This is a genomic window from Myxococcus dinghuensis (assembly GCF_024198235.1).
In the GTDB taxonomy this organism is placed as follows: Bacteria; Myxococcota; Myxococcia; order Myxococcales; family Myxococcaceae; genus Myxococcus; species Myxococcus dinghuensis.
Window position 1 is genome coordinate 1 of the sequence record NZ_JAKCFB010000004.1, and the last position, 115,029, is coordinate 115,029.

The 115,029-nt window shown below is 70.1% G+C and carries 96 protein-coding genes and 2 tRNA genes (1 of these 98 only partly in view); 58 read left to right on the forward strand and 40 right to left on the reverse strand.

Annotated features, from left to right (window positions below):
• Positions 1–1,354, reverse strand: a 1,354-nt coding sequence (locus LZ198_RS07035) for an MXAN_5187 family protein (RefSeq protein ID WP_323382086.1), incomplete at its 3' end; no start/stop codon positions are given.
• A 144-nt stretch (positions 1,355–1,498) separates the two neighbouring features.
• Positions 1,499–1,858, reverse strand: a complete 360-nt coding sequence (gene hpf, locus LZ198_RS07040) for a ribosome hibernation-promoting factor, HPF/YfiA family (protein ID WP_253971113.1) — start codon at positions 1,856–1,858, stop codon at positions 1,499–1,501.
• Between the two features lie 150 nt (positions 1,859–2,008).
• On the opposite strand from hpf, the gene LZ198_RS07045 reads away from it, so the two are divergent.
• Both LZ198_RS07045 and LZ198_RS07050 read left to right on the forward strand, forming a co-directional pair.
• Entirely contained in the window at positions 2,009–2,404 is a 396-nt protein-coding gene (locus LZ198_RS07045) for a response regulator (protein WP_253971114.1), read from the forward strand.
• A gap of 87 nt (positions 2,405–2,491) precedes the next feature.
• A complete protein-coding gene (locus LZ198_RS07050; RefSeq protein WP_253971115.1) occupies positions 2,492–2,953 on the forward strand; it encodes a putative signal transducing protein in 462 nt (153 codons plus the stop codon).
• 16 nt (positions 2,954–2,969) lie between these two features.
• Here LZ198_RS07050 and LZ198_RS07055 read toward each other — a convergent pair whose 3' ends face one another.
• On the reverse strand, positions 2,970–3,929 hold the full coding sequence (locus LZ198_RS07055; RefSeq protein ID WP_253971116.1) for an N-acetylmuramoyl-L-alanine amidase-like domain-containing protein: 960 nt from the start codon (positions 3,927–3,929) through the stop codon (positions 2,970–2,972).
• Complete coding sequence (locus LZ198_RS07060) at positions 3,926–4,918, reverse strand: HEAT repeat domain-containing protein (RefSeq protein WP_253971117.1); 993 nt, start codon at positions 4,916–4,918, stop codon at positions 3,926–3,928. The genes LZ198_RS07055 and LZ198_RS07060 overlap by 4 nt, the downstream gene beginning before the upstream one ends.
• Before the next feature lie 151 nt (positions 4,919–5,069).
• Here LZ198_RS07060 and LZ198_RS07065 point away from each other — a divergent pair, with 151 nt between their 5' ends.
• Both LZ198_RS07065 and LZ198_RS07070 read left to right on the forward strand, forming a co-directional pair.
• Positions 5,070–5,387 carry a DUF4398 domain-containing protein gene (locus LZ198_RS07065; protein WP_253971118.1) on the forward strand — a complete coding sequence of 106 codons (318 nt, stop codon included), beginning with the start codon at positions 5,070–5,072 and terminating at the stop codon, positions 5,385–5,387.
• Between the two features lie 17 nt (positions 5,388–5,404).
• A complete protein-coding gene (locus LZ198_RS07070) occupies positions 5,405–6,829 on the forward strand; it encodes an OmpA family protein (protein ID WP_253971119.1) in 1,425 nt (474 codons plus the stop codon).
• 88 nt (positions 6,830–6,917) lie between these two features.
• Here the strand turns inward: LZ198_RS07070 and truD are convergent, their stop codons facing one another.
• The 3 genes from truD to LZ198_RS07085 are packed head-to-tail and all read right to left on the reverse strand — an operon-like array spanning position 6,918 to position 10,286.
• Positions 6,918–7,946 carry a tRNA pseudouridine(13) synthase TruD gene (gene truD, locus LZ198_RS07075; RefSeq protein WP_253971120.1) on the reverse strand — a complete coding sequence of 343 codons (1,029 nt, stop codon included), beginning with the start codon at positions 7,944–7,946 and terminating at the stop codon, positions 6,918–6,920.
• On the reverse strand, positions 7,943–9,265 hold the full coding sequence (locus LZ198_RS07080) for a DUF4388 domain-containing protein (RefSeq protein WP_253971121.1): 1,323 nt from the start codon (positions 9,263–9,265) through the stop codon (positions 7,943–7,945). The genes truD and LZ198_RS07080 overlap by 4 nt, the downstream gene beginning before the upstream one ends.
• Positions 9,266–9,272: 7 nt before the next feature.
• Positions 9,273–10,286, reverse strand: coding sequence for a DsbA family protein (locus LZ198_RS07085; protein WP_253971122.1), 1,014 nt, complete (start codon positions 10,284–10,286; stop codon positions 9,273–9,275).
• A gap of 57 nt (positions 10,287–10,343) precedes the next feature.
• On the opposite strand from LZ198_RS07085, the gene LZ198_RS07090 reads away from it, so the two are divergent.
• Entirely contained in the window at positions 10,344–11,411 is a 1,068-nt protein-coding gene (locus tag LZ198_RS07090) for an asparaginase (RefSeq protein ID WP_253971123.1), read from the forward strand.
• 53 nt (positions 11,412–11,464) lie between these two features.
• Positions 11,465–12,376, forward strand: a complete 912-nt coding sequence (locus LZ198_RS07095; RefSeq protein ID WP_234064885.1) for a GGDEF domain-containing protein — start codon at positions 11,465–11,467, stop codon at positions 12,374–12,376.
• A gap of 6 nt (positions 12,377–12,382) precedes the next feature.
• On the opposite strand, the gene LZ198_RS07100 is transcribed toward LZ198_RS07095, so the two are convergent.
• Complete coding sequence (locus LZ198_RS07100) at positions 12,383–13,951, reverse strand: HEAT repeat domain-containing protein (RefSeq protein WP_256559360.1); 1,569 nt, start codon at positions 13,949–13,951, stop codon at positions 12,383–12,385.
• A 153-nt stretch (positions 13,952–14,104) separates the two neighbouring features.
• Here LZ198_RS07100 and rpsU point away from each other — a divergent pair, with 153 nt between their 5' ends.
• The 6 genes from rpsU (at position 14,105) to LZ198_RS07130 (ending at position 19,860) form a co-directional block, all read left to right on the forward strand.
• On the forward strand, positions 14,105–14,299 hold the full coding sequence (gene rpsU / locus LZ198_RS07105; RefSeq protein WP_002614080.1) for a 30S ribosomal protein S21: 195 nt from the start codon (positions 14,105–14,107) through the stop codon (positions 14,297–14,299).
• Between the two features lie 107 nt (positions 14,300–14,406).
• Complete coding sequence (locus LZ198_RS07110) at positions 14,407–14,865, forward strand: GatB/YqeY domain-containing protein (RefSeq protein WP_253971125.1); 459 nt, start codon at positions 14,407–14,409, stop codon at positions 14,863–14,865.
• Positions 14,866–15,206: 341 nt separating this feature from the next.
• Complete coding sequence (dnaG, locus tag LZ198_RS07115; protein WP_253971460.1) at positions 15,207–17,015, forward strand: DNA primase; 1,809 nt, start codon at positions 15,207–15,209, stop codon at positions 17,013–17,015.
• A gap of 92 nt (positions 17,016–17,107) precedes the next feature.
• The gene (gene rpoD, locus LZ198_RS07120) at positions 17,108–19,234 is read left to right on the forward strand and encodes an RNA polymerase sigma factor RpoD (protein WP_253971126.1); all 2,127 of its coding nucleotides are present in this window, start codon (positions 17,108–17,110) and stop codon (positions 19,232–19,234) included.
• 81 nt (positions 19,235–19,315) lie between these two features.
• On the forward strand, positions 19,316–19,708 hold the full coding sequence (locus tag LZ198_RS07125; protein ID WP_253971127.1) for an MGMT family protein: 393 nt from the start codon (positions 19,316–19,318) through the stop codon (positions 19,706–19,708).
• Positions 19,709–19,787: 79 nt separating this feature from the next.
• Positions 19,788–19,860 (forward strand) — tRNA-Ile (locus LZ198_RS07130).
• 22 nt (positions 19,861–19,882) lie between these two features.
• On the opposite strand, the gene LZ198_RS07135 is transcribed toward LZ198_RS07130, so the two are convergent.
• The 3 genes from LZ198_RS07135 to LZ198_RS43620 all read right to left on the reverse strand — a co-directional run bounded on the left by LZ198_RS07135 (position 19,883) and on the right by LZ198_RS43620 (position 22,623).
• A complete protein-coding gene (locus tag LZ198_RS07135) occupies positions 19,883–21,088 on the reverse strand; it encodes a lipase family protein (RefSeq protein ID WP_253971128.1) in 1,206 nt (401 codons plus the stop codon).
• 264 nt (positions 21,089–21,352) lie between these two features.
• Positions 21,353–22,237, reverse strand: a complete 885-nt coding sequence (locus LZ198_RS07140; protein WP_253971129.1) for an MBL fold metallo-hydrolase — start codon at positions 22,235–22,237, stop codon at positions 21,353–21,355.
• Positions 22,238–22,257: 20 nt separating this feature from the next.
• Positions 22,258–22,623, reverse strand: coding sequence for a cupin domain-containing protein (locus tag LZ198_RS43620; protein ID WP_256559340.1), 366 nt, complete (start codon positions 22,621–22,623; stop codon positions 22,258–22,260).
• Positions 22,624–22,734: 111 nt separating this feature from the next.
• On the opposite strand from LZ198_RS43620, the gene LZ198_RS07150 reads away from it, so the two are divergent.
• Positions 22,735–23,730 (forward strand): LysR substrate-binding domain-containing protein, encoded by a 996-nt coding sequence (locus LZ198_RS07150; protein ID WP_253971131.1) that lies wholly within the window; start codon positions 22,735–22,737, stop codon positions 23,728–23,730.
• 177 nt (positions 23,731–23,907) lie between these two features.
• Here the strand turns inward: LZ198_RS07150 and LZ198_RS07155 are convergent, their stop codons facing one another.
• On the reverse strand, positions 23,908–25,146 hold the full coding sequence (locus LZ198_RS07155; RefSeq protein WP_253971132.1) for an FAD-dependent oxidoreductase: 1,239 nt from the start codon (positions 25,144–25,146) through the stop codon (positions 23,908–23,910).
• 415 nt (positions 25,147–25,561) lie between these two features.
• Between LZ198_RS07155 and LZ198_RS07160 the strand changes: the two genes are divergently transcribed.
• From LZ198_RS07160 to LZ198_RS07180, 5 genes are all read left to right on the forward strand, one after another.
• Positions 25,562–28,264, forward strand: a complete 2,703-nt coding sequence (locus LZ198_RS07160; protein ID WP_253971133.1) for a hypothetical protein — start codon at positions 25,562–25,564, stop codon at positions 28,262–28,264.
• A 173-nt stretch (positions 28,265–28,437) separates the two neighbouring features.
• Positions 28,438–29,442 carry a serine/threonine-protein kinase gene (locus LZ198_RS07165; RefSeq protein WP_253971134.1) on the forward strand — a complete coding sequence of 335 codons (1,005 nt, stop codon included), beginning with the start codon at positions 28,438–28,440 and terminating at the stop codon, positions 29,440–29,442.
• A 63-nt stretch (positions 29,443–29,505) separates the two neighbouring features.
• Positions 29,506–30,846 (forward strand): sigma 54-interacting transcriptional regulator, encoded by a 1,341-nt coding sequence (locus LZ198_RS07170; RefSeq protein WP_253971135.1) that lies wholly within the window; start codon positions 29,506–29,508, stop codon positions 30,844–30,846.
• 24 nt (positions 30,847–30,870) lie between these two features.
• Positions 30,871–32,349, forward strand: a complete 1,479-nt coding sequence (locus LZ198_RS07175; protein WP_253971136.1) for a serine/threonine protein kinase — start codon at positions 30,871–30,873, stop codon at positions 32,347–32,349.
• A gap of 55 nt (positions 32,350–32,404) precedes the next feature.
• The gene (locus LZ198_RS07180; RefSeq protein WP_253971137.1) at positions 32,405–33,241 is read left to right on the forward strand and encodes a PEGA domain-containing protein; all 837 of its coding nucleotides are present in this window, start codon (positions 32,405–32,407) and stop codon (positions 33,239–33,241) included.
• Between the two features lie 1,114 nt (positions 33,242–34,355).
• On the opposite strand, the gene LZ198_RS07185 is transcribed toward LZ198_RS07180, so the two are convergent.
• Positions 34,356–35,447: a glutathione S-transferase family protein gene (locus tag LZ198_RS07185; protein WP_253971138.1), complete on the reverse strand. Its 1,092-nt coding sequence runs from the start codon at positions 35,445–35,447 to the stop codon at positions 34,356–34,358.
• 229 nt (positions 35,448–35,676) lie between these two features.
• On the opposite strand from LZ198_RS07185, the gene LZ198_RS07190 reads away from it, so the two are divergent.
• Both LZ198_RS07190 and LZ198_RS07195 read left to right on the forward strand, forming a co-directional pair.
• Positions 35,677–36,294, forward strand: a complete 618-nt coding sequence (locus tag LZ198_RS07190; protein WP_253971139.1) for a DUF2239 family protein — start codon at positions 35,677–35,679, stop codon at positions 36,292–36,294.
• Positions 36,242–37,639, forward strand: a complete 1,398-nt coding sequence (locus LZ198_RS07195) for a carotenoid oxygenase family protein (RefSeq protein WP_253971140.1) — start codon at positions 36,242–36,244, stop codon at positions 37,637–37,639. Before LZ198_RS07190 ends, LZ198_RS07195 begins: the two co-directional genes overlap by 53 nt.
• A gap of 164 nt (positions 37,640–37,803) precedes the next feature.
• Here the strand turns inward: LZ198_RS07195 and LZ198_RS07200 are convergent, their stop codons facing one another.
• Positions 37,804–38,211, reverse strand: a complete 408-nt coding sequence (locus LZ198_RS07200; protein WP_253971141.1) for a MarR family winged helix-turn-helix transcriptional regulator — start codon at positions 38,209–38,211, stop codon at positions 37,804–37,806.
• Positions 38,212–38,303: 92 nt separating this feature from the next.
• Between LZ198_RS07200 and LZ198_RS07205 the strand changes: the two genes are divergently transcribed.
• Positions 38,304–39,389 (forward strand): aldo/keto reductase, encoded by a 1,086-nt coding sequence (locus LZ198_RS07205; protein ID WP_253971142.1) that lies wholly within the window; start codon positions 38,304–38,306, stop codon positions 39,387–39,389.
• A 241-nt stretch (positions 39,390–39,630) separates the two neighbouring features.
• Here the strand turns inward: LZ198_RS07205 and LZ198_RS07210 are convergent, their stop codons facing one another.
• Positions 39,631–40,773, reverse strand: a complete 1,143-nt coding sequence (locus tag LZ198_RS07210; protein ID WP_253971143.1) for a hypothetical protein — start codon at positions 40,771–40,773, stop codon at positions 39,631–39,633.
• 524 nt (positions 40,774–41,297) lie between these two features.
• On the opposite strand from LZ198_RS07210, the gene LZ198_RS07215 reads away from it, so the two are divergent.
• From LZ198_RS07215 to LZ198_RS07230, 4 genes are all read left to right on the forward strand, one after another.
• Positions 41,298–41,471, forward strand: a complete 174-nt coding sequence (locus tag LZ198_RS07215; RefSeq protein WP_253971144.1) for a hypothetical protein — start codon at positions 41,298–41,300, stop codon at positions 41,469–41,471.
• 30 nt (positions 41,472–41,501) lie between these two features.
• Complete coding sequence (locus LZ198_RS07220) at positions 41,502–42,167, forward strand: hypothetical protein (RefSeq protein ID WP_253971145.1); 666 nt, start codon at positions 41,502–41,504, stop codon at positions 42,165–42,167.
• Between the two features lie 44 nt (positions 42,168–42,211).
• Positions 42,212–42,502 (forward strand): hypothetical protein, encoded by a 291-nt coding sequence (locus LZ198_RS07225; protein ID WP_253971146.1) that lies wholly within the window; start codon positions 42,212–42,214, stop codon positions 42,500–42,502.
• 397 nt (positions 42,503–42,899) lie between these two features.
• Positions 42,900–44,507, forward strand: a complete 1,608-nt coding sequence (locus LZ198_RS07230) for a zinc metalloprotease (protein ID WP_253971147.1) — start codon at positions 42,900–42,902, stop codon at positions 44,505–44,507.
• Positions 44,508–44,517: 10 nt separating this feature from the next.
• Here the strand turns inward: LZ198_RS07230 and LZ198_RS07235 are convergent, their stop codons facing one another.
• Both LZ198_RS07235 and LZ198_RS07240 read right to left on the reverse strand, forming a co-directional pair.
• Positions 44,518–45,453 carry an alpha/beta fold hydrolase gene (locus LZ198_RS07235; RefSeq protein WP_253971148.1) on the reverse strand — a complete coding sequence of 312 codons (936 nt, stop codon included), beginning with the start codon at positions 45,451–45,453 and terminating at the stop codon, positions 44,518–44,520.
• A 7-nt stretch (positions 45,454–45,460) separates the two neighbouring features.
• Positions 45,461–45,826: a MerR family transcriptional regulator gene (locus LZ198_RS07240; protein ID WP_253971149.1), complete on the reverse strand. Its 366-nt coding sequence runs from the start codon at positions 45,824–45,826 to the stop codon at positions 45,461–45,463.
• Between the two features lie 204 nt (positions 45,827–46,030).
• Here LZ198_RS07240 and LZ198_RS07245 point away from each other — a divergent pair, with 204 nt between their 5' ends.
• A complete protein-coding gene (locus tag LZ198_RS07245; RefSeq protein ID WP_253971150.1) occupies positions 46,031–49,903 on the forward strand; it encodes a G8 domain-containing protein in 3,873 nt (1,290 codons plus the stop codon).
• A 63-nt stretch (positions 49,904–49,966) separates the two neighbouring features.
• On the opposite strand, the gene LZ198_RS07250 is transcribed toward LZ198_RS07245, so the two are convergent.
• From LZ198_RS07250 to LZ198_RS07270, 5 genes are all read right to left on the reverse strand, one after another.
• Positions 49,967–50,716 (reverse strand): class I SAM-dependent methyltransferase, encoded by a 750-nt coding sequence (locus tag LZ198_RS07250; protein ID WP_253971151.1) that lies wholly within the window; start codon positions 50,714–50,716, stop codon positions 49,967–49,969.
• 91 nt (positions 50,717–50,807) lie between these two features.
• Complete coding sequence (locus LZ198_RS07255; protein ID WP_253971152.1) at positions 50,808–51,734, reverse strand: hypothetical protein; 927 nt, start codon at positions 51,732–51,734, stop codon at positions 50,808–50,810.
• A gap of 320 nt (positions 51,735–52,054) precedes the next feature.
• Positions 52,055–53,392, reverse strand: coding sequence for an NHL repeat-containing protein (locus tag LZ198_RS07260; RefSeq protein ID WP_253971153.1), 1,338 nt, complete (start codon positions 53,390–53,392; stop codon positions 52,055–52,057).
• Between the two features lie 213 nt (positions 53,393–53,605).
• A complete protein-coding gene (locus LZ198_RS07265; RefSeq protein ID WP_253971154.1) occupies positions 53,606–53,881 on the reverse strand; it encodes a hypothetical protein in 276 nt (91 codons plus the stop codon).
• 176 nt (positions 53,882–54,057) lie between these two features.
• Positions 54,058–54,519 carry a hypothetical protein gene (locus LZ198_RS07270; RefSeq protein ID WP_253971155.1) on the reverse strand — a complete coding sequence of 154 codons (462 nt, stop codon included), beginning with the start codon at positions 54,517–54,519 and terminating at the stop codon, positions 54,058–54,060.
• Between the two features lie 242 nt (positions 54,520–54,761).
• Between LZ198_RS07270 and LZ198_RS07275 the strand changes: the two genes are divergently transcribed.
• Complete coding sequence (locus LZ198_RS07275) at positions 54,762–55,589, forward strand: hypothetical protein (RefSeq protein WP_253971156.1); 828 nt, start codon at positions 54,762–54,764, stop codon at positions 55,587–55,589.
• A 37-nt stretch (positions 55,590–55,626) separates the two neighbouring features.
• Here LZ198_RS07275 and LZ198_RS07280 read toward each other — a convergent pair whose 3' ends face one another.
• Positions 55,627–56,463: an alpha/beta fold hydrolase gene (locus LZ198_RS07280; RefSeq protein ID WP_253971157.1), complete on the reverse strand. Its 837-nt coding sequence runs from the start codon at positions 56,461–56,463 to the stop codon at positions 55,627–55,629.
• A gap of 33 nt (positions 56,464–56,496) precedes the next feature.
• A complete protein-coding gene (locus tag LZ198_RS07285) occupies positions 56,497–57,219 on the reverse strand; it encodes a GntR family transcriptional regulator (protein WP_253971158.1) in 723 nt (240 codons plus the stop codon).
• Positions 57,220–57,400: 181 nt separating this feature from the next.
• Here LZ198_RS07285 and LZ198_RS07290 point away from each other — a divergent pair, with 181 nt between their 5' ends.
• The 3 genes from LZ198_RS07290 to LZ198_RS07300 are packed head-to-tail and all read left to right on the forward strand — an operon-like array spanning position 57,401 to position 59,573.
• On the forward strand, positions 57,401–58,324 hold the full coding sequence (locus LZ198_RS07290; RefSeq protein WP_253971159.1) for a fumarylacetoacetate hydrolase family protein: 924 nt from the start codon (positions 57,401–57,403) through the stop codon (positions 58,322–58,324).
• Between the two features lie 41 nt (positions 58,325–58,365).
• On the forward strand, positions 58,366–58,908 hold the full coding sequence (locus LZ198_RS07295; RefSeq protein WP_253971160.1) for a VOC family protein: 543 nt from the start codon (positions 58,366–58,368) through the stop codon (positions 58,906–58,908).
• Entirely contained in the window at positions 58,905–59,573 is a 669-nt protein-coding gene (locus LZ198_RS07300) for a polysaccharide deacetylase family protein (RefSeq protein WP_253971161.1), read from the forward strand. The genes LZ198_RS07295 and LZ198_RS07300 overlap by 4 nt, the downstream gene beginning before the upstream one ends.
• Position 59,574: 1 nt before the next feature.
• Here LZ198_RS07300 and LZ198_RS07305 read toward each other — a convergent pair whose 3' ends face one another.
• Positions 59,575–60,669 carry a serine hydrolase domain-containing protein gene (locus tag LZ198_RS07305; protein WP_253971162.1) on the reverse strand — a complete coding sequence of 365 codons (1,095 nt, stop codon included), beginning with the start codon at positions 60,667–60,669 and terminating at the stop codon, positions 59,575–59,577.
• Positions 60,670–60,785: 116 nt separating this feature from the next.
• On the opposite strand from LZ198_RS07305, the gene LZ198_RS07310 reads away from it, so the two are divergent.
• From LZ198_RS07310 to LZ198_RS43165, 3 genes are all read left to right on the forward strand, one after another.
• A complete protein-coding gene (locus tag LZ198_RS07310; RefSeq protein WP_253971163.1) occupies positions 60,786–61,883 on the forward strand; it encodes a DUF2304 family protein in 1,098 nt (365 codons plus the stop codon).
• 1 nt (position 61,884) lies between these two features.
• The gene (locus LZ198_RS07315) at positions 61,885–63,702 is read left to right on the forward strand and encodes a hypothetical protein (protein WP_253971164.1); all 1,818 of its coding nucleotides are present in this window, start codon (positions 61,885–61,887) and stop codon (positions 63,700–63,702) included.
• Between the two features lie 199 nt (positions 63,703–63,901).
• Positions 63,902–66,808 (forward strand): kelch repeat-containing protein, encoded by a 2,907-nt coding sequence (locus LZ198_RS43165; protein WP_267145459.1) that lies wholly within the window; start codon positions 63,902–63,904, stop codon positions 66,806–66,808.
• A 35-nt stretch (positions 66,809–66,843) separates the two neighbouring features.
• On the opposite strand, the gene LZ198_RS07325 is transcribed toward LZ198_RS43165, so the two are convergent.
• A complete protein-coding gene (locus LZ198_RS07325; protein WP_253971165.1) occupies positions 66,844–67,743 on the reverse strand; it encodes an SDR family oxidoreductase in 900 nt (299 codons plus the stop codon).
• A gap of 110 nt (positions 67,744–67,853) precedes the next feature.
• Here LZ198_RS07325 and LZ198_RS07330 point away from each other — a divergent pair, with 110 nt between their 5' ends.
• Positions 67,854–68,747: a LysR family transcriptional regulator gene (locus tag LZ198_RS07330; protein WP_253971166.1), complete on the forward strand. Its 894-nt coding sequence runs from the start codon at positions 67,854–67,856 to the stop codon at positions 68,745–68,747.
• Positions 68,748–68,778: 31 nt separating this feature from the next.
• On the opposite strand, the gene LZ198_RS07335 is transcribed toward LZ198_RS07330, so the two are convergent.
• On the reverse strand, positions 68,779–69,513 hold the full coding sequence (locus tag LZ198_RS07335) for a PaxA (protein WP_253971167.1): 735 nt from the start codon (positions 69,511–69,513) through the stop codon (positions 68,779–68,781).
• A 180-nt stretch (positions 69,514–69,693) separates the two neighbouring features.
• Here LZ198_RS07335 and LZ198_RS07340 point away from each other — a divergent pair, with 180 nt between their 5' ends.
• The 6 genes from LZ198_RS07340 (at position 69,694) to LZ198_RS07365 (ending at position 78,153) form a co-directional block, all read left to right on the forward strand.
• Positions 69,694–70,662 carry a hypothetical protein gene (locus LZ198_RS07340; protein WP_253971168.1) on the forward strand — a complete coding sequence of 323 codons (969 nt, stop codon included), beginning with the start codon at positions 69,694–69,696 and terminating at the stop codon, positions 70,660–70,662.
• Between the two features lie 29 nt (positions 70,663–70,691).
• A complete protein-coding gene (locus tag LZ198_RS07345) occupies positions 70,692–73,496 on the forward strand; it encodes a TonB-dependent receptor (protein WP_253971169.1) in 2,805 nt (934 codons plus the stop codon).
• 83 nt (positions 73,497–73,579) lie between these two features.
• Positions 73,580–75,415 (forward strand): bifunctional metallophosphatase/5'-nucleotidase, encoded by a 1,836-nt coding sequence (locus LZ198_RS07350; protein ID WP_253971170.1) that lies wholly within the window; start codon positions 73,580–73,582, stop codon positions 75,413–75,415.
• Between the two features lie 571 nt (positions 75,416–75,986).
• Positions 75,987–76,631 carry an SRPBCC family protein gene (locus LZ198_RS07355; RefSeq protein WP_253971171.1) on the forward strand — a complete coding sequence of 215 codons (645 nt, stop codon included), beginning with the start codon at positions 75,987–75,989 and terminating at the stop codon, positions 76,629–76,631.
• Between the two features lie 52 nt (positions 76,632–76,683).
• Positions 76,684–77,361, forward strand: coding sequence for a TetR/AcrR family transcriptional regulator (locus LZ198_RS07360; RefSeq protein WP_253971172.1), 678 nt, complete (start codon positions 76,684–76,686; stop codon positions 77,359–77,361).
• A 147-nt stretch (positions 77,362–77,508) separates the two neighbouring features.
• Positions 77,509–78,153 carry a hypothetical protein gene (locus tag LZ198_RS07365; RefSeq protein ID WP_253971173.1) on the forward strand — a complete coding sequence of 215 codons (645 nt, stop codon included), beginning with the start codon at positions 77,509–77,511 and terminating at the stop codon, positions 78,151–78,153.
• A gap of 66 nt (positions 78,154–78,219) precedes the next feature.
• Here the strand turns inward: LZ198_RS07365 and LZ198_RS07370 are convergent, their stop codons facing one another.
• Complete coding sequence (locus LZ198_RS07370) at positions 78,220–78,558, reverse strand: hypothetical protein (protein WP_253971174.1); 339 nt, start codon at positions 78,556–78,558, stop codon at positions 78,220–78,222.
• A gap of 317 nt (positions 78,559–78,875) precedes the next feature.
• Here LZ198_RS07370 and LZ198_RS07375 point away from each other — a divergent pair, with 317 nt between their 5' ends.
• The 8 genes from LZ198_RS07375 to LZ198_RS07410 all read left to right on the forward strand — a co-directional run bounded on the left by LZ198_RS07375 (position 78,876) and on the right by LZ198_RS07410 (position 89,126).
• Positions 78,876–79,418: a TetR/AcrR family transcriptional regulator gene (locus tag LZ198_RS07375; protein WP_253971175.1), complete on the forward strand. Its 543-nt coding sequence runs from the start codon at positions 78,876–78,878 to the stop codon at positions 79,416–79,418.
• 12 nt (positions 79,419–79,430) lie between these two features.
• Positions 79,431–80,648: an MFS transporter gene (locus LZ198_RS07380; RefSeq protein ID WP_253971176.1), complete on the forward strand. Its 1,218-nt coding sequence runs from the start codon at positions 79,431–79,433 to the stop codon at positions 80,646–80,648.
• Positions 80,649–80,830: 182 nt separating this feature from the next.
• Entirely contained in the window at positions 80,831–83,575 is a 2,745-nt protein-coding gene (locus LZ198_RS07385; protein WP_253971177.1) for a right-handed parallel beta-helix repeat-containing protein, read from the forward strand.
• A 5-nt stretch (positions 83,576–83,580) separates the two neighbouring features.
• Positions 83,581–85,698, forward strand: a complete 2,118-nt coding sequence (locus LZ198_RS07390) for a hypothetical protein (RefSeq protein ID WP_253971178.1) — start codon at positions 83,581–83,583, stop codon at positions 85,696–85,698.
• 150 nt (positions 85,699–85,848) lie between these two features.
• Positions 85,849–86,520 carry a hypothetical protein gene (locus tag LZ198_RS07395; RefSeq protein ID WP_253971179.1) on the forward strand — a complete coding sequence of 224 codons (672 nt, stop codon included), beginning with the start codon at positions 85,849–85,851 and terminating at the stop codon, positions 86,518–86,520.
• A gap of 98 nt (positions 86,521–86,618) precedes the next feature.
• Complete coding sequence (locus tag LZ198_RS07400; RefSeq protein ID WP_253971180.1) at positions 86,619–86,900, forward strand: hypothetical protein; 282 nt, start codon at positions 86,619–86,621, stop codon at positions 86,898–86,900.
• 520 nt (positions 86,901–87,420) lie between these two features.
• Positions 87,421–88,431 (forward strand): Ig-like domain-containing protein, encoded by a 1,011-nt coding sequence (locus LZ198_RS07405; protein WP_253971181.1) that lies wholly within the window; start codon positions 87,421–87,423, stop codon positions 88,429–88,431.
• A gap of 143 nt (positions 88,432–88,574) precedes the next feature.
• Positions 88,575–89,126 (forward strand): hypothetical protein, encoded by a 552-nt coding sequence (locus tag LZ198_RS07410; protein ID WP_253971182.1) that lies wholly within the window; start codon positions 88,575–88,577, stop codon positions 89,124–89,126.
• 81 nt (positions 89,127–89,207) lie between these two features.
• Here LZ198_RS07410 and LZ198_RS07415 read toward each other — a convergent pair whose 3' ends face one another.
• The 3 genes from LZ198_RS07415 to LZ198_RS07425 form a co-directional block, all read right to left on the reverse strand.
• The gene (locus tag LZ198_RS07415) at positions 89,208–90,671 is read right to left on the reverse strand and encodes a chondroitinase-B domain-containing protein (protein ID WP_253971183.1); all 1,464 of its coding nucleotides are present in this window, start codon (positions 90,669–90,671) and stop codon (positions 89,208–89,210) included.
• A gap of 288 nt (positions 90,672–90,959) precedes the next feature.
• The gene (locus tag LZ198_RS07420; protein WP_253971184.1) at positions 90,960–91,325 is read right to left on the reverse strand and encodes a cupin domain-containing protein; all 366 of its coding nucleotides are present in this window, start codon (positions 91,323–91,325) and stop codon (positions 90,960–90,962) included.
• Positions 91,326–91,547: 222 nt separating this feature from the next.
• Complete coding sequence (locus tag LZ198_RS07425) at positions 91,548–91,748, reverse strand: cold-shock protein (RefSeq protein WP_234064826.1); 201 nt, start codon at positions 91,746–91,748, stop codon at positions 91,548–91,550.
• Between the two features lie 349 nt (positions 91,749–92,097).
• Between LZ198_RS07425 and LZ198_RS07430 the strand changes: the two genes are divergently transcribed.
• The 4 genes from LZ198_RS07430 to LZ198_RS07445 are packed head-to-tail and all read left to right on the forward strand — an operon-like array spanning position 92,098 to position 95,466.
• Positions 92,098–92,631 (forward strand): Spy/CpxP family protein refolding chaperone, encoded by a 534-nt coding sequence (locus LZ198_RS07430; protein WP_253971185.1) that lies wholly within the window; start codon positions 92,098–92,100, stop codon positions 92,629–92,631.
• A 35-nt stretch (positions 92,632–92,666) separates the two neighbouring features.
• On the forward strand, positions 92,667–92,933 hold the full coding sequence (locus LZ198_RS07435) for a hypothetical protein (RefSeq protein ID WP_253971186.1): 267 nt from the start codon (positions 92,667–92,669) through the stop codon (positions 92,931–92,933).
• A gap of 14 nt (positions 92,934–92,947) precedes the next feature.
• Entirely contained in the window at positions 92,948–93,628 is a 681-nt protein-coding gene (locus LZ198_RS07440) for a response regulator transcription factor (protein ID WP_253971187.1), read from the forward strand.
• Complete coding sequence (locus LZ198_RS07445; protein WP_253971462.1) at positions 93,628–95,466, forward strand: sensor histidine kinase; 1,839 nt, start codon at positions 93,628–93,630, stop codon at positions 95,464–95,466. Before LZ198_RS07440 ends, LZ198_RS07445 begins: the two co-directional genes overlap by 1 nt.
• On the opposite strand, the gene LZ198_RS07450 is transcribed toward LZ198_RS07445, so the two are convergent.
• The 6 genes from LZ198_RS07450 to LZ198_RS07475 all read right to left on the reverse strand — a co-directional run bounded on the left by LZ198_RS07450 (position 95,414) and on the right by LZ198_RS07475 (position 103,470).
• Positions 95,414–97,111, reverse strand: coding sequence for a lipase maturation factor family protein (locus tag LZ198_RS07450; RefSeq protein ID WP_253971188.1), 1,698 nt, complete (start codon positions 97,109–97,111; stop codon positions 95,414–95,416). The two genes, LZ198_RS07445 and LZ198_RS07450, sit on opposite strands and share 53 nt — an antisense overlap.
• A 25-nt stretch (positions 97,112–97,136) precedes the next feature.
• Positions 97,137–97,973 (reverse strand): carboxypeptidase regulatory-like domain-containing protein, encoded by an 837-nt coding sequence (locus LZ198_RS07455; protein WP_253971463.1) that lies wholly within the window; start codon positions 97,971–97,973, stop codon positions 97,137–97,139.
• 90 nt (positions 97,974–98,063) lie between these two features.
• Positions 98,064–98,918 (reverse strand): ABC transporter permease, encoded by an 855-nt coding sequence (locus LZ198_RS07460; RefSeq protein ID WP_253971189.1) that lies wholly within the window; start codon positions 98,916–98,918, stop codon positions 98,064–98,066.
• A complete protein-coding gene (locus tag LZ198_RS07465; RefSeq protein WP_253971190.1) occupies positions 98,915–99,904 on the reverse strand; it encodes an ABC transporter ATP-binding protein in 990 nt (329 codons plus the stop codon). The genes LZ198_RS07460 and LZ198_RS07465 overlap by 4 nt, the downstream gene beginning before the upstream one ends.
• Positions 99,905–99,931: 27 nt before the next feature.
• A complete protein-coding gene (gene cyoE / locus LZ198_RS07470) occupies positions 99,932–100,816 on the reverse strand; it encodes a heme o synthase (RefSeq protein ID WP_253971191.1) in 885 nt (294 codons plus the stop codon).
• A 296-nt stretch (positions 100,817–101,112) separates the two neighbouring features.
• Positions 101,113–103,470 (reverse strand): tetratricopeptide repeat protein, encoded by a 2,358-nt coding sequence (locus LZ198_RS07475; protein WP_253971192.1) that lies wholly within the window; start codon positions 103,468–103,470, stop codon positions 101,113–101,115.
• Positions 103,471–103,670: 200 nt separating this feature from the next.
• On the opposite strand from LZ198_RS07475, the gene LZ198_RS07480 reads away from it, so the two are divergent.
• From LZ198_RS07480 to LZ198_RS07495, 4 genes are all read left to right on the forward strand, one after another.
• Positions 103,671–103,746: transfer RNA gene (locus LZ198_RS07480), tRNA-Ala, on the forward strand.
• Positions 103,747–103,852: 106 nt separating this feature from the next.
• Complete coding sequence (locus LZ198_RS07485) at positions 103,853–104,461, forward strand: DUF2760 domain-containing protein (protein WP_253971193.1); 609 nt, start codon at positions 103,853–103,855, stop codon at positions 104,459–104,461.
• Positions 104,462–104,522: 61 nt separating this feature from the next.
• Positions 104,523–106,385: an Hsp70 family protein gene (locus LZ198_RS07490; protein WP_253971194.1), complete on the forward strand. Its 1,863-nt coding sequence runs from the start codon at positions 104,523–104,525 to the stop codon at positions 106,383–106,385.
• A gap of 25 nt (positions 106,386–106,410) precedes the next feature.
• On the forward strand, positions 106,411–109,188 hold the full coding sequence (locus tag LZ198_RS07495; RefSeq protein WP_253971195.1) for an Hsp70 family protein: 2,778 nt from the start codon (positions 106,411–106,413) through the stop codon (positions 109,186–109,188).
• A 211-nt stretch (positions 109,189–109,399) separates the two neighbouring features.
• On the opposite strand, the gene LZ198_RS07500 is transcribed toward LZ198_RS07495, so the two are convergent.
• The 3 genes from LZ198_RS07500 to LZ198_RS07510 all read right to left on the reverse strand — a co-directional run bounded on the left by LZ198_RS07500 (position 109,400) and on the right by LZ198_RS07510 (position 113,161).
• Entirely contained in the window at positions 109,400–109,798 is a 399-nt protein-coding gene (locus tag LZ198_RS07500) for a hypothetical protein (RefSeq protein ID WP_253971196.1), read from the reverse strand.
• Between the two features lie 225 nt (positions 109,799–110,023).
• Positions 110,024–111,820 (reverse strand): bifunctional metallophosphatase/5'-nucleotidase, encoded by a 1,797-nt coding sequence (locus tag LZ198_RS07505; RefSeq protein WP_253971197.1) that lies wholly within the window; start codon positions 111,818–111,820, stop codon positions 110,024–110,026.
• A 45-nt stretch (positions 111,821–111,865) separates the two neighbouring features.
• Entirely contained in the window at positions 111,866–113,161 is a 1,296-nt protein-coding gene (locus LZ198_RS07510) for a myxosortase-dependent phytase-like phosphatase (protein ID WP_256559344.1), read from the reverse strand.
• 142 nt (positions 113,162–113,303) lie between these two features.
• On the opposite strand from LZ198_RS07510, the gene gmd reads away from it, so the two are divergent.
• A complete protein-coding gene (gene gmd, locus LZ198_RS07515; protein ID WP_253971198.1) occupies positions 113,304–114,278 on the forward strand; it encodes a GDP-mannose 4,6-dehydratase in 975 nt (324 codons plus the stop codon).
• Positions 114,279–115,029, forward strand: partial view of a GDP-mannose 4,6-dehydratase gene (locus tag LZ198_RS07520; protein ID WP_253971199.1) — the 5' portion only. 188 nt of this gene lie beyond the right edge of the window; the window shows 751 of its 939 coding nt (coding positions 1–751); its start codon is at positions 114,279–114,281; its stop codon lies beyond the right edge, outside the window.

Below are 115,029 nucleotides of genomic sequence, written 5' to 3' on the forward strand. Positions count from 1 at the left end.
GGCGAGCGACGACAGCGGCTACTACAAGCTGTGGTTCGACGGCGTGAAGGTGCTGGAGCAGTACAACCTGGTCACCACCGTGGCGGACGACCGCGCCTTCCAGTTCCGCGCCGCCGAACGGGCTCGGCGCGGCAGCCGGAGCGCTGGCGAAGGGGCTCGGCGCGGGGGCCGCGGCGGCGAAGGGGTCCGGCAACGGCCCCGGGGTGGGTGCCGGGGGCTGGGGCTGCGGCGCGACGTGGTGCTGCGGCGCGTGGGCGGCCATCGCGGCCGACAGGCTCAACGTGTCCGAGGAGCCCTGCACCTCGTCACCACCGCTGGCGCGGGCGCCGCCGCCCATCACCACCGTCCACACGAGCGTCAGCGCGAGCAGGCCCGCGAGGCCCATGAGCGCGGTCTCCTGGTACGCGGCGAGCGCGCCCAGCACGGGCTGGGTGCCCGCCACCGCGAACACCTCCAGGCCGGTGCCCTCCAGCGCGCGGCGCGAGCCCACGGCCAGGGGCGCCTTGCCGCCCATGAAGTCTCCGTCCGTCAGCATCGGCAGGGCGATGGGGCCCAGCGTCTGCAGGCTGCCCGTCTTGAGCACCACGCCGGTGGCGTTCGCGGCGACCTTCGCCAGGGCGCCCTCCGCGAGCAGCTTCTCCGGTCCCGCGGCCTGCGCCAGCGCGTCGCCCTTCACCAGCGCGAGCGCGGAGACACCCGAGGCCTGCACCGCGGCCTCCAGCGCGCCCTCGTCGAGCAGGGGCGCGCCCACCACCAGGGTCACCGCCGGCTGCATCCCGAAGTCACCGCCCCACAGTACGGGCACCGCGGCGAACACGTGCTGCGCGCCCAGCGCGTCCACCACCGACGTCCCGGCCTTGGCCAGCGCGGCGACGTCCAGCTTCGTGGGGTCGGACGAGGGCTCCGCCCCCGCGACGGCGTGGAACGCGGCGTCCGGCGCCACGAGCGCCACCACCGCGCCCTTGAGCTCCTTGGGCAGCACCGCCTCCGCGGCGGCGCGCACCGCGCCGAAGCGCTCGGCGGTCAGCGGCAGCAGGGCGCCCTTGTCCTCGTCGCGGTCCTTGTCCTTGCTGCCATAGCCGTAGGTCGGCTTCGGCGGGGTGGCCGGCTTGGGCGGCTGGAGCGCGTGGACGGCGGACGCGACCTCCGGGGAGGAGGCCAGCTTCAGCGCCAGCGACTGCACCTCGGCGCGGCGGGCATCGGCGCGACGGACGACGTCGGCGATACCGGTGGCGGCCTGGGCCGCTGCCCCCTCCGCCGCGCGCGCACGCAGCGGTCCCGACAGCACCGGGAGGTGAGCAAGCCCCAGTCCGATGACCAGGAACGCGAAGAGGAGGAACTTGAGGCGGACCATCGCCGTCCTTTAGCCCATGGGTGAAGGCTTCCGCTTATAGCGTTCACCATTCAGCCCCAGCAAGATTCGGGCATCGGACATCTGTGGCCCGGCCGCCCGGTGGACGACCGGGAAGGCCGGACCCCTCCTCTCGGGTTCTCGCACCTAGTAGGTGGGAACGTTGGCCGCCACGTCGTCCGGCAGGCCGTCGGTATGCACGTCGCGGCGCTTGTCCACGGCGCGCTTGAGGCTGCGCTCCAGCCGGTCACGCGCCGCGTCGATGGCGTGTAGCAGCGTCTCCGCCGTCTCCGTGACGTGGATCGCCGCGAAGTTGGGCATGTGCACCGTCACCCGGCACTCCTTGTCCACGCCGCCCTTGGGGCCGTTGATGTCCACCAGCGAGATGTCGATCTCCGACGCCTCGTCGTCCGCGTACCGCGCGACGTGCCGCACCAGGTGCTCCTGCGCGTACTCCTTCAACGAATCCGTCAGCGTCAGATGCACTCCCCGCATCAACACCTTCATGCATTCACCTCCAGGGCCCAAAGATGGACAGTGCTCGGCCCGGGGGTGAGGGGGGCCGCGCCGCTCCCCTGCCCTCCGGCCCGGGAGACGACACCCCGCCCGGCCTCCCCTGGCGGACGTTTCACCCCGGGCCCAGGGTTTCCCAGACACATGGGTGCCGACCGAATCAAGGTCCTCCTCGTGGAGGACGACGGGGACAGCCGGGAGCTGCTGGCGGAGCTCCTGGAGTTCGAGTTCGAGGTGGTGACCGCGGCCGACGGGCTCGCCGGCTTCCGGGCCTTCGAGAGCGAGCGCCCGGACGTGGTGGTGACGGACGAGTCCCTGCCCGGGCTGAGCGGCACGGAGCTGGCGCGCAAGGTGAAGGCACAAGCGCCCCACACGCGCATCATCCTCGTGTCCGGCTACACGCAGGTCCCCGGCGCCGAGCTCTGCGACCTGATGCTGCGCAAGCCGCTCGACGTGGAGCGGCTGAGCCGGGAGGTGGGCCGGCTGGGCGAGGTGGCCCGCCAATGGCTGGGGGGCTCCGAGGAAGAAGCCCGGCAGTGAACGGAGCGCCCGCCCCCCGGTGCCGCTCCCGGATGCCGGCCCTACTATGTCCCTCCAGGACGACCACCACGAGCAGGAGGGAATGCCATGAAGTACTGCACCCGATGCGGCTCGGAGTACCAGGAGGGCGTGGAGGAGTGCGCCGACTGCCCGGGCAATCCCCGCCTGGTGAGCGCGGAAGAGATGCGCAGCCGGGGCCTGCCGCTGCCCCACGAGTTGGACAAGCGCGTCTTCGTGCGCGCGGGCACCGCGGAGGACCCGCTCACCGTGGAGGCCTTCGTGGAGCTGCTCGAGGACGCGGACATCCCCGTCTTCGTGCGCGCGGGGCGCTCGGGCGTGGTCGACAAGCTGACCACCGGCAACCTGTTGCCCTGGTGGGAGATCCTCGTCCCGGAGGAGCACCAGGCCCGCGCCGCGCGGCTCCTGGAGCAGGAGCGCGTCCGGGAGGACGCCACCTACGACGAGGCCGCCCAGGCCGCCGAGGAAGAGGAACAGGAGAACGAGGCCCCCGCTCCCGTCCCGGCCCCGCCCCCTCCACCCGCCGTCTGACGCCGAGGCGCCGCCTTCAGGGCGAGCGCACCACCGCGCCCGGCTGGGGAGCCTCCGGCCGGCGCGCCTCGAAGAGGCTCACCCCCGTCACCCGCCACTTCGCGTAGCGCCCGTTGCGGGCGAGGAAGGTCTCGAGGTCCTCGTCCACCACGCGGTTGTAGCCCCCGCGCGACGCGTGGCGCAGGTACGTGCGCTGCTTGCGTTGCACGACGAAGCCCAGGTGCGTCACCCGCGTGGCCTTCAGGGGCAGGTCCTCGCGCAGCACGACGAGGATGGTGCCCGAGGGGATGGCGCGCGCGTGCGCCATGACGTGCTCGAGCGGCAACATGTTCAGCGCGTACGTCCCCACCACCTGCCGCTCCGGCGGCAGCTGCAGCGCCTGGGACGAGCGCGACTGCCACGTGTGCCGGGTGAGCGTCTTGGTGACCTCCACCGCGTCCGCGCCGCCCAGCCGCCGCGTCACGTCGACGAGGAAGCCCTTGCGCACGTTGTTGGGCAGCCACTGGGCTTCCATCAGGTGGTTGCGGTCCTCGTACGTGGGCGTGCTCGCGTAGCGCAGGTGCTCCAGCAGCGGCGCGACCTCCGCGTCCGAGCGCGCCATGCCCAGCGCCAGCGACTGCTCGACGAAGGTGAGGCAGTCCACCGCGTCCAACCGGAAGGTGGGGTCGGGGTCCACGCCGGAGCCCTCGCCCAGGGGCGACAGTTGGTAGGGCGTGTCGAGGAAGCGCTCGCTCATCGTCAGCACGCGCTCGGGCAGGGGCGCGTCGGCGGCATCCGCCACGAGCGCGGCGCGCGCCTCGGGCGACAGGCCCACCCAGCCGTTGGGGCGCCGGGGCGTGGCCGTGGCGGACTGGGCCTCGACGGCGCCGGAGCGCAGCACCTGCCGCGCGCCGGGAGGAGGCGTGGACGACTTCGACTTCGCGGCCGCCGGCGGCTGCGTGAGCAGCGCCGCGGCCAGCACCGCGGCCAGCATCATTTCGCCACACCCGCCCGGCGGAGGATGGCCTTGCGACGGTCGTCCTGGAGCTGGAGCGTCTCGAGCTCCTTCTCGTACGCGAGCTTGTCGCTGGTGTTCGCGTTCCACGAAGACACCACCAGCCAGTCCAGCATGGTCGCGTCGCCGCCCTGGTACAGGATGCGCGCGGCGCCCGCCGCCAGGCTCCGGTCCTTGTCGTCCAGCAGCGGCTTGAGGGCGGGGGCGGACTTCTTCGCGGACACGCCCTCGTACAGCTCCAGCCCCTGGCGCCGCACGAAGCGGTCCTCGGACGCCAGCAACTTGCCGGCGAAGGCGAAGCCCTCCGGCGCGCCCAGCCGGCACAGGCCGCGCGCCGCGGCGAAGCGGGTCCCTTCCGAATCCCCCGCCAGGAACTCCTTGAGGGCCTTGCCCTGCTTCGCGTCGCCGGAGTCCCCCACGGCGGTGAGCATGGCGGCGCGGACCTCCAGCTCCTGCTCCTGCTTGGCCGCGGCGATGAGCACGCGCCCCACCTTGGGGTTGCGCGCGGCGCCGAGCGCCTTCGCCGCGTCACGGCGCACCCCGCTGCTCTTGTCGTCCAGCAGCGGGAGGAGCACCTGGACGTTGCGGCTCTTGAGCCGGCCCAGGCCCTGCGCGGCGTACATCCGCACCGTGCTGTCGTCGTCCCCCGCCAGCCGCGCCAGGGTGGGCTCCGCGGCGCGTGTCTCCAGCCCGGCCAGCACCGCCGCGAGGTTGCGACGGGGGCGCTCGTCCATCACCCTGCGCAGCGCCTCGTTGATGACCTCCGCGGCGTAGGGCTCCTCGCCCAGGTAGCGCAGCCGGGAGACCGCGGCGGGGACCGGGCCCCCCTGGATGACGCCCACCACCACCTGCTCGGACTCGGCGCGGCGCCCCATGCGCTTCTGGGCGGCCGCGGGCCCCGCCACCGCCAGGGAGGACGACAGGAGCGCTGCGAGGAGGAGCGGTAGGACGGAGCGGACGGGCAGGCGCACGAGGAGCCCACGATGGCAAGCGCCGCGCCGGTCGTCAAAGTCCCCGCGCCCGGCCGCCCTTCCCGCCTCCGGAGGTCTGCCCGATTCTTGACCCCCCAAGAGGCGATTGATACGACCGATGCATTTCTCCCTCCTCTAGAGGCGCCACCCTATGAAGAAGCTGACGGTGCTGGTGGCGGTGGCGGGGGCGCTCGCCGCATGCGGCCCCGTGAAGTCCACCGCGAACATCCTCGACGCCGAAGTGCAGATCCAGGCGGCGCGCACGGCTGGCGCCGACAAGCTGGCGCCCTACGAGTGGACCGCCGCCAACCTGTACCTCTCCAAGGCGCGCGAGGAGGTGGGCTACTCCGACTACCAGGCCGGCGTGGACTTCGCGGTGAAGGCCTCTCGCTTCGCCAACGAGGCCCGCGAGAAGGCGATGTCCGTGGCCGGCAGCTCCGACACCGGCGACCGCGGCCCGAACCCGTGACGCACCGAGCGCTCCCGATGACGCGTTCCTCCCTTGCAGCGCTGCTCCCCCTCCTCCTCACCCTCAGCTGCGTCAGCGGCAGCAAGCTCCGCGCGGACACGCAGGTGCTCGCCGCGGACGTCGAGCGCGCGCGCCGCAGCGGCGCCCTGCGCTGCGCCCCCGTGGAGCTGGCCACCGCCGAGGCCCACCTCGACTTCGCCAAGGGCGAGCTGAGCCAGGGCAACAGCGGCCGCGCCGCCTTCCACGTCCGCGAGGCCGACACGGCGGTGGACCGGGCGCTGGAGCTTTCCAAGAACTGCGGCCCCCGCCAGGTGCTGGTGCGCGAGCGCCCCGAACCGCAGCAGCCCCAGCCGCAGCAGCCCCAGGTCCAGGAGCCCCAGCCGCAGCAGCCCCAGGTCGTGGTCCGCATCGAGGAGACGGACAGCGACGGGGACGGCGTGCTGGACAAGGACGACCCCTGCCCCGACCAGGCGGAGGACAAGGACGGCTTCCAGGACGCGGACGGCTGCCCGGATCCGGACAACGACAACGACGGCATCCTCGACGTCAACGACAAGTGCCCGGACCTGGCCGGCGTCGCGGAGAACCAGGGCTGCCCGGCGGAGGCCCCGAAGGATCGCGACGGCGACGGCATCGTGGACCCGCTGGACAAGTGCCCCGACCAGCCCGAGGACAAGGACGGCTTCCAGGACGAGGACGGCTGCCCCGACCTGGACAACGACAACGACGGCATCGTCGACACCGCGGACAAGTGCCCCAACGAGGCCGGCTCGATGCAGAACATGGGCTGCCCGGACCGGGACGGCGACGGCGTCAACGACAGCGCGGACAAGTGCCCGGACGAGCCGGAGGACAAGGACGGCTTCCAGGACGAGGACGGCTGCCCCGACCTGGACAACGACGCCGACGGCCTGGCGGACGCCCAGGACAAGTGCCCGAACGAGGCCGGCCCGCCGGAGAACAGCGGCTGCCCGGACAAGGACACGGACAACGACGGCGTGGTGGACCGGCTCGATGCGTGCGTGGACCAGCCCGGCACCAAGGAGGAGCGTGGCTGCCCGAAGGTCTACAAGAACGTCGTCATCAAGCGCGACCGCATCGAGATCAAGAAGCAGATCCTCTTCGGCTCCGGCTCAGCGAAGATCATCGGCAAGCAGAGCACGGCCATCCTCGACGACGTCGCCGCGGCGCTGCGCGACGCCTCGTGGATCAAGAAGATCCGCATCGAGGGCCACACGGACTCGCTGGGCAAGGACGAGACGAACCTCAAGCTGTCCCAGAAGCGCGCGGACGCGGTGCTGGCGCAACTGCTGCGCCGTGGCATCGACCCGGGCCGGCTGGAGGCGGTGGGCTTCGGTGAGACCAGGCCCATCGGCCTGAACACCACCAAGGCGGGCCGCGCGCAGAACCGCCGCACCGAGTTCAACATCGTCGACCAGTGAACACCGGGGAGCCGGCCCACGCGGCCGGTTCCCCAACCCCGCACAGCGCCAGCGCCTCCCGGGGCCACCCGCGGAGACGCTTCGCGTTTCAGTCGTCCTTGAGCAGCTCGTGCAGCACCTCGGTCGCGTAGGCGCCCCGAGGCAGCTCGAAGGTGAGCCACACGTCCTCGCCCTCCGGGACGAGCTCCGCGGCGCCCAGCCGGACGCGGTACGGGCGGCGACCACCCTCCGTCTCGCCCCCGCCCCGGCGGAAGTCGTCGAGCGTCACGCCCTCCTCCGTCAGCAGGCCCGCCTCCAGCACGGCCACCTCGCCCGCGGACGCCGTCATCTTCGGGCCGAAGAGCGGGCCCGCCGGACTCACCTCGAAGGCGGCCACGCGCGGCCCATCCACCTCGGGCGACTCGCACACGAAGAGGCCGCCCGTCTCCTCCTTGCGCAGCACGTCGCCCGCGAGCGCCGAGGACACCGTGCCGGCGCGCACCCGGGCCGCCAGCGCGCGGTTGAACAGGCGCGACTGGAAGGCGGAGAGGTACAGCTTGCGCTGGAAGCGGTCCGGCCGCTTCGGCAGCCGCTGCCCCAGCACCAGCAGCCGCCCCAGGTCCGCGTTGTCCCCCGCGCGGCCGAAGCGCTGCTCGCCGAAGTAGTTGGGCACCCCCCCGGCCGACAGCCGCGCGAAGGACTCCCGCGCCGCGCCCAGGTCGCGCACGCCGCGCAGCCGCAGCCGGAAGCGGTTGCCCTTGAGGTGGCCGGTCCGCAGCTTGTTGCCGTGGCGGCGCGCCCAGTGGACGGTGACGCCCTCCAGCGCGAACTCGCCCAGCCGGCTCTCCGCCTTCGCGGGCACGGAGAGGAGCTGCCGGGTGACGGCCTGCCGGTCCTTCATGCCCGCCACGCCGATGTCGTCCTCGGCCACGCCCAGCGCGGCGGCCAACGCCCGCACCACCTCGCGCGTGTCGCGGCCCCGCTTCTCCACCCACAGGTAGAGGTGCTCCCCCTCCCCCGAGGGCAGGTAGGCCGGCAGCTCCTCCACCTCGAAGTCCTCGGGGACCAGCTTGAACGCACCCCCAGAACCCGGCACGTCGGAGGTGAGCCGGGGAAGCGAATCTGTCTGCGTCGTCACGATGCCTCGAGGGTGGCCAGCAGTTCCTTCACGCGCCGGGCGAGGTCCTCGTCCGCGCGGGACTCCAGCAGCTCACCGGCCTGGAACAGCAAGAAGAACATCACGTCACTGAGCGCCTGCCTGAAGGAGGCCTGCGGCTCGCTGCCCAGCAGGGCCCGGTGTCGCTCGAAGCCCTCCATCAGCTTCGCCTCCGGCAGGCTCCCATCCGCGACGAAGGACAGGCCCTCCAGGACCGGCGACGCCGACAGCGCCTGCCCCACGAGCGCGGCGTTGGCCGCGGCGATGAACTCGCGGTCCATGCCCTGCTTGGCGACCTCGTCGCGGATCTCTCGGAAGATGAAGTTGAACACGCGCGCCACCGGGCGCACGTCCACCACCGCCGGGGCCGCGGCCGCCTTCGCCACCGGCTGCGCCTGCGCCAGGCCCGGTCCCGTGGGCCCCGGCTGCGCGGGCACCAGCAGCGGCTTGTCCGTCACCGCCGCGAAGCCTCCCTCCAGCAGCCGGAAGACCACCTTGGTGATGTCGAACTCGCCCAGCCGGGCCGCGTGGCCCAGCTCGAGGATCGTCCGGCGCCCATCCAGCATCCCCAGGACGCGGTCCTCCTCCTCCTCCAGCTTGCCGTCGGACGGGCGCTTGCGCGCCACATAGAGGCGGCCGTGGGGGATGCGCTTCCGGAAGTGCGCCATCTCGTCGATCTTCCGGATGCTGTCCATCAGCAGGCTCTGCGTGGACAACTGCAGCGTGTGGCCCGCCTTCTCGTCCACCGGCTGGTCGATGAGGAAGAAGCTCCCCTCCCGGCACAGGACGATGGCGTGGAAGATCTCACTCACCTGGTGCGTGACGCACTTGAACAGGTCATGCGCCTGCAGCAGGCCCTTCTCCACCAGCGCGCGGCCCACCTTGGACGGCGGCTGGCCCTTGAGGGCGGCCTCCACCTGCGCGCGGTCCACGTAGCCCAGCCGGACCAGCAGCTCGCCCAGCCGGTCCGCCGGATCGTCCGACGAGGCGCCGCGCACCTCGCCGTCCCGGAACGTCACCGAGCGCTCCCCGCCCGGGGCGTGCACCCGGATGATGCCGCTCCAGCGCGACTGGCTGAGGAACGCCATCAGGTCCGACAGGGGGAAGCCGCTGGCGTCGCCCGTCAGCACCACGCGCGGCGGAGCGATGGCGCCGCCCTCGCAGGGCCCTCGCGAGAACACCAGCAGGTCGGGCGACGTCGGCATCAACGCGTACGTCCCCGAGCGCCCCGCCAGCGGCGAGGGGTTCTGTCGCTCCTCGGGGACGAGCTGCCCCGCGTCGATGCGGAACCGTTGCGTCATGCCCGCGTCAGTCCGCGTCCGGCGCCCAGGCGTTCTTGTTCGACACCCACTCCAACTCGTCCTGGAGGCTGTGGTTGAGCAGCTCTTCCTGGACGAAGGAGAGGTCCACCGCGCGGCCATTGAAGTAGACGGACGGCGTGCCCGTCAGCCCCGCCGCGCGGCCCTGGCCCCGGAAGCCCTCCAGCTCCGACTTGTAGGTGTCCGAGCGCAGCACCGCCTCCAGCCGCTCCCCGTCCATCCCCAGCGACTTCGCCAGCGCGACGAGCGCCTCGGGCTTGAGGTTCTCCTGGTGCGAGAAGAGCGCGTCGTGCATCTGCCAGAACCTGCCCTGGTCGCGCGCCCACAGCGCCGCCTGGGCCGCGGGCACCGCGTTGACGTGGTTGGACAGGGGGAACGGCAGGTAGCAGAAGCGCACCTGGGAGGCGTTCTTCTTGGCGAAGGCCTCCAGGACGGGGCGGGCCTTGGCGCAGTAGGGGCACTCGAAGTCGGAGAACTCCACCACCGTCACCGGCGCGGAAGGACTGCCCATGCACATCCGCTCGTCGACCTTGAACTGCGCCCGCTGCTCGCGGAAGCCACCGTAGTACTGGGACAGCGCGACGATGACCTCCGTCGCGGGGCTGCCCTCGGCCACCATGCGCGCGGCCACCTGCGTCATCCGCTTGGCGTGCCGGCAGGTCGTGTGGGCCTTCAGGCAGGCGCCCAGCGTGTGCGGGCAGCCGCAGTAGCAGAACTCGTCGCTGAGCACCGTGGCCAGCTCGCGCCGGGCCGCCGGGGAGAGGGACGAGAAGTCCATGCCCGGGATTCCGGCGAGCGCGGCGGCGGGATCCGCGGCCGGGGCGGCCGTCTCCGGAGCCGCGGGCACCGGGGCGGGGGTGGGCGCCGGCTTGGCGGCGGGGGGCGGGGTGGTGGGGGCGGAGCCCTCCGGGTTCTTGCAGCCCGGGCCCGTCAGCGCCACGGCCGCCAGCAGGGGAACGACACGCTTCCAGCAGGAGAGGAGCACGCCGCGGGTCTTAGCCACGCGCGCGGGGCTTGTAAAGCAACGCCCGCCTCTGGCAGGGAAGCCTCCCTGCCCATCATGCCCAGAGTCCTGCTGCTGCATACCGGAGGCACGCTCGGGATGGCCGGAGGCCGCCCCTCCGCCCTGCGCCCGGCTGCCTTCTTCAAGATGCTCAAGGCGCGCGCGCCGGAGTTGTTCGAGCTCGCCGACCTCGAGTTCCAGCTCTTCAGCAACGTGGACAGCTCCGAGATGCAGCCGGAGCTGTGGCAACGCATGGCCGCCCACCTCCACGAACAGCTCCCCTCCTTCGACGGGGCCGTGGTGACCCATGGCACGGACACGCTCGCCTACACGGCCAGCGCCCTGTCCTTCATGCTGCGCAACCCGCCCTGCCCCGTGGTGCTGACGGGCTCGCAGCGCCCGTTGGGCGAGGTGCGCTCGGACGCCCGGCTCAACCTCATCGACGCGGTGCTGTCCGCCGTGCAGGGGCCGCGCGAGGTCACCATCTGCTTCGACTCGCACCTGTACCGGGGCAACCGGGCGCGGAAGATGAAGGTGGCCGAGTACGACGCCTTCGACAGCCCCAACTGCCCGGTGCTCGGGACGCTGGGCGTGGACGCCACGTTCGAGCCGGGGCTGCGCCCCCGGGGCGCCTTCCGCCTGTATGACGCGCTCGACCCGCGCGTCTTCCTCCTCAAGGTGTACCCCGGCCTGGACCCCGCCCTGCCCCTCCAATTGCTGCCACACGTCCGGGGGCTGGTGGTGGAGGCCTACGGGGCCGGCAACTTCCCCATCGCCCCGGAGCTCGGGCGCTCGCTGCTGCCGCTCTTCACCCAGGCGCGCGAGCGCGGGGTCCCCGTGGTGGTGGTCAGCCAGGCCTATCGCAACGGCGTGGATCTCAGTCTCTACGAATCCGGAGCAGCGGCCCTGGGCCAGGGGGCGGTGGGCGGAGCGGACATGACCCCCTCGGCCGCCCTGGTGAAGCTGATGCAGGGGTTGGCCTACCACCCGCGCTCGCCCGAGGCCCTGGCGCGCTTCATTCAAACCCCTGTCGCCGGGGAGCTGACCGTCGCCGGCCCGACAATCCGCCCCCCGGCGGCCTCCGGCGCGGCGCGGCGGGGCCGCATGAAGGGGAAACGCGAGTAAGCCGGAAGCGTGCTTGCCGCCGCGAAAAAACGGCCCGTAAGATGGGTGATGCGATGTCCGAGGAGAAAACTTCCGTCCATTCCATTTCGGACCTGCTGGGCAGTGCCCAGCGGCAGAGCGCTTATCTGATCGTCATCAGCGCCAAGTCCGCGGCGGGCATCGGCCGGATGTTCAAGCTGGACCGCTCCGAGGTCGTGATGGGGCGCAGCTCGGAAGCGCAGTTCCAGGTGGAGGACGACGGCATCTCCCGCAAGCACGCCAAGGTGGTGGCGCTGGGCGACGGCCGCTTCCAGTTGGTGGACCTGGCGAGCACCAACGGCACGTACCTCAACGGGCTGAAGGTCAACGCCGCGCCGCTCTACGACGGCGACAAGATCCAGATCGGCTCCAACACCGTCCTCAAGTTCTCCATCCAGGACGAACTGGAGGAGCAGTACCAGCGCAGCATCTACGAGTCCGCCACCCGCGACGGCCTCACCCGCGTCTACAACAAGAAGTACTTCCTGGAGACGGTGCGCAAGGAGTTCAGCTACTGCCTGCGCCACCGGGTGCCGCTGTCGCTGGTGCTGTTCGACGTGGACCACTTCAAGAAGATCAACGACGCGTACGGCCACCCCGCGGGGGACTACGTGCTCACGCGCATCGCCCAGCGGGTCAGCGACACGGTGCGCACCGAGGACCTGCTGGCCCGCTATGGCGGAGAGGAGTTCGCGCTGATGCTGCGCGAGTCCGCCGAGGACCAGGCCCTGGCGTGCGCGGAGCGCTGCCGGCACGCGGTGGACAAGGCGGACTTCGTCTTCGGCGGCACCCCCATCAAGGTGACCATCAGCCTGGGCGTGGCCACGCTGCTGGACTCGGACTTCTCCCAGCCCGAGGACCTCATCGCCGCGGCGGACAAGTACCTGTACCGGGCCAAGCGCGCGGGCCGCAACCGCGCGGACGCCAAGGCCATCAGCGGGCCGTGACGGCCGTCACAGCCTGAAGCCCAGCCGCCGCAGCCCCTCGCGGGACACGTGCTGGACGTGGGTGTCCGCGTCGCGGGCCACCGCGTCGGAGAGCGCCGCCGCCGCGTGGGGCCCGCCCAGCCGCCCCAGCGCGAGCGCGGCGGCCACGCGCACGTCCGCCACCGGATCCTCCCGCAGGCACGAGGCAAGCACCTTCACGTGCGCCGCCTTGCCCACGACCTCCAGCGCGCGCGCCGCGGCGGCCCGGACGACGGGGTGGTCCGACCCGAGCAGCTCCGCGGCCGTGTCGCCGCGGGTGGACTGGCGCTGACCGGCCACCACCTCCAGCGCGGCGGCCACCACCTCCGGCGCCGGGTCCTCCAGGGCGCGGGACGTCGCGTCCAGCACCTCCGGCCGGCGCACCGACAAGGCCCCCATCACCCGCACCGCCCCCGCGCGCAGCTCCGGCCGCGCGTCGCGCAGGTAGGGCATCAACCGCTCCACCCGGATCTGCTCGCTCTCGCGGCAGTCGGCGAGCGCCTCCAGCGCCTGACCCCGCACCTCGGCCGGCTGGAGCGTGTCCCCCACGACCCCCATGAGGAACACGGCGCAGCCCTTCTCCCGCGCCATCGCCTCCAGCCAGGGGCGGGACAGGGCCGCGTCGCGCCGCTCCAGGCTCCGCTCGGCCGCGGCGGCGAGGGACACACCCTCCGCCTCCGCCAGCCGGCGCGCCGCCGACTGGCGCACCTTCGCGTCCGGGTCCTGCAGCGCGCGCTCCAGCTCCTTGCGCGCCAGGGGGCCGTAGACGCCCAGCGACAGCACCGCCGCGTCCCGCCGCCGCGCCTCCGCGGCCGTCAGCTCCGGCTGGAGCGTCTCCAGCTCCCGCGAATACACCGCGAAGAGGCGGTTGATGCGCGCCTCGTCCGCGGGCCTCGCGTCCTCCAGCAGCAGCCGCCCCACCGACGTGCGCTGCCGCGAGGCCACCGACATCAGCGCCGCCGCGCCAATCGCATCCGACGTCTCCGGTCGCGCGCCCATGGCGTCCAGCAGCACCCGCGCCGGCTTGCGGCCCAGGAAGCTCGAGAGGTGGGTGAGCGCCGGCCCCCGCGCGCCCACGTCCTCCGAGTACAGCTCCAGCTCCAATGCCTGACGGATGGCCTCGCGCCGCGCCCACACCCGCGCCGCGGCGTCCGCGCCCCGCGCGCCCGCGTCCCGCAGGAAGTTCGCGGACGACTGCTGCGACTCCGCCGCCACCCGCGCCGCCGTGAGGCACGCGTCCAGATCCGCCGACGGGGGCGTGCTCGCCACCCACTCGGCCAACAACCGCCGTTCGGAGATGCCCCGGCTCCGGGCGTCCACGCGCACCGCGGCCCACCGCACCCGCCAGTCGGGGTCCTTCCGCGCGGAGAGCAGCGCGTCGCGCGGCGGCGGGCGCAACTGGGCCAGCGAACCCACCCAGGAGTCCACGCGCCCGCCTGACAGGCAGCTTCCACACACACGGGCCCGCTGGCCGCGCTCCGCGACGTGCCGCTGGCAGGAGTTCCAGCACTCGGTCGTGCCGGTGCTCGCGCGCGGTCCGGCCGCCAGCAACACCATGAGGAGAAACGCAGGGCTCACGAAGCGGACACTCTAGTTCAATCCCACCCCGCTTTTCCGTCCGGCGTCCTTGCGTTTTGCCCGCCGCTGGGACATACCCGCTCCCCCTAAGCGGTCAGCACACATCTACGCATGGCGGAAGGAGGTGAACGCATGCCCGGTATCCGAGTGAAGGAGGGAGAGTCCATTGAGAGCGCCCTCAAGCGCTTCAAGAAGGCCACTGAAAAGGCCGGAATCCTTTCCGAGATCCGCAAGCGCGAGCACTACGAGAAGCCTTCCGTGAAGCGGAAGAAGAAGGCCCTCGCCGCCAAGAAGCGCGCGGTGAAGAAGGCCCGCAAGTCGTTCTAGTCGCGAGGCCGGTGTCGTGAGGACCGGGGCGCCGTTGGTCGGTCAGGCGCCCTGGTTCCCGCCGTCCAGTCCCCCCGAAGCACCGCCAATCGAATACGGAGTCGCCCATGGCCACCCTCAAGGAGCGGATCGACGCGGACCTGAAGGACGCGATGCGGTCCAAGAACGAGCTGAGCACCAGCGTGCTGCGGATGCTCAAGAGCGCCATCAAGTACAAGGAAGTGGAGCCCGGCGCCTCCGCCCTGGACGACGGCGGCGTGCTGACCGTCATCGGCGGCCTCATCAAGCAGCGCCGCGACTCCATCGACCAGTTCAAGGCCGGTGGCCGCGCCGACATGGCGGAGAAGGAAGAGGCGGAGATCTCCGTCCTCCAGAACTACCTGCCCAAGCAGCTCACCGCCGACGAGCTGGCCGCCGAGGTCCAGGCCGCCATCGCCGAGGTGGGTGCCAAGAGCCCCAAGGACATGGGCGCCGTGATGAAGAACCTCTCGCCCAAGCTCCAGGGCAAGGCCGAGGGTCGCGCCATCTCCGAGGCCGTCAAGGCGCAGCTGGCGAAGCTCGGCTGACCCCGCCGTCGTTGCTCCCACCCGCGCCCGGGGCCTCCGACAAGGTACGGAGCCCCGGTGTGGGTGGGTGGCCTCGGGTCGAGCGGAAACTTGCTCCCCCGGCCCCCCGTCATTAAGTGCCAGGGCCAGCCCTCGGGGCGCCCTCCCTTCCGGGAGCGCGCCGCACGGGCCGCAGGAGCCCCCACCGTGTCCCCCACGACGAACGCCCCACCGCCCCGCCCGTCCGCCACCCGCCAGGGTCAGGTGATGCTGCGGGTCGGGCGCCGGGCGTCCGACGTCAGGCTCGGCTGTCAGGATGCCGGGTCGAACCCCGCCTGGGGGCGGGACGAGGGGTGGCGACCGTGATCCCGGAGCACAAGATCCAGGAAGTCCTCGAGCGCGTGGACCTGGTGGGCCTCATCTCCCGCCACGTGGAGCTGAAGAAGGCCGGGCGCGAGTGGAAGGGACGCTGTCCGTTCCACCAGGAGAAGACGCCGTCCTTCTACGTGGTGCCGGAGAAGCGCTTCTATTTCTGCCACGGCTGCCGGGCGAGCGGCGACGCGGTGTCCTTCGTCCAGCGCTACCTGGGCAAGACGTTCCTCGACGCGGTGCGGGACCTGGCCCGCGAGCTGGGCATCGACCTGGAGGCGCAGCAGGACCCGGGCATGCGCGAGCGCCAGCAGATCAAGGACGCCACGGACCTGGCCGCCGAGCACTTCCGCTCGCTGCTCTGGCACCAGGACGAGGGCCGCGCCGCCCGGGCGTACATCGCCAGCCGGGGCGTCTCCGAGGAGACGGCGCAGGCCTTCGGCCTGGGCTGGGCCCCCAACGCCTGGAGCCTCCTGGCCGAGCGCTGCCAGAAGACGGGCATGCTCGAGTGGGCGATGAAGGCCGGGCTCGTCCTCAAGCGCAACAGCGGCGACGGCTGCTTCGACTTCTTCCGCAGCCGGCTGATGGTGCCCATCCGCGCGCCGGAGGGCCGCCCCATCGCCTTCGGTGGCCGGCTGGTGGGCGCGGAGGAAGGCCCCAAGTACCTCAACTCGCGCGAGTCGCGGCTCTACAACAAGAGCGACACCCTCTTCGGCATGGACCTGGCGCGCGACGAGGTGCGCAAGCGCAAGGCCGCCGTCCTGGTCGAGGGCTACTTCGACTGCATCGGCCTGCACCAGGTGGGCGTGCGCCACGCGGTGGCGCTGTGCTCCACCAACCTCACCGCGGGCCACATGCAGGTGCTCAAGCGCGGAGAGGCCCGGGAGCTCGTCCTCCTGCTGGACGGGGACTCGGCGGGCCTCGCCGCCATCGAGCGGCTCGCCGGGCCCCTGCTCGCCGCCGGAGCGACCGCCCGGGTGGCGCTGCTCCCCCAAGGGGATGATCCGGACACGTTCGCGCGTCGTGAAGGAGCGGCCGGCGTGGAGAAGCTGCTCGAGGACGCTCACCCGCTCACCACCCACCTGTTCGCCACCCTGCTCCCCCAAGGGAAGTCGGCGAGCTTCGAGGAGAAGATGGCGGCACTGGAGCGGCTCAAGCCCGTGGCGGCGCAGGTCCCCGTGGGCCTCGTGCGCTCCACCCTCTTCGCCGCCCTCTCCGACCACTTCGGCTGGCGCCCCGCGGACGTCGAGGCTGCTTTGCGCAGCAAGGTTCCCCCCAAGCCCGCGCCGGCGGCCCACGGCCCCGCGCCCCACACGCCCGCTCGCCCGCCCGACGAGAAGCCACCTCCGCCCATGGAGGCGCTCTACGTGGCCACCGTGCTGCGCGACCCGCAGCTCCTCTCCCGGGACGTCTTCCGTGTATGTGACGAGCTGTCCCACATGGGGCTGCGCATGGCGCTCGCGCACGCCACGTCCGGCCAGGGCACCCAGGACGCCCTCTTCGAGGCCTCCGAGGGAATCAAGCGCGCCATCGAGACCGCCTGGCGTCAGCTCCCCGCGGAAGGCCAGGAGCTGGAGCAGGCCTTCAGCGCCATCTGTCGGGAAATCATGGTGCGGCGGATCGACGAACGCCTCACATATATAAAGCGCGCGACGGAACAGACGCCCGGGGCGTTCGACCTGACGGAGGAGACGCGACAGCTGCTCGCGGAGCGCGTGGAACTGCTGGCGCTCAAGAAGCGTGTCCTGGAGGAGCTACGGCCCTCTGGCGCGGGAACAAAGGCGCCCATGCAACCGGTTTGAGTTCGCGTTTGTAAGAAACCCTGACTTTGCGGTAGATCGGCCGGCTCGCCCCAGGCCTCAAGCCCCTGAATTTCTTAAGGAGAAGTACCCGAATGCCGACGCAGAAGCCCTCGAAGGCGTCCGTGAAGCCCACCAAGAAGAAGGTGGATCCGGTGATCCGCAAGAAGAAGGCTCCGGACAGTCCCGCGGCGAAGGGCGCTGGGGTGAAGGCGGGCGCGGAGGAGACGGAGGAGGTCTCCGCGAAGGAGGTCGTGGCCGAGGCCGTCGAGAAGACCAAGAAGAAGAAGGGCGTGGCCGCTGTCGCCGAGGACGTGGATCCCGAGGAGGCCGCGGAAGAGGCCGCCGCCGCCGTCGAGGTGGATCCGGACGCCGTCGAGGACGACGTCGAGGAGGATCCGGTCGCCGAGCGCAAGGAGGTCAAGGACCTGCTGGCCGCTGGCCGCGAGAAGGGCTTCCTCACCTACGACGAGGTGAATGACGCGCTGCCCGCCGACATCGTGTCGTCCGATCAGATCGACGACGTGATGAGCATGTTCGGCGACAACGACATCGAGATCGTCGACGCGCAGAAGGCCGCCCAGAACAACGAGATCAAGCCCACCGTCACCGTCGAGGAGGAGAAGGAAGACGTCGACGAGGACGAGAAGGACGAGGACGACGAGCCGGGCGGCAAGTCGAACGACCCGGTGCGCCTGTACCTGCGCAAGATGGGCAGCGTCAGCCTGCTCACGCGCGAGGGCGAGGTGGAGATCGCCAAGCGCATCGAGGAGGGCGAGAAGGAGGTCCTCCGGGCGCTGCTGGCGTGCAAGGTGGCGGTGGAGGAGATCCTCGACATCGGCAACCGGCTGAAGTCCGCCAAGCTGCGCGTGCGCGACGTCATCAAGGACGCGCCGGAAGAGGCCCAGTCCGAGGGCGGCGACGAGGCGCCTGAGGAGGCCGGCGAGGGCGAGGCCCCGGCGCAGCTGGCCCAGAGCGAGCTCAACAAGATCGAGCAGATCTGCAAGCAGATCGAGCGCTTCCGCAAGTTCGCCAAGGACTGTGAGGTCCTCGAGGAGGAGCTGGCCTCGAAGAAGAAGCTGACCGAGGTCCGCAAGAAGGAACTGAAGCAGGAGATGAAGGACCTCCGGACCAAGATGATGGAGGTCCTGGAGGAGATGCGGCTGAACAAGAAGCAGGTGGACCGCATCGTCCTGAACCTGAAGTCCCTCATCGAGCGCGTCGACAAGGCCGAGGACGAGCTGCGTGACCTGGAGCGCCGCTACGGCATCTCCATGAAGGAGCTGCGCCCGCAGCTCAAGGAGTCGCGCGAGAACCCGAACATCGGCAAGAAGCTCCAGAAGCAGCTCAACCTCACGCCCGAGCAGCTCGAGGTCCTGGACCGCGACGTGCGCACGGCGGTGCGGAAGATCAAGAAGGTCGAGGAGGAGGCCAACCTCCCCGTCGAGGCGCTGCGCCGCAACTACGACGCCATCCGCCTGGGCGAGAAGCGCGCCGAGCGCGCCAAGAGCGAGCTGGTGGAGGCGAACCTGCGCCTCGTGGTCTCCATCGCGAAGAAGTACACGAACCGCGGCCTGCAGTTCCTGGACCTCATCCAGGAGGGCAACATCGGCCTGATGAAGGCGGTGGACAAGTTCGAGTACAAGCGCGGCTACAAGTTCTCGACCTACGCCACCTGGTGGATCCGTCAGGCCATCACCCGCGCCATCGCGGACCAGGCCCGCACCATCCGCATCCCGGTGCACATGATCGAGACCATCAACAAGCTCATCCGCACCAGCCGCTACCTCGTGCAGGAGATTGGCCGCGAGCCGACGCCCGAGGAGATCGCGGAGAAGATGGAGCTGCCGCTCGACAAGGTGCGCAAGGTCCTGAAGATCGCCAAGGAGCCCATCTCCCTCGAGACGCCCATCGGCGAGGAGGAGGACAGCCACCTGGGCGACTTCATCGAGGACAAGAGCCTCGTGTCGCCGGCGGACGCGGTCATCAACATGAACCTGGCCGAGCAGACGCGGAAGGTGCTCGCCACGCTCACCCCGCGCGAGGAGAAGGTGCTGCGCATGCGCTTCGGCATCGGCGAGAAGTCCGACCACACGCTGGAAGAGGTGGGCCAGGACTTCGAGGTGACGCGCGAGCGCATCCGTCAGATTGAGGCCAAGGCGCTGCGCAAGCTGCGTCACCCGAGCCGCTCCAAGCGCCTGCGCTCCTTCGTGGAGAGCTGACGCCCGTCGCCACGCCGTGACGGCCCAAAGGCCCCCGCTCCTCCATGGACCGGGGGCCTTCGTGTTTCTACAGTCCAGCCCGTGGCCCCTCCGCGCGCGAAGAAGACGAAGCCAGCTCCCGAGGCGAAGACGAAGCCGCCGTTCACGGAGGCGGTGTGGCGCGCGGTGCGCTCCATCCCACGCGGCGAGGTGCGCTCGTATTCGCAGATCGCCCTCTACGCGGGGCGGCCGGGTGCGGCGCGCGGCGTGGGGCGGGAGATGTCGACCCTGCCCTCCGGGCGCGAGGTGCCGTGGTGGCGGGTGACGCGCGCCGGGGGCCTGCTGGCGCCCACGGTGGCGGCGGAGCAGGCCCGCAGGCTGCGTGCCGAGGGAGTCACGGTGGAGCAGCGTGGGCAGACGTACCGGGTGAAGCCCGCGGCCCAGCCCCCTCCCCCGCCGTCCACGCGAGCGAAGCGGGGGCGCCCGGCGGGCTGAGCCGTCCGCCCCCGCGGCCCCTTGCCAGCGGCGCGTGCCCGGCGATATGCAACCGGGCGCGCGGGTGGTTCACGCATGAGGGCCCTTAGCTCAGCGGTTAGAGCTGTCGGCTCATAACCGATTGGTCCCCGGTTCGAATCCGGGAGGGCCCATTCCCCTCTACTCCTCGCGGCGTCATGCCGAGCTGCGCACCGCCTGGGGCGCGGCGGCCTCCGGCGAGGCGGACATCAGGCTGACCTTCGACTTCGCTGCCGTGGGAGACACCCCGAAGAAGGAGTCGTAGGCCGTGGTGTGCTGCTCCCCCACCGTCTTCATGAAGTCCAGGAAGTTGCTCGGCTGGGCTGGCAGCGGCGACGGCGTGAACATCTGCGAGGGCAGCCGGACGTAGGGATTCGGATCCGGCAGCAGTTGGTAATTCTGCTGGATCGCGCCGTAGACGAGGTTGGCGTCGAGCCCCTTGTAGCCGGTGAGCGGGCCGTAGAGTGTCTGGCAGGACTGGTCCTTGACGTAGTCCCACACGACGTCGTTCTGCACGGTGTCCGGCTGGACGTTCATCAGGTTGGTCCAACCGTGCGGCACCACGTCGTACTGGTTCCAGATGACCTGGTTCCAGAAGCCATAGTTCGCGATGCCGTTGATCATCGTCTGGGGAAAGAGCGCGCTGAAGGCTTTGACGAACCCCGCGTCTCCGGTCGTGGGAGCGGCCGTCGGCAGCACGTAGAGCGCGCGCCACTTCATCACATCGAAGATGCTCTGATAGAGCCAGCGGGCCAGGGTCGGACAGAGCGAGCCCCCCAGGCTGTGCCCCGTGAAGATCAGCGTCGCCGAGGAAGACTCCTTCGTCCCCAGGAATGCCTGAAGCGATTGACTCGTCCGCGGGTCCACCATGTTCAACAGGTTCGTGGTCCCCAATGCGGCCCCCGCCGAGACATTCCCCACGTTGGACTGACTGGGGTTGGTGCTCTGCGTCGGGGTGATACCCATGGGGAAACCGACGGTGTTCGTGACGTTGTTGTCCAGGCAGTCCGTGTCGTACCAATTGTGCTTCGTGTCCGAGTTCCCGTTGGTGCCGGCAACGGCCACGACATAACAATCCGCTTGCGCGTTGTAGGCCGCGTACATGACGTTGTCAGCCACCTTGGACACCCTGGATTGGCCGGTGCAATCCTTGTCGGCCTGATAGACACAGGGTCCCCACACCCGCGTCCACGTCCCCAGTTGCTGAGCATTCTTCGTCAACGCATCGTCGAGGATCGGCCCCAACTGCTGCGCGATGTTGGAGGCCGTATCCTCCAGGTTCGAACCCAGACCGGAGAACCGAGACAACTGATACACCGTCTGGATGATGCTGTAGCTGCCTCCGGCATAGATTGGCTGCACGACCTTCATAGGAATGAACCTCCTGTAGGTGGTGATGATGGGTGTCCGGCGGCGTCAGTCCTCAGCAGAAGACATGCCAGCACGCCCGTCCCGAGAGGAATCAAGACAAACACACGCACCTCAGGAACCGTGCCATGCCTTTGACGTGTCAGCAGGGTCCTTGGACGCGTCAGCGGTGACGAAGCCAACGTCATTGCGGGCGTGCCACGTCCCAACCTCGAGCAGCGCATGCCCCCAGGTACGACCCGACCGGACCTCGCACAGTCAGGATCGGGCCTGCCAGGTCAACCACTCGCCTGGGCGTGCCAACTCCACGTCGACCTTCCGCTTGCGTGCGGTGGCCAGGAGTAGCGCTTCCACTCCCGGCACCTCCTGATAGTCCTCCGTCGACACGACGCCGTAGTGGATGGGCACGAGCAGCTTCGCCCCCAGCACGACCGCCGCGGCCACCGCCTGCTCCGGGGTCAGGACGGCATGCATTTCGCTCGCGGGCTTGCGCCAACCGAAGCGCGCCCCGTTGATGGGCAGGAAGGCCGCATCGAAGGGACCGAACTGTCGCCCGATGTGCCACCAGGCCCCGTGCCACAACGTGTCGCCGCAGTGGATGATGCGGCGACCTCCGCCGGAGACGACCCACGAAACCTGGGGATCCCCATAGCCGTCCGCCGCGGGGACGGCGGTGACGGTGAAATCGTTCAGGAGGAGAGGCTCATAGAGCGGTGCGGGCCGTACACGGAAGCCCGCAGCCGCGGCCAGCGTGGCCATGTCCGGCGAGCACACCAGCGTCCCCGTATCGCCCAGCACCTGACGGACAGCCAACCGGTCGAAGTGGTCGGAGTGTCGATGCGTCACCAGGACGAAGCGGTTCCCCCCACTCACATCCAGCGGGATGAGCGGGTCCTTCAACGCATCTCCCCACACGGTGGGGTCGGTCAGCGGGTCGAGGAAGAGCGTGTCCTGACCGAGTTTCAACCGGACACCGGCCCAGGCCATCCGCTGTGCGCGAAGCGCGGCGCTGTCGACAGGCGGAGACGCGCGGCTCGTGCCAGGGGGCACCCACACCGCCCCCGCGCCGAGCGCCACCGCCGCACGAAGGAAGTCCCGCCGGCCGGTCAACCGGGGCCGCGCCAACAGGGTCCGACGTTCCACACTCGAGGGCGCCATCGGGCTCACCGCCCCACCGAGGAGGCCACAGGATTGATGCCGAAGAGGCGCACGCCAATCTCGGTCCGCGGCTGATGCTGGCTCGTGGGTGAGAAGAACAGATACGACCCCGGGCCCAGTCGTTGTTCCCCCTCGATGAGCTCGCCGCTCACCACGAGGACCGCCTCGCCGGTGTCATGGACGTCGACGGAGGGCCACCGACTCCCAGGGGCCATGTCCACGACCCAGACCCGCACGTCAGGCGTACTCGGCAAGGCCCTCCGAAGGCAGCCGGGGCCGACGACGACCGGTTCGATGTCGTCGACGTGCACGAACGACCATGGGGATACGACAGGGTGCTGCGTCCTCGGCCAATTGTCTGGGTGGGGCATCCGTCCGCCCTCCGTGTAGTGGGGCGCCAACGTTAAGGAGCCTCGATTGATGAGTGCAGCGAAACGATTTCGAGATGATGCTGAACCCTGTTCATGTGAAGCTGGCTCCCCATGCTCGAGCTCCGTCACTTCAAGCTGATCGCCGCGATTTCCGACACTGGGAGTCTGGCCGCCGCGAGCATGAAGCTGCACCTCACGTCCTCGGCGCTGAGCCACCAACTCCGCGACGCAGAGGAGCGACTGGGCGTGCAGCTCTTCCAGCGCCGACAGCGCCGCCTGCTCCTGACCGGCGCGGGCGAGAAGCTGCTGCTCTCCGCGAGGAAGGTCCTGAACGAGGTCGCCCAGGCCGAGGCGGTCTGCCGCGGGCATCCGCAGGACGACCTGCTCCGGCTCAGCACGGGCTGTTACACCGTCTATGGCTGGCTGCCGCCCATCCTGGGGCAGTGGCAATCAGCGCACCCACGCGTCGAGCTGCGCATCGTCCTGGAGGCCACGCGACAGCCACTCGGGGCGCTGCTGAATGGCGAGCTGGACCTCGCGCTGACCACGGACGCCCCTCGGCATGCCCGTCTGGCGCGAACCCCGCTCTTCGATGACGAGCTCCTCTTGGTGGTCCCCGAGCCCCACGTGTTGACACGACGGGGGTACGTCACGGCACAGGACCTGGCGTCGGAGCACCTGCTCACCTATGCCGCGCCTCGGGAGCAGCTCGATGTCTTCACCCGCTTGCTCTGGCCCTCGGGCATCGAGCCGCAACGAGTCTCCCCCGTGCCGCTCACCGAGGCGCTGGTCGAGCTGGTGCGTGGTGGCATCGGGGTGACGGCGCTTCCCGATTGGATGCTGCCAGCCGATCTCCACGGATTGAGGACCCTCCGACTCACGCCCCGGGGCATCCGGCGCCGTTGGAGCGCCGTCACTCGCGCGTCCCGCCAGCGCCCTGCGCCACTGACCCACTTCATCCAGTTGCTCCGCGAGCGATACTCCCTCCATGGAGAGTCCGGCCCCCGGGCTGCTTCACGCCGGGGAGCACGACACGTGAACGACAAGCCACGGAGCCGCGCCCCCTCACCTGATGAAGGAGCCAGGACGCGCCCAGCCCGTGGTTGAAGCGCCACGAGCCGCCCGCTCCCGCTGGACACCAACACCGGCGGAAGTTCTCGGACGAGGCAGGCCAGCGCGTCGTGCCGCAGGCTGAAGCAATGACCGAGTTCGTGCGGCGTCGCCCCCGCGCCGGCCGCGGAGTTCGCCCAGTTGCCACCCTGCGCGACTGGGATTCACGACGCCTCAGTGCACGGGGGCCTCCGACGTGTGGACATGCTCGGGACGAATGCCGAGCCCCACGAGCCTCGCGGGGACGCGGCGCAACGGGGGGACGTGCTGGACGAGCCACAGTGGCAGCGGCAGCTTCCCGTTCCGCTTCGACGAAAGGCGTCCCAGCGAGGGGGCCAGGATGCGGTTCTGGATGAGCACCTGCAAGCCCTGGGTGACACGCATGGGCCACTCCCGACGCTCCTGAACCCGACGCAGGTCTCGGGTCGTCACACGCCCGGCGAGCAGGGGTGCCGCGAGGAGGTTCGCCGCCGCGACCGCGTCCTGCACCGCGAGGTTGATGCCCACGCCCCCCACCGGTGACATCGCGTGCGCCGCGTCGCCGATGCACAGCAGACCCGGGCGATACCAGGTGCGAAGCCGATCCACCCGCACCGTCAGCAGCTTCACGTCGTCCCAATCACGCAGCTCCCGGGTGCGGTCCGCGAGGAACGGCGCCACCGTCGCCAGGTCTTCCCGGAAGGACTCCAGCCCCAGGGGCTTGATCGACTCGAAGGAGCCCTTCGCGATGACCCGACCGCACTGCCACTGGTCCCCCCGGTTGATGAGGATGAAGATCTGTCCCTTTTCGTAGCGACCGATCGAATCCGTCGGGTCCCCTGGTTTCCGCGCGACGCGGAACCAGAGCACGTCCATCGGGGCGCCCAGCGTCTCCACTTCCATGCCGGCTCGCTGGCGCACCGTGGACGTCCTGCCGTCCGCCGCCACCACCAGCGTGGCGCGCACCGCCAGCGCCCCCTCGGGTGTGAGCGCCTTGATGCCGACGATGCGCCCCCGCTCGAACACCACCTCCGTCACTTCCGCGCACTTCCGGAGGTGGAAGCCTGGATACGCGCTGGCCTTGCGGACGAGGAAGTCGAGCAGGTCCCATTGCGGCATGAACGCGATGAACCGCGCATGCGTGGGCAGGTGGCTGAAGTCCCCCACCACCACATCGTGCGAGCCGCTCTGGAACCGCAGCATCGCGGCCTTCGTGTGGGGCAAGGCGAGCAGTTCGTCCAGCCAGCCCAGCTCGTGCATCAACTCCAGCGTGGACGGGTGAATCGTGTCGCCCCGGAAGTCGCGCAGGAAGTCCGAGTGCTTCTCCAACACCGTGACGTCCACCCCCGCGCGAGCGAGCAGCAAACCCAGCATCATCCCCGCTGGGCCTCCGCCGACGATGCAGCACCCCGTCGTGAGCGTCTCGTCAGTCATCTCGTGTCCCCCTGCCCGTTCTCGTGGGCTTGCCGACATCCCCAGCCCGCGCGGGAGGAAGGATGAGCCGAGGCATGAGCCTCGTCTACCCATGGGAATCGAATGCCGCCGCCTTCGCGGAGATCGAAGCCGTGGCGAGTCGAGCACCATTCAAGAGGTCTCGGGAACTGTTGGCAGTAGACGGAATCGAGCCCGAAGAGCCCCCCAGGATTCGCGCCGACGTCGGGAGTCGACCGGTCGCGGCCCAGCGTCCCGCCCGTCCGCATCGCAGTCTGGAGCCATCAAGTTCCACGCCTGTTGTAGGCCACGGACTACAGGGCCTCGCAGGCATCTCTTGCCATTTCGCACGTTTGCGACGGGCCCGGACCTTGCTTCTGAGGCGGCCAGAGTCTTCCAAGCCTCCAGGAGCCCCTTCATGAGCGTTGGACCCGCGAGTGGCAGTCGGAGCAACGGCATCAGCGAGCAGGACGCAGCAGCACGGCGCGCCGCCGAGGAGGCCCGGCGCGCGGCGGCTGAAGCCGCTCGCCGGGCCGCGGAAGCTGCTCGCCAGGCGGCCGAGGCCCAGGCGCGGCAGGCCGCGGAGGTCGCTCGCAAGTCCAACACGGCCTTCGAGTGCATGCCGCGCCGCGAGCAGTTCGACGAACGCCTGGGTGCCGAGGCTCCGGCCACGTCGCTGCTCACGGAGGACACGCAGGACGGCCAGAAGAACTGCCTGGACGTCGCCGCCGACTGGGCCAACAGGGCCACGCCGGAGCTGCGCGCGAAGTCGGAGATGGTCTTCCTCGACGACACTCGCGCCGGCAAGGAGGGCGAATCCGGACACGTCGTCATCCGGCAGGGCGAGAAGATCCTCGACCCGACGACGAACAAGTCCTACGAGTCGATGGACGACTTCAAGAAGGCCCAGCCGCACTACCAGGAGGCCGGTAGCGTCTCCGCCCGCCACATCAAGGACATCTTCGACACGAAGCCCGGCTCGCCCGAACGGGCCGCCGCGTTGACCAAGGCGAAGGTCTCCCCCGAACTGCAGAAGATGATGGTCGCGGATGGCCCACAGAAGACCTCCGCGGAGCAGGCCGCGCAGGACTACGACAAGGTCATCACGCGCCGCCCGAGCAACAGCGAGCCCAACAGCCTCTTCACAGAGTTGGTGAAGCAGAAGCGGACCGACCCCGAGTACCTCGCCCAGCTCGTCAAGTCCGCGAAGGAGGACGGCATCCTCGAGGAGCTCGTCGACCCGCGCCTCTCCAAGAGCGGCAATCCCCTCGACAGCAGCATCTTCGATGCGAACGACAAGGGCGAATACAGCTCCAAGAACCCGGGAGCGGGCGAACTCCGAAACGACGTCTTGACCGCGCTCGACGCCGCGAAGGCCAAGGGAATCATCACCGACCAGGAGATCGGCGCCCTCGCCCAGAAGAGCGGGCCGTGGAAGAGCATCGCCCACGAGATGCAACCCGGCTGGGCGGGCCCCCGGGTCGCCGGGACCGAGATCCGCGGCGCCCAGGCTCGGTACGACGAAGCGAACGCGAAGGCCAACGACAAGAACATGGAGCTGCAGAAGCTCCTCGCAGGCATGGGGCCGGCGCTCACCCCCAAGCAGCAACAGAAGTTCATCTCGAAGTTCATGAACGAGCCGGACAACAAGAAGATCTTCGCCGCCCAGGCGCAGGCCGCGAAGAACCTGGCCGAGACCGTCGAGAAACACAAAGAAGGCATCCTGAAGAGCGCCGCCACCAATCCCAGTGGCGCGAAGGACCTCTACACCGCGCTCAAGACCATCGCCAACTCGGGCGCCGCCAAGACCGCCATCGACCTCGCCATCGCGATAAAGAAGAACCCAGACACCCGAGCGGCCTTCGAGGGATTCAAGGACTTCGACAAGGAGGTCATGGAACCCGCCATCGCCGGGGGGATGGCCCAATACCTCGCGGAGAACCCCAAGGACCCTCAGGGCGCCATCGAGGACTACAGCCAGAAGCTGGCCGACTACAAGCCCTTCGCGGACAACAACCTCAAGCCCCTCTTCGATCTCCAGGGAGGAATCGCGAAAATCAAACAGGGCTTCGGGGAGCGAGGTGTCCCCGCTGACGAGCGGCTGGGCATCCTCAAGCACCTGACCGAGGAATACGAAGGGAAGGGGGCGCTCGGAAGAGGGCTCTTGAAAGGCGTCCTCGTGGCCTGGAGTGCCGTCAACGGTGGCGAGAAAGCGCTCGACGGCGAGTACGCCGAGATGGCCAAGGAGTTCACGAAGTCAGTGCAGGGAGGCACCGAGCTCTTCGCGGGCGCGACGAAGGCCCTGGTGAACGCGGGTAAACTGACCCAGTACACCAACGCAGCGAAGCACGCAGATTTCGCGGCGAGGTTCGTCCCGGGACTCGGCGTCCTCGCGAACTTCTCCTCGGCCGTGGTCAATCTGGAGAAGACCTTCGATGGCAATCCAGGCAATGCCCTGGCGTTCTGCGGCGACCTCATGGGAATGGTCGGGAGCGCCATCGAAGCGGTCCCGGCGCTCGGCGCGCTCGGGGCTGGCATCAACGGAGCTGGCGGCGTCATCAACGTGGTTGGTGAATGGGCGGGGAACAAGATCGACGGGGACAAGGAGAAGAAGCTCGCCGCCGCCGAGGAGAAGAAATTCAACGACCACCGCGCGAAGCTCCTGCACGAGGCCGTCGGGGATCCCGAACTGGAGCGCGTCCTCCTCGCCAGCGATGGCACGGTGGCCGAGAAGCTGACCCAGGACCTGAAGCTGGACATCGAGGACGTCCAGGAGCTCGCCAAGGCCTATCCCGACTTCATGCCCGAAGGAAACACCAGCCTGCTCGATGGCCTGCAGAAGTCCGCAGAGCAGACCCATATGAAGCCCAGCGAACTCCTCGGATTCCTCAACGCCATCGGCAAAGGCACGCCAGAGCCAAGCCTGGCGCTGCGCACCGTTCTCGACCACTTCAAGTTGGGCGACCCGCTCTCGATGAGCAGGCTGAAGAGCAAGGAGGACCTGCTCAACGCATTGAGGAGTGAAGTTCGCAAGTTCGACTACGACCCCAACTACAAGAACCGCGTCCCCAGCGAGAGACAGGGCTACGAGAACGCCATCAGGTTCCTCGAGAAGCACTGACCTCTCCCCCGGATGAATCCGCAGAGCAAAATCCAGCACCCTCCACGTTCAGCACACTTTTCCTGGACTCCCGGGTTATGCTGCGGAGGTGGCGAAGCATCGACAAAGACCAGACACATGCGTGGTGAGCCCTCGGGACCGCCGCGTACGTGCATGGTGGAAGGCCCGGCGCCATGGCGCACGCGGCTGACCTCGGGATGCTCGGCCGCTACCGGCTGCGCGCGCTTCTGGCGCGTGGCGGGATGGCGGAGCTCTTCCTGGCGGACCTCCCCGGGCCCGAGGGCTTCGAGAAGCCAGTGGCCATCAAGCGGATGCTTCCACAACTCGCCACCCAGGAGACCTACCGGCAGATGTTCGCCCAGGAGGCTCGGCTCATGGCCACCTTCGGGCACGGGCACGTCGTCTCCGCCCTGGACTACGGCGTGGAACAGGGCAACCCCTACCTGGTGCTCGAATACGTCGACGGCGCGGACCTGGAGCACGTCCTGGGAGACGGCCGCGTGCTGCCACCCCCGTTGGCGCGATACGTGGGGCTGTGCCTGCTCCGCGCCCTGGAGCACGTCCATGGCCTGCGCGACCCTCAGGGAGAGCCGCTGGGCATCGTCCACCGGGACATCAGCCCGGCCAATGTCCTGCTCGGGCGCACCGGCGACGTGAAGCTGGCGGACTTCGGCATCGCCAAGGGGCTGCGGACGCCCTCTCGCACCGCGCCCGGCAGCACGCGCGGACGGCTCCGGTACATGTCCCCCGAGCAGGTCCAGGGCGGTCCGCTGGATGGTCGGGCGGACCTCTTCTCGCTCGCGGTGCTCCTATACGAGGCACTGGTGGGACGGGGGCCGTACTCCGCCAAGACGGATGCCCAGTTGCTGCTCGCCGTCCGCGAATCACGGCTGGCACCGCCGGACGACCTGCTGCGCGCGGCGGGCCCCACCCTTGCCGAGGTGCTGCTCCGCGCTCTGCGCCCCCATCCCGCGGAGCGCTATGCCTCGGCGAACGAGATGGCGCGAGCGCTGGCGGCGGTGTGCGGCGGAGACGAGGCCCAACAACCCTGGTGCGTGGCGGAGGTGGTGGCGCGGACGCTCGCCGCGGACGCCACGGCGCCCGAAGTGGCGCGACAGGCCGCGGGCCGCAGCCCCTTCTCGGCCGTCCTGCTCGAGGTGAGCAAAGAAGAGACATGAAGGGGCGGGCCTGCTTGGAGGCCGAGCAGACATCACGCAATGACACGGAGTCGAGGGCACGCCATGTCAGACGAGACCGAGGTCATCTCCACCCTGGACCTGACAGGTGGACTCTCCGTCCGGAGGGCGAAACTCCAGGTCTCCTCCGGGCCGGAGCAGGGAGAGGAGGTGACGTCCTCGGCGGAGAAGCTGACCATCGGCAGCGCCCAGGGCAACGACCTGGTGCTCGGTGACGCCACCGTCTCCCGCTTCCATGCCGAGTTGGTCCGGGAGCCCGGCGGATATCGGCTCAGGGACCTGGGCAGCACCAACGGCACGCGGGTGGACCACGTCCGCATCGCGGACGCCCACGTGGTGGATGGCTCCACGCTGGCCTTCGGCAACACGTCCGTGCGCTTCACCTTGGTGGCGGAACAAGACGTGGTGCCGCTGCATCCGGAGCCGCGCTTCGGCAAGCTCGTCGGGGAAGGCGTCGCGATGCGGTCCTTGTTCGCGCGGCTCGCGCGCCTGGCTGTCACCGACGCCACCATCCTCATCGAGGGTGAGAGCGGCACGGGCAAGGAGCTGGTGGCCGAGGCGCTCCATCAACAGAGCCCGCGCGGCTCCGGCCCCTTCGTGGTGGTCGACTGCGGCTCCATCCCCTCGGAGCTGGTGGAGAGCGAGCTGTTCGGTCACGAGAAGGGCTCCTTCACCGGCGCCGTCCAGGAGCGCCGAGGCGCCTTCGAAGCCGCGCATGGAGGAACGCTCTTCCTCGACGAGATTGGAGAGCTACCGTTGGCCATGCAGCCGCGTCTGCTGCGGGCGCTGGAGCGCCGGCAGATCAAGCGCGTGGGCGCGGACACCTTCCGCCCCGTGGACGTTCGGTTCGTCGCCGCCACGCACCGGGACCTGCGCGCCGCCGTCAATCGGGGGGCATTCCGAGAGGACCTGTATTTCCGCCTCGCCGTGGGCATGGTCCGCGTCCCCCCGCTGCGCTCCCACCTGGAGGACCTGTCGCTGTTGCTTCGGCACCTGTGGGAGGAGACCTTCCGCACGCTCGGGCTGCCCGCTCGCCCCTACATCGCGCCAGGCGCGGACACGCTGCACCAGCTCATGGCGCTTCCCTGGAGAGGCAACGTGCGCGAGCTGCGCAACTTCGTGGAGCGCAGCGTGGCCATGTCCGGCGCCCTGGACGCGGCGTTCGTCCAGGGCGCGACATCGTCACACATCGCGCCGGGCCAGCCCTCGGTGCGTGTGGACCTGTCGTACAAGGACGCGAAGGAGGCGTGGCTGGATTTCTTCGAGGAGACCTACCTGCGCCAGCGCCTGAACGCCGCGGGAGGCAACGTGAGCCAGATGGCTCGCGAGGCCAGGGTGGACCGCGCCCACGTCATCAAGCTCCTGCGCAAGCACGCGGTGCGCTGACCCACCTGAGAGGGACTCCGAACGATGGTCGCCCCCACGACGATGCCCAGGTGCCCCAGGTGCCAGAGCGAGTACGGCGAGGGTGTCGTCTACTGCGCCCTGGACGGCGTGCCCCTGCTCCCCATGGTGCTCGAGGGGCGCTACCGTCTCCTTTCCCAGTTGGGTGAGGGCGGTATGGGGGTCGTCTACCTGGGCGAGCATCTCGGGCTCGGCAAGCGGGTGGCGGTGAAGGTGCTGCGCGGCGAGCTGTCTCGCGACGAGACCTTCCGCCAGCGCTTCGAGCAGGAAGCCGTCGCCGCCAGCCAGATTGGCCACGAGCACATCGTCGACGTGACGGACCTGGGCCGCGCCCCGAGCGGCGAACTCTACTACGTGATGGAGTTGCTGACGGGTCAGAGCCTGGGCTCGCTGCTCCGTCACGAGCACCGCCTTCCGCTCGGGCGGGCCGTCCACATCCTCGCCCAGGTGTGTCGCGCGCTGGAGGCCGCGCACTCGCGGGGAATCATCCACCGCGACGTGACGCCGCAGAACGTGATGGTGCTCTCGCGCGAGGGACGGCCGGACTTCGTCAAGGTGGTGGACTTCGGGCTCTCCAAGCTGAGCGGCCGACAGGGGAAGAAGCTCACGGAGACCGGTGCCATCCTGGGCACGGCGGACTACGTCGCCCCCGAGCAGGTCAAGGGGGACGCCGTGGACACGTACACGGATGTCTATGCCTTGGGCGTGCTCACGTACGAGCTGCTCACGGGCACCCCGCCCTTCCAGGCGGAGAACACCTTCGCCACCATGCTCCTGCACCTGGAGGCGCCGGTGGAGCCTCCGAGCCGGCGCAGCCCCGAGTCGGGCCTGCCGACCGCGGTGGACGCACTGGTGCTGCAGGCGCTCGCGAAGGAGCCCCACGAGCGACCCACGATGGCCCATTACCGCGCGGAGCTGGAGGCACTCGTCCCGAGCGCGCAGAAGCACGCGTCCGCGAGGGCGCGGGTCACGCCCTCAGCCCCCACGCCCGCCCCGCGGCCCGTCCACCCTCGCGCCCCGCCCAAACGAGGCACGGCACCCAAGCGGTGGCGATGGGCTGCGACGGGGGGAGCACTGGCCGCGGTTGGTGTCGCGATGGGATGGCTGGCCCATCGAGCGCCGCCACCAGCGGCCCAGGTGACGGCCGCCGCGCCCCACGTGGAACCTCCAGCTCCCTCGCCCGGTCCGGCCCCTCTGCGTCCAGAGGAGCAGCCTCGCGTCTTGGTCGTCTCCAATCCTCCGGGCGCCATGGTGAGCGTCGGAGGCCGCGTTCTCGGAAGAACGCCGTTGGAGCTGGACGCGGTGGACGGTGGGGGCCCTTGGCGATTCGAGCTGGATGGCCACTCGCCCGCCACCGTGGAACGCCTACCCCCGAGCGGACGCCTTGACGTGTCACTGAAGAAGTTGCCTGTCGCGCCCGCCTCCAGTCCCCCCGCATCCAGGATGAAGAGGGTACGGGAGCTCAAGCCCAACCCCTTCGATTGAGCAGACGATGCCCCTCCTCCCCAGAACCGCATCCCTGTTTCTCCTCGTGTTGTCGTTGGCCCTGACAGGCACCGAGGCTCTCGCGGCCGATGCCTCGGCCCGAGCGGCGGCACGTCGTGCCTTCGAGCGTGGCAGCCAGCTCTATCAACAGGCCCGCTATGCCGAGGCGGCGGCCGCCTTCGAGGAAGCGCACAGCCGGCTCCCCACCGGGGTGATCCTCTACAACCTCGGTCAGTGCTACGAGAAGCTGGGGGACCTGGAGAAGGCGCTCGCGTCCTATCGCGAGTACCTGAGGCTCGAGCCCAGGGCCAAGGACCGGGAGGGTGTCCAGCAGCGCATCGCGGACCTCGACACCCGATTCGAGGCCATGCGCCAACCGCTGGTCTCGGTGACCAGCGAGCCCGCGGGGGCCCAGGTGCGCCTGGATGGCCAGGACCGAGGCCAGACGCCCTGGAGCGCGCCCATCGAGGCCGGCAAGCACGCACTCGAGCTGAGTCTCCCGAACCATCAGCCGGTGAAGCGCGACCTGACGGTGCGCGCGGGTGAACCCATCCAGTTGCAACTGGTCCTCCTCCCTGTCGCTCCAGTGGTGGAGGCTCCGCAATCCACCCCCGTCCCCGTCATCGAGGAGGAAGCGCCAACTCGTGGCCGCACCTGGACCTGGGTCGCCGCGGGCGCCGCGGGAGTCGCGGCGGCGGGAGCGGTGACGCTCGGAATCATGGCTCGCTCCGACTCTCGGGAGTTGACCACCCGCATGCACGAGCGGACCGAGGTCAACCGGCTGCGGGATTCGGCGAGCAACAAGTCGCGGACGTCCAACATCCTCTATGGCGTGGCGGGCGTGGCGGGAGCCGCGAGCGTCACCCTCTTCTTCGTCGAGGGGAGCTTCTGACATGCGAATGACCTGGATGCTGTTGGGAGTCCTCTGGTTGGGCTGCTCCGTTCAGCTCACGGGGGTGCCGTGCCTGAATGACTTCCATTGCACGGAGACCGAGCACTGCGGGGATGCCGGAGCATGTGAGCAGGGCGCGCGAACGGAACAGATGTTGGTCGAGTCCTGTCTGTTGGCAGCACGGCAAATCGCGGTCCGGGCGGGAGAGTGCCTCCATGGCCCCGCCGAGACCTTCGAGTCGGTCATCTTCCCAGACACCGCATGCACGTCCATCGCGAGGAGTGTATTGGCCGGGAGACAGACATTCCTGCTCGACAAGCTCGACGGATGTGTAGCCGCCATGCGTGAGCGCTCCTGCGAGGAACTGGAGGACCTCGTGAAACTGACTCCATGGACGCTGCTGGAAGGTTGCCAGGCATTCACCGCACAGGTCGAGACAGGCGGGACATGCGCCAGTACCGCCGACTGCTCGGACGGCTGGTGCGATTCCTCAACCGGCTGTCCTGGTGTCTGCCGACCGTACGTCCCTCTCGGTCAGTCCTGCAACAATCAGAATCGATGCGCCCCAGGCTCGTCCTGCTTTCCCCGTGAAACCTGCACTCCTGCTGTCACGAAGGGGGGCTCTTGCATCAACGCGGGACAGTGCGCGTCGGGCTCCAACCTCACTTGTTCCGGATTGAGGTGCATCGAGCGCAAGACCGATGGCCCATGTAGCGGCAATACAGAGTGTTTGCCTGGATATCGATGTGTCAAGACTGAGACATCCGACCACGAGTGCCGGCCTGCGAAGGCACCAGGCGAGCCGTGTGATCCGACCGCAGGTGAATGCTCCGAACTCGCCTTCTGCTCCCGGGAGACCAACACCTGTCGTCCCTATCCCAGACAAGGTGAGCCGTGTGGACCATGGCCTGACGTACCAGGCGGGTACCTCTTCTGCCTAGACAACGTCTGTGGCATCGGGGCCTCTATCCTATGCAATACCCCCTTCTATCCTGCCGGAAAGGATTGTCTGAGAAATCTGGATTGCGGCCCCGCTGGCGCGTGCATCAATCTCAAGTGCGTCACTCAGTGGTGCCCCTGAACAGCGCAATGAGACCGGCGCCACCTGCCTCGGCTACGCCGGCCTCACGCCGAGGCCGGCGCGGACCAGGCGCGGCGGGTCCTCGAACTCGATGAACGCTCGTCCCCCGAGCGCATCCAGCCACTCGTCCACGGCCGCACGGCGCTCCGAATCGAGCGATGCGTAGTAGTCACGCGCTCGCTGCAACATCCAGAGGCTGTAGGGGCAAACGATGCGCTTGCCCACCTGGCCTTCCAACGAGAACGCGTGCGTGCCGAGCGCCCGTGGCAAGGGCTCACCGGGATGCGCCTCCATCCATCGACGGACCCGCCGAGACGTGTCCGTGAGCACGGGGAGCTGCTCGAGGAACATCCTGCGCAAGATGGGTGTCAGCGTATTCGGCAGCTCGTCACCGGGGAGGAACGCGCCGGCCAGGGGCACGGGGTTCCGCATCCGTTCGACCCAGCGCGCGACCGATGGCGCCACACGGCGCATGTGTTCGCCGCTCTTCGGGTCTCGATATTGGTGGGCATACAGCGGCCCCATCAGCCCGAAATCGCCCATCGAGGGGCGAGCTCCAAGCAAGAACGGCATGCACTCGAAATGCGCGGACAGCTCGGCGAGCAGTTTCTCGTAGGAGGACTCCACCGCGACGTGCATGTGCGGCTCCGCCCCCAGCAGCACTGCCGCGCTGGCGAAGCGCTCGGCGATACGGGCGCCGGCCTCCAGTTGCTGCTCGGGGGAGGTATTCGGGACATTCACCGCGCCGAACTCCCGGATGACCCAGTCTCGATTGTGATGCCAGCGATAGTGCATGGCCGGAATCACCAGCCACTCGTCGCCATAGGTCTCCAACAGCAGGGCGGCCAGCCGCTGACGCGGCGTGGACGGATAGACCGAAGGGCCGCCATGGCGTGCCTCGAGTGCGTCGATGATCTCCGTGCTGTCCTGCAGGCAGTCATCCTCCGGCGTCACCACCACGGGGATGACGGGGAAACCGACCCTGGGAAGGATGACCTCCTTGAACACCTTCGCGTCGGCCAGGACCTCCTCGAACGGGAGGTTCTTCCACCGCAGGTACGCTCGCACCTTGCCAGTGAAGTAGCTGATCTCCGCGCCATAGAGCCTGTAGCTCGTTCCCCGCATGTGGCCTCCAGGTTCACGGCAATCCTGCCTCGAACGTCCGCTGACTTGCCCGGAGGCGGCCCCCTGGACCGCACCGGCTCATCGGGACCTCGAATCACCCCCCTCCGCTGTGCTGGCGGACCAGACACCACACGAGCGGTCAACCCTATTTTTACCCGGATGATATTGATTCGTCATTTTCACCCGGATAGAAATAGCGCCGTCCTGATTACTTCCCTAGGCCCACTCGATGCCCCCTTCCAGACAACCGCTCGCCTCCTACACGGCCTTCGATGGCCACCGGCGCCTCGCATCGGGTCCGCTCGCGCAGGTCGCCCTCGCGGTCAAACGCGTCACCGACAACGGGACGGCGAGCACGGTCGTGGTCTTCGATGACATGACGGGCAGGTCGATCGACATCAACGTACGCGGCACGGTCGCCGAGGTCCGCGCGCGCTTCGCCCCTCCGCCGGGCGACGTCGCAGGCTCCTCGGGCGCGGAGGAACCTCGCGGCCGTGGCCGCCCGAAGCTCGGCGTCGTGGCGCGCGAGGTCACCCTGCTGCCGCGCCACTGGGAGTGGCTCGCCGCGCAGCCGGGCGGCGCCTCGGTCGCGTTGCGCAAGCTCGTCGAGGAAGCGCGGCGCACCCACGCGGCGGATGACCGGCGTCGCGACGCCCAGACACGTGCCTTTCACTTCATGTCGGCGATCGCGGGCGACCTCCCTGGCTTCGAGGAGGCCACCCGCGCGCTGTTCGCGAACGACCTGGCGCGCATGGCCGGACTGATCGCCGGCTGGCCGGAAGACGTCCGCGACCATGCGCTCGCGCTCGCTCGCGGCGACCTTCCGGCGCCGACCGAAGACCGTTGACGGAGACAACATCGTGACTGCATTCGATTTGAACCGCGGCGCACTTGCGCCGGTCCCCGACGAGGTCGACCTCGTCGAACTCCCCTCCACCGGAGCCATCCCGCGCGAACTCGCCGGCACGCTGCTACGCAACGGACCGAACCCGCTGCGCGGTCGCTTCGACGGCAACGACGTGCTGTCGTGGTGGCCCGAAGCGGCGATGCTGCACGCCATCGCGTTCGCGGACGGCCGCGCGACCCGCTACCGGAACCGCTGGGCTCGCACGCGCCGCTGGGCCGACGTCCACGCGCCCGCCCAGGCGCCTCATCTGCCCGATACCAATCCGAACGTGAACGTCCTCCTCCACGCCGGCGAACTGCTGGCGCTGGCGGAGGGTGGCGCACCGTTCGCCATCACCCCCGAGCTCGATTCACTCGGGTCTCCCCTCCGGCACGCGGGGTTCGGCGGAGGGATGACCGCGCACCCCAAGGTCGACCCGCTGACGGGCGAACTCATCGCGTTTCGCGCGGACTGGCGCGCGCCGTGGCTGCGCTACGGCGTCGCGGACGCGCAGGGAGTGCAGCGCGTCGACATCGCCGTCGACGTGCCAGCCCCATCGATGATGCACGACCTCGCCATCACCGCGACCCACAGCCTGCTGCTCGACCTGAACGTCGGATACGACTTCTCCATGCTGAAGCAGGGTCACCGGATGCCGCTGCGCTGGCACGACGACCGGCAGGCGCGTATCGGCGTGATTCCGCGACATGGCGGCGATGTACGCTGGTTCGGCATCACCCCGTGCTTCATCCAGCACGTCGTGAACGCGTATGACCGCGACGAAGCATGCATCGTGCTCGATGTGGTCCGCTATCCCTGGTACCTGCGGCTCGACGCGAACACGGGCAGGTTCGCCGAGAACCCCGTTGGCGTGTTGTGGCGCTATGTGATCGACACGGCGACTGGCCGGGTCGACGAAGGCCCCCTCGCCGACGGCGGAATCGAGATGCCGCGAATCAACGAGCGCCAGACGGGTCGCGACTACCGCTACCTGTACGCGGTGGAGCAGCCGACCAACGCCGAGATGCGCGGCGTGGTCCGGTTCGACCACGAGCGCCGTGTGACGACGCGCTACGAAGTGCCGACGGACGACCAGAACAGCGAGCCGGTGTTCGTTCCCCGCCCGGGCGGTATCGACGAGGACGACGGCTGGCTGCTCGTGATGGTCTACCGGGCGGCGAAGGACACCAGCGACCTCGTGATTCTCGATGCACGCGCAATCCAGGCGGGGCCCGTCGCGACCGTTCACCTGCCGCGTCGGGTGCCGGCCGGGTTCCACGGCGCGTGGGTGCCAGGGGCGCGCTGAGCGACGCACGCGTCACGCCGCGCGGCCTCCATCCGCGCGGCGCGCATCACCCCGGCGCCGCCCGTGACGCGCCCCATTACCGGCGGCAGCACGAAGCGGAATGACGGGGCCACGAAGGGTCGTCCGACGGTCCGCCCCTCACCGCTCCAGCAGGACGGGAGGGGTCAAAGCATCTTTTCGAGCAGCGCCCGCAGCTCCGCCTGCTGCGCGGCGCTCAGGCGCCCGAGCCTCTCGCCGAACGCCTCCGAGAGCATCGTGGTGCCCTGCTGCATCACCTTGCGGCCAGCCGAGGTCAGCTGCAGCCGGTGCCGCCGCAGGTCCGCGGTGTCAATTTCACGGCGCAGGAAGCCCGCGGCCTCCAACCGCTTCACGTACAGCGTCACCGAGGGCTTGGGCAGGGAGAGGGCCGCCGCCAGCTCGGCCGGGTACGGGTGCTCGTCCACCTCCGCCAGGACGAACAGCTCCTTCGTCTCGAGCCCCAACGCGGTGATGTCGGTGGCGACACTGGAGATCACCGACATCAACAGCCGGTGGTTGAGCGACCAGATCTTCGCCGGGTCGATTTTCGCCATGGAACCTTGCGTGGAAATTGGTTCAAGATTAACCAAGTTCCAGATTGAACTAATTCGTCGTCCTCACAATGTAGCACCCCTTGGAGCCCACCATGCCTCTCGACCACTACGTGACGCTCGGCCGTTCCGGACTGCGCGTGAGCCCGCTGTGCCTCGGCGCCATGACTTTCGGTGAAGACCTCGGATGGGGGTCGAGCGTCGAGGAGTCCCAGCAGATCATCGACCGGTACGTCGCGCTCGGCGGCAACTTCATCGACACCGCGAACTTCTACACGAAGAGCCACTCCGAGAAGATCATCGGCGACCACGTGGGGCGCCACCCCTCGCGCCGGGACAGGCTCGTCATCGCGACGAAGTTCAGCGGCAACCTCTATCCGGGGGACCCGAACGGCGGCGGCTCGGGCCGCAAGTCCATCGTCGCGGCCTGCGAGAACTCGCTCCGCCGCCTGCAGACGGACTACATCGACCTCTACTGGCTGCACAACTGGGACGTCCACACGCCCATCGAGGAGACGATGGCCGCGCTGGAGGACCTCGTGCGGGCCGGCAAGGTGCGCTACCTCGGCGTCTCGGACACGCCCGCGTGGAAGATCGCCCAGGCGAACGTGATGGCGCACTTCCGCGGGTGGTCCTCCTTCATCGGGCTGCAGATCGAATACTCCCTGCTCGAGCGCAGCGTCGAGCAGGAGCTCGTGCCCATGGCCCTCGAGCTCGGGCTCGGCATCACCCCGTGGTCGCCCCTCAAGAGCGGAGCGCTCAGCGGCAAGTACACCCGCGCGAACGCCGGGCAGCAGAAGGGCGACCGGGGCATGTTCCTCGAGCCGTTCCTGAACGAGAAGACCTACGCCCTCATCGACGCCCTCGCGGCCATCGCCCGTGAGCAGGACAGCACCGTGGCGCGCGTGGCCCTGGCCTGGGTCCATGCCCAGCCGGGCGTGAGCTCCATCATCATCGGCGCACGGCGGCTGTCACAGCTGGAGGACAACGTGGGCGCGCTCGACGTGAAGCTGACCCCCGCCCAGCTCGACCGCCTCGGCGCGCTCACCCAGCCGGCCTTCGGGTTCCCGCAGAACATGCAGCCCATGTTCCCCGCCATCCACAATGGAGGCACGACGGTGAACGGCGTCTCCGCCCCCGCCTCCTCGTTCGGGCTGGTGAAGGGCGACAAGCCTTACTGAAGCCTCCGAGCCGGGGACACGAGCGCGGTGAGCTCCTGACGGGTCCGACTCCAGGACCCGCCGGAGCGTCACCCCGGGCGCGGCGACGGCCCGACAGCCTGGAGCCTGGCCACCGCGCAGTCGCGCTCGTCCGCAGCGGGCGTATCCCCCCACCGTGACGGATGGGGAACGCCGCGTTCCGAGCGCTCCACTTCCAGAGCCGAGGGCGGCGGCGCTCGAAGCCGCCGCCCCGAGGCACGTCTCAGGACTGGTGGAAGACCTTGGAGAAGAAGTTCTCCACGCGGGACTTCTCCGGGGCGAGCGCCACCGAGGGGGCCGCCACGCCCAGGCCGGCGGCGGCGGCGGGACGCAGACCGGACGCGATGCCCGGCTTGATGTGGTGACGCAGGTCGACGGCCACGTCCGTCTTCAGGTGGGTGCCCACGCCCGCGGCGGCGTTGACGTCCGCGGACTGCTTGAGGAAGCCATTCTCCAGGCCGACCTTGCCACCCGCCTGGGCCGCGGCGCCCGCGACCGCACCCGCGGTCACCGAGCCGTGCAGCCGGCCCACGTGCCCGCCCGCCGTGGCGTACGCGCCCGCCGTCGCGGCGGCGCCCACCTGGCCGGAGACCATCGCCGTGGCCGTCTTCGGGTCCAGGCTGGCCACGCCCTCCGCGTAGGCGGTGGCGGAGGCCTTGGCCTCGCCCTTGACGTATCCGCCCACGTGACGGTTGAAGTCGTGGCTCGCGCTCGCCGTGACGCCCACGCCCGTCTCCGCCTTGGCCGTCAGCGCGGCCGTGTACGCGTGCTCGTTCCGGTCGAGCGACACGCCGGCCTGGGCCTGCGCCTTGAGGGTATTGGCCTCGGCGGTGACCTGACCGCTCGTCACCCCCAGCCGCCCCGCGTGCGTCTTCTGCAGCCCGAAGGCGGCGTGGGGACCGTTCAGCTCGGCCTGCGCCGAGTAGTGGTGCACGCCGTCGCCGCTGTAGCGCGTGGTGGAGGCCTGCATGGAGCCCACGTTCCCGCTCAGCGTGCCGCCACCGAAGGTGTCCTTCTGGAAGGGACGGCCCGGCTTGTCGACGAGCAGGTCCTGCCGGGCCGCCGCAGGCGCCGTGAGCTTGTTGTCACCGCCGCTCACCATCACGTCCGAAGCCGCGCCCGTGGTCTTCTCCCAGGGGCTGTAGGAGGGCCCACCCTCGGGCATGCCCGCGTGCTTCGGCGGACGCGCCTCCGTGGCCGCGGGCGCGCTCGCGGCGGGCCGCGTCGCCGCCGGCTTGACGGTCGACGTGGAGGGCGCCGAGGCCGGGAGGGTGTTGGCGCGCGCCGGCGGCTTGGGCTGCGACAGCGAGGGGGACGGCAGGGTCGCGGAGCGGGACAGCGTCTTGCCAATGCGGGGGGCGGCCATGGTGGACTCCTCGATGAAGTGCGGCGGGGGTCGGTCCAGCGATGTCCTGTCCGATTGCACCCGACATGCCATGCCCATGTCGCCAGAAGTGGCCGCGCGCCCCTCCTGATTCCGAGGGGTTGGCGAACGGAGCCGTGCGGCGGCCCCCCCCGCCCCTGATGACTGCCGTCATCAAGGGGGTGACAGCCGTCATCCCCTGCCTCGCGCTGGCCGCGCGCCGCCAAGAGGGCTCCTCCTCCAGCTTTCTGCCGCCCCAGGAGCCCCCTGGCCTGGGTCCAGTTCCTGCGACGAGCCCCCGGACAGCGGCCGCCTGGTCCATCGCGCGAAACGAAGCCAGCGTGCCCCCTGCCCACCACCCTTCACTTCGCACCCGTGATTGCCATTCCAGAGTCAGAGAATCCGTTCATCCTTCGGAGGCACTTCGCTCGCGCGGGCGCGCTGTCACGATGCACATGACACACGATGAAAGGAGACGAGAGCGTCCCGCGCACCAGGCATCGTCCTGGCTCGTGGTTGGAGTACGCATGGTGACGCAGGCGACCGAGAAAGGCCTGGCGCGCCTCGAGGCCTTCGTCGAGACGAAGGAAGACACGTCCGTCGAGCACTCCGCGCCCGTGAGCGTCGAGCACCTCCGGGACCTCTTGGCCCACCTGGGCGCCACCATCGACGACTTCACCGAGACCTCCGAGGAGGTCTAGACCTCCTCTTCGTCCCTGGGGGACCGAACGATGGCGAAACGGGAACAAGCGCTCGGCGAGAAGCAGATCTTGGGAATCACCCTCGGGGGGATGGTGCTGGCGGCCGTGATTCCCCTCACCTACCTGGCGTTGACGCCTCGGCTCGCGCCCCCCGCGGAACCGGGCGACATCCCCAGCCCGACGCTCGCGAAGGTGCTCAACGAGAGCATCGACAAGGCCGTGGTGGACCAGTCCCCGGAGAAGTGGCCGGGATTGATTCCAGAGGCGGAGGCCAACTCGCGACTGTTCCTGCGCGAGTTGGCCCAGGTGGTGGCCCGCTGCAGCAAGGGACGACTGGAACCCAATCAGAAATACAACCGGATGACGTACTTCCTGGTCCGGGCGGATGGCACTCGCCCCGAACCCATCACCTCTCGGAGGGGGTGCGGCGAGGACTCCCTCATCTTCCGACTCACGTTCAAGGACGGGCGCATCACCGAGGCCTTCACCGACGGACGCGAGCGACAATACGCCGTGGACCACGTGAGGACCCTGGTCCACGTGCGGGAGTTCGGCGACCACCTCATCTCCGCGGACAAGCAGCTCCACCCCGAACGCTACTTCCGCGCGCCTCCCCCCCGCCTCTTCCACGGGATGTCTCGAAGGACTGGGAATGAGCACCACGCCCGCTCCTGCCCTTCCAGACAAAACTGCTAAAATGGGAATGTCGTGCAACCCATGAGCAGTCCCTGGAGGCATGAATGCAAGCTGGAAGGCTCGTCAGCGGTGCGTTGCTTGCGGTGGGGGTGATGCTGGTTGGCTGCGGTGGCCCCTTGGAGGGCGACCCCGGGACGGACGACCTGATGTCGCGAGAGGACCCGGTTCCCGACTGTTCGCTGAGTTCGGCCGGGACCATCTACTACTCCACCGCGGCGCGCACGGCGATCGTGGGCTACCGGGGCTGTGGGTGCGGCGCCTGGACGAGCTGGGGTCAAACGACGGCCTACACCACCTCCACGACCCTGTGCGTCGCGGGCCCCAATCCCGACTGAGCCAGACGCGAGGCGCTTGAAGGACGGCCCGCCCCGAGGAAGCCCTGGGGCGGGTCCCCTGGGACGACGAATCGGCGCCCGGGGTCCACCGGGCCGCGCGAAGCCGCTCCACCGCGGGCTCGGACCAGGCGGTGGTGCGGTATCGCCGTGGCCAGGTGTCCCTCCACCGGCGCGAGGCGCGCGGAAGCCAGCCGCGCCACCTCGCGGAGCGGGACGCCATCGCCATCCCCTCACAATTCATGTAAATCAAAAATAGCCGCTATTCCTAGATACGCCTCCACTGGCGACGCAACCGGGATGTCTCCAGCCAGCGGTCCCGCATGTCCCAGGGTTCCGGCGGCGCTCCACTGCACATGGTGTGCGGTGGCACGCGGCCTCGGGCCGCGCGAGGGGAAGCATGCAGAAGCCGTTCATGACCGCCGTCATGTTGTGTGGAGCGCTGGTGTCGGGATGTCAGGGAGTCGAGGGGCCCCAACCGCCCCAGGAGCCCCCCGGGGACTCCCGCGCGGAGGCCCCCGTTGCATCCACCACGCGGACGCTCGTCTCTCCGGAGCTCGAGGCGGCCCTCACCTGCGTCGAGACGTACGTCAACGCGGGGACGTGTGACTGGACGCATTGGAGCGAGCTGTGGGAGACGTGCCGGACCTACGAGCATCAGGAGCTCGAGGACGGTGTCTTCATCGAGGCGGTCCAGTCCGGCGATTGCACGGCGGACAATTGGACCGCGCTGCGGGAACGACTCCTCGAACCCACCACTCCGCGAGTGCGCGTGCGCGCAGCCTGTGACGGGGATGCCCCGGTGATTCAGGAGACGACGTCCAACGGCTGTTACCCGGTCGAGCAGGGCACGGGCGCCTCCTTCGTCGACGTGCCCGTCGGCAAGGTCGTGACGCTCAGCGCGGACGAGAACTGTACCGGCGACTCCGTCACCGTCGACACGGACACGAGCCTCTGCGAGACGGTGTTCGAGAGCGGCGCGAGCGCCAACGGGCAGGTGCGCTCACTGCGCATCGAGGATGTCGAGGCGCCGCCCTCTCCGTACCGCTACGAATGCACCCCCGACGAGCCGACGTGCGTCCAGAACTACAACGGCGATCTGGGGGCCATCAACAAGAAGAACACCGTCAAGGTCGTCCGCGTCACCCTCGCCGGGAGGACCACGGCCACCACGCTGGCTGAAATGCGGAACAGCATGCGCAAGCTGTCCGACTTCTTCACCGTCGCGTCTCGCAATCAACTCAGCCTCGAAATCGTCGATTCGAGGACCGTCGCGGTGACGAGCACCGGCTGCAATGCGGCGAAGAGGCAGGCTCGACAGAGGGCGGGCGCGAACGCGTTCGTGACGGTGTTCGCGCTCCCCAGGGGCTTGTGCGGCAACTCGGGCTCTGGCTCGCACAATGCCTACCTCTTGGGAAACCTGTTCCGGGACTACGCACACGAGGTCGGGCATGTCCTCGGCCTCCAGGAGGCCACCACGCGAGACCCAGATACCGGCATCGTCACCGGTCGCACCGACTCGAGCTCGTTCATGAGCATCTATTCGGCGGACAACTACAACCTCCCCCAACTCCACTGGCTGGGTTGGACGAAGAAGGAGGAGATCGTCAAGGTCAACTCCGCCCTCGACGCGAACGGCTTCGTCGACGTCACCCTCCGCCCGGTGGGTGACAACGCCGAAAGCACGAGCAACCTCCCCCTGGGCGCCGTCTGGGAGATGCCCGGGACCAACAACCGGCTGTTCGTCGCCGTGCCGAAGTCGCGCATCAACAACACGAACGGCATCGAGGGCGGCACGGTGTTCGTGTACCGCGCGCCCAAGTGCGAGGGCTGCACGGGGATGATCATGGGCACGGCGGTGCATGCGCGGTTCGACGCCAGGTCCAAGAACGAGCACAAGGCGCTCGGCATCTTCTTCAAGCCCGTGGACTTCAAGAGCACCTTCATCCAGGAGGACGGGAAGCGCATCGAGGTGTTCTCCTCGGTCACGGTGCGCATCCGGAAATAGCGGCGGGCCGTCACCGCATCCCGTCCAGGAGCGCGACGAGCGCCTCGGGCCGGGATGCGAACGGCGAGTGCGACGTCGCCAGGGCTTCGACGGTGAAGGGATTGCCGGGCGTGAAGGCGTCGGCCTCGCGAATCATCAACGACTGGAGCGCCGGGGCCAGGGCGCGGTCCTCGGTACAGCGGATGTAGCTGCGAGGAATGCGCCCCCAGCGCTCCTGGGTCGCGCCCACCTTGGAGGTCCAGAGCGACAGGGGCAGGTCCGGCGTCAGGGACAGCGCGAAGGGGAGGAAGTCCGCCCACGGCACGTCCTGGTAGTACGCCGCGCGCAAGGCCTCCAGATACGCGAGCCCCCCGCGCGGGTTGATGCGCACCGCGCCCAGCCTTCCCGGGTCACCGACGAACAACCCCTCCCCATGGCCGGTGCGCGCCTCGGGCAACGCGCCGTAGGCGCTGGCGCTCCCCAGCCGCAGCGGGCAGAACGCGCCCAGGTACACGAGACGCCCGATGTGCTGAGGGGCCAGCTCCCCCGCCCGCGTGATGACCGTGCCGCCCGCGCTGTGTCCCACGAGGATGGGCTTCATCCCGTCCGAGGCCCGCCGCAGGGACTCCAGCGCGGTGACCACGGCGGTGGCGCAATCCTCCAACGTGAGGTCCGCCAGCGGTGAGCGCTCCTCCCGGAGGCCCGCCTCATCCCCCGTCACGTAGGACGAGGGGAAGCGCGCCTGGAGGCCGTGCCCAGGAAGGTCGAGGGCGACCACCCGGTGGCCTCGCGCGGAGAGGGATTCGGAGACGCGGGACCAGTGGAGGGCGTTGTGCCACGCACCATGTACCAGGAGGAAGGTGCGGCGAGGCCGCGGACCGCGCTCGGAGGTCTTGGCGACGGAGCCACGCAGTGGGAGCAGGCCCGCCCCGACGAGAGCCCCCTTCAGCCAGTCACGACGCTTCATGACGTCCTCACTCGACCACCTCCCGGGAGGCGTCCCCGGACGCGATGGCCCGGGCGAGCCGCTCCCTGCGCCCCGCGAGCTCCAGGAGTTGCGCGTCGAACTCCGCCAATCGCTTCCGGTGGAGCGCGAGCGCCTGCGGGCAGATGGCGCGCTTGACGTCGCGGAGCATGCACCGCGGAAACGTGGCGATATCCACCAGGGAGAAGCCCAGGCGGATGAAGTGGGCCACCTGCCGCACCCGTCGCTCCGCCTCTTCGTCGAAGTCCCGGTAGCCATTCGCGCGCCGATGGGAGGCGAGCAACCCCTCCTTCTCGTAGTGGCGGATGGAGCGCGCACTGCAGCCCGTGCGCCGGGCGAGTTCTCCGATGTTCATCCTGTCCTCCACGAACGGACGCTAGTCCCTGACACCAGTGTCAAGGTCAAGGCCCGCCCCCCACTGTCGCCGCCCCCGGAGCGGAGGAGGGATGGAGGTCATCCTCGACACGGCGCGGTGCGCGATTGACGGCTCCCCAGCCTGGGCGCCATAGAATCGCTCATGCCGACTTCCAGGTTTAGCCTCATCAAGCTGTTTTTCTTGATGACAGTCTCCCTGTCATCACAGGGGCGCGCCGCGCCCCGGAGCGCCGCGTCCTCCACCGCCTTCACCGTGCCCAACGGGACCTTCGAGGCGCCAGCGCTCGCGGCCTCTCCCGGGTACCAGTACGCCCCCGCTGGCTCCGGCTGGACGTTCGCCAATGGCGCGGGCCTGTCTCGCAACGGCACGGCGTTCACGTCTGGCAATCCGAACGCGCCCCAGGGCGCCCAGGTGCTGTTCCTCCAGAACACGGCCACGGCCTCGCGGACGCTCGACTTCACCGCGGGCTACTACGTCTTCAGCTTCTCCACCGCGCAGCGCGGCAACCTCACGAGCGCGCAGCGGGTGGAGCTGAGAATCGACGGGGCGACCGTCGTCGCGGTGACGCCCACGGGCGCCCCCTACCAGCGCGTCACCACGGGCCCCGTGCTGCTGACGTCGGGGGCCCACGCCGTCGCACTGGAGGGCACCAATCCCCTGGGAACCGACAACACCGCGTTCGTGGATGACTTCACGGCGACGCGGATCCGGGACATCGCCCTCAGCGGCTTCGAGTCACCGGTGCTGCCCGCCTCTCCGGGCTTCGCCTACACGCCAGCGGGAGGCCCCTGGTCGTTCGGCGCCGGGAGTGGCCTGAGTCGCAACGGCAGCGGCTTCACGGCCGCCAACCCCAACGCGCCGGAGGGCGCGCAGGTGCTCCTGCTCCAGGGGGCCTCGTCCGCCTCGACCTCCATCACCCTCCCCCGCGCCGGCTTCTACCGCTTCCGCGTCAAGGCCGCGCTGCGCGCCAACAACCCGACCCAACCGCCGACGAAGAACCTCCGCGTCACCGTGGGCGGAGCGCAGGTGGGCGAGTTCCGGCTCGGCAGCACCCAGTACGTCGAGCAGGTGTCCACCGCGCGCTATCTCGACGCGGGCGCGAGCGTGGTGACGCTGACGGGCGTGGACACTTCGCCCGGGGACCACACGGCCCTCGTGGACGACCTGCGGGTGGAGATGCTCCACGACTGGTGGGACCCCTCCGTCTGGGGCGGCGCGGTGCCCGGCCCCGCCGACACGGCCACCGTGGGAGCCGACAGCGCCGTCTGCCTGAGGGGCCCGGTCAGCACCGGGGCCATCACCGTGGGCGGAGAGCTGCTCGGCGTGCAGAACATGAACTTCGACGTCACGACGCCCTACATCATGGTGATGGGCAGCGGCGCGCGCCTCGAGGTGGGGCAGGAGCTCACGCCCTTCCCCAGCGCGGGGGTCATCACGCTCGTCGGCGAGTCGACCGCCCCCGACATCATGGGGATGGGCAACAAGTTCGTGGGCGCCATGAACTCCGCCACGCTGCGGCTCCACGGCCAGGAGCGCGTGAGCTGGACGCAGCTCGGACGCAACGCGCCGGCGGGGAGCTCCGCCATCTACGTCAAGGAAGCCGTGAACTGGCAGGCCGGAGACACCCTCGTGGTGGTCTCCAGCCATCGGGACTGGAACGAGGCGGAGAAGCGGACCGTCACCGGCGTCACCGAAGGGAACACCCGGCTCGCGCTGTCGAGCCCGCTCACGTACGCGCACACCGGCGTGGTGAAGACCTATACCGAGGGCTCCCGCACCTGGACGGCGGACCTGCGCGCCCAGGTGGGGCTGCTCACCCACAACATCAAGATCCAGGGCGACTCGGCCTCCGAAGCCACCGGCTACGGCGGGCACGTCATGGTCATGGACAACGCGGCGGCATACTTCAGCGGCGTCGAGCTGTTCAACATGGGCCAGAAGAAGCTGCTCGGCCGCTACCCCTTCCACTGGCACATGCTCGGCAGCGCGGGCGCGGGGCAGTACATCAAGAACTCCAGCATCCACCAGTCCTACAACCGGGCCGTCACCATCCACGGCACGGAGAGCGCGCTGGTGGAGAACAACTTCCTCTACGACCACATCGGCCACGGCGTGTTCCTGGAGGACGGCAGCGAGCGCTTCAACGTCATCAAGAAGAACGTCACGCTCCTCACCAGGCGGCCCGCGCCGGGTGAGCAGGTGACGCCGTCCGACAACGAGCTGGACCAGGTCCAGAACCGCACGCCGGCCAGTTATTGGATCACCAACCCGCAGAACACGTTCGAGGACAACGTCGCGGCCGGGACCCAGGGGACGGGCTTCTGGTTCGCCTTCCCGGAGCGGCCCATGGGGCTGTCCACGAACGACTCCCGCTTCTCCTCGCTGCGCCCCCGGACGCTCCCGATGATTTCGTTCAAGGGGAACAGCGCGCACAGCACCATGTCCGGGTTCGACATCTTCGACGGGCTGTCTCCCAGCCACTCCATCGAGGCGAACCTGGGCTGGTCGGACCCCGCCCTCCACCTCATCGAGAACAGCACCTGGTACGCCAACGAGCTGGGCATCTACACCGGCATCGGCGCGGGTGGGCCGTCCGACAACCTCGTCTTCCGCAACAACGTCCTGGTCGAGAACACCGTGGGCGCCATGATGGCCAGCTACAGCATCATCGACCAGAGCCTGTTCGTGGCGAACTCGGGCGAGGCGCTCGTCGGCGGGGTCCGCCATGCCTACCGCGTGTACGACGGCGCGGGGCAGGTCCGTGACTCGCACTTCGTCGGCTGGGATGCCGCCAACGCCAACTTCCTCATCAACACCGGCGCCGCCACCAAGCACCCCAACCACCAGTTCACCGGCAACACGACGTCCCCCGTGGGGCCGCCGCGCACCAGCCTGGAGGACTTCGACCTCCCGCCCGTCGCGGACGCCCACGCCAACCACGCGGGCCACCCGCGCTACTGGTCCATCGTGCTGCGCGACGTCACCGGCGGCATCAGCGGCAAGGCGAACACGTCCATCGTGTCCAGCCATCCGTTCATGCGCGTGGGCGACGAGTTCCGCCCCGCGAACTGGGAGCGCACGTACCGCAGCGACCACCGCTTCGTCCTCTCGCGGCTCTCCTACGCGGTGCCGTTCGAGCAGACGCCCAACGTCACCGTCACGCGCGAGAAGGCCGGGACGCCCACGGCCCACGTCTATTACATCGACGGCTACCGGGAGTGGCACCAGCTCCCGTTCATCGTCAATGAGGGCTTCGAGTACACCTATACCTACGAAGCGCTCCCCTCCGTGAAGTCGGTGGCGATGAACCTGGAGGACGCCACGCCGGGGGACAACTACGTGGCCCGCTTCAAGGACTTCGGCAAGCTGGGGGGCCTGCGCCTCTCCGCGTCCCAGGGCGGCTTCACCTCGCACGCCTCGCTCGCGAGCCTGCGCGGCGCGGCCTCCTCGGGCTACTTCCTCCAGTCCGGCGGAGACCTGTACGTCAAGGCGGTCGCCACCGCGAAGAACCAGGCCTTCGCCATCAACTGGGACACGAACTTCGCGGTGCCCCCGCTCGATACGGACGGCGACCAGATGACGGACGCCGTGGAGATCCGGGCCGGGCGGCATCCGTTCGACGCCGGGGACCTGGGGGCGGAGTTCGTCCAGGCCGGGAACTTCGAGGGTTGGGGCTCGCCCGTGGACATCGCGGGCCTGACGTCGACGAACGGGGAGCTGGCGGGGACGTCCTCCGGCATCGGGGACGCGCAGCTGACGAACACCGCCTACAACTTCAGCGCCGGCCGAGTCGCGAAGCTCCAGGTGCGGATGCGGGCGTCCCAGAGCACCGGCGTCCAGCTCTTCTTCGCCACGGGCACCCTGCCAGGCTTCTCCGCCACGCGCGTGGCGAACGCGTCCTATACGGGCGGCGGCGCATACCAGACGGTCACCTTCGAGCTGGCGGGGCTGACGGACTGGACGGGGACCATCACCGACCTGCGGCTCGACCCGGTGTCCGGCGTGGGAATCCAGTTCGGCATCGACTGGATTCGCGCGGTGGCCCCCAGCCCTTGACCCTGGCCGGACTCGTCGGTGGGGACCGTCGGACCGTCGCGAGGACGGTCCCCGTGGAGCGAATCACGGACCGGGGAGGCGCGCGCGGATGCAGATGAACCCGGGCGCCTGGGACAGCTCCTCGAACAGGCGCGGGTCCGCCGCCTTCATGTCGTCGAGCGGCTTGGGCTCGACGACGCGGTCGAGCGTCCAGCCCGCCTCGCAGAGCGCGTTCAGGATGTCCGCGAGGGGCCGGCGATACCCCTGCACATACGGCTTCGGCTCGCCGAAGCCCGACCAGTACATCCCGAAGCGCGTCGTGTCGAAGTAGGTGCCGCCGCCACGGCACCGCACGTCGTTCCAGTCGCGCATCGGGTGTGCCATCGAGAACACGAGCATCGCCCCGGGCCGAGAGACGCGTCGGAACTCCTCGAACACCGGGGTGAGGTGTCGCACGTAGTCGAGCGCGAGCGCGCATACGATGCGGTCGAACGAGCCCGCCCCCAACCCGTCGAGCGGCGCCGCGAGGTCCCCCGTCGTCACCTCGACCGGGAGGCCCGCGCAGCGCGCGCGGGCGAGCGAGACCATCTCCGGCGTCACATCGAAGGCGTGGACGGTCGCGCCGCTGCGCGCGAGCTTCTCGGTGCAGATGCCCGGCCCGCATCCGGCGTCGAGCACGCGCAACCCGTCCACCTCTCCCAGCAGCGCCAGTGTCGCGGGTCGCTCGTAGAGGGCGTTGTGCGGCTTCGTCGGCGCGAAGGTCGAATAACGCTCCGCGAAGGCCGAATACGCGGCGAGGCCGAGCGACTCGTCCGCATCGTTCGTGTCGTCCATGCGCGGTCTCCCGAAGGAACAGGGAGACCAAGCTACGCCAGGCGCGGGCCGTCGTCGAACGCGTCCACGGGCTCCCGGCGCACCGCGCGAACTACGGCGAGCAGCTCTGCCCCGACGAGGACGTCGGGTCCACGGCGAGCGCGCGCGCGGCGGCCGGCGTCGCGGGCCCCGGGTCGAACCCAGGGGGGAACGCGGAGCTGTCACAGGAGCCGTTGAAGGAATCCACCTCGTCGTTGAGCGAGGAGATGAGGGTACAGTTCGTCCCGCCCAGCGCCGCGACGGCGTCGGAGATCAGCGTGGACGGCGTGGGGACGGCGCCGAAGAGGCGCTGGTTGCACGTGGCCACCATCGTCTGACGCGCGAGCAGGAAGCGAAGCCGATCCAACTGGCTGCGCTGCGTGTTGTTCGGGTACTTGGCGGGGTCTCCCCAGAGCAACCCCTCCGCCGAGGGCAACGTGGTGATGGTCCCGATGGCGCCCAGGGCGATGGGGCCCACCAACAGACACTGCTGCAGGGCCTGGATGTGGTTCTTGTAGAAGCCCAGCGTCCGCGTCGCGTTGGCGCAGGGCCCCGGAGGCGGCTGCTCACAAACGAGGCGCGCGGTGCACATGGACTGCCCTTGGTCGAACCCCACGTAGAGGATGTTGTCGATGTTGGTGTCGTTCTGCCCGTCGAGCATGGCCAGCGTCAGGCAGTCGTCGTAGCTGCTGAAGGTCACCGGGAAGTCCATCGACAGGAACCCGTTCACCGGAATCGAGACGGGAGGCGTGGGCACGAACACGAAGTGCTCCACCGCCAGCGTCGGGTCCGACGCGGACAGCAGTATCGAGGGCTGGGTCGGATGGACGTTGTCGATCCGGAAGTTGAAGGTCGCGAGGAAGGGATACGTCGACGCGACCACCTGCGCCTCACCGTTGATGCGCTTGGTGCACGTCAGGTCGTGGGCCCGGGCCGCCCCCGCCATCATCAGCAATCCCGCACACAGCACTCCCGCTCCGCTCTGCCCCCACGACTTCATCGAACCGCCTCACTGAATCGCGAGCCTCGATTGGCTCTGCGAGGCGGTGTTTCACCTGTCGTGCCTGCATCCCGTGACGCTCCACGATGGACGCTGGACATGCTCCCTGACCAGGGGAGGAGCCGGCCCGTCCCCTGGGGCGGGTTGCGTGGGTACCCCGGGAGCCTGGATGGGAACTGGCGACGCCGGACAGAGAAGATTCCATCTCCCGACGAAGGCCCCTGCGCTCCACCCAGGCGGCGCGCCGCGGCCAGGGGGTCCCGAGGCGGTCACGAAGCGGGAACGGGACTTCGCATGGAGGGTGAAGTCGCCCGCATGATTCAGGGAGCGAAACCGAAGAGGAACAGGTCGGAGCGCCCCTTCGCGCTCCACGTCTTCGCGCCCACTTGGAGTGTCCCGTGGAAGAGGCCGAGCACGGCGGCGCGGCCGTCCTTGGTGACGGCGACGCTGCCCTCGTCGAGCCCGGGAGAGCTCAGGTCCGGGCCGCTCGGGAAGCCCTGGACCCAACGGAGGTCTCCCTGGAGGCGGTCGAACTTCGCGACGTAGACATTGGCCGCGCTGGAGGGATTTCCGGCGAGCGGGCCCAGGATGCCCAGGTCCGCGCTGGCCGCTTGATAGCCACCGACGAGGGTGACGCCATCCGCCTCGTCCATGGCGACGCCGTGGACGTCGAAGGCGAAGTTCCAGGCCCAGCGCTCCTCGCCGTCCCGCGTCCACGCGGCCACGAACGCATCCTGGTTGATGCCGAGATTGCCGATGGCGACGTGCGAGCTGCCCGCGAACTGGAAGGCGCCCCCGAAGGTCCCCACCATCACCACCCGGTTGCCGTGGGTGGCCACGTCGAACCCGAAGCCCACCGAGTCGGTCAGGCGACGCCGCCACTGGGCCTGACCATCGGGAGACAGCTTCACGAGGTAGGGCTCGACGACACTGACCGTGCCCATGGCACTCCCAACGACATAGAAGTTCCCGTCAGCATCCGCGGTGGCCGCGCGCGCCTCGCTCTGCCCCGCCTGACTGTCGATGAACGTCCAAAGACGGACGCCCTCGGGGCTGTACTTGAAGAAGGAGAGCCGGGGGGAGCCCCGCGTGAACCCACCGACGCCGATGTTGCCGTCCCTGTCCGTCGTCAACACCTGGGGCCACTGCTGCGATTCGGGGAGCGGGCGGAGCCACAACAGCGTCCCCGCGGGGTCCAGCTTCGCGAGGTGCGCTCCGGGCTCCATCACGCCTCCGCCCGTCGAGATGATCAGCACGATGTTCCGCTGGGCATCCACCGCGTGACGCACGGTGAAGGCGGAGTCGAAGGTCTTGAGCACCTGCGCCTTCCCCTGGGTGTCATAGCGGGCGATGACGGTGTTCCAGACCCCCGCCTCCGTCGAGCCCGGCAGGGGCCCTGTGCCGATATCGATGCCGGTGTTGAAGTTCACGACCGCGAGGTAGCCACCCGCACGGTCGCTGGCGATCCGCCCCGTCTCGTCGTCGCCGGGCCCCGCGAGCGGGCGCGACCAGGTCAGCATGTCGGCGAGCAGCGGGGTCTCCTGCGTCCCTCCGGGTCCCGCGGAGCGCGCGCGGACCGCCTCACCCGCGGAGGCCACCCCGCTGGTGAGCAATCCCACACCCCATGAAAGCGCCACCAGGTATCGACCCAAGCCCATGACAACCCCCATTCGGAGGGAGCGACATGCTCCCAGTCCTGAGCAACGGGGCATGCGTGCGCACGGCTCATTGGGCCGGCCCGTCTGCGGGCGAAGGCGACGTCGCTCACCCGACACTCGAACGTGGCGCGGAGGAAGGCACCGTCGAGCGACGACAGAGATGAGGTCTGCTGAACGGGGCCAGGACGGACGCGCTGCCCTGGCCCCGGGGCGCTACGAGCAGATGAAGGTGGAATCCGTGTAGTAGGGCGTCACCTGACCCGCGACGGTGCCGTATCCCTGACAGTCGTAGTGCTCGGCACCGGCCCAGATCGTCTTGGCCGCGTCGAAGTAATACGTCCGGTGGTTCCCGTACCACGTCCCACCCGGCTCCTCCGAGCGCTGCTCCACCGTGCCCGTCTCGTCCGAGGGAGCTTCCGAGCCGACGGGACCACCGCATGCGCTCATCAGCAGCGCGGAGAGGCCAACGACCCAACGTGACAGCGCCATCTGGGGCTCCTTGTCATGTGCGGAGTTGCGAAGTGAAGCAGCCACCATAGCGATGCGGCACACGCAGCGTCCACCCAGTGTCTGGCATCCAGCCATCGCCAATGACTGTCATGCCTCCATCGACGAGCCCTTCGGGGATGAGGAGCCAGGAAGTCCGAACGTGCCTCGGCCCCGGCTCACGGCCGGGATTCGACCTTCTCCCGCTCACGGTCGGCGAACGCCTCCAGTTGCGCCCTCAGCCCCACGGGCTGGCTCTTGGCGAAGTCCTTGATGAAGCGGAACAGGTCCAACACGTAGAGCCAGTTCTCGACCCGGGTGACGACGTCCAGGAGCCTGGAGAGCCTGTCCATCCCCTCCTCGGGGTGGCTCGCCATCAACTCCAGCGCCGCCCCGAACTCCCGCGCCGTGGCCTTCTCGTCGAACCCCTTGGGCAAACCGTCCACCTCGATGGAGTAGGTCGTGTAGTAGCGCTTGTTGTCCTCCACGAGCATGTTCCAGAGCTCGGGGTAGACATCCTCGACGATGAAGACCCGCCCCTGACACACGTGGTCGAAGGTGAACTGCGCGAAGCGCTTGCCCCTCGCCTTCCTGGAGGTCCGGGCCTCCGGTGACAGGTAGCCGTCGATGAGCCGTCCCATCCACTCCATGGGTTGACGGAAGTCATCGGTCCCGTCCCATGCCAGCGCGGCGCCATCGTCCACAGGCACCCACTGACAGCGCCTGGCGCGCCCTTCCCTCGCGAGGCCCTCGAGGACGGCGATCTCCGCCGCGTTCAACGGAGGAGTGACCTGAATCTTTCCCAGTACACGGAGTCTGGCGCCCATGGTGACGGGAGAACGGTCGATGGCGGAGTTTGTCTCGCCCGGATAAGGATGCGCGCATGGATGACTTCTACGCGGACGTCCTCGACCACGTCGGCCGGCCCCCTCGGGAGTTCGGCGCCGTCCACCTGCACGTCGAGCCCGTGACACGCAATGCGGCAGGGAATGCCACCGCCGTCTTGTGGCTCCAGAGCGCCTTCGAGCCGCCTGGCGCGACACCGGCGTCGGTGCTCGTCATGGGGCGACAGAGACAGGGGCCCGCGCGCCGGATGCTCGGCCAGTTCACCGTGCCGGCCCTCACGGACGGCCGCGTGGTGCGGTGGAGTCTCCCCCTCGAGGTGCCCCTGGAGTTCGACGAGGTCCACTTCGAGGTGACCTCACCGCTCCTCCCCCAGGCCAGACGCGTGCGGCCCGCGTGGAAGCTCTTCGACACGCAGGAGATTCCCAAGGAGAGCGACATGAAGACCCTGTCGAGCGGCGCCTCCATGGGAATCGATATCGGAGACTCGCTGCTCAACTCGGTGCTGGCAGGAGGCATGAGCGTCACCGTCTTCGTCGAGGTGGGGACCCAGAGTTCCCCTGGGCTCGGCCGCAGCCTGGCGGTGAAGAACCACGCGGCGGCCACGCTTCCCTCGGCGTTCATCGCCGCCGTGGTCGAAGGGGCCCTCGCCCCACTGGACGCACCTCGAAGCGAGCTCGTCTGGGAACCGGGGATGCCCCTCCCCACCGAGAGCGCGGCACCCACCTGGGAGACGACGCCCCCACCCAACAGGGCCCCGCCCGACCAGAAGCCCCTGAGGACCTGCTACGCCTGCGGCTTCGAGGGCCCCCGCGCGGAGTACGAGCGGGCCACGATGTGCCCCCGCTGCGACGCGGCGTGGATGTAGCGATACACGCCCCCGACCCCACGTCCCATCGAACAGGTCAGCGCGACGCGGACACGACGAAGTCCGCCAGCGCGGCCTCGAATCGCGCGGTCGCCTCCACGAACGGCAGGTGTCCGACGCCCGGGAGCCACGTCCCCTGCCCCGCGCGGGCACGGGCCAACACCCCCTCCGAACTCATCGCCGGGAGGACCACCTGGTCGAGCTCGCCGTGGAGCGTCGCCACCGGCCGGACGCAGCGCCCCAGCTCCGCGGAGTAGTCCTCCGCTCGCGAGAGCAGCGCCCGGCGGACGTTCAACGGCACGCGCAGCATGGCCCTCACCGCCGCGTCGACCCTCGACGGCTCCAGTGGCCGCGCGGCGCACGACTCGACGAACACCCGCGCCGTGGCCGCATAGGTCTCCGGGTCCTCCGACAACAGGCCCCGCGCGTTGGACATCATCCCGGGGCCGAACAGGGCCCGCGCGGGCTTGCCCGACTGGAGCGACGCCGCCACGAAGAACAGGCCGCCCAGCGCCGCGTCGCCCCGGTGTCGCAGGTAGTCCCCGACGACGATGCCCCCGTAAGACCAGGCCACCACGACCGGCCGCACCAGCCCGAGCCCCTGGATGACCGCCTCGAGGTCGCCCGCGAAGCGAGCCCCATCCACATAGGGAGCCTCGCCCTCGGGCTTGTCCGAATCCCCGTGTCCTCGCAGGTCGACGGCCACCAGCCGGTGCCGCTCCGACAGCGGCCCCGTCAATACCGGCTCCCAACTGTGGCGGCTCTGCGCGAAGCCGTGCACGAAGAGCACGGACGGAGCCCCCGACGCGGGGCCCGACTCACTCACCGCGAGCCGGACACCCTCAGAACCCTCGACGAAACACGTGCGCACCATGGCCAGAGCCAGTACGCGCCCAGGGGCGGAGCGTCAATCCTTCGAGCGCGAGCCCCGGCCTTTTGTCGGCAAAGACTTCTCCAGCGAGGAGGCGGCCACGCGCAGGCCCGGGTGCCCCGCGAGGACCAGCTCGGTCGTCCTCGCGATGTGCTCGGTGAGCAGCGCGCAGGCACGCTCCGCGTCCCGGTCCAGCGTGGCCTTCACCAGGGTCGCGTGCTCGTCCTCCACGTTCCGCCCGGACTTGCCGTGTGCCTGCGCGAGCCGCCGGTAGCGCTCGGTCTGGTCGAAGAGGGTCGCGTGGAACTTGAGGAGCCAGGGCGAGCCGCACGCGCTCAACAGCGTCGCGTGGAAGCGCGCGTGCTCCTGCTCCCACGTGTCGTCGAGCACGCCGCCGGTGGACGTCGGCACGCGTCGCTGGAGCCGGTGGAGCGCGGCCGTCACCTCTCCCTCCCAGGCGATGTCCCCGTGCGCGATGGCCCCACGCAACGCCAGCGTTTCGATCTGCTGCCGCGTCCGCGTCAGGTCCAGCAGGTCGGCCCGGGAGATGGGCGCCACCCGGAACCCCCGCTGGTCCTCGATGGTGACGAGCCCCTCCGAGGCCAGCCGGCAACACGCCTCGCGCAGCGGCGTGCGCCCGACGCCATAGCGCGTCGCGAGGTGCTCGAGCCGCAGCTTCTCCCCCGGCGGCAACGCCCCATGCAGGATGTCACCACGCAGGCGGTCCACCACCGCCGACGCGAGCGTGGGTTCGGACACCGGACTCCGAATGCGGGATGGAGCAGCCATCGACCTCCTCACGGACAGGCGACCTATACGTCACCCCGCGAAATTGACACAAGGCGTCACCTTGGATGCAAAATCAATTTTGTCGACATTCTGTTGAGCGCCGGTGCCGGCCTCGCTAGCCTGTGCGAGGAGACGACGGAGACCAGCGACCATGCGGATTGCTTCGATTCTGGTGAAGGGTGAGCCCGCGCTCGGCGTGCGCACGCCCCGGGGGATGCTGAACGTGACGGCGCTCGCCCCGACGGTCGGCGGCTCGCTGCGTTCCCTGCTCGAGCGTGGCCCCGAGGCACTGGCGGCCCTGGCCCGGCGCGTGGCGGAGGCCGCGGGCCAACCGGTCCTCGCGCAGACGGAGTTCCGCTACCGGACGCTCATCCCGGAGCCGAGCAAGTTCCTCTGCCTGGGCCTGAACTACGTGGACCACGCGGCGGAGTCCACCTACGAGGCGCCCCGGTTCCCCGTGGTCTTCACGCGCGTGCCGTCGAGCCTCCTCGCCCACGGCGAGGCGCTGGAGGTCCCCACCTGCTCGCACCAGCTCGACTACGAGGCCGAGCTCGCCGTGGTGGTGGGCCGTGCGGGCCGGAACATCCCCAAGGCGCGCGCGCTGGAGTGGGTCGCCGGGTACACGCTCTTCAACGACGGGTCGATCCGCGACTACCAGAAGCGCACCCACCAGTGGACCGTGGGCAAGAACTTCGACGCCACCGGTCCGCTGGGACCCGAGCTGGTCACCCCCGACGAGCTCCCCGAGGGCGCCCGCGGCCTGCGCATCCAGATGCGCGTCGGGAACGAGCTGCTCCAGGACGCGACCACGTCGGACATGATCTTCGACGTCGCCACCGTCCTCGCGGACCTCTCCGAGGCCATGACGCTCCAGCCGGGAGACGTCATCGCCATGGGCACCCCCAGCGGGGTGGGCGTCGCGCGCAAGCCCCCTCGCTTCCTGCGCCCCGGGGACGTGTGCGAGGTCTCTGTCGAAGGCGTGGGCGTTCTGCGCAATCCTGTCGCCCAGGCGGCCCCCTCGCATGTCGAGCCGCCGCGGCACGAGGCGGGGACCGGCGCGAGGCCGACGGAGTGAATTCGAGTCGTTGACGACAGACCCAGCGGGAGGACGGACGCATGTTCACGCAAGCGAAACTGCCGAGCAGGCTTCACCACACGGCCTACGTGACCAAGGACCTCGAGGCGACGCGGAGGTTCTACGAGGATTTGATCGGTTTGCCGCTCGTCGCGACGTGGTGTGAATCCGACGAGTTGTTCGGCGCCGTCCGGACCTACTGTCACACCTTCTTCGAGCTGGCCGACGGGAGCGCGCTCGCGTTCTTCCAGTTCGAGAAGCCCGAGGACCAGAAGCTCTTCGGGCCGGAGCTCCCCTCCTCGCCGTTCCACCACATCGCGCTGAACGTCGACCAGGAGACGCAGCAGGGCATCGAGCAGCGCCTGCGCGCCGCGGGCTACACGGAGCCGGACATGTACGTGCTCGAGCACGGCTACTGTCGCTCGCTCTACGCGAAGGACCCCAACGGGATGATCGTCGAGTTCACGCACGACAGCCCCAAGGCCGTCGCCTTCGACCTGATCCAGGACCGCCGCGCCAAGGCCCACCGGGAGCTGGCGCGCTGGCTCGCCGGGGACCGCACGTCCAACAACGTGTACCGGTGAGCCTGCTCACGCTCTCGTTCGACAACGGGCCGGATCCCCGGATCACCCCCCGGGTGCTCGACGTCCTCGCGTCGCACGACCTCCGCGCGTGGTTCTTCGTGTTGGGAAAGCACCTCGCCGATGACGAGGGTCGGCGCCTCGTGTCACGCGCCCGCGCCGAAGGGCACCTCGTCGGCAATCACTCCTTCACGCACGCCACCCCGCTCGGGGAGGACCCGCGTCCGGACGCCGTGGAGGCGGAGCTCGCCGCCACGGACGCGCTGCTCGCGCCGCTGGTCCCCGGACCGAAGTGGTTCCGCCCCTTCGGGGGTGGAGGCAAGCTGGGCCCCCACCTCCTGAGCCCACGGGCCGTGGAGCACCTGCTCCGCCACCGATACACCTGCGCCCTCTGGAACAGCGTCCCCGGGGACTGGCTGGACGCGAAGGGCTGGCCGGAGAAGGCGCTCGCGGATTGCGCCGCGCGCCCCCACACGCTGATGGTGCTGCACGACATCCCGGACGCCTGCCTCGACGGGCTCGACGGGTTCCTCCATCAGGCCAAGGCGCTGGGCATGCGCTTCACCCAGGAATGTCCCCCGGAGTGCCTGCCCATCATCGACGGGCACGTGATGCGCGACCTCTCGGGCCTCGTGGCGCCCCCCCTGCCCCCTCCGCCCGGCCAGTGACTCACGGCCGGGCGGTGGACTTCCCCGGGGGCACAGCGAGCTCCTCGCGCACGACGCGACGAACCTCGTCATACGGGTGATACGTCCTGGCGCGGTCCACCAGATTCCGGGAGACGTTCTCCAGCACGACGACGCTCACGCGGGTGGCCGGGTAGTAGAGCAGCATCGACATGAAGCCGGGGATGTAGCCGCTGTGGCTGATCTCCTCGATGCCGTCGTGACGGGAGCGCTCGACGCCGTAGCCGTAACGCAGCTCCCCCCAGCGGTGGTCGCGCTTCGCGTTCGGCCGGGGCGTGAGCATGGCCTGGTAGGACGCGGGCGAGAGCAGCCGGCCGCCGTGGAGGCAGTTGTTCCAACGGGCGAGGGCCCGGGCGTCGAGGACGAGTCCTCCAGAGAGGTTCCAGTCCTTGCTTCGCCAGTGCTGGGAGACCTCCACCACGCCGTCATCCCGCTCCTCGAACCCGGTGGCGACCGCGCCCTGGAAGTACTTCCGGATTTCAGGATGGGTTCCGGAGGGAGGCGACTCCCAGTCGGCCAGCCTGCACTTCTTCATCGCGATGACGAGGGTGTCGGCGACCCGCACGTCCTTCGAGAGGGGAATCCTGCTCAACAGGTCGTAACCGGCGTTGGAGTAGTGGAAGCGCTCGCCCGGGGGGCTCAGCAGCGGCTTGTCGAGCGCCTCGAGGCCCGACGTGTGGTTGAGCAGGTGCTCGAGCTTCACGAGGCCGCGCCACGCCTCGGGGAGGTCGGGCAGGAACTTCCCCACCGGGTCATCCAGACGAAGTTTCCCCGCGTCCACGGCGCGGAGCACCAGGGTCGCCGCGAACTGCTTGCTGAGGGAGCCGACGAAGAACTTCTTCTTCGGCGTCAGCGGGCGCGTGCGCTCCGGGTCCTCGAATCCCCGGGCGGCCTCGAACAACGTCTCGTCCTCCCGGGTGACGAGCACCACGCCGGAGAAGGGGCGCGGCGAGGTGGCGTCGAGCAGCGCGCCCAGGCGTGTCTGGAGGCGCGTGGGTTCGGCGGTGTGGCCCCGCGCGGGAACCGCGACCACAAACAACGACACGAGGCACGAAACGACGAGGCGGCGGGCGAGCATCGAGAGCTTCTTCCTGGGGCGGGGACGTGACGACGCGGCCCAGTGAAGCACGCCCCCACCCAGGGCAAAAATCCCTTGCCGCTCCGGGGCGGAGAGGCCTAGAGCCTCGGGGGCGTATGTCCCTCCTCGTCATCCTGCTGACCGCGGGATTCTTCACCCTCCTGTTCTCCCAGTTCGGGCACCGGCTCCCCGCGCGGAACTCGCTCATCTGGTGGCTGGTGGCGTTGTTCCTCTTCGTCGCGGTCGTCACCCCGGACTGGTTCCGCCCCGTCATCCGCATCCTGGGCATCGAGCTGGTGAGCAACTTCGTGCTCGGCGGGATGATGTTGTTCCTGTTCTTCCAGATGGTGGAGCAGCAGGCGGAGAACCGACGCTTCTCGCGGCAGATCGTCGAGCTCACCACCAGCTTCGCGGCCCGCCAGTTCCCCGCGGAGGGGGCCCAGCGGCTCGCGGGCGAAGGGCACAAGGTGCTCGTCATGTTGCCCTGCTTCAACGAGGCCGGCTCGCTGCCCCACCTCCTGCCCCGGATGGAGGCGTTGGTGGCGCAAGGCACGGACGCGGAGCGCTTCGCGTACTGCGTGGTGGACGATGGCTCGCTGGACGACACCCCCCGCCTGCTCGCGACGCTGGCGCCGCACGCGCACGTCACGCACAGCGCCAACGTCGGCGTGGCGGGCGCGCTGTTGACGGGCTTCAAGGTGGCGCGCGCCCTGGGTGCGGACTACGTGGTGCAGTGCGACTCCGACGGCCAACACCCCGTCGAGGAGATTCCCCGGCTGGTGGCCCGGGCCCGGCAGTCCGGGGCGGACCTGGTCATCGGCTCGCGCTTCGTGGCGGCGCCGCCCACGGACGGGGCGGCCACGGATGCCCTGCGCAGCACCACGCGCCTGCGGCGCACCGGAGGAATGCTCGTCACCCTGGTGCTGGGCCTGTTCGGCCGCGCGGCGCGGGTGAGCGACCCGACCTCCGGCTTCCGTGTGTACTCCCAGCGCGCCGTGCGGGAACTCCTGCGCACGATGCCGGACGAGTATCCGGAGCCGGAGTCCATCGCGCTGCTCGCGCTGCGGGGCCTGCGCATCGAGGAGGCTCGGGTGGAGATGACGCCGCGCACCCAGGGCGTCTCCAGCCTGAGCGGACTCAAGAGCATCCGGTTCATGGTCAAGGTCACCACCGCGCTGCTGGGCCTGCGCGTCCGCTCACTCGCGGGAGGCTGAGGTGACGACCTCGCGTGAAAGGCTCTCTCGCTGGCTGGGCGCGCTCGACGCACCGGGCGCGCGCGTTCCCGGGTCGGGGACGGCCACGCTGCTCGTGCTGGTGCTCGTCCCCTTCCTCGCGCCGATGTTGTCGGGCGCCGTGCGGGCAGCGCTCCGTGTGGACATCACGTGGGCCCTGGCGCTCTCGGTGGCGCTGGTCGCGGGGGGCGTGGCGCTGGCGTGGTGGCAGGGCGCGCTGCGCGCGGGCACGTGGACGCGGGTGCTGCCCGCGGTGGTCGTGCTCGGCGCGGTGATGGCGGCGACGTTCCACGGACTCTATACGCCGGCGTTCGGCGGCCTCGTGTCCGTGGGAGGTGGGGACGCGGGCAACCACGTGTCCCTGCGGCACGCCTTCGTCGAGACGACGCCGCTCATCTACGAGCAGTTCGTGGCGTTCCATGCCTTCACGCACTGGCTGGAGGTCTTCTTCGGACTGGACGCCTTCGGGTCCTTCCGGGCCGCCTTCTACAGCCTGTGCTTCCTGGTGCCGCTGTGCATGCTGGTGGGGCTGTGCGCCATCACGGAAGACCGGGGCGTGGAGGGACACACGGCGCCGTGGCTCCTGCTCGGGGGCCTGCTGGCCACGAGTCCGCTGCTCCTCCCCATCCTCCACTACAACCAGGCCGACGGCTTCTACGCGCACCTCTTCGGGCTGGCGCCCTTGCTGGCGGGCTGGGCGCTGTTCGGGTTCTTCTCCTCGCGCGCCGTGCGCATCGTGGTGCTGCTGGGCAGCGTGGGACTGCTCCGGTACACGTATGGGCTCAACCTGGGGGATGCCCTGCTCACCAGCGCGGTGCTCGTGGCGGTGGAGGCCGCCGGGGTGACCCACCCGGGGCGTGCACGGTGGGGGCTGGCCGCGCTGGCTGCGGGCCTGGGGTTCGCGGCGACCTTCGCCTATTGGAAGCTGTATCCGCTGCTGCCGGTGACGGGGGGCATCATCACGCCCCACATCCACGCGATGCTGCGCGGCGAGGCGGTACTCGCCGTGCTGCTGCTCGTGCTCCCACGCGCGGCGCGGTGGATGGGCCTGTCGCTGGGGGACGCCGGCGTCCGGCTCGCGCGGTACGCGGGCGTCTTCGGCGCCATCAACGCCAGCGTCCAGTTCCTCTGTCTGCGGCTGGGGACGCCTCGGGAGTACTACCTCTTCAAGTACCACCTCCATGGCGTCGTGCTGGTCCTGTGCGCGGCGCTGGTGGTGCTCGCCGCGCTCCTCGCCCAGGCGCTCTCGCGGTGGATGCAACGGCAGGGGCGCCCCGCCCACATGGGGTTCCTGGTGCCAGCCGTGCTCGTGGGCATCGCCGTCTTCAACCTGAACGCCGCCGTGGCGCCCTACCGCGAGAGCTACGACGAGCGGACGTCGGGACACGCCCCCTGGCGCACCCTCACCGCGCTGTCGGACCCGGATGGCTGGAAGCGCATCCAGGCGACCCTGTCGCGAGAGGGCGCGAGGTTCGGCGGACTGATTGCCCCCTCGTGGCCCATGATGAACTTCATGAACGCGGGCCTGCGGCGAGAGGTCGTCGAGGAGCCGCTGCGCTTCGGCTGGGAGCAATACATCCACGGGCTGGTGCGCGAGGGGCCGGGCCTGTGCGTGTTCTGGTACGCGACGGAGCGCGACTTCCAGGAGCTCGTCTCCACGAAGCAGGAGAACGGCAGCGTCCTGGTGGACGTCACGCGCGCGTTGGACGCGCGCCCGGAGAAGCAGTGCGAGGACTACGCCGCGCCCTGGGATGCCCAGCGCCCCATGCGGCTGTGTCACGTCTGCGGACCGAAGACCTAGACCGAGGGGCGTGGTCCTCGCTCGGGCTGGAGCGACAGCGATGGCAACCCGACGTGGGGGCCCCTGCTCGTGCCTGGGATGCGCTGACGCAACCACCCCCGAGGTAGTTGCTCCCCTTCTGGCGACGCTCCCATAGTGGCTCACTCTGGCGAAGCCACGCGACGCCATCCGCCCACACCCCGGCCTGAACCAAGACTCCATGTCGCGAATCCTCGACGACCACTCCCTGTTGCGCCCCTTGCGGCTGTTGCTCCTCCTGTCCCTGTCCGCTGGCCTCGCGCTCGTGGCCTGCGGAGGTGATGCCCCCACCCCTGACGAACCGGATTCGGGGGTCCCCATCCCCTCGGACGGGGGACACGATTCGGGCACTCCGGATGCGAGCATTCCTGACGCGAGCACTCCTGACGCGAGCGTCCCAGACGCGGGTGGACCGGACGCCGGTGGACCGGACGGCGGAACGACCGGAGACGGAGGCAGCGATGGAGGCACCGACGCGGGCTGTGGTCCCTGCGAGTCCCCGCCGCCCCCACGCTGCAACGGAACACGGGACCTCGTGACGTGGTCAGGCCCGGGTATCTGCACCGCCTCTGGTGTCTGCCAATACTCGGCGTTCTCGACGTTCTGTGAGTACGGCTGCGCCGACGGCGCATGCCTCCCCTGCCCTCGTCGATGCGACGGCCGTGAGTGTGGCGACGACGGTTGCGGCGGTTCGTGTGGCGAATGCGGCGCCCCCCAGACCTGTGGTGGTGGAGGGATTCCGGGGATCTGCGGGCCAGAGGCGGGCTGTGGGACGTGGGAACCGGGTGCCTCGCTCCAGGTCGCGCGCGCCCACCCGGCGGCGGTGCAGCTTTCGGACGGGAACCTCTTCGTCGTGGGAGGGCTGACGAGCGGAGCTGTCACGACACGCACCGCGGAGAGCTTCAATCCCAGTACGAACACCTGGACCGCCCAGGGCAGACTCCCCGCTACCGGCACGCCCTCCGGCAGCTCCACCCACGGGTTCTACTCCTATCCAGGGGCCGCGCAGCTCGGCACGGGGCGCGTGCTCGTCACCGGTCATGCGGACAGCGTCTACGCGCTCTTCACCCCTGCCTCCGGCGACTGGGCACCGGGGAATGGCCTCATCAGTGAACGCTTGCAGCCCCTGGTCCTCTCCCTGGCGGATGGCCGGGTCCTCGTCGCCAGCGGCGTCGACGAAGGAGGGTACTATCCCCGCAGGACCGGAACCTACGACGACACCCACGCGGCATGGGCCACCGGCTACACCCGGTCGGAGCGTTTCCGGGCCACGGGTGTGCAGCTCCTCGATGGACGGGTGCTGGTCACCTCGGGGATCGCTGACGAGGTCTATGGCGCCGCCGCGCTCGGCGCCGAATTGTATGACCCGGTCTCCGACACCTGGGCCTTCACCGGAGCGCCGCGCAGGGCACGCGCGGCGGCGGCCCTGGCGCGGCTGTCGGACGGGCGCGTCCTCCTCATCGGAGGAACCTCCGTCCGAGGCTTCTTCTCGGGGACGGCCGTGCGGACCTCCAGCGTCGAACTCTACGACCCCACCACTGGCGACTGGCGCGACACGGGATATCTCAACATCGCGCGCAGCGGTCACACCGCCACCGTGCTCGCGGACGGCCGCGTCCTCGTGATTGGTGGTCAGGACGCCGACGGCAAGGTCCTCTCCTCCGTGGAGTGGTTCGACCCCTCCACGGAGAAGTGGACGCTCACCGCTCCGCTCTCCACCGGACGCGCCTCGCACGTATCGGCCCTGCTGGGCGACGGACGCGTCTTCGTCGTGGGAGGAACGAGCTCCACCGGCGCCATCCTCGCCTCCAGCGAGGAGGTGCTGCCTGGCGGCTTCTGCGCGGCCAACGGCTGCGTACCCGAATCGGATGACGTCCTCTGCGCGAAGCAGACCGCGGGGTGCGGTCCGCTCGACGTCACGGACGCGTGTGGCAGGACGCGGCAGGTGTCGTGCGGAGCCTGCATCTACCCCGCGACGTGCGGCGGGGCGGGAATCCCCGCCCGCTGCGGCCAGCCGGGTGTCGAGGGCTGGCAGGTGGAAGTGCTCGGCTCGGCCACGGGCGACAACAAGGGCATCGTCATCGAGCCGGGCGGCGAGCCGGCCATCGCCTACGTCTTGAGTTCGCCGGTCGGAGGACCCGAGCCACGACTCTTCCTCGCGCGACGGCTGGCCACGGGCTGGAACACCTCGCCCATCCTCGACGACATCCTGGGCGGCGACGTGGCGCTCGCGCGCACGCGGGAGGGCGCGCTGCGCGTGGCCACCCGCAAGCGCGTGGTGGGGAGCTTCTCCTCGTATGACGTCCCCGTCTTCCTCTCCTGGAAGGAGGGGCGCTGGTGGGACGACGTCGTGCCCTCGACGGATTTCCATCCTCCCCCCGACACGGACTACCTGAGCATGGGGCTCGGCCCCGACGACGAGCCCCACCTCTGCACTCTCGACATCACGAGCACCTTCAACACCGCCACGCTCTACTGCTACGGGCTCGATGCGACCCGGAGGTGGACACGGGAGCGCGTGGACGTACCGGGGACGGACTTCAGCTCGCCGTCGGTCGCCGTGGACGGAGAGGGCCGCCCCCACGTCGCCTACTACGACGCGAACCAGAAGCGCCTCACCCATGCGGTGAGGAGCGCGTCCGGCTGGGTGCTCGAGACCGTGGATGCCAGCGCGGATGTCGGGACCGGGGCCTCGATGGTGCTCGATGCCCAGGGACACCCGCACATCGCCTACCGCGACACGACGAACCAGGACCTCAAATACGCGCGCTGGACGGGCACCGAATGGAGCCTCCAGCGCGTGGACAGCACCGACGATGTGGGTGGCACGCCCGCCCTGGCATTGGACGCCCAGGGCCGACCCCACATCAGCTACGAGGACCTCACGCGTCACCACCTGAAGTACGCGCGGTGGACCGGCACCCAGTGGAACCTCTCCACCGTGGACGCGAGCGGAACCGGAGGCAGGGACTCCGCGCTGGCACTGGATGCCGCGGGCCGGGTCCACATCACCTACTTCAGCGAAGGACTGCGCTACGCGAGGAGCCCCCAGGCGCCCACCGCGAAGCGCGCGGCCCCCAAGCGCTGACGAGGCGTGGCCACGCCCGACATCGCCCCAGGGACTCAGCCCTTCGCGGCCTGGAACCTGTCGCGCACACCCGACAGGAACGACTCGACGCTGATGGGGGCCCGGCCGGTGAGCGCCTCCACGGTGGGGAACACGCCCGCGAGCCGCCCCTGCGCCACCGCCGCATCGAACGTGGCGTAGGCCTTCACCACCGCCTCCGGCAGGCCGCGCGCCAAAAGGCCCGCCTCGAGCTGCGCCGCGTCCACCGCCACGTGCTCCACGGGGCGACCGGACAGCGAGCTGGCCAGTCGCGCCAGCTCCGCCTGCGTCACAGCCGAGGGACCGGAGACCTCCAACGTGCGCCGGCCGTCGAACGAGGACCGCAACGCGGCGGCGGCGGCGCGGGCGCAGTCCTCGCGCGAGACATAGGCCGTGGCGCCGGAGCCGGTGGCGGAGACGAGCCGGCCCGTGGCCACCGCCTCCGGCAGGCTGTACATCAACATGTCCATGTAGATGTTGTTGCGGAGCACGGTGAAGCCCAGGCCGCTCTCCGCCAGGGCCTGCTCCGTCGCCCAGTGGTCCCGCGCGATGGTGGAGGGAGAGTCCGGCTCCGGCCGGGTGAACGACGTGTAGACGACGTGCCGCACGCCCGCGCGCCGGGCCGCTTCCACCGCGTTGCGGTGCTGGGTGATGCGGCGCCCGGGCTCGCCGATGACGTCCGTGCTGACGAGCAGCAGCCGCTCCACGCCCGCGAAGGCGGCGTCCAGCGAGCCCGGCGCATCGAAGTCGGCTGGACGCACGACGGCGCCCCGCGCCGCGAGGGCCGCGACCTTCTCCGGGTGACGGGTGGTGACGACGACGGGCCCCGGCTGGGACTCCAGGAGCAGCTCCACGACGCGGCGGCCGAGCTGGCCGGAGGCGCCGGAGACGAGCAGGGTCGGTGCGATGGCAGGCATGCGGAAGGTCCTCGTGAACGGCGAGCGATTCGCGACGGTCCCATGGGTAGCGCTCCCGCTTCGCCTGCACAATGCCCGCTCCTGGCGCATACTGTTGCACAGGAGGAACAATGGACCTCAACCAGCTCGCGCTCTTCGCCGCCGTCGCGGAGTCCTCCAGCTTCTCCACCGCCGCGAAGAAGCTGGGCGTCCCCAAGTCCTCGGTGAGCCGTGGCATCTCCCGGTTGGAGGCCTCCCTGGGCGTCCAGCTCCTCCACAGGACGACGCGCAGGGTGGCGCTCAGCACGGCGGGACTCGCGCTGTACGAGCGCGTGGCGCCGACGCTCGCCTCGCTGCGCAAGTCGGTCCTGGACCTGCCCGAGCGCGAGGAGGAGCCCTCCGGCGTGCTGCGGCTGACGGCGGTGGTCGACTGGGGCAGCACCCTGCTCGCGGACGTCGTCACCCGCTTCGTGGCGCGCTACCCCACGGTGAAGGTGGACCTGCACCTCGACAACCGCGTGGTGGACCTGGTCGCGGAGGGCTTCGACGCCGCCGTGAGGCTGAGCATCAACCCCTTGCGGGACTCGTCCCTCCGAGCCCGGAAGCTGGGGCCCCTCTCCCTGCGCATCTATGCCTCGCCGGGCTACCTGGCGCGCAAGGGCACCCCGCGACACCCGCGAGAGCTGGCCAGCCACACCTGGATTTCGTTCCGCAGCCCCAAGCCCTTCCGGCTGGAGGGGCCCGGGGAGACGGTGCTCATCCCCCAGGGAGGCGCCATCGTCTGCGACGACATGTTCTTCATGCGGGAGGCCCTGCGCCTGGGCGCGGGCATCGGCTTCCTCCCCACCATGCTCGCCGAGCCCGAGGTGGCCGAAGGACGGCTCGTCCCGGTGATGCCCCGCTGGAGCATCCTCGCGGGGACCATGTGGTTCGTCTCCACCGCGGAGCGCCACATGCCCCGCAAGGTGTCCGCGTTCCGCGACTTCCTCATGGAGGCGCTGCGACAGCGCCCCCTGCCCCCCTGAGCCAGCGCCTCCAGTCAGCGCGCGGCCGCGCCTACTGGATGGTGATGGGGATGTTGTAGAGGAAGCACACCGGGACCTTCTGCGGCTTGTACTCCCAGCCGGACTTCAGGCCCTCGATGATGTCCGAGTCCGCGCCCGGCACGGACTTCACGGGCGTCACCTCGTACACGCGGCCATCGGTGGCCACGCAGACCTTGTAGATGCCCTGCAGCGTCTCGCCGCGGTGCGTCTGCTTGAACACCTCCGAGAGGCGCGGCGAGGACTGGCGGACCACGTCGCGCTGGATGACGAAGGGGGGGACGTTCTTGGGCTTCACCGGCTCGACCGGGCCCGTCCCACCCACCGTACCGCCGACGACGCCGCCCACCACCCCGCCCACCACGCCACCGGCCACGCCGCCCTCGACCCCTCCCTCGACGCCGCCCTCCACGGGGGCCTCGGGCTCCGGCGCCTCGGGCTCCGGCTCCGGCTCGACGGGCTTCTGCTCGACAACTGGTTTGACCTCCACGGGTTGGCGGAGCTCCGTCTTGGGCTTCTTCTCGACGGTCCGCGGCGTCGTCCGCGGCGCCGCGGGAGGGGGCGGCGGGGGCGGCGGAGGCGGGGGGGCCTTGACGAGGTTGAGGACGACCTCGATGGGCTGCTCCGTCTCGTTGATCATGGGTTTCACCAGCAACGCCACGACGGCCACGATTCCGACGTGGACGGCAATGGAGAAGGCGGCGAAGCCGAGGATGCGCGGGGGAGGATCGGTGTGCTGCGCGAACATGCCGGGGCCCGGCATACCACAAGCCGGATGCGTGTCCTCGGAATGTAATCCTGCTGCTCTGGCAGAACGGTTTGACCTGTTACGTGGAAGCCACCCGATTGATACCTGAGGAGCTGAGACTCGTGCTAGAGCGCCGCCACCTCGTCCCCATCTCCAGAGGTATTTTCCGTGCAGACAAAAATGAAGTGCGCACTCGGGCTCGCGGCAGCCCTGGGTGTCGTGGCGTGTGGCGACTCGACCGATGAGGTCGGAGACAAGTACCAGGGCGTCGTCGACGCGACGAACCTCGACGCGAAGTTCAAGCCCACCAGCGGTGTTTACCGTCCCGTGACAGGAAAGGCGAAGGGCACCAGCGTTCCCTTCTACAACCTGGGACAGGTGGCCACCGAGCGCAAGGACGACAAGGGCGCGATCACCAACTCGGGCGTCCCCGTCGATGAGAGCGGGCGCCCCATCCTCCCCGCGAGCCGGGTGGTGGCCACCTCCTATGACCTGGCGGATGGCTGCAAGACGGGCAAGGCGGACTTCGACCGCCGCACCGACGACTACCCGGAGACCACGCAGTGGCCGCTGTTCGGCGCGCTGCCGCTGGCGGTCACCGGCAACACGACCCCGCCGGTGCTGCCCCTGATGAAGGTGACGCGCTGGAGCGGCACGGGTGGCGAGCAGTGCAACGCCATCAAGGACGTGTCCTCGCTCACCAAGGGCAACTTCGGGGGCGCGGCCTCCGAGGAGACGACCGTCGCCCTGCGGGCCATCATCGACGTGTCCGCGCAGCTCAACCCGCTGCGCACCGGCTCCGGGTTCGCCGCCCAGGGCGGCTGGTACCGCGGCCTGCAGCTCGCCTTCCTGGACGGCGGCACCGTCCCGGTGGACGCGGCCGGCAACCTGAAGGTGATGGAGGGTGTCCTGGTGAGCCCGCCCACCGGCGCGCCCGCGACGGAGACGGCCGTGTACCTGTTCTCCGCGCTCCCCGGCGAGGAGGGTTGGTCCCCGGTGGTGCGCCTGCGCACGTTCACCGCGACGGCCGCCAAGCCCGCCTCCAGCTACACCGGCCTCTGCGTCGACGCCTGCGCCGAGACCGAGCTCGATATCACCCCCATCAACCGCTACTCCGGCGTGCTCTTCGTCGTCGGGAGCACCCTGTGAGCGCCACCTCGTCCCCCGTGAGCCTCTCCATGAAGACCCCCCTTCTCCGTGGCGTCGGCGCGCTCGCGCTGGTGCTCGTCGCGCTCGCCGCGACGTTCTCCCTGCCCGCCCTCGCCGCGGGCCAGAACTACGGCCGCATGGCCGGCTACGTCTATGACCCGACGGGCGCCGCGCTCGCCGAGGTGCCCCTCACGGTGAGCGGCCCGGCGCTGCTGCAGCCCCAGTCGCGCACCAGCGGCGAGGACGGCCGCTTCGAGTTCGACACCCTGCCCCCCGGCGAGGGCTACGTCCTCGAGGTCAACGTCCCGGGCTTCGCCCCCATCAAGAAGACGGGCATCACCGTCCTGCTCGGCCAGGCCACGCAGGTGGACGTGAAGCTCGAGGTGCTCACCGAGACGCAGGCGGTGGCCACCTACGAAATCGTCGAGAAGGTCAACCCCATCATCAACCCGGACTCCGCGCAGATGGGCGCGGTGCTGAACTCGGAGAAGGCGGCCACCTCGCCCGTCTTCACCCAGGTGCAGGCCATGCCGCAGCTCGTGGCGGGCGTGGGCAACGGCAACGCGCCCAGCCTGCGCGCCGGCCTGTCGCGCTACGGCAAGTTCTACATCGACGGCATGGACACGTCCGACGTGGTGGACGGCAGCATCAGCTCGCCGATGAGCTTCTACGCGGTGGAGAACTTCGAGGTCATCACCGGCGGTCTGGACGCGCAGTACAACTCGCTGGGCCTCATCGAGAACGTCGTCAGCAAGAGCGGCTCCAACAAGTTCACCTACGACGTGACGATGATCCTCTCGCCCGCGTGGGCCAACGCGAAGTACCGGGGCGCCGCCAACCAGAGCCCCAACGTGGCCAACTACACGCAGAACGAGGTCCCGCTGTCGGAGACGGCCTTCTACAGCCCGCTGGTGGGCGTGGGTGGCCCCATCATCAAGGACAAGCTGTGGTTCTACTTCTCCGGTCAGTGGAACTTCTCCAAGCGCGACACGCCGCTGGGTGAGGAGAGCCGCACGTCCGACACGCAGACGCGCCTGGCCCGCCTGAAGCTCACCTGGCAGCCGACGCCGAAGGACCGCCTGTCCCTGGCGTTCAACTACGACAACAACACCATCACCAACCAGGTCTCCTCGACGTCCGCCAGCCCGGAGGCGGAGACGCAGATCGACCGCGGCGGCTTCTTCGCCATCGTCAACTACGACCGCAGCATCTCCGACAACGTCCTGTTCCAGCTCCAGGCGGGTACCACCTACAAGGACATCTGGCAGGGTCCGATGAACGAGGACTCGCAGGACATCGCCCACATCTACAACAGCACCACGTACCGGAACGCCGGCTCGCTGCGCAACGAGGTGGGCAACCTCGTGACGGAGAAGCGCATGCGCTACCAGTTCGACCCGACGCTGCTCTTCAAGGTCAAGAACCACCAGATGAAGGCGGGTCTGCAGTTCAGCTACCTGAGCGGCGACAAGACGGCGCAGGTCATCGGCAACCAGCGCTACAACGACCGCAACGGCGAGTGCAACCCGGACGACCCGGCGACGTTCCAGTACTGCAACGAGCGCCTGAGCTTCTACAACACGGACGGCGTGGCGGCCCCGCTGACCACCGAGGCCGGGACGCTCATCTCCAGCGCGTTCCTCCAGGACCGCTGGAACGTCAACCGCTACCTCACGCTGGTGGCGGGTCTGCGCGCGGACGTGGGCCGGCTGTACGGCGACAACGACCAGTTCATCACCAACCTGGTGGGCATCGGCCCGCGTCTGTCCGCGACCTACGACGTGTTCGGCAACCGCACCACGCTGGTCAAGGCGCACTACGGCCGCTCGAACGAGGTGGGTGACGTCTACATCGCGCAGCACGCCAACCCGGAGCTGCTCACGGTGCGGTCGACCTTCGCGGGCGGCGCCTTCGCGGACTGTGGTCCGGACACCGTCGGCAACGCGCAGTGCAGCGTGTCGGGTGGGGCCTCCGGCCGCTACTTCGACAAGACGAGCCACACGCCTCCGCACGTGGACGAGCTGGCGCTCGGCCTGCACCACGCCATCGGCGAGGGCGCGGTCATCGGCGTCGACCTGACCTACCGCAAGTACTCCAACATGTGGGTCGACGAGGAGATGAACCGCATCTGGGACCCGTCCGGCCAGCGCGTGGTGGACTACGTGGACGGCGTGAACCACACCATCGTGAAGATCCACAACCCGGACGACGCCTGGCGCGACTACAAGGGCATGGACCTGTGGGCGCAGGGCAAGACGGGCCCGTGGGACCTGCTCGCCAGCTACACCCTGGCCTACAGCAACGGCACGGTGGGTGACTACTTCGACGGCTACGGCTTCAACCCGCGCTTCAAGCACTACTTCGAGGGTCCGTCGCCGGAGGACATCCGCCACACCATCAAGGGCGCCGTCGGGTACACCACCCAGTTCGGCCTCGATTTCGGCGTGCGCTTCAACTACCGCACGGGCGCGCCCATGTGGATGTACCAGGAAGGCTCCGTGGACCGTCAGCGCGTGGCCCGCTCGCCGCGCGGCACCGGCCACTCCTACAACACGAACACCGGCATCCCGGACTTCAACGACCCGGCGGCCATGTCCGAGCTGCGCCAGCCGAGCCAGTTCCTCTTCGACGTCCAGGCCCGCTACGACCTGAACCGCGTCGTGAAGACGAAGGAGACGAAGATGGAGCTGACGCTCATCATGTTCAACGTCCTGAACAACAGCGACGTCACCTTCGTGCAGGAGCAGTACCGCGCCACCAACAACCGCTTCGGCACGGCGACCAGCCGCCGCAGCCCGATGCAGGCCGAGCTGCTGTTGCGCGTTCGTAACTAGTCCCACCCGCCTCGCTCCCGGAGCGTCTGTCTCCGGGAGCGACGGCGCTTGAATCCGGCGGGGGCACCGTTCTAGACGGGCGTGTGCCCTCCACCACCCGCCCCTTCCGACTCGGGCTGCTGTCCGCCCTCCTCGCCGCCTGCGCCTCCCACCCGCCCGTGCCGGAGGCCGCGTCCGCGGCGCCGCCGGCCGCGAGTCCGAGCGAGGCGAAGCCCGCGCCCCAGCCCCTGCGCATCACCGTGGTGGGGACCAACGACCTGCACGGCTGGGTGACCCCCTCGCGCGCCACGCTGCCCGACGGCACCGGCGTGGAGCAGGGCGGGCTGGCGACGCTGGCGGGCTACCTGGGCATCCTCCGCGCGGAGAACCCGGACGGCGTGCTGCTGCTGGACGGCGGCGACCTCTTCCAGGGCACCCTCGCCTCCAACCTCACCGAGGGCGCGGTGGTCATCGACGCGATGAACACCCTCGGCTACGTCGCCTCCGCGCTGGGCAACCACGAGTTCGACTACGGGCCGGTGGGGCCGCGCTCCGTGGCGCTCGAGGGCGACGACCCGTTCGGCGCGCTCAAGGCGCGCATCGCCCAGGCGCGCTTCCCCATCCTCGGCTTCAACGTCACCGACAGCCAGACGGGCGCCATCCCCACCTGGCTCGGCAACGAAGGCACGCTGCTGGTGGAGCGGCAGGGCGTGCGCATCGGCGTCGTGGGGCTCGCCACGCCCCACACCCCGCAGGTGACCAACCCCGTGAACGTGGCGAGCCTGCGCTTCTCGGAGCTCGCGCCGGCGACGCTGGCCGCGGCCCAGGGCCTGCGCGCGCGGGGCGCGGAGGTGGTGGTCGCGGTGGCGCACGCGGGCGCGGTGTGCAAGCGCCAGGACGACCCTCGCGACGCGTCGTCGTGTGACCGCGGGGACAGCGAAATCATCGAGCTGCTGGAGGCGTTGCCCGAGGGCACGCTGGACGCGGTGGTGGCGGGGCACACGCACCAGCCCGTGGGCCACTTCATCCGTGGCACGCCGGTCATCGAGACGTCGGGCCGGGGCCGCGCCTTCGGGCTCGTGGAGCTGTTCGTGGACCCGGTGACGCGCAAGGTGCTCCCCGAGCAGACCCGGCTGCAGGGCTCCATCCCCGTCTGCGCGAAGGTGGATGCCACCCTGGGCACCTGCGACGAGCGCGCGCTGAAGGGCGCCAGGCAGCTCTCGCTGGTCCCCGCCACCTTCCGTGGCCAGACGGTGGTCACCGACGCGGCGCTGGAGGCGCAGCTCACCGAGGCGTTCGCCCGCGTGGAGCAGGAGCAGCGTCGCTCGCTGGGCGTGCAGGTCCCGGCGACGCTCACGCGCGACTACGACGCGGAGAGCCCGCTCGGCAACGTGCTCGCGGACGCGCTGCGCGAGGTCTCCCGCACGGACATCGCGCTGCTCAACAGCGGCGGCCTGCGCGCGGAGCTGCCGGCCGGTGAGCTCACGTACGGCGCCATCTACGAGGTGCTCCCCTTCGACAACACCCTCGCCGTCCTCACCGTCTCCGCCACGGAGCTGAAGCGGCTGCTGGAGGTGGCCTATGCGCGCAAGGGGACCTTCCAGGTCTCCGGGCTGAAGGTGAAGGTGGAGACGTGCAACGGCGTGTCGAAGCTGGTCTCCGTCACCCTGCCGAACGGGAAGGCGCTCCCGGCCAACAAGCGGTTCCGGGTGTCCATGCCGGACTTCCTGGCGCGGGGCGGTGGTGGACTGGAGGACGGCCTGAAGGCGCTGCCCGCCGGGAGCATCGACCTGGGCGAGAAGCAGGCGCTGACGCTGCGTGACGCGCTCGTCGAGCACTGGAAGACGCGCGGCAAGCCGTTGGTGGCGCCCACGCCGGGCCGCATCCTGCGGGTCGCCGGGAGCGCCCACTGCGCCTCCGAGCCCAGCGGGAAGCGCTGAGGGCTCACTCCGACCTTCCAGCGGCCGGGGGGCGAGAGCCTCCGCCCACCCGGCGCGACCTCGCGATATGCGGGGAGAGAGCCTGCGTTCCAGCAAGCGCCCCACGACGTGCCCGGCAACCATCCCGGGCAGGCAACGTCGATTCCATCCCCGGGGCGATCTGGAGACACCCTGAAACGAGGCGCCGAGGTCGCCTCAGCGGTCCTCCTCTGTCTTGCAGGATGTAGGTGGGCACCGCCGCCGCTGTCGAGCGGGGCGAAGGCACCGCACAGGAGGTCATCCTCTGCGAGGCGGAGGACTCCTCCGCGAGGGCTTCCCTCCTCCCCGGAGGCGGTGAAAAGCCATGCAACGAAGTGGAGTGGAGCCTGGTCATCGACCATTGCTCGGAGAATCATCCCGGGTGCGCTCCCACGTCGTGCAACAGGATTTCGGAGACCCTGGTGGTCTACGCATACACCTGCAACCCGTGACATGACTTGCTGAACGCAGCGCCGCCCCTCCTCGGGGCGTCTTGACATCCTCCCGGAGACGAATCTAAAAAACATTTAAATTGTCGTCCGGGAGGAGTTCCATGTCGCGGTCCGCCCCCTTCGCCCTGCTGTTCCTCGCCTCCGGTGTGTTCCTGGGAGCTTGCGCGACGCCCGTCGGCTATGCGTCCGGGACGTCCTCCCTGGAGCGGGACTCGTTGCACCGCTCGACGCCCGCGCCCACGGTGGAGTCCCAGGCGCGGTTCGTCTCGCACACCGTCGAGGCCGACATCGCCCTCTCCCCGGACCGGCTCCTGCCCTGGCTGGTGAACGTGCCGCTGGAGCGCGTGCTGCCGGGGACGGAGCAGCTCGCCGGCATCGAGCGGACCGAGGCGCTCTCCCCTACCTGGGGTAGCCCCGGCGCGCGTCGGCGCGTGGTGCTGCGCGACGGGAACACCTCTCTCGAGGAGCTGCTCGTCGTCGAGGAGGGACGGCGGTTCCAGTACGTCGTCTGGAACTTCACCAACTCGTCGCGGCGCGCGGTCCAGTACGCGGTGGGTGAGTTCCACTTCACGCCGACGGAGACAGGGACCCACCTGCGTTGGACGTATCGCTTCCGGGGCAACGGGTGGCCCACCGAGGGCTTCCTCGAGTCCTTCGTCGAGGAGGACTTCGCCGGCTACATGCGGGTCGGCATGGAGCACATCCAGGCCGAGGCGCTCCGCGACCTGGCGCCCGTGACGAACTGACGACGGGTGGCGGCACCGCGGCCTATGCTCACCACGAGGAGATGGTCGCCCCGTGGAGAGCAAACCCAAGAAGCGTCCGGCCGCGACGAAGAAGGCCCCCAAGCCCGCGAAGCCTCGCGGGTATCACCACCTGGACTTGCGCCGCGCGCTGCTGGACGCGGCCATCGAGTTCCTGCGGGAAGGTGACGTCACGGGGCTGACCATCCAGGTCCTCGCGCGCGCGGCCGGCGTGTCTCCCGGAGCGCCCTACCACCACTTCCCGGACAAGCAGTCCATCCTGGCCGCGCTGGCCACCGAGGGCTACGCGCTGCTCGCGGAGCGCGTCTCCCGGGCCGTCGAGGACGAGCCCACCGTCCCCGGCAAGCTCGCGCGCATCGCCGCGGCGTATCTCTCCTTCGCGAGGGAGCACGCGTCGCACTACCGCATCATGTTCCTGCCCGACATCGAGGACCGCGTCCGCTTCGCGTCCGTCCACGAGGCCTCCGACCGCTCCCTGAAGGTCCTGTTCGAGGTGGTGGCGGCGGGCAACCCCGGCGCGCCGGCCGACACCGTCATCGCCCGGGCCATCGCCGCGTTGTCCCTGTGCCACGGGTTCGCGTCGCTGCGCGCCGCGCGGGTCCTGGGCAACATCCCCGGACTCCCGAAGGTCGACGTGCTCGAGAAGGTCGCCGTCGCCGAGGTGGTGACCGTCGCGCTGGGCCCCGGGCCGGGGCGCGGCCGCCCCACGTAGGACGGCCCGAATCCCCTCACACCGAAGGATTCTCCGGCACCCCGTTCGAGCAGCAAGCCGGGAATCGACTGGTCATCCTCGGGCACCCCTCCCCCGGCTGATTCCAACGCAGCACCGGACGGGGGTACCACGATGTCATACACATCCATGTCGCGACTGCTCGGGGTGGGTCTGCTGCTCTTGAGCTTGGGTTGTGGAGGAGGCCGGGTCATCAAGCCCGGAGACGCACCGAGCACCGGGGCATCGGTGCTCGTCGGAAACGTGGGGGGAGACGGGGGCGGGTTCATCATCCTCCCGAACGGCAAACTCAAACGCATCCCACCCTGGACCGGGCCCCTGGCGCCCCAGTGGCTCGACCTGCTGTCCCATGCCGTGCTGTTGAGCCGCCTCGAGTCCCCCAAGACGTCCGAGGAGCAGGACCTGCGGCGCAGGGTCGAGGCGCGGCTGGTCGGGCTCTCCCGGGACCTGACGCACCAGTTGTCCTCCCGTCCCGGAAGCGTGTTCGAGACGGAGGCGATCCACGAGGTGCAGGTCCTCATCTACGTGAGCCCGGGTGTCGCCAATGATGGGGGCGGGTTCGTCATCACCGCCTCGGGGCGCATCATCAAGATTCCACCGCGTGGGCCCGCGTCCCTCGAGCGACTCCTCGAAGTCACCCGACGGCTCCAGGTCGCACTCGAGCCTCGAGGCAAGCCCCAGCCGGACCCCTGGCGCCCCCTCTTCGATGAGCTCGAATTCGGGCTCTCGGACACCATGCGCGCCCTCCCCGCCGAGCTCCAGGCGCGGAACTGAGCCTCCACGCCGCGTGCCCGTGCCCACCCGTGAAGGACGGGGGCTCGGGCACGCGGTCACACCGCCTCACTGCGCCGCCATCTCCCTCGCGATGAAGGGCGGCACGCCGTACCGGAAATCGAAGTGGTACTGCCCCGTGGCCTCGATGGAGAAGACGAGCCAGGTCCAGGGCTCCGCCTGTCCCTGGGGTCGGTGTCCTCGCAGGGCCTCCAGCGCGTCCAGCGCCTCCATCGTCAGGTCCATGTCCGCCTTCTGTTCCCCCAGGAACCGGTTGGCCACGTAGATCTCCGAGTCCTCTCCCCCCCAGGCGAACTTCTCGTAATGCACCTCGAGGCGCTCCCAGGGTTCGGGGACGGCCTCGAGCAGCGCCTCGATGAATTGTTCCTGCAGTGCCAGCATGTCCATGTCGGCGGCCAACCTCGTTCCCGGAGAGGAGGCGCGCGCGGGGGACCTCGACGCGCGACCTCCCCCTGGAGTGTAGCGGGTGCCTCGCATGACACCACCGAGAGGTCGACCGGCGAGGCGCTGACCGTGACGCGGGCTCGGGGAGCCATGCCCGAGCCACCAGGGACCGACAGGAAGCGTCCTGGCTCGCCCCAGGGGGACGACCCTCCCCGGGAATGAACGGCCTCCCACCTGGGTTCGTCGCGATATGTACGCTCGTACATATCGTCCCGACCGCAACGCGGCGCGTGCCGTTCAGCGAGGCCCAGGAGGCACACGTGCCCACCCGTCGGCATGACCCCGAGCGCCGGGACCGCATCATCGACGCCGCCCTCTCGGTCATCGCCGAAGGAGGCGTCGCGGGGACCTCCCACCGCCGGGTCGCCGAGCGGGCCGGAGTCCCCCTGGGCTCGATGACGTACCACTTCACCAGCATGGACGAGCTGCTGCGCGAGGCCTTCACCCGCTTCGCCCTGCGCGTCAGCGAGCGCTTCAGCGCGCGAATCGCGGCCGCGGCCGACCTCGAGGCGCTCGTCGCGGCGGTCGTCCACCTCGTGCACGACGACCTCGCGGCCGGCCCGGACGACCTCGTGCTCACCCTGGAGCTCTACACGCTGGCCGCCCGTCAGCCCGCCTTCCGGCAGATCACCCACGAGTGGATGCAGCGCAGCCGCGAGGCCCTCGGGCGGCTCGTCGACGAGCGGAAGACCCACGAACTCGACGCCTTGATCGAAGGGCTGTTCATCCACACCCACCTCGACCCGGCGCCACGGAGCCGGGCCGTCACCCGCGACGCCGTACGACGCATCCTCTTTCCCTGAACCCGTCTCCCGATGCTCCTCTCCCCCTCCTCCCCGGTGCTTCCCCAACACCGCGCGGCCCGCGTCGCCGTCGCGGCGCTCTTCCTCACCAACGGCGCCATCTTCGCCAACCTGCTGCCGCGCTATCCCCAGCTCAAGGCCGACCTGGGACTGAGCAACGCGGAGTTCGGGCTCGGGGTCGCGGCGTTCCCCACCGGCGCCCTGATGGCCGGGCTCGCGGCGGGCGCGCTCATCCGTCGCTTCCGCTCGTCACGCGTCGCGGTGGCCGGGACGCTGCTCACCAGCCTGGGCGTGCTGTTCGCGAGCCTCGCCAACTCCTGGACCGGCTTCGCCGGCGGACTCTTCTTCGCGGGCTGCATGGACGCCATCACCGACGTGGCGCAGAACTCCCATGGCCTGCGCGTCCAGCGGCTCTACGGACGGTCCATCCTCAACACGTTCCACGCCATCTGGAGCATCGGCGCCGTCGTCGGCGGCCTCATGGGAGGACTCGCCGCCGGGCTCGCGCTGCCGCGCGGCACCCACCTGGGCAGCTCCGCGCTGCTCTTCAGCGCGGTCTCCCTGACGGCGCTGCGCTTCACCTTGCCAGGGCCCGAGCCCGTCGCCACGGAGCCCACCGAGGAGAGCGCGCGGACCCGCGAGGCCCCGGTCTCCTCCCGGCGTCACCTCGTCCTCACCATCGCGGCGCTCGTGCTCATTGCCTGCGGCGGCACCCTCGTCGAGGACTCCGGCATGACGTGGGCCGCCGTCTACCTGAACGGCACGCTCGGCGCGAAGGCCGCCGTCGCCTCCTTCGGCTTCGTCGCGTTGGTGGGCGCGCAGTTCGTCGGACGGCTGCTCGGCGACGCGCTCGTCGATCGCTTCGGTCAACGCGCGGTCGCGCGGACGGGGGGAGCCATCACCGCGCTGGGCATGGGCATGGCGCTGCTGTTCCCGTCGATCCCCGCGACCATCGCCGGCTTCGCCTTCGCGGGCTTCGGGGTGGCGACGCTCGTCCCCGCCGCCATGCACGGCGCCGACGAGCTTCCCGGCCTGCGCGCCGGCACCGGCCTCACGGTGGTCAGTTGGTTGATGCGACTCGGGTTCCTGCTCTCGCCCCCCATCGTGGGACTCGTCGCCGACTCCGCGGGGCTGCGTGTGGGCTTGCTCGTCGTGCCACTCGCCGGAACCCTCGTGGTGCTGCTTGCGGGCGTGTTGTCCGCCACACGCGTAACCAGACATGAATCGTAACATCGACTGACGTGAAGACACCGCCACCGGGCTCGACTCGAAGAGTCAAGGGTGAGGCCCACACGCCGGTGTCACCTTTGTGCACGCCATTGTCGCGGTGCCGGAAGTGACGGCGGCGCGAAGTGTGCGAACTCGACATCGTCGAGTCGCGCCTCGCGCCGAATCTCCCAGAGGAGTCCGTCATGCACCGTGTCACGAGCTGGATGCTCGTCCTGGCCGTCGTCTGCCTCTGTGCCCCCGCGCATGCACGCGACTGGTTCGTCCGAGCGGGGGCCGTGGGGGGAGAGGGCTCCCGAGACAAGCCCTTCTCCGACCCGTGGATGGCATTGGAGCGGGTGGAGGCGAACGACGCCGTCCACGTCGCCACGGGCCGCTACTTCGGGAAGCTGGAGCGCGGGAACTGGGAGCTCGCCTTCCCGGGCGTCCAGTTGCTCGGCGGCTATGACGCGGGGTTCCGCGAGCGCGACCCGTGGAAGAACCTCACCGAGCTGACCTGGCGAAAGGGTTCACCCAACCGCCCGGACGTCTCGCTCGCCCGCGTCAGCACCAGCCCCCAGCGCGACACGACGGGCGCCACCATCGATGGGTTCCTCATCGACATGCAGGACACCTACGAGTACGTCGCTGAAGGCGGCGACTTCGACCCGAAGGCGCTCCAACGCAACGGCGCGGTGGAGCTGGCCCGGGGCGGCATCCTGCGCAACTGCATGATCGTCAACTCCATCCAGGCCGTGCGCACGTCGCCGGGCGCGGTGGTGGAGAACAACGTCATCGTCAACTCCATCTTCGCCGCCATCGTCTCCAAGGGCGGCGGGGACCAGGACGCGCCCGTCACCCTGCGCGACAACACGGTCGCCTTCGTGTGGGCCACCCGGGCCATCGCCGAGGGAGGGACCGAGGGCGCCGGCATCGACGTGACCAACAAGGCGGTCCTCGAGAACAACCTCGTCGTCCATTCCGACAACCATGGCGTCCAGGTGACGGTGCCCGCCAAGGTGGTGCTGCAAGGCAATGCCTTCTGGCGGAACCTCTTCTCGAACGCCGGCTTCTATTTCGAGGGCAAGAAGTCCTCGCTCGACGACTCCGACATCTCCGACGCCGAGGACGTGGGCTTCGCCCGCGCGGGCGGCAACGTCGCCGTGGACCCGAGGCTGCCATTCGAGCCGACGTGGTTCGACAAGTTCACCCGTCGCGAGACCCGTGGGAAGAAGTTCGACGCGAAGGCGTGGGAGCAGACACGCACCGTCGCCGGTCTTCCCCCCACGGCCGCCCCCCTCTCCGTCTTCGCGCCCGCCTACCCGCCCCAGGCCGTCCCCAGACTCCTCGCCCCGGGCAATCCCTCCCTCAAACAGGGCGCGCGTGCGAAGGCGCTCGCGGTGACCTTCTCGGCGCCCGCCTCGGCCGCGCCGGCGAAGACCTATTCGCGGGTGAGCCTCGCCAGCATCCAGGCGAACGCGAAGGGATACGAGGGCAAGGACGTGGAGGTCATCGTCGGGGCCCAGGGAGTGGCCAACCCGGACAACGGCCCGGTGGGAACGTCCCGAGACACGCACAAGGCCGTGTTCCTGGTGGACGAGAAGAACGAGGCACGCACCGCGGGCTTCTTCAAGAAGGGGACATCCATCGAGCGCAGCGTCGACGCCATCCCCAACTACGGCTCGGGCCCGCCGCGAGACCTCTTCGTCGTGCGCGGCACCGCGCATGTCCGGGACAGCTACCCTCGCTACGCCCTCGTCATCGAATCGATCGAGCCCTTCGAGAAGGAGGTCGCCGCGGCCCCTCGTCCGAAGGGGCGGGACTGGTTCGTGCGCGCCGGCGAGAGCGGCGGTGACGGCTCGCGTGAGCGCCCGTTCAAGGACCCCTTCCAGGCGCTGGAGAAGGCGGAGCGCGGCGACCGCATCCTCGTCGCGCAGGGGGAGTACGGCGGGAAGCTGAAGAGCGGCAAGTGGGTGGTGGACGGCAAGCAGTACCTGGCGCTGCTCGGCGGGTGGGACCGGGACTTCCGGCGGAGGGACCCGTGGAACACCCCCAGCCTGCTCTCCTGGCCGTCCGACTCGAAGACGGCTCCCCAGGGGTACCTCTTCGAGGGAGCGGGCGACCACACCGGGCTCATCGTGGACGGGTTCGTCTTCGACCGGCGCACGCTGAACCACTACGACGCGGACGGCTTCCTGGACCTCAACAACTCCCCCGACGACGAGCACCTGCGGGTGTTCTCCCCGGAGACGGTGGTCCGCAACTGCACCTTCGTCAACGGTGCGGGCGCGGCGGTCCGGATGAGCAACGCGGTGACCTTCGAGAACAACCTCGTGGTGAACATGGTCTCCGACGGTCTGCGTGTCACCGGTGGCTTCGGAACGCAGCCCGCGCGGATTCGCGACAACACCTTCCTGTTCATCTGGAACCGCAACCGCCCACATGACGGCTCCAGCGCCACGGGCACCGGGGTCGCGTTGGGCGGCAACGTGCCGGCGGTGCTGGAGGGGAACGTGTTCCAATACATCGACAACTTCGCGGTGCGCTCCAGCGCCAACCCCAGCGAGGTGGTCCTCACACGCAACACGTTCTTCCGCAACTGGGCCACCTTCCGCTCCACGCTGGGGACGCCGCCCCCCACGGTGGACGAGAAGTCCATGCACCTGCTGGCCGACCTGCCCTTCAAGAAGGTGGAGGGCAACGTGGTCGCCGACGGCGGGTTCGACGTGGACCCCGCCTTCTACGCGAGCTGGTTCGCGCGCACCTCGCGGGAGACCAGCCGCTTCACCGCCGAGGAGTGGAGCCAGGTCGCCCCGCCGCCGTCCACGGGCACGGAGCCCGCGAAGGCCGGCCTGGGCCGGGCGCTCGACTGGCGGGCCGCGGCGAAGCTGTTCCCGAAGAACGCCCAGGTGCGGGGCGCTCGGGCGAAGACACTGGAGAACGGGGGATGATGATGATGAAGACACTGACCGCGGGGCTGTTCGCGCTCCTCGTCGCCACGCCGGCCTGGGCGGACGAGGTCGACGACAAGGTGCGAGCGATTGAAGACAACCTCTCCCGAATCAAGGACCGGCTCGACGGCATCGTCTCCGACTCGAGTTCGAGCGACATCGACTCCGCGCTCGACACGCTGAACACCGTCAAGGGCGACGTGGAGCGGCTCAAGTCGCTGAATCCCGAGACCGACCCGGGCAAGTCGATGGCGTACTACTACCCGGACTACATCCCGCGGTTCCGGGAGTCGGCGCAGTCCCTGAAGCGGATGAAGGATGCCCAGGTGAAGGCGGACGAGTCCCGTCTCGCCGAGCGCTGCGCCGAGGCAGACAAGAACCTGCGCTCCTTCATGCAGGGCTTCATCGAGCGCAAGGACCCCAACGGAGCCTCCCGCATCTCCGACGAGGCGGAGAAGGTGGGGCGGCAGTACGCGGAGGAGTATCGCCGCCACCAGGACACCCACAACGACGTGGACCGCGCGCGGGGATACGCGCGCAACTTCTCCGAGTCCCATGGCCGCTGGTCCGACGTGAGGAGCGAGCTGTACGACGGCGTCAGCGACATCTGGGACCGCTGGACGCGGCGGATGGAGGAGACGAAGTCGAAGTGCCAGGAGCTCGCCAAGGGCCGCGACGCCGAGGCCGTCCGGGACGCCTTGTCGAAGCTGGGAGATACGAACCGGGCCCGCGCGGAGCTGGTCGAGAAGCTCCACCAGACCCTCGACCAGGTGGGCTCCGCGCTGTCCGGCGCCGGCGAGCGCACGGGCACCTCCGAGCTCGACTCCGCGCTCAGGTACTCCGGGGAGGTCGACGCCCAGTTGGAGAAGCTCCGGAGCGCCCGGGGCGAGGATGAAGCCGCGAAGCGGATGACGGACGTGTGGCCGGACAAGAACAAGGACCTGCGCCGCTCGCTGGAGCTGCTCAAGCAGGTGAAACCCCAGCAGTTCTCGTTCGATGCGGCGACCGCGACGTGCAAGACGACCGAGGAGCAGTTGTTGACCCTGGTGCGTGGCTACCTGGGCCGACCCGACGACGCGGACGAGGCCGCCAAGGTCGTCTCCGAGCGGGCGGAGCGGCTCGCCAACGACACGCGCCAGCAACTGGAGGCCGCCCAGCGTCGCTTCGAGGAGCAGGACCGGCGACTGGAGGATGCGAAGCGCTTCGGCTTCGACGAGGGCCGGTGGCGCCCGCTCAAGGAGCGCCTCCACGAGACGGCGACGGTCATGCAGCGAAGCATGAAGACCCGGCTGGAGGAGTCGAGGACGGCCTGCGGCAGGCTCATCCAGGGCGTCAACGCTCCGGAGGTCGCCACGGCGCTGAAGACCTTCAAGGACCGCGACCTGCTCGTGGCGGCGACGCTCAAGCGCATCGGCGACGACTACGAGACCTGGAAGCGGGAGCGCCGGGGGCTCAAGCCCGGGGGCCGCTTCCGCCAGGAGAGCGCCGACAAGCTGCTCCAGGCGTTCTGCGACCAGGACGAGTTCCAGTTCGAGGACCGGGTGCGGCGCGTCGCCGACGAGGTGGCCAGCGTCATGGGCAACCTCCAGCGGCAATACCTGGAGCGCATCCGCAAGCTGCAGGACGACGTGAAGGGCGTGGAGTCGACGAAGAACCCGAACCTCAAGTCCGAGGCGGCCCGTCAGAAGCGCAACATGGCCGCCGCGCAGAAGCGGCTCGAGGAGGCCGGCAACCTCGGCATCCTGCGAGGGCGGAACAACCCGCTGGTGAACATGTACCTGGAGAACGGCAACAAGAAGCACCTGGCCCTCCAGACAGGCTGCACCGCGATGGAATACGAGATTCCGGGCGGGCGCATCGACTGCGTGAATGTTTCGGACGGCGCCTGCGAGGTCATCGAGATCAAACCCAACAGTGCCAGCGGGCGCTCCGCGGGCGAGGAGCAGATCTCCAAACGCAAGAGCGTGCTCGAGGAGCTGTACCGCAACAACCAGCTCAAGCCGCTGCTCCAGCGCTGCGTCAAGGATGGCCAACTGAACATCCGCTACCAGGTGAAGTATTACGAGTACTGCCCGGTGGGCATCGCGAACATCGACATCACCACCGAGGAGCTCGACGAGTAGCGCGCTGGCCTCGGCGTCTCCCGCCGGGGCACCGCGGGCTCCCGCTGACCGCCATGGAGAGAGAGGTTGGCGGGTGCCTTCCGCCGGACTTGTCCCACATCACGGTAGGTGAACTATGGTCGCGGGCCTTCCAAGGAGCCACTCCCCGCCATGGACGCCAACGTGAGGCAGAAGTTCCGGAGAATCCAACTCATCGCCGCGGGGGCCACGGTGGCGCTGTTCATCACCCTCGCGCTCGGCTCCCTGGCGCGGCGCTACTTCGGCCCCGGCACGTTGCATGTCGTCACGGTGGGCAACGAGGCCGTGGAGCTGCTCGTGGATGGGAAAACCGTCGAAGCCCGGAGCACCCAGGGCGACCACCTCGCCTTCGAGGTCAGCCGTGGGCCCCACGAGGTGCGGCTGACGGACGTCCACTCGGGCACCGTCATCCGGTTCCTGGTCGACATCCCCAACGGATACTCGGAGCTCCTCCTGCCGACGCGGGAGGACCAGTGCTTCATCCGCTTCGACATGACGAAGGTCGCGTATGCCGGCAGGGACCGCCAGCGCAAGAAGCAGGCCCCGACGGTGGAGGACCTCATCCCGAACACCAACGACCCCATCACCGTCCCTTCCGGGACGTACTTCACGCAGGAGGAGATGCCCGACGAGGTCCGCTCCTCCGACAAGGTGTACCTGCTCCGGGACCTGCCCTGCCTCTTCGCGAACGAAGGGGCCAACGCGCAGGTGCAGTTGCTGGCGCTGTCCAACCGCGCGGATGAGCTGTTCTCCGACCCTGACGCGCTCCTCAACGACCTGATCGGCAACGCCGACCCGGATTGACGGACCGTCGACGCCGAAGGCGTAAGGGGAACCCCCGATTTACAGACACGGGGTGCTCACGCACCGTGGCCATGGCAGTTCCACTGGATGGAGGCGTCATGAACAAGCCCCTGCGGTCCTTGCTGACCACCGTCGCGGTCCTCTCCCTCACCCCCGCAGCCGCGCTCGCGCTCCCCTGCTACAAGGTCTGTTTCGAGACGACGCCTTGCGACACGGCCTGTACCATCGCCAACGCGCCCTCCAACTGCGACAACTACGGTGTATGCGCCTACTTCGCGGACCCGTCCGAGGAGCAGGCCACCCTGCGCCTGGATGACACCGCTCCGGTGTGCAGCGAAGAGGCGCCCGACGCGCCGGTCTCCGTGTCCGTCGAGAGCTGATTCACTCGCAACACCCTGCCCCGAGCGTTCCGCTCGGGGCACACGGCCTCCCAGCGCCTCGGGGCCTGTCACTGTCAAGCAAGCTCCTCGAAGATGACATGGCGGAGCGCGTGCCGCGGTCGAACCGGGACGACTCCTGGCTGGCTTCGACGCCAGCACCCCGGAGTCGGGAGTTGACGTCGCCGTGACGCGAAGCCCCTCACCTCGTCGAGCCCGTGAGTCCAGGACATACACGACACACACCGCCCCCTTTGGCCGCGCGACGTCGACAATGATTGACATCCGCCCCTGCCTCCCCCGGGCGGCAATCCCTCTCTGGAATGACCTGGCAGGATTTATTCCATCCCACTGGGAGTCGGGGGTCTCGACGTGCCCATGGGCGGCCTCGTCTCTCCCAGCCATACACATCACCTTTTGTGCGCCTTCGACCGACGACCTGCCTTGCCTCTCATGTCTTGATATATCAATTCATGGCGCGCCCCCAATCCCTGAGGGCGCCCGAGCCCGAGGGGAAATCCACATGCGCATCGTTTCGAGAGGGGTCCGCACCTTCGCCGCCGCGCTGGTCGGTGTGGGTGCACTGGCTTCGGTTGGTTGCGGTGACGTCCCGAACACGGCGGAGGAACTCCCTTCCTCCGCGCGACAAGACAGTGACAAGCCGCCAGGCCATCCGCTGTTCGTCGACCTCTCGGCCCCCTCCGTGGAGCTCACGGCCCCGGAACCCGGCAGCTTCCTTCGCGGCCTCACCGAGCTCACGGCGAGCGCCTCCGATGACGTGGGGGTGGCGCGCGTGGACTTCTACGACGGCACCTCGCTCATCGGCTCCGCCACCCAGGAGCCCTTCACCGTGACCTGGGACACGACGGTGGTGGCCTCGACGACGCACCGGCTGACCGCCCAGGCCTTCGACGCGGCCGGAAACACGGGCACCTCCAGCGAGGTGAGCGTCCTGGTGGACAACGTCGCGCCGGTCATCGTGTCGGGAGCGCCTCGATACAACTCCCAGACGCTGAACTTCGTGCGGGACGTCGTCAGGGTGGGCTGGCTGGTCACCGACCAGAACCTCTCCGGCGTAGCCCTGACGGAGTTCCTCCAGGAAGGCGTCGTCCTCGCCTCACAACCTGGCCAAGGGGACGTCACCTACACCTTCTCGTGGGATACGCGCGGGCTGGCCAACACCGCGTACAACGTCAGCCTCCGCGCGACCGACCACCTGGGCAACGCCAGGACGTTCACCCGGGGCCTCGTGGTCGACAACGATCCGCCCACCGTCACCCTCACCGCGCCTGCCGATGGGGCGGTGGTCAGCGGCATCGTCACGCTGTCCGCCAACGCGAGCGACTCCCAGGCGCTGCTCGGGCTCGCCTTCGAGGTCGACGGCGTGTTCCAGACGACGATCTCCGGCGCCCCGCCCTTCGTGAGGACGTGGGACAGCACGGGCAAGCCGGGCACACACGTGATCGTCGCGGTCGTCGCGGACCGTGCGGGCAATGGCCAGCGGAGCGCCCCTGTGACCGTCACCGTGCCTTGAATGACTGGGCTTGGGCGGGCCGAGAAGCGCTAGGATGTGAAGCAACGGGGCCGGAAGCGAGCACGGACATGCGGCGGGGGAAGTGGCTGTGGGCCGTCGTGGTGGCGACGGGAATCGGAGCAGGGCCTGCCTGCGACGATTCCATGGCCCCACGCGACGCGGGGAGCGACGAGGACGCGGGGAACCCGGAGGACGCGAGCACGCCCGAACCCGATGCGGGCCCCGTCGAGAGGCCTGGCGTCTTGCTGCGCATCACGAACATCGGAACGTGTGCGGCCAAGCTCCTCACCACGCAGAAGACGCCCACCGTCGCGAACAACATCCAGGTCGCCCAAGGGGAGCTTCGTGGCACGGGCTTCCGAAGCTGCTCTTGCCCGAAGGCCGACATCATCTGCATGGGGAACAACTATCCGCGCGCGTACGGCATCAACCCGGGAGAGACCGTGGAATTCGTGTGGGAAGGACTGCGCTATGTGAAACCGGGAGGCGGGTGCAACGTCCAACCCCTCTCCTTCGGCCCGGTGACTGTGACCGTCCCCTATTTCACCCTGGCGGACGAGGCGACGCGATACGCGGGCCCCGAGGTCGACATCTCCCAGACGTTCGACTACTCGCCCGACAGTGGCGTCGTGGAGCTCATCCTGAACCCTCCCAACGACCCCCTCGTGGATGGCAGCCCTGGCGTCTGTCCTTGAGCCGAGGCCCCGGCGCGGGTCCCCAGGACGGAGGGTTCGTCATGGGGACCTGGGCGGGCAGGTGGGCGACAGGGCCGTGCGCTAGCGGAGACGGCGGCGCAGGCTCAGCGGCAGCAACAGGGCGAGGAGGATGGGCCACAGGCCCGGGCTGGCACTGCAGCCACCGTCATCCTCGTCCACGCCCGGTCCCGGGTTCGAGCCTGCGTCCGTCCCGGTCCCCGCGTCCGTCGCGCCAGGCCCCGCATCCGACACGCCCGTCCCGGAGTCCGGAGTGCCGCTCCCGGAATCCGGGGCCCCCGCGTCGGGCGTGCCCGTGCCGCCGTCGGACGGACCCGAACCGGGCTTGCAGTCGCCCAGGGAGTGCTCCAGCGCGCCCAGGGTGTAGGAGCCAGCCGGGCGGGGGCGCTGGCAGAAGTCGTCCGTGACGGAGGAGTTCGCGGACGCGGCGCCCACGAGCTGGGACACGGAGCCCTTGAGCGTCAAGTCCCCCTGGAGCGGCGCGGTGTACCAGGCGGTCCACGTGGCCGTGGCCACGTTCGTCAGGTTCGTGCCCGCCGTGAAGCTCCCGGAGTCGCGGCCCCGGATGACGGACGACAACACGTTGCCGTGGGCCTCGCCGGAGGAGGACGCGAAGCGGAAGTCCACGCCCGACGTGCCGATGAAGGTGTTGAAGAGCACCTTCGTTCGCGCGGCCCGGTTCAGGTAGACGGCGACGTCCGAGCAGTTGGCGACGATGTTGTTCCGCATCACGCCGTCCGAGTGCTCGGGATCACACGGCACGGTCGGGTCGAAGGCCGGCGCACAGAACTCCGCACCCGTCCCTCCACCGCCGAAGGACAAGCCGATGCGCGTGTCCGAGGCCGGCAGGTCCCTCGCGCAGACGACGCGGTTGCGCTCGAAGAGGCCCCGCTTGCCGCCGCTCTTCATGAAGGCGCCGTAGGCGATGCCCCCCTGCTTGGAGAAGTCGTGTAGCTCGTTGTCACGGACCACCCAGTCGTCGCCCGTGTCGATGTTGAGCTTGGTGACGGGCGTCCCCGTCGCGCGCGGGTGCGTGTCGTAGAGGTCGTTGTGCTCGATGAGTCCCCGGTGGGGCATCTCGTAGACACCGCTGGCGTTCTTCGTCGCGTTGACCTTGAGCTGCGCGTTGAAGTCCCGCACGCGGCTGTTGCGCAGGACGAACCCCTCCGCGTGACCGGTGACGTGGAAGGCGTGCTCGCAGTCCTGGTCCCGGGAGCAGATGCCCTCGATGGTGAGCCCGTCGAAGACCCAGGCGCGTCCCGACACCTTGAAGCCCTCGACGGCGTTGAAGCGGATGAGCGCCGCGTGGCGGTTCGCCGCGCGCACGGTGATGGGCTGGGCGTCGGTGCCCTCCGCCGCGCAGTTCAGGTTCGCGTTCACCGTGTAGGTGCCATCCGCGAGCACGATGTCGTCCCCGGCCTTCGCGGACGCGAGCGCGGACTGCAGCTCCGCCACGGTGGACACGCTCTTCACGGCGGCAAAACCAGACAACGGGAGCAGGAGGAGGACGAGGGGTGTGGTTCTCATCGGAGACTCCAATCGAGGGGGGCTCGGACTCTAACGCACACACCCGACATCCTCCTCTCGCGAGGTTCGAGAATCCCAGACATCCCCTCGGCGACATCTCGAGCGCGGATGACCGCACCTGTGCGACGTGCGCGAGACATCTGAACCTTCACCCATCTGCCCGAGCGATCGTCCAACGCGCATGCCCGGAGCGGCTCGCGCAGCGCTCACGCCGGACCTCCGCCACGCCTGGCGCGAGCGGTGGACCGGGGCGGGACTTCCGCCCCTGCCCGACGCGGCGGCCCCACCTCAGGCCTTGGCGGGAGACTTCGCCTCGCCCTCGTCGCGACCGTGCACCGACGCCGGAGGGCTCGTCGCCTCCACGGCGGAGAACGTCTCCAAGACCTTGTAGGTGTGGCTGGAGCCACGGGGCACGAGCCACGAATCACCGGGGTTGAGCAGGATGACCTGCCCCTCCAGGTGCAGCTCGGCGCGCCCCTCGAGCACGAAGCCCACCGTCTCGTAGTCCCGCGCGGCGGCGGGCTTGGGCTCGCCAGGCGGCTCGTCCTCCCACAACCGCATGGACAGCCGCACGCCCGAGGCCAGGTACTTCTGCCCCATCTCCCCCTTGGGGGAGCGCCGGCTCTCCACCTTCTTCACGCTCGTGTCGCCCATGACTTCGCTCCTTCACGCTCGGGTGGCGGTGAGGCGACGCAAGGCCGCGCGCCGCGCTCCATCCGTGATGAAGGTAGGGAAGCCACGCGGGAGGCGGCGTGGAAGGCTCGCCAGCCCGTCCGCCCGCCGGGGACACATGCCCCGCAAAGACGAAGGCCCAGCCTTCACGTGGAAGACCGGGCCTCGGGCTCACTCAAGGGTGGCCAATTTTACCGCACGAAATCAGACCGCGCGGACGTTCTGGGCCTGCAGACCCTTGGGGCCGCGGGTGACCTCGAACTCCACCTTCTGCCCCTCCTGGAGGGTGCGGAAGCCATCCATGTTGATGGCGGTGTGGTGGCAGAAAACGTCCTCACCGTTGTCCTGCGCGATGAAGCCGAAACCCTTGGCGTCGTTGAACCACTTCACAGTACCGATTGCCATGTGACCTTCTTCTCTTGCTAGGTGGCGACCCGGGACCAGCCGGACCACCAGTGCGGGGCGGACATCGCCCCGGCACTGCCGCGACAATCTACCCTCCGACCTCATTTGTCCACCTGAACCCCACCCATCGGGCAGGCAGGCGTCACGCAGAGGACATTTTCGGGGGGTGGACCGTCGCTCCAGCGGTCAACAGGCCACATCCGCCCATTCATCCCGACCCGGGCGCCCCCCTTCACATTTCTTCACCGGGGCCGGGCGCGCCCTTCACACCCCCCCTCTACCTTCCCGCCCATCACCCACGGCGCCGGACTCCGACGAGCCCGGCCCCTTGCTTGAAGGAGCAGGACCCATGTTCGGATTCGTCTTCGGAACCGCGTGCCTCGCCGGACTCTTCTACACGATGCGGGGAGGCAGGCACTGGCGCCACCATCCGGGAGGGCGCGGGGCGCGCTGGGGCTGGCGGTTCCGGCTGCGCTGGCTGTTCGAGCGGCTGGAGACCTCCCCCGGGCAGGAGAAGGTCATCATCCAGGCGGCCGAGGAGGTGTTCGAGGCCTTCTCCAAGCTGCGCGACCAGGTGAGGCCCAGCCGGACCACCCTGGGCGCCGCCATGCGGGGCGAGCACTTCGACGGCGCGGCGGTGCGGGAGCTGTTCACCCAGCACGACGTGGCGCTGGAGGAGGCGCGCCGGGTGCTCCAGGGTGCCCTCGCCCAGGTGCACGAGGCGCTGGACCCGCGGCAGCGCCGGGAGCTGGCGGACCTGCTCGAGCACGGCTGGGGCCATGGCTGGCGCGGCGAGCACGGTTGGCGGGGGGGCCCCGGCTGGCATGGGCGCCACTGCGGCGGCCGCGGCCGGTGGCATGACGACGACCGGCGGATGGTCTGAGCCCCCGGCCGAGCACCCGAGGAGGAACGACTCCCATGCACCCTCGTCGCCGTCGACTGCTCATCGTCCTGCTCGCCCTGGGAACCGTGGGCGGCTATGCCTCCGGCTTCGCCAGCCTCTCCCGCCACCGCCATTGTCACGGCGGCTGGCGGGAGCACTGGGGCTCCCGGTGGAATGGCCCTCCCTCCGGGGCCTTCGACGAGTCGGGAACCGCCCCGACTTCCCCTGCCCCGCCCGCATCCGCGGCCTGCGAGGCGCCGCTCCCCTCGCAGTCCCCGGCGGCCCTGGCGGGGGCGCGCTAGAGTCCCCACGGTCCATGTCCACTCGTGTCCTGCTCATCGACGACGACACCCGGCTGTACGAGCTGCTCGCGCAGTACCTGGGGCAGAACGGCATCAGCGTGACCCATGCCGCCGACGGCGGGCGCGGGCTCGCCGCGCTGGAGGCCAGCGCCTACGACGCGGTGCTGCTCGACGTGATGATGCCGGGCATGGACGGCCTGGAGGTGTGCAAGCGCATCCGGGCGAAGAGCCGCATCCCCGTCGTCATGCTCACCGCCAAGGGGGACGAGACGGACCGGGTGGTGGGCCTGGAGCTGGGCGCGGACGACTACCTGCCCAAGCCCTTCAGCCCCCGGGAGCTGCTGGCGCGGCTGCGCGCGGTGCTGCGCCGCTCCCAGCCCTCGGCGGTGGCGGACCGGCTCGAGGCGGGCGGGCTGTCCATCGACGTGGCAGGGCGCGAGGTGCGCGCCGAGGGGAAGATGGTGGACCTGACGGGCCTGGAGTTCGACCTGCTGGTGGCGCTGGTGCGCCGGGCCGGCCGGGTCATCCCCCGCGAGGCCTTGCTGGGCGAGGCGGGCCGCAGCGACACGGTGGTGGGCGAGCGCACCGTCGACGTCCACATCTCCCACCTGCGCCAGAAGCTGGGCGACGTCGGCACGCGCCTCATCAAGACGGTGCGCGGCGTCGGCTATGTGTTCGCCAAAGAGGGCGCGTGATGGGCTGGCGAGGCAAGCGCGGGCGCGGCCGCTGGCGACACGACGAGGACCGGTACGGCCCCGGCGCGCCCCCCCGGCCAGAGGATGGCGCCCCCCACCCGCGCGGCCCGGAGGACGGGCGCGCGGACTCCGCCTCCGCGCGCGAGCAGCCCGTGGACCCCTGCGACGACGAGTACCGGCAGGCGTGGGAGGAGCACCGCAACGCCTGGGAGGAGCACCGCCGGGCCTGGGAGGAGCACCGCCGGGCCTTGAGCGAGCAGCAGCGCGCCTGGAAGGAATGGAAGCGCGACCAGTGCAGTCCCTGGGGTGGCCACTTCGGTGACGCCGAGGACCTGGCCCGGTGGCTCAGGGACGAGCGCGAAGCGCGCGAGACGACCCAGGACGGCCAGTGGGTCCACACCCCGGACGAGGCCAGCAGGCATGGGGGCGAGGGCGGGGACCCGCGGCTCGGTCGCCCTGGGCATCCACGCTGGAACTGGGGCCGTGACGGGCACCCGCCCCGGTGGAACCACCAGCGGGAGCGGCTGAAGCGCCACTACTGGCGCATGGGGCGGCTGGGACACTTCGTCCGGGCGCGCCTGCACCGCCGCCTCTTCCTGTGGTTCGGGCTGACCATCCTGATGACCGGCGTGGTGACGGCGTCGGTGTTCAACCTCGTCGGCGGAACGACGTGGAAGCAGGAGATGGCGCGGCTGCGCAACTTCGCCGGGCACCGCTTCGAGGAGGTCTGGAACGAGCCCGCGCGCCGCGACGCCCTGGCGCGTTCGGTGGCGGCGGACCTGGACGTCGACGTGGAGCTCCAGGACGCCTCCGGCAAGGTGCTCGTCCTGGAGGGCGGCCCCTGCAAGCACTCCGAGCTGACCATCCCCGTGACGCGGGGGTCGCTCGAGCTCGGGCAGGTCCGCTTCTGCTATGGGAGCAATCGCGCGAAGGACCCGTTGCGAATGATTGTCCCGCTCCTCGCCGCGGGGCTCGTCTTCTGGATCGCGGCGGGGAAGATGGCGCGGCGGCTCGCCAAGCCCGTGGACGCCCTGGTCCGCGCGACGGAGGCCCTGGGCGCGGGGAAGCTCAAGTCGCGGGCGGAGGTCGTGCCCCACGCCACGGGTGAGTTCACCGTGCTGGCGGTGGCCTTCAACGACATGGCGTCGCGCATCGAGAAGCAGGTGGCGGATCAACGCGAGCTGCTCGCCGCCGTCTCCCACGAGCTGCGCACGCCACTGGCGCGCCTGCGCGTGCTGACGGAGTTGCTGCGCGACGGCGGTGGCAACCCGAAGACCCTGGACCAGGTGGACCGGGAGGTCGTGGAGCTGGACGCGCTCGTGGGTGAGCTGCTCGCCAGCTCGCGGCTCGACTTCGGACAACTCACGCCCCGGGCGCTCGACGCGCGGACGCTGGCGACCCAGGCCCTGGAGCGCGCCGGACTCGCCGCGAGCCTGCTCGACACGTCGTTGCCGGACACGGGCCTCGTGGGAGACGCGACGCTGCTGGGCCGCGCGCTCATCAACCTGTTGGACAACGCGCGCAAGCATGGCGGTGGCGCGGAGGCGCTGCGCATCGAACAGCAGGGCGAGCACCTCTCCTTCTGCGTGGACGACCGGGGCCCCGGACTCCAGGCCGGCGAAGAGGAGCGCATCTTCAAGCCCTTCTATCGGAAGGACCGGGGCGTCGAGGCGCGGGAGGCGGGCTCGCTCGGGCTCGGTCTGGCCCTGGTGCAGCGCATCGCCCAGGCGCACGGCGGCGAGGTCTTCGCGCAGAACCGCGAAGGCGGAGGCGCGCGCGTCGGCTTCACGGTGAAGAAGGAAGGTCCGCCCGCATCAGTCGACCGTCCCGCAGCGTGAGCGGTGGGCAGTAGGCGCCCACCTCCCGACGCGACCACCAGTCCCCCGTCGCGCGCAGCGTGGCCAGGTCCGTGAAGCGATAGGCGTAGCGCACCGTGCGCACGAAGCGCGGCGCGAGGTCCGGGAGCGAGTCGGCCTGGAAGAAGCCTCGCAGGGAGGGTTCGCCACGCAGCAGGCCGTCCTGGAGGCGCAGGAGCCAGGGGTTGTCCCGGCAGGACGAGAGCGCGGCGAACCACATCTGCCAGTCGAGGCGGGGCATGTGCGGCGCGACGTACCGGGGCGCCTCGTCGACGCGCCCCGGGCGCCACCGCAGCAGGTACTCGCGCCACACCTGGCCGTCGTCGCTGCCCTCGATGACGACCTCCTCGCGCCGCGTCGTCATCACCGCGAAGAGGCCGTAGGTGTTGATGCTCCGGAACGGCGCGATGGCCTCCTCCACCGCCGCGATGGGCGCCGGCGGACGCCATCCCGTGAGCCGACCGACGTCCAGCGTCACCGCGAGGACCCCGTAGCTGACCGCGAGCAGCGCGAAGGCCACGCGACGCGCCCATGGCCGGGAGAATGCCCCGCCGCCTCCGGGCAGGCGCCAGCGGTTCGCCGGCAGGAGACGCCCCCCGGGCTCGGGCGGCGACGCCGACGGCGCGCCCGAGACGGACTCCCGCGAGGAGGGCATCCCCGAACCCTCCACCGGTGGGCTCGCGAGCGCGGCCCCGGGCGGCGGCTCCGTCGAACCACCCGGGACAGGCGCTCCCAGACCGCCCGCCACCGGAGGGCGGCGAAGCCTGGGCGCACGCAACCACTGGAGCGCGCCGTCATCGAGCGCGGCGATGCACAGCACGAGGGTCAACAGGTTGAAGAAGCCGTAGCTCCCCGTGACGAGGATGCCCACCTGGAGCAGGGCCAGCAGGAGCGCGGCGGCGAGCCGGGCGCGCCGGGGTCCGAAGAGGAGGAACGGGACGACCAGCTCGAGGAGGAACATGCCCGCCGTGCTGGCGCGCTGCACCACCGCGGGGAGCTGGTGCGCGAAGTACGCGGCCACGTCGGGGAGCGGCTGCGTCCAGTAGTGGTACTCCATCGCGGAGAAGTCGCGCCACGTCGCGTCCCCGCTCGCCAGCTTCACCAGGCCCGACATCCACATGAGCCGGAAGAGCAGGAAACGCACGAGCAGCACCGGCCCGCGACTCGACGCCCCTCGCCCACCCGCCAGCGGCAGCGAGACGAGCGCCGTCTCCAGCAACAGGACGTCCCACTGGAAGCTCAGGAAAGGCCCGCCCACCACCGTGATGGACAGGTAGCAGGACCACGCCCCCACGAGCGCGGCGCGAGGCGCGAGGCCCAGGGTGAGCGCCGCGCCACACGCGAACCCCGCGAGGAGCACGCCCTGGAGCGCGGAGGCGCTCGCCCCCGTGAGCCACAGCCACGTGGGCAGCCGCAGCCATCGCTCCGCGCCGCCCAGCGACTCGCGGGCCCATCCCAGCCACTCCGAGGCCGGACTCAGGCCCTCCGGGCCGAGCAGCGCGGACACCTGCGGCAGCAGCGAGGCGAACGCCACGCAGAACACGAGCCCCAGCGCGCGCAGGTACCCTCCGCGTACCCGCGCGAGCCCGGGGCACTCGACCTCCCCCTGGCCGGATGGCTCCGACACGTGGCGATGAGTCCCGACGAGGGGACTACGGCTTCGCCGGCGCGTCCGAGGCGGAGAAGGCGAAGTCGACGGTCGCCGGCGCGTCGTCCTTCACCGTCACCTCGGCCGTCTTCGTGCCCAGCGTCTCGTGCCACGCCTCGACGGTGTACGTCCCCGCCGGCAGGCCCTTCAGCGAGAAGGCCCCGTCCGCGCCCGTGGTCGCGAAGAAGGGGTTCGGGTTGCTCACGATGTACGCCGTCATCCACGGGTGGATGTCGCACTTGAGCTTCAGCACGTCCCCTTCGGTGGGGAGCTTGCGCTCCACCGGGGCGCCGGAGGGCGCCTGCGCCACGTTGAAGGCCGCGCGGGTGCTCACCACGCCCCGCACGTTGTGCAGCGTGCCGTCGCTGTTCTTGAACATCACCGACTGCCCGGCCACCGCGCCCTGCACGCGCGGCACGTAGGTGCACTTCGACTGGTCCACGACCACCGGAGTGGTCGGCGCGGGCGGCGCGCCCGGCACGGCGCCCTTGATGCGCACCACCACGTTCTCCAGCTTGCCGCCCTGCACCCGCAGCGACTGCTCCTTGTCGCCGCGCCCCTCGCATGCCGGATCGCTGTTGGCGGGCAGGTCCGCGGGCGGAGGCGGCGTCCCGGTGAACGACACCGTCCCCTTCACCTCGCCCTTGCCGGCGGGAGCGGCGGGCTGCTGCGCCTCGGGGGCCTGGATGGGCGTCGCCTCGTGCACCTGGGCGCCCTGACCCGCGACGGGCGCGGGCGTGGTGGGAGGCGGCAGCGGCGGCGTCCCCTCCTTCTTGCAAGCGGGCAGGGCCAGCAGGCCCACGACTCCCACCATCGACAGGCCGAGCGTGCGCAGCGTCATCGTGAAATCTCCTCGAGCGAACCGGTACATCGTCCGCGTTCCCTCGTAGCCAAAGGACGCGGGCATGTCCAACGGCTCCGCCCCAGGGGCCTACTCGCGGCGACTCACGCTGAACGCGGCCAGGCCCAGGAACACCGTCGCGAAGACCAGCAACACCGGCACCTCGAGCCCCGCGCCGGACATGGGCGAGCCCACCGCGAGCGACGCCTGCGCGCCGTACAGCGCCCGGCGCACGCCCTCCACGGAGAAGCGCATGGGGTTGAGCAGCATCACCCACGACAGCCAGGTGCCCGCGCCCTTGAGCGGGAACATCGCGCCCGACAGCACCCACATGGGCAGCATCACGATGCTCATCACCGCGTGGTAGCCCGCGCTCGACTTCACCCACCAGGCCAGCGACATGCCCATGCCCGTGAGCGCCAGCGCCGACAGCACCATCACCGCCACCAGCAGCGGCAGGTTCAGCGTGGACGCGCTCACGCCCGCCAGCGGCGCCAGCAGCAGGAACAGCGACGCCTGCATGAGGGCGATCGCCGAGGAGCCGAGCGCCTTGCCCAGCACCACGGCGAGGCGCGAGCCCGGCCCCGCCAGCACGGCCTGGAGGAAGCCCTCGCGCCGGTCCTCGATGACGGTGATGGTCGCGAAGATGGCGCTGAACAACAGCACCATGGTGACGACCCCCGGGAAGAAGAACTGCTGGTACCCGAGCCCCTGCGCGCCCTCCACGCGGAACGAGCCGGCGAAGCCCGAGCCGATGACGAACCAGAACAGGACGGGCTGCGCCAGCGCGCCGATGACGCGGCTGGGCTGGCGGAAGAAGCGCACCACGTCGCGCGCCATCAGCACGCGCACCGTCGCCCACTGCAGCGCGAGCGTCCCCGGGGGTGAGGCGGCGGGCTCACCGGCGGCGAGCGGCGCGGGGGCGGTGGAAATCTCGGCGTTCATCGGCGTCTCCTCGGCGCGGGCTCCGCGGTCGGCACGTCGGCGCCCAGCGCGCGCCCGGTCAGTTGGAGGAACACATCCGCCAGCGTGGGCCGGCGCAGCGACACGGACGACAGGCGCCCGGCCGGAAAGGCTTCCACCACGCGGGGCACCCACGCGTGGCCCTGCGCAACCTCCACCTGGACCCGCCCGTCCACCACCTTCGCCTCCAGGGCCAGCTTCTCGCGCACGTCGCGCGCCAGCGCCTCGGCGTCCGCGGACTCCAGGGAGAGGATGTCGCCGCCCATGCGCGCGGCCAGCGCGGCCGGCGTGTCGCACGCCACCAGCCGCCCCGCGTCCAGCACCGCCAGCCGGTCGCACACCTCGGCCTCGTCGGCCCGGTGCGTGGTCAACAGCACGGTGAGCCCCTCCGCGTCGCGCAGCCGCTTCAGGTGCGCCCAGAACGTCCGGAAGGCCGCCTCGTCCAGGCCCTGCGTGGGCTCGTCCATCAGCACCACGCGCGGCTGGTGCACCAGCGCCCGGGCCAGCTCCAGCCGCCTGCGCATGCCCCCGGACCAGGTCCCCACCCGCTCGTCGCCCCGGTCCGCCAGCCCGATGAGCGCGAGCATGGCCTCCACCCGCGCGCGCGCCCGCTCCCCCGTGAGCCCGTAGAGCCGGGCGCCGAGCAGCAGGTTCTCCCGCGCGGTGAGCAGGTCGTCCAGGCTGCCGCGCTGGAAGATGATGCCCAGTTGCCGGCGCAGGGCTGGATCGCTCAGCGCCAGCGCGCGGCCCGCGAAGGTGACGCGCCCGGCGTCGGGCGCCATCAGCCCGGCGAGCATCTGGAAGGTGGTGGACTTGCCCGCGCCGTTGGGGCCCAGCAGCCCGAGGATCTCCCCCGGACGCACGGACAGGGTGAGCCCGTCGACGGCGACGCGGTCGCGGAAGCGGCGGGTGAGCCCCTCGATGTGGAGCAGCGGAGCCGGCGAGGTGGAGACCGAGGTATCAGGCATGGGCGGCGTCCCCCCGGCTGCCCCGCGCTAACCGCGGGGGATGCGGTCGAGACACATCGCCGCGAAGAGGCCGGTGAGATAGAACAGCGAGAAGAAGAACGTCTGGCGGGCCCAGGGGTTTCCCAGGCGGCGGAAGAATCCCCACGCCCCCTGTCCGAGCCAGCCCAGCCCCAGGACCACCGCCGCCGCCAGGTACCACGTGCCGGCGATGTTCAACTGGAAGGGCAGGAGCGTCATGGGCACCAACGCGACCTGGTAGAGGACGATCTGCGCGCGGCTGGACTCGTCGCCCCGCTCGAGCGGAATCGACTTGAGCCCCGCCGCCGCGTACTCCTCCTTGCGGAACAGCGCGATGGCGATGAAGTGTGGCATCTGCCACAGGAAGAGGATGGCGAAGAGCGCGAACCCACCGCCGTCGATGCGGTCGGTCACCGCCGTCCAGCCCATCAGCGGCGGCAGCGCGCCCGGCACGGCGCCCACCAGCATGGCCGCCGACGTGCGCGCCTTGAGCGGCGTGTAGGCGAGGACGTAGCTCAGCAGCGCCAGGAGGCCGAGCGCCGCCGTCAGCAGGTTGGCCCCCAGCGCGAGCGCCGGCAGGGACACCGCCGCCAGCGAGATGCCGAACCACAGCGCCACCGTCGGCTCCATCCGCCCGGACGGCAGCGGCCGGTTCTGCGTGCGCGCCATGTAGCGGTCGCTGTCCCGCTCCCAGTAGCAGTTGAGCGCGTTGGCCGCGCCCACCGTGCCGGCCGTGGCCAGCAGCGTCACCAGCGCGTGGCCCGCGGACAGGGGCCCCGGCGCGAGGAAGAGGCCTCCCGCCGTGGTGATGAGCACCAGGCTGGAGAGCCGGGGCTTCATCAGGGAGATCAGGTCGGACGCGGTCGTCGACACGGACTCAGCACGCGCGCTCAAGCAGACTCCAGGGCTAGGTGCGACAGGCTCGCTGCCGTCAGGGGAAGGGCCCTCCCATACAGGCACCACCCGGGGGTGGGCAAGGACACGTCGCCGTCACGCGCCAGGAGCGGACGGCTGCTCGCCCCGCGGCACGTACCACGTCGCATGTCCGGACAGTCCAGGGAGACCACGTCCCCGGGGCATAGCGCCGGCCGGGGGCCCCGGGCAACCACGACGACGGGGCTGACCCCACGGGTCGCTGCCCGCGAGCATCAGCCCCGCTTGTCACCCATCCACCCCGACGGTGGGGTGGCTCACCCGCCCGACAGCGACTTCGCCGCCGAGGCGTGCTCGCCGCTCGGGTCGCGCTTCAGGTACTCCTGCGCCAGCATCTTCGCCTTGGCGCCCTGCTTCGAGTCCTTCGAGAGCAGCGTGGCGTAGTAGTAGTACGCCGCGCTGAAGCCCTCGTCGGCGGTGAGGGCGCGCTGGTAGGTCTCGTCCGCCTTGGAGGCGTCGCCCTTGCCCTGGAACACGCGCGCCAGCTCGGTGAGCGCCATGGCGGAGCGCTCGGGCTGACCGACGAACTCCTGGCTCGCCTTCTCCAACTGCTCCTGGGCCTTGGGCCAATCCGAGCGCTCCCGGTAGATGGAGCCCATGGCCAGCCGGGCCTCGGGGTTCTTCGCCTTGGGGTCCTTCACCGCGCGCTGGTACTGGGTGAGCGCCTCGTCCAGCTTGCCCTGGCGCCGGTAGGCGTTGCCCAGCATGACGACGAGCTTGGGGCTGTCGCCCATGGTCTTGAGCGCCGTCTGGAGCGCGTCGGCGGCTTCCTTCTCGCCGCCCTGCTTGCCCATGAGCGCGCGGGCCAGCTCGACGTGGAACTGGGCGCGCGAGCCGTCCACGCGGATGGCCTTGCGGATCTCCTCGGCGGCCGCGTCGAAGTTGCCCTCGGACAGCAGGCGGCGGCCCTTGATGAGGTGCAGCTCCGGGTTCTGCTTGTCGAGCGTGAAGCCCGTCTCCTCGCTCTTGAGCACCTCCGCGCGCGCCTTGTCCTTCTCCACCGGCACGCCCGCGAGCTCCGCGTCCTTCTTCTGCTCGTCGGGCTTCTTGTCCGCGATCGCCGCGGACGCGCGGCTGATGAGCAGCGAGCGCGCCAGGTGCGCGGCGGCGAGCTGACGCGGCGAGGGCGGCGGCTCGGCCTCCAGGAGCTTCTTCAGCATGGTGTGGACGAGCGGATAGTTGGGCTCGTCCTGCTCCAGCATCAGCAGCGACCGGCCCAGCAGCGACTCCGGGTGGTCCTTCTCGTAGCGCAGCGCGAAGTCGTACATCTTCCACGCCGTGCCGTCCTGGCCCAGCCGGCGGTACACCGTGCCCAGGCCCGAGTAGACGCGGGGGTCGTCCGGCGCCAGCGTCTGCGCGCGCTCCAGCGTGTCGCGCGCGCGGTCCAGGTCACCGGCGTTCATCTGGATGAGGCCCAGCGTCAGGTAGAGCAGCGAGCTGGAGCGGCCCTGGGAGTCCAGGCCCTTCACCGTCTCCTCGAGCTTGCCCAGGGCGTCCTTGCCCTTGCCGCCGTAGGTCTGCACCAGCGCCTCGGCCGCGATGAGGTGCGAGCTGACGTCCTTGGTCTTGGTGCCCGCGGCGAGGTGCTCCTCCGCCAGCCGGCGCGCGTTGTCGCCGCCGCCGTGCTCACCCCAGCGGATGGCGTAGGCGTACGCGAGGTAGCCGTGGGCCTGGGCGGAGTCGGCGTCGACCTCCAGCGCCTTGTCCGCCTCTTCACAGGCCTTCTTGTAGCTGTCGAAGGAGTCGCGCTTGAGCAGCTCCGCGGACGCCTCCAGGTGCTTCTTCAGCTCGCGCGCCACCTTGCGGGTGTGCGCGGTGTACCAGCCGTAGCCGGCGATGAAGAGGGGCAGCGCCACCAGCAGCGCGATGGTGATCAGCTTGCCGCCCTTGCCACCCTGGGGAGCGCGGCGGTTGCGCGGCGACTCGTCGTCCTCGTCCTCGACCTCCTCCTCCTCCACGGGCTGCGGCCGGCGGGGAGGCTGGGGGCGGGACTCCGCGCGAGCGGCGGACGCGGGACCGGAGGGAGCACGCGGGCTCGACGCGGGCTTCGGCGAAGGCGCGGGGGCGGACTCCGTGGCGGGCGCGGAGGTGGTCGCGGCCGCGGACGCCAGGGCCGCCGCCGACTGCTGCGTCGCGGTGGGCGCCACCGGGGCCGCCACGGGCGCGGGGGCCGGCGCGGCGGGACGCGGCGGTTCGATCTTGTGCTGCTGCAGCAGCGTGACGGTGTCGGGGTCCCCGGGGTCCGCCGCGAAGGCCTTCAGGAGGTTGGCCTTCCCAGGCTCCGTCTCCCCCGTCTTCAGTTGGAGCGCGCCCGCCATCCGCAGCGCGATCTTGTCCTCCGGCTGCACCTGGAGCGCGCCGAGCGCTTCTTCCAGGGCTTTCTTGTCCTTGCCCTGCTCGGCGTAGACCCGAGCCAGGAGCAGGCGTGGGTCGGCCACATTGGGGTGCGCCTTCACGCCCTTCTTGCAGACGACCATCGCCTCCATGAAGCGCCCCATGCTCAGGTACGCTTCCGCGAGGGGCTTGTACGCGGCGGAGGACGGATCAGAGGCGAACGCGTGTTCGAGCTTTGCGAGCTCGGCCGGGCTCAACGTCTTCGAAGGGGAGGTAGACATTACCGGGGAAGGGGCACCGGGCGAGAAGGGTACACCGGAGAAGAGGGGTTTTTATGGCACCCGCTGCGCGGTACGTCAATCAGCCGGATGAGGCTCTACGGCTTGCGCTTGACAGGCGGGGAGGGGTCCGGTACTAGCCCGTTCCACTTCGGCGGCCCCAAACCGCCGGACGCGACCCCGGTCGCGAGAAGTCCCCATGTGGGGGTGTAGCTCAGTTGGGAGAGCGTCGCGTTCGCAATGCGAAGGTCGTCGGTTCGATCCCGTCCACCTCCACCACGTTGAAAACGAAGGGCCTCACGGGAAACCGTGAGGCCCTTTGCATTTGGGGCAATTCCGGCGACTGCCGAATTGCAAAGCAGGCGGGCTTTGTTATCCGGAGCCGATGACTGACCAGCCTGCCTCCCTGTCGTTCTTCGCGCGCTTCTGGCTCGCCTGGCTCTGCTTCTGGCGCTGCCTCGTGTCCCGCGACTTCGCCCAGGCCGTCCTGCCAGCCAGCCGGGCCTTCGACGCCGGGCAGCTCCACCAGCTTCCCTCCGGAGCCCCCGCCCCCGCGCCGGCCAAGGTGGAGGCGCCCCGGGTGGAGAAGCCCGTCGAGCTGCCCCCCGAGCGCGTCCACGCCAGCGCGCTGACGCTCCTGGGGATGCTCCAGCGCGAGGGCCGGCTGGTCGACTTCCTCCAGGAGAACGTGGCCGCCTACTCGGACGCCGAGGTGGGCGCCGCCTCGCGCACGGTCCACGAGGGGTGCCGCAAGGTGCTCGGCCAGTACGTCAGCCTCCAGCCCGTCGTCCCCCAGTCGGAGGGGGACGCGGTGACGGTGCCGGCGGGCTTCGACGCCCAGCGCATCCGCCTGACGGGCAACGTGACGGGGCAGCCGCCGCACGCCGGGACGCTGCGCCACCACGGCTGGGTGGCCACGGAGGTCCGCTTCCCCACGGTGAGCGCGGCCATGGACCCGCGGGTGCTCGCTCCCGCGGAGGTCGACCTCGCCTGAGCGTCGCCCCCGAGACACTTCCCTCGGACAAAAGGGAGCCCTGAAGGAGTTCAAGCCCGATATGGCCCGCTATTCCATCGGCATCGACCTCGGCACCACCCACTCCGCCGTGTCGTACTTCAACCTCGAGGAGGGCAAGCCCCGGGGGCGCGCGCAGTCCATGCTGCCCATCGCCCAGCTCACCGCGCCCGGCACGGTGGAGGCGCGCACGCTGTTGCCCTCCTTCCTCTATCTGCCCGCCGCGCAGGAGTTCCCACCCGGGAGCCTCGCGCTGCCGTGGAACAAGGACGCCACCACCGTCATCGGCGAGTTCGCCCGCGCGCACGGCGCCAAGGTGCCCACGCGGCTGGTGTCCTCGCCCAAGAGCTGGCTGTCCCATCCGGGCGTGGACCGGCGCTCCGCCCTCCTGCCCTGGCAGGCGCCCGAGGACGTGCAGCGCGTGTCGCCGCTGGACGCGTCCGCGCGCTTCCTGCGCCACCTCAAGGAGGCCTGGGACGCCAACTTCGCGAAGGAGCGGGACGAGTCCGGCAACGCCCTGGCCGCCCAGGACGTCATCGTCACCGTCCCCGCGTCCTTCGACGCGGCGGCGCGAGAGCTGACGCTGGAGGCCGCGAAGGCCGCGGGCATCGAGCACCTCACGCTGCTGGAGGAGCCCCAGGCCGCGCTGTACGCGTGGCTGGAGGCCATGGGCGAGACGTTCCGCCAGCAGGTGCAGCCGGGCGAGGTCATCCTCGTCGTCGACGTGGGCGGCGGCACCTCCGACTTCTCCGTCATCACCGTGCGCGACAACGGCGGCGAGGTGGAGCTGCTGCGCGTGGCGGTGGGCGACCACATCCTGCTGGGCGGCGACAACATGGACCTCGCCCTGGCGCACACGCTCAACCAGCGGCTGGCCGGCGAGGGCAAGAAGCTGGACACCTGGCAGTTCAACGCCCTCACCCACGGCTGCCGCCAGGCGAAGGAGACGCTGTACGGCGACACGTCGCTCGACGAGGTGCCCATCTCCATCCCCGGGCGCGGCTCGTCCCTCATCGGCGGGACGCTGCGCACGGAGCTGACGCGCGAGGAGCTGGACCGGGTGCTCACCGACGGCTTCTTCCCGGTGACGCCCGTCACGGAGCTGCCGCGCACCGCGCGCCGCACGGGCCTGGCGCAGATGGCGCTGCCGTACGCCCAGGACGCGGGCGTCTCGCGGCACCTGGCGGCGTTCCTCACGCGGCAGGCGCAGGCGCTGGCGTCGAGCCACGACGCCCCGGTGGACGTCTCCGGCAAGGCGTTCCTCCACCCCACGGCGGTGCTCTTCAACGGCGGCGTCTTCAAGGCCGGCCCCCTGAAGGCGCGCGTCATGGAGGTGCTCAACGGGTGGCTGGAGGCGGACGGCGGCGCGCCCGCGAAGGAGCTGGCCGGCGCGGACCTGGACCTCGCGGTGGCGCGCGGCGCGGCGTACTACGGCTGGGTGCGCCAGGGCCACGGGCTGCGCATCCGCGGCGGCACGGCGCGCGCCTACTACGTGGGCGTGGAGTCGGCGATGCCCGCGGTGCCCGGCATGGAGCCGCCGGTGAAGGCGCTGTGCGTGGCGCCCTTCGGCATGGAGGAAGGGACGCAGGCGGACGTGCCTCCACAGGAGTTCGGCCTCGTCACCGGGGAGCCCACCAGCTTCCGCTTCTTCTCCTCGTCCCTGCGCCGCGACGACGCGGTGGGGGTCATGGTGGACGACGTGGCGGACGCGCTCGCCCGGGGGGAGATGGACGAGCTGGCCCCCATCGAGACGACCATGCCCGGACAGCCCTCGGCCTTCGGCGACCTGACGCCCGTCAACCTCCAGGCGGCGGTGACGGAGGTGGGGACCCTGGAGCTGCGGTGCCTGGAGAAAGGCGGCTCCGGGCGCTGGAAGCTGGAGCTCAACGTCCGCATGAAGGAGTAGAACGCCGACCGGCAACCGGAGGTGTATGCGAATCGTCGGCATCGACCTGGGCACCACCCACTGCGCGGTGGCGTCCGTGGACCCGTCCCGGGGCGCGAGCGCGCCCGTGGAGGACTTTCCCATCCCCCAGCTCGTCCGGCAGGGAGAGGTGGCCCCCCGGGCGCTGCTGCCCTCCACCGTGTACGTCCCCGCCGGTCACGAGCTGGACGCCGATTCGCTGCGACTGCCCTGGGGTGACGACGGCGGGCCCTATGTCGTGGGCGAGCTGGCCCGCTGGCAGGGCGCCCGCGTGCCGGGGCGCCTGGTCTCCAGCGCCAAGAGCTGGCTGTGCCACCCGGGCGTGGACCGCTCCGCCCCCATCCTCCCGTGGGGCGCCCCCGCCGACGTGCACAAGCTGTCCCCCGTCGACGCCAGCGCCCTGCTGTTGACGCACATGGCGCGCGCCTGGGACTTCGCGCACCCGGACGCGCCGCTCGCGAAGCAAGAGGTGGTCATCACCGTCCCCGCCTCCTTCGACGAGGCCGCTCGCGCCCTCACGGTGAGCGCCGCGCGCAAGGCGGGGATGGAGAAGTTCACGCTGCTCGAGGAGCCGCAGGCGGCGTTCTACGACTACACCGCGCGCCACCGCTCCGACCTGGCGCAGACGCTCGCCCACGTCCGGCTGGTGCTGGTGGTGGACGTGGGCGGCGGCACCACGGACTTCACGCTGGTCCACGCGGGCGTGTCGCCGGAGGGCCCCATGCTGCGGCGGCTCGCGGTGGGCGACCACCTCATGCTGGGCGGCGACAACATGGACGCCGCGCTGGCGCGCCGGCTGGAGGAGAAGCTCTTCCCGGACGGCCGCCGCCTGTCCGCCACGCAGTGGACCCAGGCCATCCAGGCCGCTCGCGCCGCCAAGGAGGCGCTGCTGGGCAAGGCCCCGCCGGAGAAGCACGGCGTGTCGCTCGTGGGCGGAGGCAGCCGGCTCCTGGGGGGCACGCTGTCCTCGGAGCTGACGCGCGACGAGGCGCAGGCCCTGGTGCTGGACGGCTTCTTCCCGCTCACCGCCCCCACCGACCGCCCGCGGCGCGCGGCGCGCATGGCGCTCCAGGAGCTGGGCCTCCCGTACGTGCAGGACGCGGCGGTGACGCGGCACCTGGCGGCCTTCCTCGCGCAGCATGCGGCGGCGGGCTTCGCGGCGCTCGGCGAGACGCCGTCCACCGAGGGCGCCCTGCCCCGCCCCGACGCCATCCTGCTCAACGGAGGCGTCTTCAACTCGCCCTGGATTTCGGACCGGTTGGTGGAGGCCGTGTCCGCGTGGTGGCCGCAGGCCCCGCGAATCCCCCTCCTGCGCCACGAGTCGCTGGAGCTGGCCGTGGCGCGCGGCGCGGCGTACTACGGGCTGGTGCGGCGCGGCCACGGCCTGCGCATCGGCGGTGGCGCGGCGCGCGCGTACTACGTGGGCCTCCAGCGCCCGGCGGACAGCACGGAGCAGCCCGCGCTGTGCCTCATCCCGCGCGGCTTCGAGGAGGGACAGAAGGTGGACCTGGGCGAGCGCCCCTTCACGCTCACCCTGGGGCGCCCCGTCCAGTTCCAGCTCTATTCGACGACGAGCGACCGCATCGACAAGCCGGGCGACCTGGTGCCCCTGGTCGAGGACCTCAAGCCCCTGCCCCCCATCCACACGCTGCTCAAGGGCGCCGCCGGAAAGGTCACGGACGTGCCGGTGCACCTGCAGGCGGTGCTGACGGAGATCGGCACGCTGGAGCTGTACTGCGTCTCCGACGTGGCGGACGAGCGCTGGCGGCTGGAGTTCGAGCTGCGCGGGACGGGCGGCTCGCACGAGCTGACCGTCACGGAGTCCATGCCGGCGCGCTTCGTCGAGGCGAAGGAGAACATCGAGCGCGTCTACGGCAACAAGCCCCTGCCCCTGGGGCCCAAGGACGTGAAGCAGCTTTCGCGCACGCTGGAGAAGGCGCTGGGGCCCCGCGACACGTGGCGGGTGCCGGTGCTGCGGGAGATGTGGAGCACCCTGTTCGCGGGCGCCAGCAAGCGGCGGCGCAGCGAGGACCACGAGCGCGTCTTCTACAACCTGGCGGGCTTCACCCTGCGCCCCGGCTTCGGCTACCCGCTCGACGGCTGGCGCGCGGAGCAGACCTTCGGCTTGTTCGAGGCGCTGGTGCAGCACCACACGGACAAGGCGGTGTGGACGGAGTTCTGGGTCCTGTGGCGCCGCATCTCCGGCGGCCTCACCGAGCCCCAGCAGCAGAAGCTCTACGCCTATCTCCAGCCGCACCTCGCCCGGCGGGTGCCGCTCGACGCGCCGCCGCCCGGCAAGCTCAAGGGCATCCAACCCGAGGGCCTCGAGGAGATGGTCCGCACGGCGGCCTCGCTGGAGCACCTCGCCCCCAGCGAGAAGGCCGAGGTGGGGCGGTGGATCGCCGACCGGCTGAAGGCCGAGGCGAAGTCCGGCGGCCCCTGGGCCTGGGCCCTGGGACGGCTGGGCGCGCGCGTGCCCCTCTACGGCAGCAGCCACAAGGTGGTGGACGTGGAGACGGCGGAGGCCTGGCTGTCGCTGCTGCTGGAGCTGGACCTGCGGAAGCTCGACGGCGCGCCCTTCGCCGCGGCGCAGTTGGCCCGGCTCACCGGGGACCGCACCCGCGACATCGACCCGGCGCTGCGCGAGCGCACCGCCCAGGCGCTGGTCGCCGCCAAGGCGGCCGACACCTGGGTCCGCATGGTGCGCGAGGTGGTGGCGCTGGAGGCCGCGGACGAGGCGCGCGCGCTCGGCGACACGCTGCCCGCGGGACTGCGCCTTTCATAGCCAGGAGCCGGCGCGGCCCACACACCCGCGCCAGGCCATGTCGAACCGGATGCCGTCACCGGACGTGGCGGAGCCCCTCGACGTCGGATGGGGTGACGTCGAGCGGGTGGCCCAGGGGCCCGCGCCGAGTCCAGCTCGCGCGGGCGGACATGCCTCGTCGGGACGGCGGCTTCACACCGTCCTCGCGGACACGACGCGGGGAATGGCGACTTCAGCCCCTCGCGGCGGAGGGAGGAACCGGAGCGGAGGGCGCGGCGGAGGCCTTCGTCTCCGAAGCCCCTTCGACGACCTGGAGGACGGGGCTCCCGCCCTCGTCGGAGCCCGCGGCGGACTCCTTGCCGGCCTTGGGCTTCTTGGTGCCCGCGCCCGAGCGGCAGGTGCGGCACCACGGCTGGTTCCGGATGGCGCCGTCCGCCATCTTCCGCAGGCCGAACTGGGCCAGCGGCTTGAGCGTGCGGCACTTGATGCACATCAGCGAGATGAGCACTTCGTGGCCATCCGCGTCGTAGACGGCGGACTTGCGCCGCTTGCGCGGCTGGGCCTGCCCCGGTTCACGCGGCTTCGCCTTCTCCGGCGGCGGCGTCATCATCGGGGTCACTTTGTAGAGCATGTCGGTCCCTCCCGCTCTCGGGTACCCATGCTCGCAGTCCAGACTGGGGCCACCTCGGCACGGGCACTCGCGTACCCTAGAGTAAGGACTCTTCCCTCCGTTGAAAACTGATCCCAGGCCGAAAAATCGGCCCCGGCGCGTTTCCGCTGATCTTTCCGAGGGTTGGCTCCCCCCGTCCAGCATCAGCGGATCAGCTCCGAGGCGAATTTTCGGCCGGGACGCGCCTCACCGGGAGGCGGTGGGACACGTCGTCGCGACACCGCTGTAGCGCACGCGCCCCACGGACGGCGCGGGGAGGACGCCGCCGTGGGACTGCCCGTAGGCGATCAACGCCTGGCGCAGGTCCATTCCCCGGACCGGGGCCAGCACCGTCCGCTCGGGGGGGAGCGGACGCGTCACCCCGTCCAGGCCATCCCCACCCCGGGCCAGGAAGTCCGGCAGGGCCACGCGGTAGCTCCGGGTGGGCTCCAGCGGGATGCCGCCGGTCAGCGTCACCGCCCGCAGGCGCGTGGGCCCCGGGCAGCGGGCCAGCGTCAGCTCCAGGCCGGAGACGGCGAACACCATGCCCCTGTCCCACGAGTGGGCCAGCTCCAGGAGCCGCCGCAGCTCGTCGCCGGTGAGCGTGAGCAGCGCCACGGTGTTGTCGAAGGGGAGCGCCTGGTAGACGTGCCCGAAGGACAGCGGCCCCCCCGGCAGGTCGGCGCGGATGCCCCCGGGGTTCATCACCGCCACGTCCGCGCCAGCGGCCTCGCGCAGCGCGTCCGCGATGACGTTGCCCAGGGCGCCCTCCTCCGTGTACCCGCGCGACAGCGGCGCCGAGCACGCCACGCCCGACGCGCGCCCCTGGGTGGCCTCCACCTGCGCCAGCGTCGGCGCGAGCAGGGCCTGGACGGCCGCGTCCTGGACGAGCCGCCGGCCCAGGAACTCCGCCGGCACCAGGGTCCCCTTCTCGCGGGAGACCACCTTGCGCCCGTCACAGGCACCGGAGGCCGCCTCCACCTGCGTGCACAGCGGGATGGCGGCCTGGATGCGCGTGAGTGACGGGTCCACCCGACGTCGGACGGGGTCCACGAACAGCTCCACCACGCCCACGGAGCGCGCCAGTCCGGTCGTCTCGATGACGGGCACCCCCGCGATGAAGTGGCCCATCGTCTGGTGGGTGTGCCCCGCCACCACCGCGTCGAGCGTGCCCGGGGGGAGCTTCTCCAGCATGTCGATGATTTCGGCGTCACCCCCGCGCTCGCAACTGGACGTGTCGCGCGGGTCCTTCAGGTCCGCGCACTTGCCCCCCGCGTGCGCGACGGCCACCACCACGTCCGCGCCTCGCTCGCGCAGGGAGCGGGCGGCCTCCGACGCGGAGGAGGCCAGCGGCGCGAAGCGCAGCGACTCCACGTTCGCGGGGTTGGTGACGCTCGGGGTGGACTCCGTGGAGAGCCCGAGCACGCCCACGCGAACCCCCTTCACGGTGACCAGGTGCGTCCCGTCGTTCCCCAGCCACTCCGGGACCTTCCCGGTGGCGGCGTCCCGGAGGTTGGCGGACAGGAACGGGAAGCGGGCCTGGCGCACGCGCGCCTTGAGCGCGCCGAGCGGATCCTCCCCCGAACCCGAGGCCATGGGCGCGGGCCCCACCGGGCCGTAGTCGAACTCGTGGTTGCCCACGGCCGCCGCGGTGAACCCCAGGTGGTTGTACACGTCGACGACGATGGCGCCCTCCGTCAGGTTGGAGGCCAACGTCCCCTGGAAGAGGTCTCCGCCATCCAGCAGCAGCACCCCACCCGGGTTGTCCTCGCGCAGCGCCTGCACGTAGGCGGAGAGCGTCGCGGCGCCTCCCTCCTCCAGCACCTGGCCATCCCCGAAGCGCGTCCGGTGCGGCTCCACGTGGCCGTGGAAGTCGTTGATGCCGACCAGGGTGAGCCGCACCGGGGCGGAGGCGTCGACCGGCGCGGGCGCGGCGACAGGCGGAGTGGCGCAGGCGACGGAACAGGCCGCGAGCGCGAGGAGCAGTGGGTGCGAGGGACGCATGCGCGGCCGCACTTCACCGCGCCCCGGGCGCCCTGGCAACGCGCATCAACGGTCGCGGCGACGACGCCCCACCAGCCCCAGGGTCAGCAGGCCGAGGAGCACGCTGCCGGGCACCGACGCGGCCCCACACGCGCAGCTCGAGGTGTCGTAGTCGACAGGGAAGTCGCTGCCTCCCGACGGGCCGCCACTGCTCCCCCCGCCCCCGCCCCCGTCCCTGCCGGCATCGGCGCCACCGTCCGTCCCCCCATCGGTCCCACCGTCCGTGCCGCCATCCGTCGGCTGCGCGTCGATGATGAGCGCCGGGGTGAAGGCGTTGGCCACGGAGGCCCAGGGCACCAGCTTGAGGTTGCCCACGCCGTCGCCGTTGTCGCTGTCCAGGCCGACGAAGAGGCCGCTGGGGAACGCGCCCCCCACCGGCAGTGACGTCACGGCCACGCCACGCGCCGCGTTCGCGGCGATGGAGTCGATGCCATCGTTGGCGACGAGACGGAACGTGCCCACGAACGCGAACGTCGCGCGGTCGATGACGGCGAACGTCCCCGCGCTGGTGTCCGCCGCCAGCAGGTAGCCGTCGCGGGTGCCCGAGCGGTACAGCGCCAGCCGGTTGACGTTCGCCGACAACGGCCCGGAGCCACCCAGCAAGGCCACCTGCGTCCGGGTGGTCGTCGAGGCGTCGCGCGCCGCGCCATAGCGCCAGATGGCCGTGCCCTTCTCGATGACGAACAGGCTCCCCGAGTCCTCGTCCACCGCCAGACCGGAGACGCCTCCGGGCACCGTGAGCGTCCGGGCCAGGGTGGTCCCCACCCCACCGTCGGCGCCGCTGAGCGTGAACTGATTGACGGTGCCGCCGTCCGTGGCTGCGAACACGTAGAACACGCCCGTCGTCGCGTCGCGATAGAGGGCGACGCTCGAGAACTGGAGCCCGTTGAAGATGCCCGCGGGGCCCACGCGCGTGAGCTTGTCATTGGCCCGCGCATCCACCAGGTAGGCCGCCAACCCGTTGAAGTTGAAGTTGGCGCTCACGGCCAGTGTCCGATTGACCCCATCCAACGGAAACCCATCCCGCACCGTGACGGCGAAGGTGGGCCCATCGGTCAGCTCCGTCTCGAGAGGCTGCCCGTCCGCTCCATAGGTGATGAGCCCCGCATTCCCATACGCGGTGATGAGGAGGCTGGTGCCGGCGTCACCCGGGCCGACCCACAGGGCCACGTCCTGGACGGAACCGCTGACGGCGGTGGGGCCCGGGTTGGACTCCAACGTGGGTTTCACATCCACGGGTTGGGCCATGGCGGCCGGCCCCAGCATCAAGGCTGTCAGGACGAAGGAGAGTGGGTTGCGCATGACCGGGCTCCGGACAGGTGTGGGTGCGTCCTAACTTGTCACGGGAGGTGTGCCTTTCAAGTACAAAGCCGGTGGGAACGGTTGGCTCCGGGCAACTGCGTCGGGTACAAAGTGCGTCCTCCAGCCAACACAGAAAACGACCATGGCGACCAAGCGCGCACTCATCACGGGCATCACGGGACAGGACGGCAGCTATCTCGCGGAGCTGCTCCTTTCGAAGGGTTATGAAGTGCACGGCATGGTTCGCCGCTCGTCGGAAGAGAAGTTCGAGCGCATCCAGCACCTGCACGGGAAGATCCAACTGCACCAGGGTGACCTGCTCGACCAGTTCTCGCTGGCGTCGCTGCTGAACCTGGTCAAGCCCGACGAGGTCTACAACCTCGCGGCGCAGTCCTTCGTGCCCACCAGCTGGAACCAGCCGGTGCTCACCGGCGAGTTCACCGCGCTGGGCGTGACGAAGATGCTGGAGGCCATCCGCCACACCCGCCCGCAGGTGCGCTTCTACCAGGCGTCCTCGAGCGAGATGTTCGGCAAGGTGCTGGAGGTCCCGCAGACGGAGGACACGCCCTTCTACCCGCGCAGCCCGTACGGCGTGGCCAAGGCGTACGGCCACCACATCACGGTGAACTACCGCGAGTCGTTCGGCCTGTTCGCGGTGAGCGGCATCCTCTTCAACCACGAGTCCCCGCGCCGTGGCCTGGAGTTCGTCACGCGCAAGGTCACGTACAACGTGGCCCGCATCAAGCTGGGCCTCCAGGAGAAGCTGCCCATGGGCAACCTGGACGCCAAGCGCGACTGGGGCTTCGCGGGTGACTACGTCGAGGCCATGTGGCTGATGCTGCAGCAGCCCCAGGCCGAGGACTACGTGGTGGCCACCAACGAGACGCACACGGTGAAGGAGCTGGTGGAGATCGCCTTCGGGCGCGTGGGCCTGGACTGGCAGAAGCACGTCTACATCGACCCGGCGTTCGTGCGCCCCGCCGAGGTGGACCTGCTCATCGGAGATCCGGCGAAGGCCAAGAAGAAGCTGGGCTGGGAGCCGAAGGTGCGCTTCAAGCAGCTGGTGGAGATGATGGTGGACGCGGACCTGGAGCGCGTGAAGGCAGGGCAGCGGTAGATGCGGATTCTCGTCACGGGAGCGGATGGGTTCGTCGGCAGGCATCTGTGCGCGCTGTTGCGCGCCGCCGGCGATGAGGTGGTGGAGGCGCATGGGCCTCGCGGCGAGGGGGTGAGCAGCAGCGCCCTGCACTTCGACGTGGCCAACGAGGCGGCGGTGAAGGCCGCCGTGGCGGAGGCGAAGCCCGAGGGGGTCATCCACCTGGCGGGCTTCAGCTCCGTGGCCAAGAGCCACCACAACCCCGCCCGCGTGTTCGCGGTGAACACGATGGGCGTGGTGCACCTGCTCACCGCGCTGCGGGAGAACACGCCCAAGGCCCGCGTGGTCCTCGTCGGCTCCGGCGAGGTCTACGGCCCGGTGCCCGAGGGCACGCGCGCCACCGAGGACACCCCCGCCATCCCCCTCAGCCCCTATGCGGCGTCCAAGTCCGCGGCGGAGCTGGCCGGCGTGCAGTTCCACCGCAGCTACGGGCTGGAGGTGATGATGGCCCGGCCCTTCAACCACCTGGGCGCGGGGCAGGACCCGACGTTCGTCGTCCCCTCCTTCGCGTCGCAGATTCGCGCCATCGGCCTGGGCACGGTGGACCCGGTGCTGCGCACCGGCAACCTGGAGGCCGTGCGCGACTTCTCCCACGTGCGCGACGTGGTGGACGCCTACCGGCTGCTGCTCGTGAAGGGCGAGCCCGGGCAGGCGTACAACATCTGCAGCGGCCACGGCCGCACCATCCGCAGCCTGCTGGAGGAGATGCTGA

Bases quoted from the DNA above. Each gene is read 5' to 3' on its own strand.
- LZ198_RS07305 (WP_253971162.1), bottom strand. From the start codon at position 60,669: ATGCTCGCCCGCCGCCTCGTCGTTTCGTGCCTCGTGTCGTTGTTTGTG.
- LZ198_RS07160 (WP_253971133.1), top strand. From the start codon at position 25,562: ATGAGCGTTGGACCCGCGAGTGGCAGTCGGAGCAACGGCATCAGCGAG.
- LZ198_RS07295 (WP_253971160.1), top strand. From the start codon at position 58,366: ATGTTCACGCAAGCGAAACTGCCGAGCAGGCTTCACCACACGGCCTAC.
- LZ198_RS07325 (WP_253971165.1), bottom strand. From the start codon at position 67,743: ATGCCTGCCATCGCACCGACCCTGCTCGTCTCCGGCGCCTCCGGCCAG.
- LZ198_RS07380 (WP_253971176.1), top strand. From the start codon at position 79,431: ATGCTCCTCTCCCCCTCCTCCCCGGTGCTTCCCCAACACCGCGCGGCC.
- LZ198_RS07195 (WP_253971140.1), top strand. From the start codon at position 36,242: ATGCGCTCGCGCTCGCTCGCGGCGACCTTCCGGCGCCGACCGAAGACC.
- LZ198_RS07445 (WP_253971462.1), top strand. From the start codon at position 93,628: ATGGGCTGGCGAGGCAAGCGCGGGCGCGGCCGCTGGCGACACGACGAG.
- rpoD (WP_253971126.1), top strand. From the start codon at position 17,108: ATGCCGACGCAGAAGCCCTCGAAGGCGTCCGTGAAGCCCACCAAGAAG.
- LZ198_RS07165 (WP_253971134.1), top strand. From the start codon at position 28,438: ATGGCGCACGCGGCTGACCTCGGGATGCTCGGCCGCTACCGGCTGCGC.
- LZ198_RS07440 (WP_253971187.1), top strand. From the start codon at position 92,948: ATGTCCACTCGTGTCCTGCTCATCGACGACGACACCCGGCTGTACGAG.
- LZ198_RS07510 (WP_256559344.1), bottom strand. From the start codon at position 113,161: ATGCGCAACCCACTCTCCTTCGTCCTGACAGCCTTGATGCTGGGGCCG.
- LZ198_RS07435 (WP_253971186.1), top strand. From the start codon at position 92,667: ATGCACCCTCGTCGCCGTCGACTGCTCATCGTCCTGCTCGCCCTGGGA.
- LZ198_RS07215 (WP_253971144.1), top strand. From the start codon at position 41,298: ATGGTGACGCAGGCGACCGAGAAAGGCCTGGCGCGCCTCGAGGCCTTC.
- LZ198_RS07500 (WP_253971196.1), bottom strand. From the start codon at position 109,798: ATGCTCTACAAAGTGACCCCGATGATGACGCCGCCGCCGGAGAAGGCG.
- LZ198_RS07190 (WP_253971139.1), top strand. From the start codon at position 35,677: ATGCCCCCTTCCAGACAACCGCTCGCCTCCTACACGGCCTTCGATGGC.
- LZ198_RS07410 (WP_253971182.1), top strand. From the start codon at position 88,575: ATGGCCCCACGCGACGCGGGGAGCGACGAGGACGCGGGGAACCCGGAG.
- LZ198_RS07250 (WP_253971151.1), bottom strand. From the start codon at position 50,716: ATGGACGACACGAACGATGCGGACGAGTCGCTCGGCCTCGCCGCGTAT.
- LZ198_RS07310 (WP_253971163.1), top strand. From the start codon at position 60,786: ATGTCCCTCCTCGTCATCCTGCTGACCGCGGGATTCTTCACCCTCCTG.
- LZ198_RS07050 (WP_253971115.1), top strand. From the start codon at position 2,492: ATGAAGTACTGCACCCGATGCGGCTCGGAGTACCAGGAGGGCGTGGAG.
- rpsU (WP_002614080.1), top strand. From the start codon at position 14,105: ATGCCCGGTATCCGAGTGAAGGAGGGAGAGTCCATTGAGAGCGCCCTC.
- LZ198_RS07185 (WP_253971138.1), bottom strand. From the start codon at position 35,447: ATGCGGGGAACGAGCTACAGGCTCTATGGCGCGGAGATCAGCTACTTC.
- LZ198_RS07385 (WP_253971177.1), top strand. From the start codon at position 80,831: ATGCACCGTGTCACGAGCTGGATGCTCGTCCTGGCCGTCGTCTGCCTC.
- LZ198_RS07220 (WP_253971145.1), top strand. From the start codon at position 41,502: ATGGCGAAACGGGAACAAGCGCTCGGCGAGAAGCAGATCTTGGGAATC.
- LZ198_RS07365 (WP_253971173.1), top strand. From the start codon at position 77,509: ATGTCGCGACTGCTCGGGGTGGGTCTGCTGCTCTTGAGCTTGGGTTGT.
- LZ198_RS07095 (WP_234064885.1), top strand. From the start codon at position 11,465: ATGTCCGAGGAGAAAACTTCCGTCCATTCCATTTCGGACCTGCTGGGC.
- LZ198_RS07390 (WP_253971178.1), top strand. From the start codon at position 83,581: ATGAAGACACTGACCGCGGGGCTGTTCGCGCTCCTCGTCGCCACGCCG.
- LZ198_RS07345 (WP_253971169.1), top strand. From the start codon at position 70,692: ATGAAGACCCCCCTTCTCCGTGGCGTCGGCGCGCTCGCGCTGGTGCTC.
- LZ198_RS07290 (WP_253971159.1), top strand. From the start codon at position 57,401: ATGCGGATTGCTTCGATTCTGGTGAAGGGTGAGCCCGCGCTCGGCGTG.
- LZ198_RS07425 (WP_234064826.1), bottom strand. From the start codon at position 91,748: ATGGCAATCGGTACTGTGAAGTGGTTCAACGACGCCAAGGGTTTCGGC.
- LZ198_RS07495 (WP_253971195.1), top strand. From the start codon at position 106,411: ATGCGAATCGTCGGCATCGACCTGGGCACCACCCACTGCGCGGTGGCG.
- LZ198_RS07335 (WP_253971167.1), bottom strand. From the start codon at position 69,513: ATGTTCGCGCAGCACACCGATCCTCCCCCGCGCATCCTCGGCTTCGCC.
- LZ198_RS07175 (WP_253971136.1), top strand. From the start codon at position 30,871: ATGGTCGCCCCCACGACGATGCCCAGGTGCCCCAGGTGCCAGAGCGAG.
- LZ198_RS07475 (WP_253971192.1), bottom strand. From the start codon at position 103,470: ATGTCTACCTCCCCTTCGAAGACGTTGAGCCCGGCCGAGCTCGCAAAG.
- LZ198_RS07265 (WP_253971154.1), bottom strand. From the start codon at position 53,881: ATGGCGCTGTCACGTTGGGTCGTTGGCCTCTCCGCGCTGCTGATGAGC.
- LZ198_RS07200 (WP_253971141.1), bottom strand. From the start codon at position 38,211: ATGGCGAAAATCGACCCGGCGAAGATCTGGTCGCTCAACCACCGGCTG.
- LZ198_RS07485 (WP_253971193.1), top strand. From the start codon at position 103,853: ATGACTGACCAGCCTGCCTCCCTGTCGTTCTTCGCGCGCTTCTGGCTC.
- hpf (WP_253971113.1), bottom strand. From the start codon at position 1,858: ATGAAGGTGTTGATGCGGGGAGTGCATCTGACGCTGACGGATTCGTTG.
- LZ198_RS07415 (WP_253971183.1), bottom strand. From the start codon at position 90,671: ATGAGAACCACACCCCTCGTCCTCCTCCTGCTCCCGTTGTCTGGTTTT.
- LZ198_RS07260 (WP_253971153.1), bottom strand. From the start codon at position 53,392: ATGGGCTTGGGTCGATACCTGGTGGCGCTTTCATGGGGTGTGGGATTG.
- LZ198_RS07055 (WP_253971116.1), bottom strand. From the start codon at position 3,929: ATGATGCTGGCCGCGGTGCTGGCCGCGGCGCTGCTCACGCAGCCGCCG.
- LZ198_RS07460 (WP_253971189.1), bottom strand. From the start codon at position 98,918: ATGAACGCCGAGATTTCCACCGCCCCCGCGCCGCTCGCCGCCGGTGAG.
- LZ198_RS07245 (WP_253971150.1), top strand. From the start codon at position 46,031: ATGACAGTCTCCCTGTCATCACAGGGGCGCGCCGCGCCCCGGAGCGCC.
- LZ198_RS07490 (WP_253971194.1), top strand. From the start codon at position 104,523: ATGGCCCGCTATTCCATCGGCATCGACCTCGGCACCACCCACTCCGCC.
- LZ198_RS07455 (WP_253971463.1), bottom strand. From the start codon at position 97,973: ATGACGCTGCGCACGCTCGGCCTGTCGATGGTGGGAGTCGTGGGCCTG.
- gmd (WP_253971198.1), top strand. From the start codon at position 113,304: ATGGCGACCAAGCGCGCACTCATCACGGGCATCACGGGACAGGACGGC.
- LZ198_RS07330 (WP_253971166.1), top strand. From the start codon at position 67,854: ATGGACCTCAACCAGCTCGCGCTCTTCGCCGCCGTCGCGGAGTCCTCC.
- LZ198_RS07235 (WP_253971148.1), bottom strand. From the start codon at position 45,453: ATGAAGCGTCGTGACTGGCTGAAGGGGGCTCTCGTCGGGGCGGGCCTG.
- LZ198_RS07465 (WP_253971190.1), bottom strand. From the start codon at position 99,904: ATGCCTGATACCTCGGTCTCCACCTCGCCGGCTCCGCTGCTCCACATC.
- LZ198_RS07150 (WP_253971131.1), top strand. From the start codon at position 22,735: ATGCTCGAGCTCCGTCACTTCAAGCTGATCGCCGCGATTTCCGACACT.
- LZ198_RS07240 (WP_253971149.1), bottom strand. From the start codon at position 45,826: ATGAACATCGGAGAACTCGCCCGGCGCACGGGCTGCAGTGCGCGCTCC.
- LZ198_RS43620 (WP_256559340.1), bottom strand. From the start codon at position 22,623: ATGCCCCACCCAGACAATTGGCCGAGGACGCAGCACCCTGTCGTATCC.
- LZ198_RS07355 (WP_253971171.1), top strand. From the start codon at position 75,987: ATGTCGCGGTCCGCCCCCTTCGCCCTGCTGTTCCTCGCCTCCGGTGTG.
- LZ198_RS07155 (WP_253971132.1), bottom strand. From the start codon at position 25,146: ATGACTGACGAGACGCTCACGACGGGGTGCTGCATCGTCGGCGGAGGC.
- LZ198_RS07210 (WP_253971143.1), bottom strand. From the start codon at position 40,773: ATGGCCGCCCCCCGCATTGGCAAGACGCTGTCCCGCTCCGCGACCCTG.
- LZ198_RS07080 (WP_253971121.1), bottom strand. From the start codon at position 9,265: ATGACGCAACGGTTCCGCATCGACGCGGGGCAGCTCGTCCCCGAGGAG.
- LZ198_RS07430 (WP_253971185.1), top strand. From the start codon at position 92,098: ATGTTCGGATTCGTCTTCGGAACCGCGTGCCTCGCCGGACTCTTCTAC.
- LZ198_RS07400 (WP_253971180.1), top strand. From the start codon at position 86,619: ATGAACAAGCCCCTGCGGTCCTTGCTGACCACCGTCGCGGTCCTCTCC.
- LZ198_RS07090 (WP_253971123.1), top strand. From the start codon at position 10,344: ATGCCCAGAGTCCTGCTGCTGCATACCGGAGGCACGCTCGGGATGGCC.
- LZ198_RS43165 (WP_267145459.1), top strand. From the start codon at position 63,902: ATGTCGCGAATCCTCGACGACCACTCCCTGTTGCGCCCCTTGCGGCTG.
- LZ198_RS07065 (WP_253971118.1), top strand. From the start codon at position 5,070: ATGAAGAAGCTGACGGTGCTGGTGGCGGTGGCGGGGGCGCTCGCCGCA.
- LZ198_RS07225 (WP_253971146.1), top strand. From the start codon at position 42,212: ATGCAAGCTGGAAGGCTCGTCAGCGGTGCGTTGCTTGCGGTGGGGGTG.
- LZ198_RS07110 (WP_253971125.1), top strand. From the start codon at position 14,407: ATGGCCACCCTCAAGGAGCGGATCGACGCGGACCTGAAGGACGCGATG.
- LZ198_RS07340 (WP_253971168.1), top strand. From the start codon at position 69,694: ATGAAGTGCGCACTCGGGCTCGCGGCAGCCCTGGGTGTCGTGGCGTGT.
- LZ198_RS07255 (WP_253971152.1), bottom strand. From the start codon at position 51,734: ATGAAGTCGTGGGGGCAGAGCGGAGCGGGAGTGCTGTGTGCGGGATTG.
- LZ198_RS07205 (WP_253971142.1), top strand. From the start codon at position 38,304: ATGCCTCTCGACCACTACGTGACGCTCGGCCGTTCCGGACTGCGCGTG.
- LZ198_RS07170 (WP_253971135.1), top strand. From the start codon at position 29,506: ATGTCAGACGAGACCGAGGTCATCTCCACCCTGGACCTGACAGGTGGA.
- LZ198_RS07275 (WP_253971156.1), top strand. From the start codon at position 54,762: ATGGATGACTTCTACGCGGACGTCCTCGACCACGTCGGCCGGCCCCCT.
- LZ198_RS07395 (WP_253971179.1), top strand. From the start codon at position 85,849: ATGGACGCCAACGTGAGGCAGAAGTTCCGGAGAATCCAACTCATCGCC.
- LZ198_RS07280 (WP_253971157.1), bottom strand. From the start codon at position 56,463: ATGGTGCGCACGTGTTTCGTCGAGGGTTCTGAGGGTGTCCGGCTCGCG.
- LZ198_RS07045 (WP_253971114.1), top strand. From the start codon at position 2,009: ATGGGTGCCGACCGAATCAAGGTCCTCCTCGTGGAGGACGACGGGGAC.
- LZ198_RS07370 (WP_253971174.1), bottom strand. From the start codon at position 78,558: ATGGACATGCTGGCACTGCAGGAACAATTCATCGAGGCGCTGCTCGAG.
- LZ198_RS07405 (WP_253971181.1), top strand. From the start codon at position 87,421: ATGCGCATCGTTTCGAGAGGGGTCCGCACCTTCGCCGCCGCGCTGGTC.
- LZ198_RS07230 (WP_253971147.1), top strand. From the start codon at position 42,900: ATGCAGAAGCCGTTCATGACCGCCGTCATGTTGTGTGGAGCGCTGGTG.
- LZ198_RS07070 (WP_253971119.1), top strand. From the start codon at position 5,405: ATGACGCGTTCCTCCCTTGCAGCGCTGCTCCCCCTCCTCCTCACCCTC.
- LZ198_RS07100 (WP_256559360.1), bottom strand. From the start codon at position 13,951: ATGGTGTTGCTGGCGGCCGGACCGCGCGCGAGCACCGGCACGACCGAG.
- LZ198_RS07420 (WP_253971184.1), bottom strand. From the start codon at position 91,325: ATGGGCGACACGAGCGTGAAGAAGGTGGAGAGCCGGCGCTCCCCCAAG.
- LZ198_RS07270 (WP_253971155.1), bottom strand. From the start codon at position 54,519: ATGGGACGGCTCATCGACGGCTACCTGTCACCGGAGGCCCGGACCTCC.
- LZ198_RS07505 (WP_253971197.1), bottom strand. From the start codon at position 111,820: ATGCGTCCCTCGCACCCACTGCTCCTCGCGCTCGCGGCCTGTTCCGTC.